The sequence below is a fragment of the Nonomuraea aurantiaca genome (genome assembly GCF_020215705.1).
Taxonomy (GTDB): Bacteria; Actinomycetota; Actinomycetes; order Streptosporangiales; family Streptosporangiaceae; genus Nonomuraea; species Nonomuraea aurantiaca.
Map to the genome: position 1 here is coordinate 1 of NZ_JAIWNB010000014.1, position 113,855 is coordinate 113,855.

Sequence of the window (113,855 nt, forward strand, 5' to 3'; positions counted from 1 at the left end):
CAGAGGCCACCCCAGCGAGCGACTCGACGTCCGTAACGGTGGCCGCTTAAGATCAACCCACGGCACCTACCTCGTCGAGCTTTTACACCGCTCCGAGGACGCGACCCCCGCGACCAGCGCGGGGCCACTGGCCCAGTGCAGGGGCGCGGGGGCATAGTGCAAGAGCAGCGCGCGAAGGCTGTTTGGGCTATAGGAGCGCGCGTGTCCGGGCCTCCGCCGCCGCCTGTGTACGCGTAGAGACCTCCAGCTTGCCCAAGATGTTGGACACGTGCACACTCACCGTCTTCTGCGCGATGAACAGCCGTTCCGCGATCTCCCGGTTCGTCAAGCCCTCCGCCACCAGCCGCAGCACCTCGGTCTCCCGTGCCGTCAGTCCTCCGTCGCCGTGGCTGCCGCCGCCGGTGGTGAAGCGGGCTCGGCGGGCGAAGTCGGCCAGGGCGGTCTCCAGGGGTGTGGCGCGGAGTTTGCCGGCTGCCTCGCGGGCCAGCTCCCATTCGGCCTGGGCTTCCGTGCGGGCGCCTGCTGCCAGTAGGGCCTCCGCGAGGCGCCAGCGGGCGCGGGCCGTCTCGTAGACGAAGCCGAAGTCGAAGGCCGCCACCACGCGCCGCCACAGCTCCACGTCGAGGCGGCCGTGGACGCGGTGCCATTCGGCCTCCGCGCGTAGGGCCCAGGCTTGGCCTTCTGGGCCCATCGGGCCGCGGTCGCCCACTGGGCCGCTTTCGACGGCGAAGCGGACGCGGTTGAGGAGGTCGTCGGCGCCCTCCACCTGGCCTAGGTCGGCTAGCGCCCACAAACCGATGGCGGCGACGCGCAAAGTGCCCGTTTCGCCGGGTTCGAGGGTGGCCATGGCGGCCTCTACGTGTTCGAGGGCCAGGGCGGGGTCGCCGCACCAGAGGGCGTGTTCGGCGGCCATGCCTCGGGACATGTAGGCGACGAGGAGGTCGGACCAGAACGGGCGTAGCCAGTTGAGGCGGCCTTCGACGGCGGGCAGGCCGCGGGCGACCTCGACGAACAGGGCGAACGACGACAGGACCGCTTCCGGCAGCGTGCCGACGCGGGCGCCGAAGCCGGCGGCGGTGGCCTCTGCTTCGTCCCATTCGCCGGCCACGTAGTGGATCAGGAAGCGGAGGAAGCGCAGGTCGGTGCCGTAGGTGCTCCAGTTGAGGCCGGTTTCGACTGCCAGCTGGATGCCCGCGTCGGCGATCTCGGCCGCCTCGGCCAGCAGGCCCTGCTCGTAGAGGATGCGGGAGTGGTGGAAGCGGGCACGCAGGTCCATGGCCAGGTGGCCGGTGTCGGCGGCGGAGGCGGTCTGGGCGAGCGAGAGGGCCCGGGCCATGTCGCCTTCGTGCTCGGCGTGCAGGGCCAGGGTGAGCAGGGCGCCCACTTCTGCGTCGCGGGCGCTGGCGGCTCTGGCCGTCTCGATGGCGCGGCGGGCGATGTCCTCGGCTTCGGCGTGGCGGGCGGACCAGGTGATCGTGCGGGCGTGGGTGGCCAGGGCTCGGGCGAGGGCGGGCTGGTCGGCGGCGGCTTCGACGGCGCGTTGGGCCGCGGCGATGGCGCCGTCCTGGTCGTCGAGCTCGACCAGGTAATAGGCGAGCCGCTCGTTGACCTCGGAGGTCGGGGGCAGGGCGCGCAGTTGCTGGACGGCACGGTGGTTGTCGCCACTGTCGGCCGCCATGACCGCGCTGCGGAAGGCCAGCTCGGCCCGCTCCTCACCGGCGAGCTCGGCGGCGTCGGGGACTCGATCCCACAGGCTCAGCGCCCGGTCGTAGTGGCTGTGGGCCTCGGCGGGCGCGCCCAGGCGCTCGGCCAGCCTGCCGGCCTTCGCCGAGGCGGCCAGGGCGCCCGCCAGGTCGTGGCCGGCCAGGTGGTGGTGGGCGAGCTCGGCGGGTGAGGTGAGCAGGCGCGCGAAGTCGGCGTGCAGTCTGCTGCGCTCTCCGGGCAGCAGGTCGGTGTAGGCGGCTTCCTGCAGCAGAGCGTGCCGGAAGGCGTAGCCGTAGCCGTCGACGCGGAGCAGGCCGCGCGAGACGATCTCGCGTACGGCCTCCTCGAAGTCGGCCAGCGGGAGCCCGGAGACCTCGCGCAGCAGCTCGTCCTCGACGCGGCGACCGGCGACCGCGGCGGCGCGCAGCACGCGCTGGCCGGGCTCGGACAGCACCTCGACCCGGGACATCAGCAGGCTGGCCAGCCCGTCGGGCAGGGTGTCGCCCTCGGCCATGGCGGCGAACAGCTCCTCGGCATAGAACGGGTTGCCGCCCGCGCGGGTGACGATCACGCCGAGCTCCTGAGCGTCCACCTCACCCAGGGTCGCGACATAGTCGGACATCTCGCCGGAGTCGAGAGGGCCCAGCTCCAGGTGGGTGACGCTGGGCAGGCGCTTCAGCTCGGCCAGCACCGACCGCAAGGGGTGCCGGCGGTGCAGGTCGTCGGTGCGGTAGGTGCCGACGACGCACACGCGCTCGCTCTGCACCATGCGGCTCAGGAACACCAGCAGGTCACGGGTCGAGCGGTCGGCCCAATGCAGGTCTTCGATCACGAACAGCACCGGCTGGACCTCGGCCAGCAGCCCCAGCAGCGAGCCGAACAGCCGTTGCTGCGTGAGGCCGGCCGGAGGCGCGCTCTCCACGCCCGGCAGCAGCTGGCCGAGCAGGGGATGGGCGGCGGCCGCCTCGCGGACGGCGGGCTCGGCGCCGCGCAGGGCGTCGGCGAGCGGGAGGTAGGGCAGGGTGTCGCCGAGCTCGGCGCACTGGCCGACCAGCACGTTGAAGCCACGGGAGCGGGACTCGGCGACCAGCTCGGACACCAGCCGGGTCTTGCCGATGCCGGCGTCGCCGCCGACGAGCGCCACCTCGGCGGTGCCGTGGGCGGCGGATTCGAGCACGCGCGCGAGTCTCGCCAGCTCAGCAGCGCGCCCGACCAGGAGACCCTTCACGGCAGCAACTATGCCACGCCTGGCCGACATTCCGATTGGCCCAGGAACGGCGTACCCGATTGGCTCTCAACAGAGGGCCAAAGCCGCTTTACGCTTATATTTCATGATCCCTTGGTCCACGTACGTGCTCTTCGTGGGCGCCTCGCTCGCGCTGGTGCTCATCCCCGGTCCGAACCACCTGTACATCACCGCCAGGGGCCTCTCGCAGGGCCGGGCGGCGGGGCTGGCCAGCGCGTTCGGCGTGGAGACCGGCACGCTGGTGCACATCGCGGCGGCCGCCGCCGGGCTCTCGTACCTGATCACGAGGTCCGCGACGCTGTTCGGGATCGTCAAGTGGGCAGGAGTCGCCTATCTCGTCTATCTGGGGGTACGCGCGCTCACCGGCAAGGAGCAGGCCGAGTCCGAGGTGCCGCGGCCGCCGCAGCCGCTCGGCAAGGTGTTCCTCGAAGGCGTCGTGGTGAACCTGCTCAACCCCAAGGTCACGCTGTTCTTCCTGGCGTTGCTGCCGCAGTTCGTGAAGCCGTCGGCGGGGTCGCCGGCGCTCCAGATCGTGGTGTTCGGTGCCACGCTGCTGGTGCTGGGGGTGCTCTCCGACCTGGTGTACGCGTTCACCGCCGGGGCGCTCGGCAGCCGCCTCGTCAGGAGGGCCAAGGCGCTGCGGCTCTTCAGCGGGGTGGTGTACCTGGGGCTGGGCGTGATCACGGCGTTCGCCGGGAGAAAATGACCGCATGGCGCCTAGGAAGCAGCAGGAGATCTTCGACGCGACGCTGCTGCTGGTCGCGGAGAAGGGCTATGACGGTCTGACCGTCGAGGGCGTGGCCGAGCGGTCGGGCGTCAACAAGACGACGATCTACCGGTGGTGGCCGTCCAAGGCCGCGCTGCTGGGGGCGGCGCTGGTGGAGGCGGAGGCGCTGGAGTTCGAGGCGCCGGACACGGGGAGCCTGCGTGGCGATCTCGTCGCGCTCGTGGAAGGGATCAGGCGGCTCCTCACCCAGCCGCCGGCCAGGGACATCGCGGTGGCCGCGCTCGGCGCCGCCGCACGCCATCCCGAACTGGACGCGCGGACGTTCTTCGCGGACCGGTTCGCGCGGGAGCGGCAGGTCTTCGAGCGTGCGGTACGGCGGGGGGAGCTGAAGCGGTCGGTCGATCCGATGCTGGTGGTGGATCTGCTGGCTGGGGCGGTGTGGATCAGGGCGGTGTTCCGGGGGTTGCCGCTCACGGATGATTTCGCGAGTCAGGCGGTGGCCATGGTGCTCGATGGTGTCATGTCTTAGTGCGATAATCCGGACCGCCCACGCGGCCCGTCAGAGGGCCTCGGCCAGGGCGGCTGGGATGCGGTCCAGCACCGGGTACGACATCAGCCCATAGGCGTAGAAGTCCACCGCCAACGCCCCCGCCGCCTTGGCCCCCCGCGCCTTCGCGACCAGTCGGTCAGCCGAGTCGCTGTCGGGATAACCGGGCCGCAGCACCGCGCGTACCTCCCGATCCTTGCCCACCGACCGCAGGTAGGCGCCCACGTCGTCGGCCACCCGGGCGGCGTCGCGCGCGTAGGCGAGCACGCCGAACGCGGGCACGAGATCGCCGAGCGCCACCAGGTCCACGCCGAGCTGCCAGGCGTCGTGCGCGGCGAGGCCGGGCGACGGCAGCCCGTCGGTGTAGCCCTTGACGGCTCCGGTGGAGTCGATGAACACCAGCTTGGAGCCCTCGTCCGCCACGGCGGAGGCCACCTCGGAGACCAGCGTGGTGACGGTCTCCGACCGGGCGCGGGCGTAGGCGACCACCTCGGGTCCCGCGTACGCCGTCAGCGCCGCCCGGGTCACCTCGCCCTGCGCGGGCGGGTCGCCGTCGAACACCCCGCCCACGATCCTGGCGCACTCCTCGCGGGCCACTTCGGCGTTGACGCCCAGGTCGGTGGCCCGGCGCATGCAGTAGTCGCAGAAGCACAGGCCGAACAGATAGGCGTCCATGGGCCCGAGCGGCACGAAAGAGCGCTGCGGCTTGAGCGGTCTGAAGTGCAGCGACTCGGCCACGACGCTGTCGACGCCGAGCCGGGCGACCGCCCTCGCCAACGCGACGGCGTACTGCCGCACATCGGGATGCGCCGGGCACAGGTCGGTGAGCGAGCCGCGATCGCCGAAGCAGTCGCGTACGGTCACGTCTGGATGCTGGGTGCCGATCGTGGCATTGCGCAGGAAAACCGTCCAGCCATGGAGCTTCAGCCCCCGCTCCGAACAGGCTTCGCGCAGGCCGTCGAGCGCGTTCTGGTAGCCGGGCGTCGGCCTGAGCCGCAGACCGGAGAACAGGTCGGCCGGCGGGACGAAGTGGGCGCCGTCGTGGCGGAGCGTGAGCCTGGACAGTCCGTGCGGGGTGACGTCGCGGGAGGCGTGGTGCACGGCGCCGACGGTGACGCCCGCCACGCCGTACCCGCTGATCCTGTCGAGCACCCGCTCGACGCCCTCGCCGCGTAGATCTTCGACGAAGACGTACACCGAACTGTCCACGGACCGACCTTACGCGCTCTTGTACGCGACGAAGTCGATCTCCACCAGGATGTCCATCAGGTCCGAGCCGACGGTCGTACGGACCGGGTACGGCTGGCTGAAGTACGACTTGTACACCTCGTTGTAGGCGGCGAAGTCGCGCTTGAGATGCTGCAGGTGGACCGTGGCCTTGACCACGTCGTCGAAGCCGAGGCCGTGGGCGGCGAGAATGGCGCCGAGGTTGCGCATGGTCTGGTGGGTCTGGGCGGCCACGTCGTCGCCGACGACCTCACCGGTCTGCGGGTCGAGCGGTCCCGCGCCCGAGGTGTAGACGAAGTCGCCGACGACCAGACCCTGGGAGTACGCGCCGACCGGGGCCGCGCCCTCGGTGGTCTTCAGTTCCTTCTTCACAACATCTCCCTATTCATCAGCATTTATCAGCCAAAGTGGGTGCTTATGGTGCCGACGCGGCGGTAGTCGCGGTCGACCACCGGGAGCGTGCGCCACTTGTCGAAGGCGGTGCACGGGTGCGAGATGCCGAAGGCGAGCAGGTCGCCCGGCTTGAGCCCGTCGGCGCGGACGACCGTGTGCTGGTCCTGCATCTTCACGATCGTGACGCCGCCCCGCCTGGGAACGGGCAGACCCTCGTCGTACGGGGCGTCACGCTTGCCCAGGCCGACGATCGCCAGCCCCGGCTCGGGCGTGGACAGCACGTGCGCCCACACCTCCAGCGCGGGCCGCAGCTCGCCGGGGACGCGGTTGAAGGGTGTGCGCTCGCGGTAGTAGCCGTCGTCGTGGGTGACGTACGCTCCGGCGCGCAGGACGATCCTGGCCTGGGTGGTGACGAGCTCGCGCCCGATCACGTCGAACCACTGGCTGCCGCCGACGGTCAGGATCGGATTCTTGACGCGGATGTGCTCGGCGGCATCCTGCAACAGATACAGATATTTCCGGACCTCGGGCGCCGTCTTCAGCGCCCCCTCGTACCCGGCGATACCGGCCAGCTCCACCCCGTCGGTCCGCTGCACATGCGCGGCCACCTCCAGCAGCTGCTCCAGCGTCCGGCACCCGGCCCGCCCGCCCTCGTGCCCGAGCTCGACCAGCACGCTGAACGGCCGCGACGAGGCATGCCGGGCCAGGATGTCCACCCCGGCCACCGAGTCCACGAAGGACAGGAAGTCGAACCCCGGGTCGGCGGCCAGCTCCGTCGCCGCCCACTCCAGCCCGGCCGGGTCCACCATCTGGTTGGCCACCATGACCCTGGCCGCCCCGAACTCCCGCACCGCCATCGCCTGCCGCGCCGTCGCCACGGTGAGCGCCCATGCGCCCGCTTCGAGCTGCATGGTGGCGATCTCTCGGGACATGTGCGTCTTGGCGTGCGGCGCCAGCTCCATGCCGTGATCGCGGGCGAAGGCGGCCATGGTCGCGATGTTGTGCTCCAGCGCCTCCCGATGCACGACCATCAGAGGGAGGGTGGCACCGTCGAAGACGGACCGACTGTGTTCGTGGATTCCCTGCACAACACCCCCAATTGTCCGCGCCTGACCCTATCTCACCGGTGTCCCTCTTTTTTATGATCTTTTACGGCAGGCCCGGTGGACCCCACCCGCCGCACGGGGCCGGGCCCCGTCCAGGGGCACGCTCCTCCGGTGGAGGTGGCTGGGCGCCGTGACGTGCGCATTCTTGGCCCCGTCCGTGGTTTCAGGGTCCCAGGGGGTCCTGGTGCGGGCGCAGTGCCCGTCCTGGAGTCTCGCCCGTCAGGGCGCCGTTCGCCAGCACCGGCACCCCCGACACCAGCACGTCGTCCACTCCCCTCGCCGGAGTGCGCGGAGTCTCGTACGTGGCCAGGTCCGTCACCGTCGCCGGATCGATCACCACCACGTCGGCCGCGAAGCCGCGCCGGAGCAGGCCGCGGTCCGTCAGGCCGAAGCGTCGCGCCGGGTGCGACGACAGGTGGACGGCGGCCTGCCCCCACGTCCAGTCGCCCAGCTCGCGCACGTGCCGTCCCAGGAAGCGGGCGAACGCGCCGAAGCCGCGCGGGTGCGGGTGGCCGCCCACGTAGATGCCGTCCGAGCCGCCCGTCTGCGAAGGGTGGCGCAGCACGCGGCGTACCGACTCCTCCCCCTCCGGACCCTCGTCGGGACGGGCCGTCACGCAGCCCGCTTCCAGGCGCGTCTCGATGAGCAGGCGGCGGCAGAACTCGTGCGGCGCCAAGCCCGCCCGCTCGGCCGCCTCGACCATGCCCAGGCCCTCCGCCCACTCCAGGCCGGGGGCGTGGGAGATGGTCAGGCGCGGCCAGGTCGGCGCCAGCTCCGGCCACCAGGCGTCGAGCTCCCCGGACGACAGCATCTCCAAGGCCCGGTCCGGCTCGGCGCCCGGGACCTCTGGCGGCAGGACGACCATCGCCAGGATGGTGTTGCCGCGCAGGTAGGGATAGGAGTCGAAGGTCAGGTCCACGCCCCCGGTCAGCGCCTCATCCACCAGGGGGAGCAGGACGTCCGCGGGCCCGTGCAGGTGGGAGATGTGCACGGCCGTACCGGATCGCTGGGCTATGTCCACGACCTCCGACATGCCCACCCCGGCTCGCTCGCCATAGGCCCGCATGTGGGTGACGTACGGGAGGCCCGCGAGGGGGGCGCACAGGGCGGCCAGTTCCGCCGCGGAGGCGTAGCGGCCCGGCAGGTACTCCAGGCCGCTCGACAGGCCGACCGCGCCGTCCTCCAGGCCGCGTTCGACGTGGGCGAGCAGGCGGGTCAGCTCGTCGCGTGCGGGGGCGTCCGAGGAGGGGCCCATGACGTCGTAGCGGATCGTGCCGTGCGGGATCAGGTAGGCGGTGTTGAGCGCGACCGCGCGGTCGTACCCCTGGAGCAACTCGGCGACCGACAGCCCGTCCCCGGAACGCACGCCGGCCGTAAGGGGGCCGTTGACCGCTGCGAAGTAGCGTTCGGCGTAGGCGACGGTGCCGGCGGAGCCGGGAGCGAAGGACAGGCCATCCTGTCCTAGTACGAAGGTGGTCACCCCCTGGCGAAGCGATGCCAGCTGTACGGCGGGGTCGAAGACGGCCGCGTCGCCGTGGGCGTGGCAGTCGATGAACCCCGGTGCGACGAACCGTCCGTTCGCGGCGATGACGGAGGCGCTCTCCACGCCGTCGAGGCGGCCCACGGCGGCGACCCGGTCACCGGTGATCGCCACGTCGGCCCGGTACGGCGGCGCCCCCGTCCCGTCGAGCACGTGTCCGCCGCTGATGATCACATCGAAAGCCACTCAAGGATTAAACATGATCCAGCAGGTACCGCGCGGCTGCGGACCTGCCCGGGAAACCCGTCCGGCGGCTGCCGTCGACTCGAACGGCCGACAAAACAGAACATGATCACTTTTGATCAAGCTTGAGATGGTTAATGCGCTACATGGCTATTTGTCCAGTATATGAGCGGGAATTACCTCAAGACGCTCGTTGCTCGAGGCGGGACACCTGGCCGTGCTCTTCGCCGGAGACGGAGAGGTCATGATCGAAAGAGGCGCGCTCGTCGTCCTCGGATCGGCTCTTGTCGCCGCCCTCGCCCTGCCTCAGGGCTTCACCGCGGCGGCCCCGGCCACCCCTGCGGCGGCCCTGTCGACACGGCTGAACCCGTGTGATGACCTGGGCCAGGGCTGCGCGAAGGGTTACTCCGACGGCTACGCCAACGGCGTACGGTGCCAGCCCTCCCGCCCGGGTAAGCACCCGGCTTCAGGCCAGCCGGACTACGGACTCGGCTACAAGGTCGGCTGGGCGGTGGGCCGGAAGCACGCCGGCTGTGGCGGGGGCGGTACATCCGGGCGCGCCCAGTCCAGGCACCAGGGCAAGAGACAGGGCGCGGCGGACGCGGCCAGGTTCCACCGGTGCGTGAAGAAGCACTTCCATGGCCGGTCGAAGACGTTCAAGCACGGTTACCGGGCCGCCAACCCCCACTGCTAGGACCACCGGCCGTCAGTCGGAGATCCGGGGCTCCAGGCGGTCGCAGCCCGTGGTCGTGGTGGCGACCGGGCGCTTGGCGAGCAGTTCGCGGGCCTGCGACCTGGCCAGGTTCCAGCCGTTCCACGCGTCCGGCCGGTTCAGGCCGTTGGCCTTGATCACGTCGGCCAGTACGCAGCTGCGTTGCGGCTCCGGCAGCCGGTCCAGGGCCGGTACGGCTTCCGCGCCGAGGTCGCCCAGGTAGTCCGCGTCCAGCTTGGCCGGCCCGCGTACCACCACCTGCGTCTGGGCCACCTGGAAGTCCGGGTTGACTATCGCGAACGCGCCCAGTCCGAGCCCGGTGACCAGCACGATCGTGCGGGGCAGCCAGCCGGAGCCGCGACCGGCCAGCCGGGCCGCCCCCGCCAGGATGACCAGGGCGAACAGCGCGCCCAGCCACCAGACGGTGGCCTGCACCGACAGGCGCAGCCGGGACAGTCCGTACGCCTCGGTGTAGAGGTCCATGCGGTGCAGCGCGGAGGCCAGCACGACCATGGTGAGGGCGCAGAGCACGCCGAGCTGGCCGGCCAGCAGCCAGCGTTCGCGCCGCTCGGTCCGGAGCAGGCCGCCCGCGACGGCGACGATGCACATCACGAACACGCTGACGACGACGAGCTGGAAGAAGCCCTGCCTGGCGTACTCGGCGTAGGTGAGGCCGGCGGTCTTCAGCACCCAGGAGTCGCCGCCGAACAGCACGGTGATCTGTACCGCCACGAACGCCGCGAAAAGCAGGTTCACCGCGGTCAGCGGCACCAGCCAGACGCTCCTGGACACGCCGAACTTGACCTCGGGCCCGACCGGATCCACCACGGGCCGCAGCGCGACCAGCACCACGGCGGCGAGCAGTACGGCCCCGACCACGAACAGGAAGATCCGCAGCGGCACCGACTCGGCCCAGTCCGGAGTCGCGGTCAGGCGTTCCAGGTAGGTGGCGAACACCGGGTCGGCCGAGGCGAACAGCAGGCCGAACACCACCAGCAGCACCGCGGTGATGCCCAGCGCCGCGACCATGGGCAGGATGCGCCGCTTGGCGGTCAGCCGCTTCAGCGGCTTGGCCAGGAACCACGGCACCGGCCCCAGCGCGAGCAGCACCGACACGCCACCCCTGATCACGCCCAGCCAGCCGAACCCCGCCCCGGAGACGGCCAGCGCCAGCAGCCCGCACCCGGCCATGAATAGGATCCCGACCAGCCAGTCGGCGTCCCGTACGGCGGCCATCGCGATCAGCCAGTAGGCGGTCAGGCCGAACAGCACCGTCCACGGAGTGATCCGCCGCAGCACCGCGGGCAGCGCCGCGGCGCCCAGCACCATCGTGACCAGGACGATGCCCAGCCCCACCTGCGCGTCCGGCAGCGCCACGGCCGAGAACACGCCGGCCCCCGCCGCCGCCGGCAGCAGCCAGCGCGGCGTCTCGGGCAGCTCGGGGCGCGGGAAGAGCGGCGGCGGGACGTACGGCGAGGGCGGCGACTGCGGCCCGTGACCCTGCAACCCGGAGACCTGCGGACCAGGCTGCCCCTGCCCCTGGTACGGCGGGCTCTGCATCCCCTGCCCCTGATACGGCTGGCCCGGCGGCCGGCCCTGAGCGAGCTGGTACGGCAGGGCACCGGCAGCCCGTCGCCCGGTGCCCGCCCCCAGCGACACCCCCACGGCCCCGATGAGCGCGGTGACCAGCACGAGCGTGATCAGCGCGGCCGTGTCGCTGCCCAAGGCCACACTGACGAACACGGCGGCGAACAGCCCGACCAGGAACCCGAGGAGCAACCCGATGACTCCTCCCCCGACCATCCGCCCAAGCCGCCCAACAGACACCGGCGACATGGCCCCCTGCGCCGGTGCCGGCGAAGCCCCCGACGGACCCCCCAACGGAGCCGGAGCGACCGGCTGACCCGAGGTCACAGGCTGCGCCAAAGCGACCAGTTGCGCCAAGGAGTCCGACAGAGCAGAGGAGCCCGGCTGGGCCGCCGGGACCGGGATCTCCGGCCGGCCCGACGAAGCCGCGACCACCGGCTGGCCCGCCGTCCCGGTCTCCGGAGTGGCCTCCACATCCCCAGCAACCCTCGCCTCGGACAGCCCCGGCTCGACAGCCCCACCGACCGCCGCCGCAAGATCCTCCGGCACCCCACCCTCGGGGACGGCATCACCCGTCGTAACGCCGGCCCCCGAAGCCTGCTCAGGTTCTAATGGCGTATCCGCCATGATGGTCCTCCCTGGTAGATCGACGATCATGCGGCACCCCGCGCAGTCGCCGATGCGGATCGAACCGCCGTGCAGTTCGACGATCTCCTTCACGATCGCCAGCCCCAGCCCGGCACCCCCGCCGTCCGCCGTCCGCCCCGCGTCCAGCCGGGAGAAGCGCTCGAACACCCGCCCGTGAGCCGAGGCGGGGATCCCCGGCCCCTGGTCGGCGATGGTGATGCGGACCCCGTCGCCGTCGGGCTCGCCCGTCACGGTGACCGAGCCGCCGGGCGGGCTGTGGCGTACCGCGTTGTCGAGCAGGTTCGCCAGGACCTGGGCGAGCAGGTCGGGGTCGGCGCGTACGACGAGGTCGGCGGGGGCCGCCGGGGTGAGCCGGACGTCCTCCCGCGCCAGCGCGGCCTCGCGTACGGCCTGCTCCAGCAGCGGCGAGAGCTCGACCGCCTCCGGTTCCATGAGGCGCGCGCCCGAGTCGAGCCGGGACAGGTCGAGCAGCTGCGCCACGAGCCGGCCGAGCCGTTCGGTCTGGGCGAGCGCGGTCTTCATGGTGACCGGGTCGGCCGCGGAGACGCCGTCCACGACGTTCTCCAGGACGGCGCGCAGGCCGGTGATGGGGGTGCGCAGCTCGTGGCTGACGTTCGCGACGAGCTCGCGCCGTTGCCGGTCGACCTCGCCGAGGTCGGCCGCCATCGCGTTGAACGCCCTGGCCAGCTCCCCGACCTCGTCGCGCGAGGTGGCGCGGACGCGCAGGGTGTAGCGGCCCTTGGCGATGGTCTGGGCGGCCCTGGCCATCTGGCGCAGCGGCTTGGTCATGCCCATGGCGAGCACCTGCACCATGATCAGGGCGAGGACCAGCGCGACGGCGATCCGGACGGGCCGGGAGAGGCCGGAGTTGATGCCGACCTCGTTGACCAGGAAGGCGGTGCCCACGGCCAGCACGATCACCAGGCCGAGCTTGACCTTGATGCGGCCGAGGAAGTCGAGCGGCTGCCTCATCGGCGGACCAGCGCGTAGCCGACGCCGTGCACCGTGCGGACGACGCCGGAGCCGAGCTTGCGGCGTAACGCGCGTACGTGGCTGTCCACGGTCCTGGTCGCGGCGGCCTCGGAGAAGCCCCACACGTCCGACAGCAGCCGGTCGCGTTCGAAGACCTGGCCGGGCCGCTCGGCCAGGCGGCGCAGCAGGTCGAACTCCGTCCTGGTGAGCTGCGCCTCGGCGCCGCGGACGAACACCCGGCGGGCCGCCGTGTCGATCTCCACCTCGCCCACCCTGATCACCGTGTCCTCGGAGGCGAGCTGGACGGCCCGCTCGACCCTGCGCAGCAGCGCGTGGATCCGGGCGACCAGCTCGCGCATGCTGAACGGCTTGGCCAGGTAGTCGTCCGCGCCCACCCCGAGCCCCACCAGCACGTCGGTCTCCTCGCCGAGCGCGGTCAGCATGAGCACCGGCACCGGCCGGGCCGCCTGCATCCGGCGGCACACCTCCAGCCCGTCGAGTCCCGGCAGCAGCCGGTCCAGGATGACCAGATCGGGCTCCGCCCTGCCGTACTCGACCAGGGCCGTCTCCCCGTCCCCCGCCACCCTGACGTCGAACCCCTCGGCCGCCAGGCGGTTCCGTACCGCCAGGGCGATGGTCTCGTCGTCCTCGACCAGGAGGATGCGTCGCTGCTCTGCCACGGACGAAAGCCTAGAAGGGGGCTGTGCAGACGGCACTCCCCAATCTGTGCATATCCGGTGCAGACTAGGCCGGTGAACACCGACGGTTATCTGCGCCGGCTCGGGCTTCCCGACCTGCTGGCCGCGCCGCCCACGGCCGGGAACCTGCGCCGGCTGCACGTCGCGCACATCGAGCGGGTGCCGTACGAGGCGCTGGAGATCTGGCTCGGCCGTCCCACCACGGTCGATCCCGCCGAGTCGGCCGGGCGGATCATCGGCGGCCGTGGCGGCTACTGCTACCACCTGAACGGCGCGTTCTCCCTGCTGCTCATGGAGCTCGGCTACGACGTGACCAGGCACGTGGGCGGCGTGCAGGGCCGCGACGGCGCGCCCGGCATCACCGCCAACCACCTGGTGCTCACCGTGCGCGGGCTGCCCTCCGACGACAATCCGGGCGGCGAGTGGCTGGCCGACCTGGGGCTGGGCGACGCGCTGCACGAGCCGCTCCCGCTGGTCGCGGGGGTCTACCGGCAGGGTCCTTTCTCGTTCGGGCTGCGGCACTCCGAGGTCGCGCCGGGAGGCTGGCGGTTCGACCACGACCCCGGCGGCTCGTTCGTGGGCATGGACTTCGACCCCGCTCCGACCGACATGTCAGCTTTTACTGCGATGCATCAGCATCTATCGACGTCGCGGGAGTCGGGTTTCGTCCGGGTCGCGACGGTCTCCCGGCGGGACGCTTCCGGCGTGGACATCCTCCGCGGGCTCGCCCTGTCGCGCGTGGGCAACGGCGCCCATTCCATCACCCTCCCCACGGCTCGCGACTACTACGCCGCGTTGTCCGACGTGTTCGGGCTGCACCTGGACGACGTCAGTCAAGAAGAGAAGGACGCGCTGTTCGGGAGGGTTCACGACGCTCATGAAAAGTGGCTGACGGGAACCCACGCCTAGCCCATGGCTTTGCCATGGAACGTGGCGATATCGTGCACCTCGGGATGGGAGAGACCAAGAAGCTCGCCGGTCGCTACCGGCTGCTGAACCCTTTGGGCGCGGGTTCCGTACGGCTGGCGTTCGACGAGGTAGAACATCGTGACGTCGCGGTCAGAGAGCTACGTGTGCCCGCCGAGTTACGCGGATCCGCGCTGCAGGACGCGCGGCGGGCCGCCGGGCTCCGGCATGCCTCCGTCGTACCGGTTCTCGACGTGGTGGTGGAGGACGACGAGCCGTGGCTGGTCATGGAGTTCGTCTCCGGCACCTCGCTGGAGCAGACCGTCGACTCGCGGCACCCGCTACCCGTGCAGCAGGCCGCCCGGGTGGGCGTGTGCCTGCTGTCGGCGTTGCGGACCGCTCATGACGCGGGGATCGTGCACGGGCGGGTCAATCCCGGCAACGTGCTGCTGACCTCGACGGGCCGCGCGGTGCTCACCGGGTTCGGGCTGCCGGGGCTGGGCATGCGGCCGTCTGCCGACATGTGGTCGATGGCCGCGACGCTGCACTTCGCCGTCGAGGGCCGGCCGCCGGGGCGAGCCCCCGCAGAGAGCACCGACGCCTTCCGGTGGCTGGTCAGGGCCATGCTGGAGCCCGCGGGACCGCCGCCGGTCGAGGTGGTGGCCGGGATGCTCGACCGGCTCGCCGTGGAGCAGACGCTCGGGCACGTCCTCGCCACCGCCGGGCCGCTGCCGCCCGCCCGAGTGGCCGAGATCGGGCTGGCCGTACTCGACCAGCTGGCCGACCTGCATTCCCGGGGAGCGCATCACGGCGGCGTACAGCCGGGCAACGTCCTGATCGACACGGACGGCCGGGCCACGCTGGCCACCACGCCCGTGCCCGCGCCGGTGTCGCACGCACCCGTGATGCCGGCGACGATCCCGGCCTACACGGCGCCCGAACGCGTGCCGGGACCGGCGGCGGACCTGTGGTCGCTGGGCGCCACGCTGTTCGCGGCCGTCGAGGGGCATCCGCCCGCGCCGGGCGCGCCGCTGGCCAGGGCGGGCGCCCTGGCGCCGGTGCTGTTCCGCCTGCTGTCGGGGTTCCCGGCGCACCGGCCGGGGCCGGACGCGCTCCGCAAGGACCTCAAGGCCGTCGCGGACCTGTTTTGAGATACGAATCTTTTAAGACATATCGCGAATGGAACCACAAGAGTGGTCCACGCGTTGGACTCACGACGCACAATGGGAGAGGCGGGGCGCGCGCTCCGCGTACGGAGGAAGTTGAGGATGTCACCAGTCCAGAAGTACGCCATCGGCGCAGGCGCCGCGGTTCTGCTCTCGCTGATCTTCTTCGGGCCCGGCTTTATCACCCTGCTGGTCGTCCTCGGCGTGGTCGCCGCCCCGGTGGTCGGTTACCTGATGCTCGACCCGTCGCAGCGCGAGCGGCTCAAGAGAGCCCGCAGACGCGGCATCGGCAGCTGAGGCGGGACAAGGCGCGCGGCGGGGCCTCAGGCCGCCGCCGCGGCCAGGGCCTCGTGCACCCGGCTCGTCACCCGGCGTTCGATGTAGAACGACAGGAACGGCACCGTGCCGCCGAGCATGATGCCCAGCATGTACGGCCAGCTCCAGCGCGCCTTCATCCCCAGGTTCATCACCGTGATCAGGTAGATCATGTAGAGGAACCCGTGGATGGGCGCCACGATCTTCGATATGCCCACGATGCCGAAGCCGTAGCGGAGCACCATGGCCACACAGAGCACGAGCAGCATCACGCCGACGATGTAGGCGAGCACCCGGAAGGGCTTCAGAGCCGATTCCACCGTTAACCTTCCAGAACCATCTCAGGGGACTTGCCACTGTCCCGATCACGATCCGCTCGCACAGCATCGCGTACGAAGTGGAACCACATGAACACGGCGAACCCGGCGAAGATCCACCAGTTGGCGGCATAAGCGAGATTACGCCAAGTCAACTCCCCGCCGACGACCGGCGGCCGGACCTTCACCTGCGTCAGCGGCCCCGAGGCGGGCTGGGCGACGACATAGCCGTTGCGCACCTTCTGCCCGCTCCACAGGTTGATCAGCTCACCGGTGGACACCGTCTGCACCTGCCCCGCGGGCAACCCCTCGGTGCGCCGCTGCACGCTGTCGGTGCCCTGCGACGGGCGCAGCCGGCCGGTCACCGCGACCCTGCCACCGGGCACGGCCGCCGCCGGGTCGCCGGCCTTGGCCACCCAGCCGCGGACGACCGGCACCAGCGTGCCGTCGTCGAGCCGGAGCGGCGTGAGGACCCAGTAGCCCTCGTCGCGCGAGACGTTGCCGCCGGGCGCGTCGACGTCGGCCGGTCGGTCGGCCACGAGCAACTGGCGCGGCGCGTCGTAGACACCCTCCGCCGAGACCTTGCGGCCCACGGCGGGCCCGATCAGCTGCGCGCCCACCTGGGACAGCGTGGCGACGCCGACGGCGGCGGGATCGGTGACCGCGTGCGGCTTGCCGGAATCCTGGAACACGCCGAGTTGCCAGCGCCCGAGCAGGATGAACGCGACGAGGACCCCGATCGTCAGCAGGTGCAACCCCACCACGCGTGGGGAGAACAGGGTCCGGAGCATGCTTCAAAGCTATCCGGCCACCAGGCCGGTCCCCTAATCAGCCCATGTCCACAGATCACACTAAAAACCGCAGACGCACCAGACGATCACGCTAAGCTGCTGGGCATGTCTGACCAGCATATCGACCCTGCCGGCAACACTCAGCAGTTCCGCGCGTTCGCGCAGCGGTCCGAGCAGGAGGCGCCGAGCAAGAAGTCCCCCCTTCTGCCGATCGTCGCGGTGATCGCCGTCGTCGTGATCATCGGCGTCGCGGCCTTCCTGCTCCTGCGCTGATCCCGCGCACCTCAGCGCCGACGGCAACCCGCTCTCGGCGCTTTTCGTGCGCCCTGAGGGCGGGTAACATACCGACTGGTCGGTGTGATATGGGTCACCCTGGACGAGCCTGGACACCTCTCATTACATTGGACGCATCGTCTAATAATGCGGAGGAGCGGTGGACGAGCCAGGAATAGTGATCATCGGTTCGGGCTTCGCCGGGATCGGCATGGCCATCAAGCTCAAGGCCGCCGGCTACCACGACTTCGTCATCCTGGAGAAGGCCGCCGACCTGGGCGGCACCTGGCGCGACAACACCTATCCCGGCTGCGCGTGCGACGTGCCGTCGCCCATGTACTCCTACTCGTTCGACCTCAATCCCGGCTGGTCACGGATGTTCTCCCCGCAGGAGGAGATCTGGGACTACCTGCGGGCGTGCGGCGAGAAGCACGGCATCACCCCGCATTTCCGGTACGGCAAGCGGGTCGTCGCGCTGGAGTACGACGACCTCGACCGCCGGTGGGCGGTGACCACGGACGACGGCGAGACCCTGCGGACGAATGCCGTGGTGTCGGGCATCGGCGCCCTACACATCCCGTCATTTCCCGAAATTTCGGGACGCGAGGTATTTGCGGGGGCGGCCTTCCACTCCGCCGAGTGGGACCACTCGGTCGATCTGACCGGCAAGCGCGTCGCGGTCATCGGCACCGGGGCCTCGGCCATCCAGTTCGTGCCGCGGATCGCGGAACGCGCGGCGCGGCTCACCGTGTTCCAGCGCACACCGCCCTGGATCCATCCCAAGCCGGACTTCGGCTTCTCGCCCCGGACGCAGCGGCTCATGCGGCTGCCGGGCGCCGCCAGGACGGTCCGCAACGCCATCTACTGGCTGCTGGAGACCAGGGCGCTGGGCTTCACCGTCGACCCGAAGCTGATGAAGGCGTCCGAGAAACTGGCGCTCAAGCACCTGAAGAGCCAGATCCCCGACCCGGACCTGCGCGAGCGGCTGACGCCCGACTACACGATCGGCTGCAAGCGCATCCTGCTGTCCAGCGACTACTATCCGGCGCTGACCCGGCCGAACGTCTCGCTGGTCACCGACGGCATCGCCGAGATCAGGGAGCACTCGATCGTCGACGCCGCCGGGGTCGAGCACGAGGTGGACGTGATCGTCTACGGCACCGGGTTCAAGGTGACCGAGGCGCTCCAGCGGCAGCGGATCGTGGGCCGCGACGGGCTGAAGATCCAGGACGCCTGGCAGGACGGCATCGAGACCTACTACGGCATCTGCACCGCCGGGTTCCCGAACCTGTTCTTCCTCCTCGGGCCGAACACCGGCCTCGGCCACAACTCGGTCGTGTTCATGATCGAGTCGCAGGTCCGCTACGTGATGGACTGCCTGCGGCTGCTCTCCAAGACCCAGGCCAGGGCCATCGACGTCAAGCCGGGACGGCAGCGGGCGTTCAACCGGCGGCTGCGGGAACGGCTCGACCCGCTGGTGTGGAACGCGGGCGGCTGCCGGTCCTGGTACCTGGACGAGCACGGGGTGAACCGGACGCTCTGGCCGGGCTTCACCTTCGAGTACTGGGCGCGTACCCGGAAGATGAAGCCCGGCGCGTACGAACTGATCTACTGATCCTCTAGCCGGGTCGCACCACCAGGGCGCTGCCGCCGCCCCGCCGGACCGGCTCGGCGACCGCCTGCACCTTGCCCCGGCCCAGGAACTCCAGCGCGGTGGCCGCGCCGATCTCCGTGGTCAGCGCGAGCTTGTGCCCGCGCGCCTCCAGCTCGGCCCGGTACCTGTCGAGGAAGGCCTGCTCGGCCAGCGTCTGCTCGGTGTTGCGTTGCGTGGCCCGTGGCGCGGCGACCGCCTCGGGCAGGCTCATGCCCAGCTCGTACCGGTTGACCAGGATCTGCAGCACGGTCGTGATGATCGTCGAGCCGCCCGGCGAGCCGGCCGCCAGCACCGGCCGGCCGTGGGCGAACACCAGGGTCGGCGCCATCGACGAGCGCGGGCGCTTGCCGGGGGCGGGCAGGTTCGGGTCGCCGGGGGCGGGGCCGAAGGTGAAGTCCGTGAGCTCGTTGTTGAGCAGCACGCCGCGCCCCGGGACCACGATGCCGTTGCCGCCGGTCGACTCGATCGTCAGGTTGTAGGCGACCACGTTGCCCCACCGGTCGGTGATGGTCATGTGGGTCGTCTCGGGGCCTTCGTCGGTGGTCGCCGTGGCCGTGCCCGCCGGGGTGGCGCACGCCTCATAGCTGCCATCGGGGTTGCCGGGGGGAGCGGGGTTGGGCATCGCCTTGTCGCCGATCAGGCAGGCGCGTTCCTTGGCGAAGCCGTCGGACAGCAGCTCCTTGAGCGGCACGTTCGGGATGTCGCCGACGTACTTGTTGCGGTCGGCGAAGGCCAGGCGGGAGGCCTCCAGATATTCGTGCAGGCCCGCGCTCGGCAGGGACTCCAGGATGTTGAGCGCCTCGCCGACGGTCGAGCCGCCGGAGGAGGGGGGCGCCATGCCGTACACCTGCATGCCGTTGTAGTCCACGCGCGTGGGGTCGCGCTGGAGCACCCGGTAGGCGCGCAGGTCGGACAGCTCCATCAGGCCCGGCCGTACGTTGCGGGTGGCGCCTGGGGTGACGGGCGGCTGCTTGACCGTGGCGACGATCTCCCTGCCGAGCTGCCCGTCGTACAGCCAGCCGATTCCGCGTTTTCCCAGCTCGCGGTAGGTGGCGGCGAGTTCGGGGTTCTTGAAGACGGACCCGACGGGCGGCGGGGCGCCGTTCGGGAGGTAGAGCTTGGCGGTGGAGGTGATGTCCTTGAAGCGGTCGGCGTTCGCGGCGGTCTGGTCGTGGAAGGTCTGGTCGACGACGAAGCCCTTGGACGCCACCTCGATGGCGGGCTGGAGCGCCTGCTTGAGCGAGAGCGTGCCGTACTTCCGCAGGGCCACCTCCCACTGCGCGAGCGTGCCGGGGATGCCGGCCGACAAGCCGCTGGTGACGCCCTCGTCGAACGGGATGCCCTCCAGCGTGGTGGCGGTCATGGCCCGCGGGGCGGTCTCGCGGCCGTCCAGCGTGACCACCCGGCGGCTGCGGGCGTCGTAGTAGACCATGAAGCCGCCCCCGGCCAGGCCCGCGGAGTAGGGCTCGGTCACGCCGAGCACCGCACCGGCGGCGACGGCGGCGTCTATGGCGTTGCCGCCCTGCTTGAGTACGGCGATGGCGGCCTTGCTGGCGTCGAAGTCCACCGTGGCGACCGCACCGCCGTACCCCTCGGCGACGGGGGCCTTCTGCTGCGATGTGGAAGGGGCGGCCAGCGCTGGGGTGGAGGCCAGCGAGATGAGAATTGCTGCTGCTGCAGGAACGATCACTCGGCGCATGTGTCCACGATGGCCCAGGTACGCCCATCGTGGTAGGGCCCCCTGCGGCGCGAGGATGATGCGCAGGTCAAGCGGGTGGCCTAGCGTTGGGGGGTGCGAAAGAAGCCGGGAAACGACGTCTACGTCGCTTTGGTCGTCGCGGTGATCCAGGTGGTGCTGTCGCAGGGGGCGGCCTGGGGGCAGCGGGAGTTCAGGGCGCCGCTGGATTCGCTGGCGTACGTGTTGCTGCTGGTGGGGCCGGTGGCGATCGTGGCCCGCCGGAAATTTCCCGTTCTTTCGACCATCGTCACGCTTTTGGCGACATATGCGTATGTGGTGGTTGGCTATCCGTATGGGCCGGTTTTCCTGGCGCCGGTGTACATGCTCGGGTCGCTCGTCGTCAGCGGGCGGCGGCTGGTCGCGTGGATCCTCTCGGGGGTCACGCTCGCCGTTTTCCTGATTTATGCCTCTTTGGGGGCCAACCAGACCCTTTGGATCTTCCACACGCTGGCGATCACCGCGTTCATCCTGCTGTTCATGGTGATCGCCGAGCTGGTCAGGATCCGCAGGGAGCGGCGCGCCGAGCACCAACGGGTCGTCGAGGAGGAGTCGAGGCGCCAGGCCAGCGAGGAGCGGCTGACGATGGCGCAGGAACTGCACGACGTGCTGGCGCACAACATCTCGCTGATCCACGTCCAGGCGTCGACCGCCCTGCATCTCATGGACGATCAGCCCGAGCAGGCCCGTACCGCCCTGACCACCATCAAGTCGGCCTCCAAGGAGGTTCTCGGCGAGATGCGGTCAGTCCTCAACGTCCTGCGCGAAGGCGCCCCCCGCTCCCCCACGGCCGGGCTCGACCGCCTCGACGAACTCGTGTCGCGCTCCGGCCTGAACGTGACACTCAAACGCGTCGGCTCCCGGCCGCTGCCGCCGCAGCTCGAACGGGCCGCGTACCGGATCATCCAGGAAGCCCTCACGAACGCCGCCCGCCACGCGCCCGGCTCCCGGGTGACGGTCCGGCTCGAGTACGGCACAGGCGCGCTGCGCATCCTGGTCACGGACACCGGCGCGACGACGCCGGCCGTACTGACCGAGGAAGGCAGCGGCAACGGCATCCCCGGCATGCGCGAACGCGCCTCAGCCCTCGGCGGCACCCTGACCGCCGGCCCGGTGGGCAACGGCTTCCAGGTCGAGGCCGCACTGCCCCTCCCCGAGGAGACCTCATGATCAAGCTCGTACTGGCCGACGACCAGGCTCTCGTCCGGGCGGGCTTCAAGGCCCTGCTCGACGCCCAGCCCGACATGACGGTGGTCGCGGAGGCCGCCGACGGCGCCGAGGCGGTGCGTCTGTCACGCGAGCACGAGCCGGACGTGGTGCTCATGGACATCCGCATGCCCGGCACCGACGGCCTGGCCGCCACCCGCCAGATGCCACCGGGCCCGCGCGTCATCATCCTGACCACGTTCGAACTGGACGAGTACGTCTTCGAGGCCCTGCGCGGCGGCGCCAGCGGCTTCCTCGTCAAGGACACGGAGCCGGCGGAGCTCATCCAGGCGGTCCGCGTGGTCGCGGCCGGCGAAGCCCTCCTGTCCCCCAGCGTCACCCGCCGCCTGATCGCCGAGTACGCCACCCGCGCCAAGGAACCCTCGGCCGCCAACCACCACCTGGACCAACTGACGGACCGCGAACGCGAGGTCCTGTCACTGGTGGGCACCGGCAAGACGAACGACGAGATCGCCGCGGACCTCTTCATGTCCCCCGCCACGGCGAAGACACATGTCAGCCGAGCCATGATGAAACTCCACGCCCGCGACCGCGCCCAACTCGTCGTCATCGCCTACGAATCCGGCCTGGTGAAACCCGGCTGGCTATAGACAAGCATGGCCTTCGCCTTGTTGGGCGCTTCGCGCGATGGGGCTCAGACTGTGTTAAGTGGGGGGCTCAGCGCCCCCCACACCCCCACAAAAGCATGGTCCTCGCTTCGCTCGGGCGCCCTCCCAAGCCGCTTCGCCTGGGCTACCGCCCCTTAGCCGGGTCCAGAGCCGAAACGTTCTCAGGGGATGGGACACTGCGGGCTCGACGGGGCCGCGGGCCGAGGGCATCCCAGGGGTGTGAGTGACGAACGCGACCCTCGATGATCGTTGGTTGTCTACGCCAGTCGATCACGAACAGGGGCTGCATTCGCGCGCCATCATCCCCGATCGACGTGCTCATCTGCCACCTGGAGCACATCACCGTCCGACCCACTCACATGGCTCCGAATGGCCGGACACGAGTGACAAGCCGATGGCAGACTGTGACCATGCGGCCACCCCGAGCGAGATACTTCAACATCACCGGCCCGTGCGACCCGCGAGGCCATTACATGCTGCCCCCCACGCTACGGCTCCCCGAGGCACGCGAGCTCATCGAGATGGATCGCTATTTCGTGCTGCACGCGCCCCGGCAGACCGGCAAGACGACCGCGCTGCGCACCCTGGCCTCCGAGCTGACCGCCGAGGGCGACATCGCGGCTCTGATGTTCTCCTGCGAGCGCGCCAAATCGGCCGGTGACGACTTCGCCCTCGCGGAATCACTTCTGCTGGACTCCCTCCGCGCGGCTGCGAAGCGGTCGGGCTGGCCCGCCGCGCTCCTGCCACCGGACCCATGGCCGCAACCCACACCGGGAAGCCGGTTCGTTGAGGCGCTGAGCGAGTGGTGCCGCCACTGCCCGCGCCGAATAGTGCTGTTCATGGATGAAATCGACGCCCTGCAGGGCAACAGCCTGGTCAGCATCCTCAGCCAGCTGCGCGACGGTCACAATGCACGGCCAGAGAACTATCCGTTCCCCGTCTCCGTGGTGCTGTGCGGGTTGCGCGACCTGCGGGACTACAAGGTCGCCTCGGGCGGCGAACCCGGCCGGTCCAACCCGGCCAGCCCGTTCAACATCGTCGCCAAGTCGCTGCGCCTGGGCGACTTCACCACCGACGAGATCGCCGAGCTGTACGACCAGCACACCCGGGCGACCGGCCAGGAGTTCACCAAGGACGCGGTGGACCGGGTCTTCGAGCTGACCCAGGGACAACCGTGGCTGGTCAACGCCCTCGCCAACGAAGTCATCATTGAGATGAAGGTGACCGGCACCATCACCACCGCCCAAGTGGAAGACGCCAAGGAGCGGCTGATCCGAGCGCGCGCCACCCATCTGGACACGCTCGTGGCCCGGCTGCACGAGCCGCGGGTCAAGCGGGTGATGGAGCCTGTGCTGGCCGGGACCTTCCCCAACCTCGGCTCCACCTTCTCCGACGACCTGTCCTACGTCACCGATCTGGGCCTGGTCAAGCAGAAACCTCCGCTGAAGGTGGCGAACCCGATCTATCGGGAGGTCATCCTGCGGGTCCTGGGTGACCCCGCGGCACAGTACGTGACGGCCGACCCTCGCAGCTTCGTGCTGCCGGACGGCCGTTTCGACCTGCCGCGCCTCCTTGAGGAGTTCGTCGTGTTCTGGCGCCAGCACGGCGAAGTCCTCATCCAACAAGAGGGCTACCACGAGGCCGCCTGCCAGATCATCCTCATGGCCTTCCTGCACCGCCTCGTCAACGGCGGAGGCCAGCTCGACCGCGAATACGCCGCAGGTACCAAACGCCTGGACGTGCTGGTCCGCTGGCCCTACACCGGCCCCGAAGGCGAACGACTGGTGCAACGGGAAGCCATGGAGCTGAAAGTCTGGCGCGCGAACGGAGACGACCCTAAGCCCGACGGCCTCGCCCAGCTCGACCGGTATCTGGACCGCCTCACCCTCACCACCGGCGTACTGGTGATCTTCGACCGGCGCCCCGAAGCCCCACCCTGGAAGGAACGAGGCGGATTCGAGCAGGCGACCACACCGTCCGGCCGCCAGGTCACCCTTCTGCGGGTTTGATGGGTGCAGCCGTATCTCAGGCCACCTGGTCATCGCCTAAGCCATGACCAGTCGATCACCAGAACAGTCGAGGAAGGCTGGCCGGCCGGTCTTGGTGTTGGTGACGATCGCTTGGTGACGCCAGCCGTCGCGCTCCTCGAACAGGGACAGCTGTGCTCCGGGCGCGGGCGCTCGCGGCGCACGATGACCCGCATCCCGGTGTGCCATTTGGACGCCAAAGCTAGGTTACGACGTCCCGGTATTCACTGACGATGTCGCGTCGTCGATCTATCCGTTTTTCAACGGTCCAGCGACCTTGTAACCGCCCTGAGCCCGTAGAAGATCGCAAGCGGGCCGGCGAGCTCCAGGGCCGCGACGGTTACCAGGCCGCGGTGCACCCCGCTCACCGCTCCTCCGAAGTCCGCTGTGCAGCCTGTTGTACGGCCCGGACGAAGGTGTCGACGACGGTGCTGCGGTAGATGTCGAAGTCGAACGGGTGTTCGCCGCGCATCCGGGGGGCCGCCGCGTCGATGACCGCGCGGATCATCACGGCCATCGATCGGGCATCGAAGTCGCCGAACTCGCCGCCGCGCTGTCCCTCCTCCAGCAGCATGACCAGCCCCTGGACGCTCGGCTCCTGGTAACCGGCGGTGGAGTACGGCTCACCGGCCTGATCGCGCAGATGGGGTCCGATCTCGGTCAGCGCGGCCAGGTCGGTGGGGTGCTGCCAGAGGAACTCCAGGTTCGACTCCAGGTAGGCCCGCAGTCGTCCGGAGGCGGTGGTCTGGGCCTTGACCCGCTCCAGGATGAGGGCAGCTCCCGTGTGGTAGACGTCTTCGACGATCTGCCGGATGAGGTCCTGCTTGCCCGCGAAGTGGTAGGAGATCATGCGGGGGCTGCTGAGGCCGGCGCGCTCGGTGATCGTGGCGAAGGTGGCCCTGCCATAGCCGAGCTCGGCGATGGTCTCGATGGCCGCGCGGACGATCTGCGCCCGGCGTGTGGCGTTGGTGACGCTGTCGCGTGACTGCTTTTTTATCTGCAAAGATAAAATGGTACAGCTAGATAAAAGACTGTCGAGCGCGTCGAGTGCCGCGTCTGGCCGGTGCGAGCCGAATGGCCACCCCCTGGGAGGAGCTCAAGGCAGAGGCCGCCGACCGCTGACTCCGCGGGTCCGGGCGGACCGCTTCAGTGCGGCCCCGCAGCCGAGCCGCCGAGCCGGGCGGCCACCTCCTGGGCGCGGCGCAGGTCGTAGGGTGCCGACAGGCGTTCGGCCGCCCGTACCGCCTGCTCGGCGGCCTTCGCCGCCGCCCGCCATTGGCCCGCGGCGGCCAGGACGAGCGCGCGGGCCCAGCCGATGCGGGCGGCGGCTCCCGGATGGCGGGCCTGGTACTCGGCCAGGTGCCGGTGGAGCCTCCGGGCGGTCGCGGGGTCCGGGGGCATGTGGCAGAGCAGCTCGGCCAGCCCCGACCAGCACTCCAGCATGCCGCGCTGGGCCTTCGGCAGGCGAGCGGCCAGCTCCAGCGCCCGAGCCAGCGCGTCCTGCGGGTCATCCACGATCAGACGCGGTGCGAGCGCCTCTCGCGGGTCATCCGCGATCAGACGGGCCGCGAGCGCCTCCCGTGGGTCGCCCGCGATCTGGCAGCACGCCGAGGTAGTGAGCAAGCACGCCGAGGCCGTGAGCAGACGGGCTGAGACCGTGAGCAGGCGCAGCTCCTGGATCACCGGCATGACCACGCCGTCCCTCAGGCCGAGGCGCTGCTCGTGGGCGCGGCGGCGCTCGGTCGAGGCGCGGGCCGCCACCAGCACCCCGGCGACACGATCGGGGCTGGTCCCCTCGACCCGCAGCAGGGCCTCGGCCTGGCCTGTCAGGCACCAGTGGCGGCCGATGTCGCCGCCGACCCGGCTGGCCGCCTGTTCCGCCGTGGCGGCGTACAGGTTCGCGGCCTGCTCGAAGTCACCCTGCCAGAGCGCCGTCTCCGCGAGCATGCCCGCGCAGTTCTCGGCCACCCGCGGGTCCAGCGTCCTGGCCCGGCACTCGGCGAACGACCCCCGGGCGGCCTCGAACTCCCCGGCCGAGAGCTGGTCCAGGCCCCGGGCCAGGCGGGCGCGGCTCGCGGGCTCCGTGGGATGCGCGATGCCGGTCAGGGCCCGGTCGGCGAGCGCGCCGTAGCGGTCGGCCAGGCGGTGGCGGCCGGCGACGCGGGCGATGGTGGCGAAGTTCGCGTACGCCTCCGCGCGCAGGTCCGGGGCGGAGGTGCGGTCGGCGGCGTTGAGCTGGCGCAACGAGACCGCCAGCATCGTAGGTACGTCCTGCCGGTGGTAGGCCAGCCGCGCCAGGAACGTCAGCGCCTGCGCCACCTCGGCGTCCCGCTCGGACCGGGGCACCGGCAGGACCCGATGGAGGACCTGGCGCGCGGCGGCCGTCAGGATGGCGGCGACCAGGCCGGGCCGGGAGGCCGGCAGCGGCCTGCCCACTGTGTCGAGTGCCGCCCTGACCAGCCGGTACGCCTCCCGCTCCCGGGCAAGCTGATGCTCACTCACGCACGCCATCCGCAACCACCGCGCCCGCAGGCGGGGAGCCTCGGGCGTACGGGCGAGATGCCGACGCACGACGGCCCCCGACTCCTCGTACAGCCGCAGCCGCAGGCACAACACCCAGTAGTTGTCCAGGAACCCGGGCTCCCCGGACACCGCCCAGGCCAGCCGGATGTTGTCCATCTCCGCCCCCAGTACGCGGGTCACCTCCGCGTCCGAGGCATCCTGCAGGGCGGCGGCGTGCCGGTCGAGCAGGCGCGAGAAGTACGCGGCGTGCCGCTCCCGCGCCGCCCGCCGCTCGCCCGGCGACAGCTGCTCGGCGGCGAACTGCTGGATGAGCGGGTGGATGGCGTACCGTCCGGCCGGGGTGAGCTCGATCATGCTCTGGTCGACCAGGCGGACCAGAACGTGCGGCGCGGTCCTGGCCACCTCCAGCGCCGCGGGCAGCGTGCAGCCGCCGCCGAACACCGCCAGCGCCGCCAGCGCCTTCTGCTCGGCCGGGTCGAGGAGCCGCCAGGAGGTCTCGAACACCATACGCATGCAGGCGTGCCGCGACCGGGCCGCCGGTCCCGCGGCCGACAGCAGGCCGGGGTCCACACCGAGGCGGCGGCCCAGCTCGGCAGGCGGCACGGCCCGCAGCAGCCCGGCCGCCAGCTCGATGGCCAGCGGAAGACCATCTGTGGCGGCGCAGATCGCGGCCACGGCGGCGGCGTTCCGGTCGGCGTCGAACGCCGGTTGCGCCCGCGTCGCCCTGGCCGCGAACAGGGCCTCGGCCGCCGGTCCCGGCAGGCCCGTCACCTCGAACGTCACCTGACCGGGCAGGTCGAGCCGCCGCCTGCTCGTCGCCAGGACCCGCACGCCCGGGGCCGTACACAGGATGCGCCCGATGACCGCGTCGAAGGCGGGCAGGTGCTCGAGGTTGTCCAGCACCAGGAAGACCTCCTGCCGGGCCAGCGCCGCCAGGAGCAGATCCAGGGCGGGGCGCTGCGGCGTGAGGTCCACACCGAGGCGGCGGGCGAGCGTGGTGACGGCCGCCTCCGGGCGTACCCCGGCGAAGGAGACGAAACGGGCCGACCCCGAGGCGGCGGCGATGGCCAGGCGGGTCTTGCCGACGCCGCCCGGGCCCAGCAGGGTGACCAGACGTTCGGCGGCCAGCAGCGTACGCAGCCGCCTCAGCTCCGCCTCCCGGCCGAACAGCTCCGTGCCGGGCACCGGCAGGGTCGCGCGCCGGACGGCCGTCCGCTCGGTGAGCAGGCGCCGCCTGGCCGCCGCGGTCTCCGGCGCGGGCTCGACGCCCAGGTCGTCGGCCAGCCGCCGCCGCAGGTCGTCGAAGCAGGCCAGGGCACCCGCCCGGTTGCCCACCGCGGCCAGGGCGGCCATCAGCAGCCGGTGCGCCTCCTCGTCGTACGGGTCCAGCCCGGCCACCAGGCGTGCCAGCGGTACGAGATCGGCCGGTGGCGCGGAGCCGGAGCGCAGCAGCAGCTCGCGCAGCAGCAGCCGGGCCCGCCCGCGCTCCGACTCCAGCCACCCGCCGAAGGCCGGGGCGTCGCAGAACCACACCCCGTCCATGAAGTCGCCCCGCCACAACCGCAGCGCCTCCGCCACGGTCGCCGTCTCGGCCAGGCGCCCGTGGTCCACGTAGCAGCCGCCGGGGCGGAACCGTACGTGGTCGCGGGTGATGTCCAGCCACCCGCCCACCTCCTTGCGCAGCTCCGACAGCGCCAGGCGCAGACTGCCGCGGGCGTTGGCGTCCGGCCGCTCGCCCCACAGCAGCGCGGCCAGCTCGGAGCGCGGACGCGGGCCCGGCGTGGTGGCGAGGTAGCAGAGCAGGGCGCGGGTCTTGGCGGAGCTGATGCCCACCGGCCGCCCTCCGACGGCCAGCTCGGGCGGGCCGAGCAGCAGCAGGGTCAGCGAGTCTCCCATAGCCACAGGAGGGTAGGCGCGTCCCCGCCGCGCGACTGCGGAAAAAGGCGCGCACGGAACGTGCTCTATGCCACTGACCAGCGCTCTAACGATGTGCTCACGCTGCCTGCCCCACTCTGATGCCACGTTTCGCCGCGAGACGCGATCCTCACCACGATCCTCCCAAAGGAGAAGCAGCATGCGCTCTCAGAAGCTGATCCCCGCACTCGCCCTGGCCGTGGGACTGACCGTCCCGGCAGTGGTAGCCGCGGCCCCGACCGCCGGCGCGACCACCTCGGCCGTGTCCTGCTCGGTCGAGTTCTACGATCTCGACGCGTCCGCCGTGGACGAGAACGACGGCAAGGACGAGCTCAGGCTCGAGGTCGGATCGAGGATCTTCCCCAGCAGCTGGGTCAACATGAACGCCGGCAGCGACGCCGACCCGGTGGACTTCGACTACGCGAGCGTCAACCTCAGCAGCACCTCGTCGTTGGCCTTCAACCTGCGCGAGGTCCAGCCGCCGATCGTCAAGTCCGGTTTCAACCTCGGCACGTACATCGTGTACGGCTCCACCTGCGCGGGGCTCTCCACCGGCCAGTCCGTCATCGTCGGGGGCATCATCTCCGGCACCCATGACAGCTACTACGAATACAACCTCAGGTTCAGAGTGACCGGGCTGTAACCCGCCCGAACGTGAAGGCCCCGCCGTGGTCCCGAGGCGGGGCCTTCACCTTCTGCTGATCCTCACCTGCTACCCGGCCGACAGGCTCACTTCTGCTTCTTCTTGACCGAACCACCGGACGAACCGGAAATCTTGCGCTTGCTCGGTCGCTTCTGAAAGACGCTGTCGGAGGACTCCTCGCTGTCTTCCTCGGACTCCTCGAGCTGCATGACCCGCTCGGCTTCCTGGCGGGCCCGTTCGGCTTCCTGGCGGGCCCTCTCAAGAGCCGCCTGCACCTCCCTCTTCGAGGGCAGCAGTTTGTAGACGATGCCGAGCTCGTGGACGTCCCATTTCTCGGAGAATTCTCACGAATCAAATCGCCATCAGCATGATGGTCTGCGAATTATGCGGGACGGGCCCACGACGGCTACCTGCCCGGCTATGTGCGCAGTCTCTTGGGCGACATGTTCGGAGTGGGCGGACAGAATGCCCTCATGATGGCGACGAGTGTGATGCTGCGGGTGTTGGCGCTGCTACGTCAGGCAGGATGCCAGGTATGGGTGGCCGGTGGATGGGGCATCGACGCCCTGGTCGGCAAGGTCACCCGTGAACATGGCGACCTTGACCTGTTGCACCGCGTCGAGCAGGAGCCGCTGCTGATCGAGACGCTGGCGGCCGCCGGGTTCGCCGAGCAGTCCGATGCCTGGCCGGGGCGGCCTGTTCGCTTCGTCATGAAGGATCGTCATGGTCACGAGCTGGATCTTCATCCGCTGCGGTTCGACCCGGACGGCTCAGCCGTCCAGCATGCCGACGACCATGGAGGCGTCTTCGTCTATCCCGCGGACGCCTTCACCACCGGCATGATCGAGAACGTCCGGGTGGGCTGCCTGTCGGCCGCCCAGCAGGTCGCCTTCCATCAGGGATACCGGCCCCGCGACCGTGACCTCCATGACATGGCCCGGCTGCGCGAGGCATTCGGTATCGCCACCCACTTCTAGGACCCACTCAGGGAGTGTGGCGCAGGAGTGGGCGGTGGCCCCAGGTGGCCCAGCGCCACAGCCATTCCAGGGGGCCGAAGCGGTATCGGCGCAACCACAGGGTGGACCACACCCATTGGATGCAGAGAATGGCAGCGGCGATCCCGACCACCATCGTCAAGGACCAGTTGTCCGGTGGGCCGCCGATGACGCGTTGGACGGCCAGAACGAGGATCGTGGCGGTCAGGTAGTTGGTCAGTGCCATCCGGCCCAGTGGCGCGTAGATGGCCTGCAGCGCCGGTCGGAGCGGCGTCCGGAGCAGGACCAGCAGGGCGCATATGTAGAAACCGGCGACCAGCAGGCCGCCCACGCCCATCGCGAGGCCGAAGCCGGGGTCGTCGGACCGTAGCCCGGCCTGCCACCACAGGATGGGCGCCGCCATCACCGCCAGGGCCGAGCCCAAAACGACGGGCACCCGGGTGGACTGCTCGATCCGGGCGATCACTCCGTACCGGGTCAGTGTCGAGCCCAGCAGGAACAGCCCGGGGACCAGGCCGAAGAAGCCGCTTCCGAGGATCGGCGAGACCGCGAGGAGCGCGGCGGACAGGCCGGCCACCGCCCAGCGCGGGAGCCAGGTCGAGGGGAGCAGTACGACCAGGCCGACGATGGCGTAGATGGTCAGGATGTCGCCCTGCCAGAGGAGGAAATGGTGCACCAGACCGAGCGCGAGCAGCACCAGCAGCCGGCGCAGCAGGAGCACCCGCGGGTGAGCGGTACGGCCCGCGGCGGACTCCAGCAGCAGGGAGAATCCGACGCCGAACAGCAGGGAGAAGATCGGGAAGAAACGCTGCTCGACGAGCAGCCCCAGCCACACATCCCCGGGTGCCGGGGACCCATCGGTGACGACGGGGCCGCCGAGGCTGGCTATCGGCTGGACGTTGGCCAGCAGGATCCCGCACAGCGCGAATCCGCGGATGACGTCGAGCGCACCGATACGTGGCCGGCTGGAGGAGGTCATCGCCCGGCCATCGGATGGAGCCGGGCGCCCATCCGCAGGTGATCGGCGTGCACGGCGGCCGTCAGAGTCGGTCGGGTCCATGGGCCTCGGCGCCGGATAGGGATCTTGATGTGGCATGAGGCTCATCCTGCGGGCCCGCTCCGGTGCCGAGCATCGGGCGAAAGCAGGGTTACGCGGTGCTTGACGGTACTTTCGGCTGGTTCGGTGTGGGGTGGTCGTCTCCTAGCCTGAGCGGTGTGAATCGTCGCGGGTGGGTCGGGTTCGCGCTCGATGCCGGGCTCGGTGTCGTGTTCGCGGCGGCGCTCGCCTTCCAGGCGTACCGGATCGCCGACAGTTGGGGTGGCGCCTACTGGCAGTTCGGCTGCGGGGCGGGGGCGGTGGTGTGCGGGCTGGCTCTGGTGCGCCGGCGCGGCCGGTTGTGGGTGGCCATCGCAGGCCTGGCCGTCGCGGCGGTCGCCATCGTGGTCGCCCGGCTGGCCGGGCTGCCGAGTGAGCCGGGGCCCGCCATGGCGTTGGGCCTGTCGGTGCTGGTCGGATCTGGGGTCAGAGTGCTCCCTGCCTGGTCGGCGGGCGCCGTCGCGGCCGGCGGGGGCGTGGTGGTCGCCGGTGGGCTGTTGGCCGCGTTCGTCTTCTCCACCGGCTCGGTGGTGGCGGTGCTGAACGGCGTGGCGTGGGTGGCCGGGCTGGTTGCCGGGCTGGGGCCGCGGTTGCTGGCCGCGCGGCGCCGGGCCATCACCGAGCGGGTACGCCGCAACGAGCGCCTGGAGCTGGCCCGCGAGCTGCACGACGTCGTCGCCGACCACATCACCTCCATCGTGCTCCAGGCCCAGGCCGGGCAACTCCTGGCCCGCAAACAGCCGCACACGGCGGAAGGCTCCCTGGCCGACATCGAGGCCGCCGGATCCGACGCGCTGGCCGCGACCCGTCGCGTGGTCGGCCTCCTACGCGACGCCAACGCCGACGCAGTCGCCAACACCGACGACACGTACTCCGCCGCATCCGGCCCCACGCTAGGCGCCGCCGGCGCGTCCGCCGCCACGCCCGGCGCCGAGCAGCTCGGCGAGCTCGTCAAGCGGTTCGACGGCCACGGCCTCGTGGTGCGTTTGAGCTTGCCCGACGGGGAGTCCGGGTGGCCGTCCGAAGTAGCCCGTACCCTCTACCGGATCGTGCAGGAGTCGCTGACCAACATCTCCCGCCACGCCCCGAACGCCCGCCACGTCACGGTCAGCGTCGCCCGAGACCGGGACGCCGTCAGAGTGCAGGTCGTCGACGATGCCCCGCCGGGCGCGGCCCACTACCCCCACCGGGGCGGGTACGGCCTGATCGGGATGCGCGAACGCGTCGAGGCCCTCGGTGGCACGCTGAGCGTCGGGCCGCGCCAGGGAGCCGGCTGGTCCGTACTCGCCACCCTGCCCATCTCCACACCCGCTTCCGTGAGCAGGCGCCGATGACCATTCGGGTCCTGCTGGCCGACGACCAGGCGATGATCCGTGCCAGCCTGCGCATCATCCTGGAAGACCAGCCCGACATCAGCGTGGTCGGCGAGGCCGCCGACGGCGCCGAGGCGGTCGCCCTGGCCCGGAGACTGCGCCCGGACGTGTGCCTGGTGGACATCCAGATGCCCCGCATGGACGGCATCGAGGTCACCCGCGAGCTGGCCGGCCCCCGCGTGCCCGACCCGCTGCGGGTGATCGTGGTCACCACCTTCGACCTGGACGAGTACGTCTACGGCGCGCTACGCGGTGGAACGGCCGGCTTCATCCTGAAAGACGCCGGCCCCACCCTGCTCGTCGAGGCCGTCCGTGCCGCGAACGCCGGAGACGCGCTGATCTCCCCGTCGATCACTCTGCGGCTCCTGCGCCACCTCTCCGCCTCCGGCGCACCGGCCACCGGTGGAGCCGCCCCGCCTCTGTCCCAGCGAGAGACCGACGTCGTCCGAGCCATCGCCGCGGGCCGCACCAACCAGGAGATCGCCACCGAGCTGTTCATCTCGGTGAGCACGGTCAAAGGTCACGTCACCGCCGTCCAGGCCAAACTCCAGATGCGCAACCGAGTCGAGATCGCCGTCTGGGCCTGGGAGAACCGCATCGTGGGCACCGCCTGAAAGCCGCTTCCCGGATCAGCGCGCGGGATCGGCCGTCCACCGAACTACGGGAAGCCCGATGGGGTCAGAAGACGTTCTTGAGGAACGGCAGCAGGGCTTCGGCCGTACGCTCGGGGAACTCCGACATGGGATAGTGGCCCGCGTCGTCGATCAACACGGCCTGCCCCCGCAGCAGTGACGCCTGGGTCCGCGCCTCCGCCGCCGGGTCAGGGAAGTCGGGGTCCTTGACGCCCATGAGGACCAGGGCCGGGCAGCGGACCTGGGTGAGGACCTGCTCGGCCTCCGGCGCCCGGTTGAGGAGCATGCGGCGCATCGCCTCGCGCCGCCGCGGGTCGCGCAGCATGGCAACCAGCTTGGCGCGGTGCCCGTCCAGGTCGGTGGGCTTGGCGGTGGGGTGCGCCACGCCGTAGTAGACCTTCCACAACCGGGGGGAGAAGCCGATGGCCCGGACGAGCGCGCGAACGGCGACGTTGAGCGGGATGGCTCTGATGAACCCGTCGATCGGGACGATGCCGGCCACCCGCTCGGGGGCCTCGGCGGCGGCGCGGACGATGCCGCCTCCGGCGTAGGAGTTGCCGAGCAGGACGGCGCCGGGCGCGTCCAGTTCCTCCAGCAGGGCCACGATGTCGCCGCCCACGGCGGACTGCGAGTAGTCGTCCCATCCCGCCGACGACTCCCCGTGGCCGCGCAGGTCCATGGTCACCACCCGGTACCCCGCTTCCACCAGCGTGGGACGCAGGAACCGGTAGACCTCCCGGATGTCTCCGAGGCCGGGCACGCACACCACCAGCGGCCCCTCGCCGGCGGAGTCGTAGGCCAGCCGCCCGCCCGGCACGTCCACGAACATGTCAGCACCCTTCGCGAAAGAGGACATGGGCGGTCTCAGCTGAGGACATCGACGGCGAGGCCCAGGACCAACAGCGCCGCCATCACGCCGCCGGAGACCATCGCGCGCCAGGTGACAGGTGCGCGCTGCCGTACCGAGCGGAAGTACAGGACGGCGCCGACCACCAGGAGGACCCCTTCGATGACGGCCGTGGCCCAGGGGACCTGCCACAGTCCGAGGCCGAGCAGCGGCAGGCCGCCGGCGTTACCGGGCAGCAGCGGCAGGTCGGCGCGGTGGACCAGCAGGTCGAGCAGCCAGTGGCTGAACACCATCGCGCCCAGCAGCCAACCGGTCTTGCGGCCCCACCGCCGGGCACCGAGGCCGCCGTACAGCGCCGATAGCAGTAAGGCGCCCAGCAGCGAGTGGGTGTACTGCGCGTTGATCAGCGCCTCTCCGTAGGTACCCGGGGCGACGGCCTGGAAGGACTCGATCCCGCCCGCCAGGTACAGCACCACGAAGATGACGTCGAGGAACTGCGTGGCGAGCATGAGCGACCACAGCGGGACGCGCGGCTCGCCGGCCTTGACCGCGGCGGCCAGACCGAAATGTCCGACGAACATTTAACGTCCTTCCTTGGGGGCCGGCTTGGCGGCGCGGGTGGCCCAGTTGTCGAGCCACCCGCACAACACGACGAACAAGAGCAGAAAGATCAGGAAGTCCACATGTTTCCCCTTGCGTCTGCGCGCGGATCGCGCTTGCGGTACAACGCTAGGGACCGGAGTCGTCCGGCCGGTATCGGACGATTGTCGGGTGATACGACTGATGCCCGTCCGTCGAGGGACGGTACATTCTGATCGTGCTGCGAGGGCGAGAACGGGAACTGGCGGAGATCGAGGCGCTGCTCGCACGGGCCAGGGACGGACGGAGCGCGAGCCTGATACTCCGCGGCGAGCCCGGCATCGGCAAGTCCGCGCTCCTCGACCACGCGGCCCAGTCGCCGGAGGGCCTGCGACCGCTGCGCGGCACCGGCATCGAGACCGAGGCCGAGCTGCCCTTCGCGGCGCTTCACCTGCTGCTCCGCCCGGCCCTCGACCGGATCGGCCGGCTGCCGGCGCCGCAGGCCCGGGCGCTGGAGGGCGCGTTCGGCCTGGCCACCGCCGGCGGGGACGCCCCTGAGGACCGCTTCCTCATCGGCCTGGCCGCCCTGTCGCTGCTCACCGAACTGGCCGAGGACGGCCCACTGCTCTGCCTGGTCGACGACGCCCAGTGGATGGACCGATCGTCGGCCGAGGCGCTGCTGTTCGCGGCCCGGCGGCTGCACTCCGAGGGGATCGCCCTGCTGTTCGCCGCCAGGGACGGCTTCCACGCGCCCGGGATCCCCGAGCTGCGGCTCGAAGGACTCGATCGGCAGGCCGCAGGCGAGGTGCTGCGCGAGCGCACGCCCGGGCTGGGCCCGTCGGTGCGGGAGAGGATCCTCGCCGCGAGCGGCGGGAACCCGCTCGCTCTGATCGAGCTGCCCCGGGCCCCCGAGGCGCTGCGGCACGCGCAGGAACCGCTGCCCCTGCCGCGCAGGATCCAGGAGGCGTACGAGGCGCGCATCGCCGTCCTGCCGCCGGGCACCCAGACAATGCTGCTGGTCGCGGCCCTCGACGACGCCCGGGACCTCGACGTCGTGCTGCGCGCGGCCGCCAGGCTGGGGGTCGACGGCAGTGCCCTGGGCCCGGCCGAACACGCCGGTTTCCTGTCCACCGCCGAGGGGCGGATCTCCTTCGGCCACCCGCTCATGCGCACTGCGGCGGCGCGGCGGGCGGTCTACGACGAACGCCTGGCCGTGCACCGCGCCCTCGCCGGCGTACTCGACGACGAGCAGGACGCCGACCGCCGCGCCTGGCACCTGGCCGCCGCCACGACGGGCCGCGACGAGCCGATCGCCGCCGCGCTGGAGCAGGCGGCAGGCCGCGCCCGCGAGCGCGCCGGCCACGCCGCGGCCGCCGCGGCCCTGGAGCGGGCGGCGCGGCTCACCCCCGGCCTGGCCGAACGGGCCCGGCGGCTGGCCCTGGCAGCCGAGGCAGCCGCGGACGCCGGCGTCCTGGAGCACGCGCAGGGCCTGGCCGACCAGGCGCGGCGGCTCGACGACGACCCGCTGACCGTCGCGCGGCTGGCGGCGCTGCGCGGCCGGATCGCCTTCGACCGGGGAGCCGTGCACGACGCCCATCGGATCCTGCTCGACGGCGCCGCCTCCATCTCCGTCCTGGATCGCAAGGCCGCGGCGCTGATCCTGCTCGACGCCGTGCGCAACGCGTGGTACCTCAGCGATCCGGCGGCCGTCGCCGAGTCCGCGGCGCGGCTCGCCGAGCTGCCGTTGTCGCCGGAGGACGGGCTGGACGGCTTCGTCAGGGCGGCCCGCGCCATGGCCGACTTCCTGGCCGGCGACCTGGACCGGGCGCTACCGCCGTTCCGCGAGCTCATCGCCGTGGCCGTGGCGATCCCCGCCGGCATGACGGCCCTGAGGATCAGCCTCTGCTCGCTGGCCGGGATCTCGGGGGACTTCGACAACGGCGCGGCGATCGCCCAGTCGGCGATCGAGGAATGCCGAGCCGTCGGCCTGATCGGACTGCTGCCGCTCGCCCAGGCCGTGCTGGCGATCCACCAGATGTACCTCGGGCGCTTCCGCGACGCCGTCACGACCGCGACGGAGGGCCGTCGGCTCGCCATCGACATCGGCCACACGCACCGCGTCGCGCACTTCGAGAGCGTCATGGCCATGGCGAGCGCCGTCCAGGGCCGCGAACAGGAGTGCCGCGAGCTCGCCGAGCGGACGATCGCCCACCTCGCCGCCCACCCGGTGGCGACCATCGTCGGCTGGGCCGAATGGGCGCTCGGCCTGCTGGACCTCGGCCAGGGCCGCTTCGAGGCGGCGCTGGAACGCTTCGACGCCGCCGCCCGCGGGCCACTCCGGCACCAGATCATGCCGATCTACTTCGCTCCCGACCAGATCGAGGCCGCCGTACGGCTGGGCCTGCCCGCCCGCGCGGAGCAACCGCTCGCCCGCTTCGCCACCTGGGCCGCGGCCGCCGGCCATCCGTGGGCGGAGGCCGTACTGCACCGCTGCCGTGCCCTCCTCGCCCACGACGACCACGAGGCGGAACGGCACTGGGAGCAGGCCGCGCGCTCGCACGCCGAGGCGAACCGGCCCTACGAGCGGGCCCGCACCGATCTGCTCCACGGCGAGTGGCTGCGCCGCAACCGCCGCCGGCACGAGTCCCGGGCCCGCCTGCGCGCGGCGCTGGAGACCTTCGAGCGCGTCAGCGCCCAGCCCTGGGCTGAGCGGGCCCGCGCCGAGCTGCGCGCGGCGGGCGAGAACGTGGCCCAGGGCGGCCCCGACCTGGCCGCCCTGCTCTCACCCCAGGAGCAGCAGGTGGTACGCCTCGCCGCCACGGGGATCACCAACCGGGAGATCGCCGCCCAGCTCTTCCTCAGCCCGAAGACCGTCAGCCACCACCTGTACCGCGCCTTCCCCAAGCTCGGCGTCACCACCCGCACCGAACTCGCCCACCTCGACCTGAGCTGAACAACCCAAATCGCCTGATCCGCGACCTGGGCTGAGGCCTGGCGACAGGTCTCCCCGTCGCCAGGCCTCAGGCGATCAGCGCACGGCGTACGCGCGGGTGATGGTCTGGGTCACCGCGCCGCCCGACGTGTCGGTCGCGACCGCTCGGAGGGAGACGAACCCGGCGGTACGCGGGTTCGGCACCGCCGCCATCCAGCCGGACCCCGTACGGACCACCGGAACCGCCCGCCAGTGAGCCCCGTCATCGGCGGACATCTCCAGCCGGAGCGACCGTACCTCCGCCCGCTCCGAGCCGGGGTTGCGCTCGATCCACAGCGGCAGCCGGGTCACGCTCCCGGCGGCGGCGCGGTCGCCCCCTCGGGGGCCCGAGCCGGAGAAGTCGGCCAGCCGGCCCTGCTTGTCCACCGCGCCCACGGTGAGTGCCGCGTCGGCGCTGCCGGGAGTGTAGACCTTGTTCGGCTCGTTGCCCGCCCCCGCGACGAACAGCGTGCCGGTACGCTCCGACAGCGTGTTCACCGCCTGTTCCACCGGGTCCAGGTCGGAGCTGTCGGGGGCACCGAAGCTCATGTTCACGATCTTGGCCTTGACCTCGGTGGCGGCCCATTCCACGCTGGCCAGGGCGGCCGAATCCGTTATGCCGGCCCGGCCGCTCACCTTCCCGATGGCCAGGTTCGCCTCTGGCGCCACCCCCCGGTACTTCTCACCGCGGCTCGCCACGTTCGAGGCGACATGGGTGCCGTGGCCTTTCTCGTCGCGTATGTCGGGGTCGGTGGTGAAGTTCCGTTCCTGAGTGACCGCCCTTCAGGTCCGGATGGTCGGGGTCGTACCCCGAGTCCAGGACCGCGACCGTGACGCCCTTGCCGGTGGAGGAACTGGGTGACGTCGAACAGGCGCCGGTCCAGTACGTCCTGGGCGAGCAGCGGCAGGGCGTCGGAGGGGATCACATACAGATGGCCTTCCCGGACCTGCCGCGTGAAGGAGACCTCACGGCCGGGACCGGGCTGCACGCGATACCTCTGGCCGGTGACCGTGACGCGGTCACCGGTGATCAGGGTCACGCTGTCCGGCTGCTTCGTGAGTTGCTGCGCGGGTTGCTGAGTGGGAGCCGGCGTCGCGGCCGTGGTCACCGCCGTCACCAGGACGGCGGCGAGTAATGCCGTGCTTCTTGTCACGGGCGGCCCTTCGGCGTCGCGCGGAGCTCGTCCGTCCAATCGGTGGTCACGGCGATGTATCCGTCGGTCCTCCCGACGTTTCCGTTACCGGCGAGGAAGAGGTTTGCGCGGACGACTCGGGCGGTCTCGGGATCGACGACCATCTCGATCCCCTTCTTCAGGCCATCAATTTCGGGTATCCGCAGGGCCTGGCCGCCTTCGACCGCGCCCGTGTTCTCGACTCCCGGCGTCGCGGCGAGCGCCCGGAACGCCGCGGAGCGGACCTCCGCGGGCGTGGGCAGCTCCGTGATCAGCGCGAGCAGGGTGAGTGTGGGGTCGCCCTGGATCTCGGACGCGGACATGTCCTTCGGGTTGCCTTTGCGCTGGACGATCCACGCCTTCAGCGCCTCCGGATCCGTCGGCAGCTTCTCGAGGTCGTCGAAGCTCACGTTGGCGCCCTTGAGCCTGAGCGAGATCGAGGCGGGTACGACGGTGCCCGGAGTATCACCCGGCTCGTTCCTCGTCCAGCGCTTGCCGTCGCGCGAGGTCCAGCTCTCCATAGGCGGCATCTCGCTCTTCGACCACTTGGCGGTGACGTGCCAGTAGGTCCCGGAGCTTGGCGGCGTACGTTCCGCGCTGACGGCCGCCATGAGCAGGACATCCTTGCCCGAGACCGGAGCCGCGGCGATCACGTGTGCCGGTGCGCCGCCGTTCGTGACCGCCCCCGTAGCGATCACGACCGCGGCGGCCGCTCCGGCGGCGACCAGCGCCACGCCCGGCACGAACCACCCGACGCGCCCCCGGCTCCGCATCCTCTGGCCCAGCGTCCTGTGACCCCGCGTCCTGTGCTGGAGCCTGTTCCGGCTGTGCGCGGCCACCTTCTCGGACGGCTCCGGCTTGGCCAGCAGGCTGGCCACCTCTTCCAGGTCGTTCATGGGGTTTCCTTGTCTTCGAGAGCGTTGTCTATGAGGGTGCTGTCGATCCGGGCGTGGATCTTGGCGCGGGCCCGGCTGAGCCGCGAACCCACCGTGCCGATGGAGATGCCGAGCGCCTGGGCGATCTCGTCGTAACTCAGCTCTCCCAGCGCCAGGAGCAGCAGCACGTCACGCTCGCCACCGTTCAGCGAAGCGAGCGCCATGGCCAGCTACGGCTGCATGCGCTGGGCGGATACTGAGGTGACGACCCGGTTCTCGTGCCCTTCCACGACCGGCGCTGGGTCCAGCCGGGCCAGCGCCTTGTAGTGGCGGGCCTCCTTACGGCGATGCCTGGCCACCAGGTTCGTGGCGAACCCGAACAGCCAGGGCCGTAATCCCCCTTTTCCGGGGCGAACCGATCGCGCCGATCGAACGCCAGCAGGAACGTCTCCGCCGCGATGTCCTCAGCCACCTGCGTGTCCAGGCGGCCGGCCACGTACAGGTAGATGTCGCGGAAATAGCGGTCATGCACGGCGGTGAACAGCTCAGGGTCCCGCCGATAACCGGCGACGAGGTCGGCGTCGGTCACCTGCTCGCCCACATCGGCGGTCACGTGCCCGTCTCCGTCATGAGTGTGCCTTCCGGGTGGTGATCGTTGCTTTCACCCACCCTTCGCCGTACGCCCACTTCTTCTTCCCGCCACCCCCACCCGCCCCACCGCACGTCGGGGCCTTCGGGGAGGTCGACAAAGTTCGCCAAGCCTTACTCCCTCGCATACAGACGGCGAGTTCGCCTGGCTTTACTCTTCGCAGTACAGGGGGGAGTATCCCTTCGCAGCAGTCTCGTCATTTACGGTGCAGCCCCGCTCCATGGGGCCCCCGGGGCTGTTGGTCCGTCCCTGAACCGGGCGGGAGAGACCTCTGGCAAGCTTCGCGCTGCCAGGAGGCCGTCAGTGCTCGACTTCTTCAAGACAGTGGGCTTAAGTGCCTCGGTACTGCCACTCGCCTTGGCGATCATCGTCGTCGCAGCAGGCCTGACCGCCCTGTGGGCCCCGTCGGCCAAGCGCCAGAACCGCGCCGTCCAGGTGCTGCGGATCGTGCTGCGCGCGCCCGACAGGCGGGCGCGAGACGGACGACTCCGCACACCGCCGTCGGGCGCCGAGGCAACTTCACCGGAGAGCTCCAAACCCGAACAGGCACCGTAGCGGCGCTGCCTGCGGCCGTGTTCAACGATTCTTGGTGCGGCCCCGCCGCTTGTCACCGGGCCAGGCTCGGCGGCGGAGCCGCCCCCCAACGTCCACTTCCAAGAGACAGGCATGGATGGACGGAGCCTGTCTCTCTTTTCTCCGCCTCTCAGCGGCAGGACCATGGGGGCGCGTGACCAGCCACCGGGGGGAAGGCCGTTAAACGGCGTTCGGCTGGTCACGGGCTTGTGGTGAGTGATCACGGGCCAGAGATGGTCAGGCAGCCGGGTACGGCAAGTCGGCCCAGACCACACGCCGTTCACCGCTCAGGTATGTGCCCCAGGCGCCAGAAAGCGTCTTCACGATGTGCAAGCCCCGCCCTGATTCCGTCAGGACCTTCAACCCCTCGTACGTCGACGGATCTGGGGCCGACGGTTGCCGCACGACCTGCGGCCCATCCCCATCGAGGGCGCCCGCGTCGATGACCTCGACGCGAAGAGAGCCGCTGCCACGAATTACCCGCAGCACTACCCAGTCGCGCCCCTCGCCGCCCTCGACATGTGTGACGGCATTCGAGATCAACTCGGTCACGACCTGCTGCGCATCCAGCAGGAGCGGATCATCTGGTCCGAGCCAACCCCACAAGGCCATTCGCGCCTCTCGCGGCGCCTTGTTGCTACGCCATAGGCTCGCAGCCGAGATCAGGGTCGCCCCACCCTGAGGACGCCTGCTGGTCGTGTTGGGTGTGGGTGTTCCGTGCTGATGGGCCAATGACACCGTCTGCCTCCATCGCCGTCATCGCGTCCGAACTCGGGGATAGCAAGGCGGTGAGGAGCGCGACGTTCCAGCTGCGCCAGTACGACCTTCCGGTTACGCTCCGATCAACCGCCTACACGGATCGTCACCTGGCTGCCGGTCGGCTGCCAGAGGGCCGGTGTTGCCGCAACACCGCAGCAACAGGCAAGAGAGCTGGTCGCGATGGACGAGCATCACAACATCAGTGCACAGATGTTCGGCCTGGTCCTGCGCCACCTGCGCACCCAGGGCGGGCTGTCACAGCGCGAACTGGGCAAGCGAGTCCTGTACGACCACACCCGGATCTGCCGCGCGGAGAACGGCGAGATCCTTGCCCCGATCGAGACGGTCAAGGCCATAGACATGGCCCTGCGCACCAACGGCTTGCTGTACGCCCTGCGCCAGCTCGCCGAGTCCGCCGATACCCGACCCGTCTCTGCGGGGTTGGCTGGCATCCAGGACGGCGAACCAGTCATCCTGGACATGCAGACGACGGACGGAAGGAGCGTGCGCGTGACGCTCTCGCGACGCCAGTTCACCCAGTTGCTCGCCGGCGGAGCACTCACCTCCCTTCTGCCCGGCCTCGGCGACCCGGATCAAGCCCAGCGTGTCGCCCGCGCGATCGAGCAGCCATCGCGCATCGACGGCGAAGTCATCGACTACTTCCGGCGTGTGCTGGCCGAGCACTACACCGCCGACAAGATGCTCGGCCCTCGCTCCCTGCTTCGTCCGGTGTTGGCACAGATCGACGTCTTGGACGAGCTCCGGCGCGGCGCCGGCGCCCGCCACGCCGTGCCACTCCTTCAGGTGCTGGCCCAGTACGCCGAGATGGCCGGCTGGCTGCACCAAGACCTCGGCGAACTCGATAACGCCACGCACTGGACCAGGCGAGCCGCCGAATGGTCCCAATGCGCAGGAGATTCCCAAATGTCGGCCTACCTGCTGGTACGGCAGTCCAACATCGCCTGCCTGACCGATGATCATGGCGCCGTCGTCCAACTCGCCGGCGCCGCCCGCCGCAACACTGACGCGCTGGAGCCGAAGCTGGCCGCGCTGGCCGCCCAGCAACAGGCCCGTGGACTGGCCATGCTCGGTGAGCACGACGAGTGCTTCACCCTTCTCGGCCAAGCCGCCGAAATCCTCCGCGACCATCCGCAAGTCAGCCGCCAGGACGTGCCGGTCTACCTGCATTCCTACGACCTCGACACGCTCCAGGAGCAAAGCGCTGTCTGTCACCGGGCCGCCGGCCGCGCCGACACCGCCGCCACCATCCTCCAAGCCCAGATCGGCAAACTTCCCCCCAACCTCACCCGCGACCGAGGCCACCTCACGGCCAAACTCGCCATAGCCGTCGCCCAATCCTCCGTCGCGGAGCCGAGCCGCGCCGCCCACCTGGGGCACGAGGCGCTGGGCATCGCCCATCAGACAGGCTCTGCCCGCATTCGCCGCGAACTACAGACGCTGGACGGCGAGTTGCGCGAGCGCTGGCCTGACGACACCGACATACGGACGTTCCACGAAGCGCTCATCAGCCTCTGAGCCGTGGCAGAGCGACATGCAACCACATCCGCATCGGCCTGTAGTCGGATTTGAGGCGCTGGTGTTCGCGGGTGCACGCCATGAGCACGCTGTCGGTTGTCAGGGGGCGGTCAGGGTGAGGAACGGGATGGTCGCCCTGATGGGGAGTTCCAGCTCGAGTTCGGACCTGTGCACCTGGTGGAGCCGGTAGTCCGAAGAGACGGCGTCGAGGTGGAATTCCTTCACCTCGACGATCTCGTACTTCTCGTCAAGCATGATCAGGAGGTAAAGCGGGATACCAGAGGCCGCGTACTGGACACGCTTGTCGGTGAGGTCTTCGCGGACCGTTCCCGGCGAGGAAACCTCGACAACCGCAAGGGTCTGCGATGCCTCCGGCTTCTGGCCAGGATCGTCCAGGCATTTATAGACCACGACATCCGGACGCCGGAACGTGAACTTGGGCACCCGCCAGAGCACTACATCAATGTCGGTCTCGACACTCATACATGGACCACTGACAGGACGCGCGGTTTCCAGCGAACTGGCGAGGCGACGCGCGATCCGGTTGTGCTGAGGAGCCGGTGACTCGCACTTGATCACGTGGCCGTGCACAACCTCGATGCTTCTGGCGACGTCCTCGGGCAGCTCGCGGTATTCGGCTTCACCCATCACTTCGGGAAGGGCGTCGAACCATGACGGGATTGCCATGCCGGTCTCCCTAGCTTGAGGCGGGCATCGAGGATCGGCGAACAGTGAAAGGGTGACGAGAGTCGAACCCGCGCTGTCAGCTTGGGAACTGCGTCGATCATAGCTCGACAGGGCGCGGGCTATTTGAGCCTGCTTCCCCGGAGCCCCAAGCGCCCCATGTTGCCCGACCCCCTCCACCCCGCGCACCCGATGGTGCTGGGAGCGCGCCGGTCAACGCTGGGGCAGGGAGGAGAGATAGTCATGCTCTGCTCCCTTCCCTCGGCTCAGGTCATCGAAGTAGCCACTCCAGGCAGGCCAAGCGGTCGGGGAGCTCGAGGGGTGGCAGCCCCTCGTTTCGGGGTTTGGGGCGGAGCCCCAATAGACACAGTCTGAGTTCTTGAGCGCGAAGCGCCCCTCTGGCGAAGGCCTTGCTTGGAGGGCGGGTGACGGATTTCAGCGGTCGCGGGCGTCGTACTCTTCGCGGGCGGCGTCGATCCGGTCGATGTTCTGCTCGGCCCACTGCTTCATGACCGCCATCACGGGCAGGAGGCTCCGGCCCAGGTCGGTGAGGGCGTAGTCGACGCGTACCGGCACCGCCGGAGTGACCGTGCGCGAGATCAGGCCGTCGCGTTCGAGGTTGCGCAGTGTCTCCGTGAGCATTTTCTGGCTGGCGCCCGCGATCGCGCGGGCCACGTCGCCGTAGCGGCGCGGGCCATCGGCCAGCTCATTGAGCAGGACGGCCACCCACTTGTCCCCGAGGCGCTCGATCAGCCGGTTGGCCGGGCAGGCGGTGAAGCGCGCCTGGTAGGAGAGCCGGCTCTCGGTGCGCCGCTGGGCGGCGGTGCGAGTCGTCATGGCATCCCCTCACGTGCGCTGGCCACCTTGAAGTGCGTACTGTCGTTCGACCGTAGCACCGCCTAACTTCGCTCGTGAGCAGGGCTCAACCTGCCTGATCAAGGAGCGAAGAGAGACCATGACGACGATCGCCATCCTCGGCTCGGGCGCTGTGGCCCGAACCCTCAGCGGCGGGCTGCGCAGGGCGGGGCACGAGCTCATCGTGGGTTCTCGTGCCCCGCGCCAGAACGCCGCCGTTCCTGTCATCGGCCTGCGTGAGGCGGCCGGGTCGGCGGAGGTGGTGATCAATGCCATGCCCGGCCCCGTGTCGGTGGAGGTGCTCACCGGCCTCGCGGCAGAACTGGCGGGCAAGGTGCTGGTCGACGTCGCCAACGCCACCGAATCCGACGAGCGCGGCTTCGCTTCGGCGCTGCTGTATCCGGGCGGCAGCCTCGCCGAGGAGATCCAGCGCGCCTTGCCGGAGGTACGCGTGGTGAAGACGCTCAACACCATGCACGAATCGATCATGGCTCAACCGGATCGGCCGGCCCAACCGCCCACCGCCTTTCTGTCCGGGAACGACGCCGACGCCAAGAAGGCCGTCGGTGGGCTGCTGGCCGACCTGGGGTGGGCGGCCGAGTGGATCATCGATCTCGGTGGCGTGGAGACGGCGCGGGTGCCGGAGGCGTTCATGCTGATGGTCGGCGACCTCGTCCGCGCGCTCGGCCCGGTGCCCTTCGGCATGGCCATCGCCCGTTGACGCCGGTCACGCCGATCGAGGGGTGAGTCGGGTGGCCATCGTTGGTCACGCCGACCGAGAGCCGAGCCAGGCGGCCACCGTCCGTCACGCCGATCGGGGGCTGAGCCAGGTGGTCACCGCCTCGGGCAGGCCGTCCGTGCCTGCCCAGGCCACGTAGCCGTCGGGGCGGATCAGCAGGACGTCGGCGGGTGGGTCCGCGCAGTGCGCGGCGACCACGTGGAGGCGGTCGTCGCTCACCAGGTCGCCCAGGTCCGACGGCTCGGGGGCCAGGTCGAGAAGTACCCAGCCGGCCGGGCGCATGAGCTCCGCCACGCGGGTCGGCCCCTCCGTGGTGGTCAGTGCCAGGTCGGGGGCGAAGCGGCCGGTCAGTGGGTGGGGCGCGGTGCCGTACCGGATGTCGGAGCCCTGGAGCATCTCGCCGAGGCGGCGCAAGGGCTGGTCGAAGGTGAACAGTTCCGCGAGGAGGTCGCGCAGGGCCGTGCCGTCCTCGCCGGTGAGGCGTTCCAGCACCGCCTGGGCGCGAGTGTGGCGCAGGGTGTGGACGGCCACCGGGCGGCGTTCCGACTCGTACGTGTCGAGCAGGCCGGCCGGAGCCTGGCCGTGCAGCTGGGCGGCCAGCTTCCAGGCGAGGTTGGCGGTGTCCATCAGGCCGACGTTCAGCGCCGAGCCGCCCGCGGGGAACAGGTGGGCGGCGTCCCCCGCCAGGAACACCCGGCCCTCGCGGTAGCGGTCGGCGACGCGGGCCTGCGAGACGGTGCTCGACAGCCAGATGGGCTCGCCGAGCGGCAGGTCGACGCCGATGACCCGGCGCACCGCGGCCTCGAACTCCGCCAGTGTGACGGCCGTCGCGGGCGCCACCCCCTTTTCGCGTACGCCGACGATGTGGACGCCGGGCTGGAGCGAGGTGAGCAACAGGCGGCCGTTCGGGGTATGGTTCCAGCCCTGCTGCAGGCCATTGACCTGCGGGGTGTCGAAGATGCTCGCATCCGGCGCCGCGAAGTGGCCGAGCCGCAGCACCTCGTCGTCCGTCGTGCCGGGGAAGCCGATGCCCGCCTGTTCGCGTACCAGGCTGTGGCCGCCGTCGCAGCCGACGACATAGCGGGCCCGGAGCCGGAAGCCGTCACCCTCCAGCGTCGCGCCTTCGTCGTCCTGGGCGAGCGTCCGCACCCGGTGGTCCCATCTGATCTCGGCGCCGAGCTCGGCCGCGCGCTCGCGCAGCAGCCGCTCCAGGCGGGGCTGCTGGATCATCAGCAGCTGTAACGGGATGTCGCCGCCCAGTTCGGCGAATTTCAGGGGCACCGAGCCGAACGGGAAGCCCGGCGCGCGTCCGGCGAACGGGCTGCCGGCGCTGAACCGTTCGAGCAGGCCCCGGTGGTCGAGCAGCTGGATGATCTGCCCGCCCAGGCCGTTGGCCTTGGGGAGGTCGCCAGGCTCGGCTCTCTTCTCCAGCACGGTCGTACGGACGCCGGCCAGGCGCAGCTCGCACGCCAGCATGAGCCCGGCGGGGCCCGCTCCTATGATGATCACTTCTTCCATGTCTGTCAGGCTAGATTGACAAAGGCGTGGCTGTCAATCTAGCCTGACAGGGTGGACGTGGGAGAACTCTCTGAACGGATCAAGTCCAACGACCCCGCCATGGGGCTGCGTGCGGTCGGCGCCCTACACCGGCTGGCCGAGCAGGTCGAGGCCGTCTCCGTGGCCCTGGCCAGGGACCAGGGGTGGACGTGGGAGCAGATCGGCGACGCGCTCGGCATGTCGCGGCAGTCGGTGCACGCCAAGTACGGAAAGTGACGCCAAGTACGAAAGTGACGCTAAGTACGCGCAGGTACGGGAAGTGAGGATGGCATGTTCGGCATGGAGAAGAGCCCGTTCGCGGTGGTCGTGACCGCGGCGCTGGAGGAGGCCAGGCAGCGCGGCGACCGGCGCCTGGGGACCGAGCATCTGCTGCTCGGGCTGCTGCGCGAGCCGGATCTGGCCCCCGCCCGAGCGCTCGGCGTGGATCTGGAACGGGCGCGGGCGGCTCTCGAAGAGCTTGACCGGGCGTCGCTGCGGGCGCTCGGGATCGACGTCGGCGAGGTGCCGCGGGCACGGCCGCGCAAACATCCGGCCGTGCCGGGCACCGCGCTGACGTCCAGCGCGCGGGCGGCGATCAACCAGTCGATCAAGACGACCACCCGCAAGGTCAGGAACACCGCCGCGCCGGCCCAGCTGCTGCTGGCCCTGCTCGCGCAGGGACGGCCCGATCCGGTGGCCGAACTGATCGACCAGCTCGGCATCGACCGCGCCGAGGTCCGTGCCCGCCTGGCCGCCTAACTGATCGATCGGGGACCGGCCGGCCGGCTGAAATCGGGTTGATCGCGCCTCACCCCCCTGACACGCTCGAACGATGGACCACCGCACGTTCGACGACCTCGTCGAAGAGGCCGCATCGGTCTCCGTGGACGGCTGGGACTTCTCCTGGCTCGACGGCCGGGCGACGGAAGCCCGCCCCTCCTGGGGGTACGCCCGCCGCCTGGCCGGCCGGATGGCCACCGCCGAGGCCGCGCTCGACATCGAGACCGGCGGCGGCGAGATCCTGGCCGGTGTCCCTAAGCTGCCGCCGGTCACCGTCGCCACCGAGTCGTGGCCGCCCAACCTCGCCCTGGCCGCCAAGAGGCTGCGCGCCCGCGGCGCCGCAGTGGTGGCCGACGACGAGCTGCCCCGCCTGCCGTTCCGCACGGCGGTCTTCGACCTGGTCGTCAGCCGTCACCCGGTGCGCACCTGGTGGGCCGAGATCGCCCGCGTACTCAGGCCGGGTGGCACCTACTTCTCGCAGCAGGTGGGCCCGCGCAGCGTCGTCGAGCTGACCGAGTTCTTCCTGGGCCCGCAGGACGGCTCCGGTCGTGACCCCGAGAAGGCCAGGGCTGCGGCCGAGCAGGCCGGGCTCACCGTGGTCGATCTGCGGGCCGAGTCGTTGCGGATGGAGTTCCGGGACATCGGCGCGGTGATCTACTTCCTGCGCAAGGTGATCTGGACCGTGCCGGGCTTCTCGGTCGACCGCTACCGGAAAGAGCTGCGCGAGCTGCACGAACGCATCCAGGAGGACGGGCCGTTCATCGCCCACTCCACCCGTTTCCTGATCGAGGCCAGGGCCTGACGCACTACCTCCGCGGGCGTACGCCGAAAGAGGCCGAGCACTCCCCTGGGCGGAGCGCACGACGCGCCCAGGGTCCGATGCGCCGGGCTCGCCGGGTGGCGACTCTGAAGACATGAACACGATGACGCATTGGGGCTGGGGCGCTGGATTCTGGCCGATCATCCCGGTTGTCTGGGGCCTGTTCTGGGTGGCCGTCGTCGCCCTGGCCGCTCGGACCTGGCAGAAAGGTCGCTGGCAGGGAGGTCGCTGGCAGCGTACCGAGGCCGGACCGACCACGTCGGCGGAGCGGATCCTCGCCGAGCGGTACGCGCGCGGCGAGATGACCGACGACGAGTACTTCGAGCGGATGTCAGTGCTCAAGAGCTGACCCAAGCCACGGCGAAAGCCAAACCATCACCCGAGTAAAAGAACTGTTACTGGCCGCATCCGGTTCGCGACGTTAAGTTGCCTCTAGGGACTGTCGAGCACTGGGGGACCTTATGCAGTCAATCGCCCGATTCTGCGGTCAATGCAGCTGCGGCTGCCCCGAACTGTTCGTCGATCGTTCGGCGCCGGAAGGGCGTCAGGTGCTGATCACCGACGACTTCGGGCAGCGGGTGGAGATGAGCCTCGACCAGTTCGGCTCGATCGTCGAGGCGGCGAAGAGCGGAGCGCTGGACGACCTGGCGCTCCGCGGCTGAACGTGCAGGCCGTTGCCCTCCTCGCCAGCGGGCTCACCGCCGGACTGGTGGCGGGGACCGCGTCCTGCACCGCCGTGCAGGGCGGGCTGCTCGTGGGCCTCACCTCGGGCGACTGCGATGGCGGCGAGCGGGGGCCGTCGCGCGATCCGGTGCTCGTGGGGTGGTTCCTGGCGGGCCGGCTGGCCTCCTACGCCGCCGCCGGGGCGCTGCTCGGTCTGGCGGGTTCGGCCGTCAGCCTGCCCCCACAGGCGCGGGCGCTGCTGCTCGTGGCGGCGGGCGTCGCGGTCATCACGTACGCGATCAGGCTGCTCCGCCGGCGGCAGTCCGGGTGTGAGACCCCCAGGCGGGCGCCCCGGAGCGCGCCGCTGCTGGGCGCGGCCACCATCCTCATCCCCTGCGGGGTGACACTCGGCATGGAGATGGTCGCGGTCTCCAGCGGCTCGCCGCTGGGCGGTGCGGCGGTGATGACCGGGTTCGTGCTCGGCACGGCACCCGCCTTCGCGCTGCTCGGCTGGGTCCTGCGGCGCGTCTCGCGGACCAGGCTCGCCCGGCTGGCCGGGGTGGCGGCGCTCGCGGCCGGTCTGTGGACGGTCGGCTCGGGGGTCAGCCTGGGCGGCTGGCTCGCGGCTCCAGCGGGTTCGCCGGGTCTGGCAGGCTCGGCAGGCTCGCCGGGTCTGGCAGGTTCGGCGACGTCAGGCGGAGCGTCAGGCGGAGCCGTCGCCAGACAAAGCGCCCATACGGTCACCGTCTGGGCGACCCGCGACGGCTACCGGCCGGAGATCGTGACCGCCCGCGCCGGAGTCCCCGTCGAGATCGTCTTCAAGCTGGCCGGCCAGGGCTGCACGAGCACGGTCACGATCGCCGGGCGGGACGTCGCCCTTCCCGCGACGGTCCACCTGCCGCCACAGCCTCCCGGGTCGCTTCGTTACGTATGCGGGATGGGAATGTACAGCGGCTACATCAACTTCTCCTAGTCCCTCGGCGATTACTGTTCGCATTCGCGCGATTACCTGGCACCCTGTGGCCATGGCGTGGTGGCAAGAGGAGGTGGCGACACCGGCGATTCCGGCGCCACGGGTGGGAGACGAGCCCGAGCTGCTGATGGCCGCTCGGGCCGGCGACCCGCAGGCGGCGCACCGGCTCGGCCGGCTCTGCGCCCAGCGGGGCGACCGCTCGGCGGCCAAGGAGTGGTGGGAACGGGCTGCGGCGGGCGGCAACATCGACAGTGCCTACAACCTGGGCATCTGGCACGAGAAACACGGCAGCCTGGAGGAGTCCGTCTCATGGTACAAACTGGCCGCCGCCACCGGTGACGTCGAGGCCGCGGTCAACCTGGCCACGCTGCTGCTGGAGCAGCGCGGCGATGTCCCGGCCGCGCGGCGCTGGTTCGAGATCGCGGCCCGCGAGGGCTCCCGGACGGCCGCCCGGCGACTGGCGCTGATCTGCGAGGACGCCGGCGAGGTCGCGGCCGCGCGCGAGTGGCACCGCCGAGCGGCGGCCGACGGCGACGCGGCCTCCGCGCATGACCTGGGCTTCCTGGCGTACGCGGCGGGCGAGGACGAGGAGACCCTGCACTGGTGGGAGTGCGCCGCGCGCAGCGGCCACGCCGAGTCGGCCTACTGCCTCGGCCTGCTCCTCCAGGCCAGCCGTGACCCCGAGGGCGCCGGCGCCTACTTCCGGCTGGCCGCCAAGAGCGACCACCCGGGCGCCGCCTCGCAGCTCGGCAGCGCCGCGCTGGCCCACGGAGATCTGCGTACGGCCCGCGCCTGGTTCGAGCGGGCGGCCGGCGCGGGCCGGCTGGCGGACCAGCGGATGGCCGGGTTCGTCTGCGTGGAGCTGGGCGACTCCGCCGGGGCCGGCCACTGGTTCGGCCGGGCGGCGGCCAGCGGCGACGCCGAGTCCGCCTTCCACTTCGGGCTGCTGCTCATCGCCGAGTTCAGTGATCTGGCGGGCGGGCGGCACTGGTTCCGGCAGGCCGCGCTGGCCGGCCACCACCAGGCGGCCATCGAGCTGGCCGGGCTGCTGTCGGCGGCCGGGGAGACGGAGGAGGCCGCGCGGTGGCTGGCCGACCCGCCGCCTCCGTCGTGGGACCGGCCGGCCGAGCCCGAGCTGGCCGCGCGGGCCGAGCTGGCGGCGGCCGCCACCGGCCGCCGGGGCGGGGTCTCGCTGGCCGTACGCGAGCTGGCCGAGATCCTCGGCACCTGGGACCTGGCGACCAGACCGCTGCACGACCACGCGGACGTGCTGGGCTGGCTGGCGCGGCGCAGCGGCCTGCACTCCAGCGCGATCGAGCACCTGGCGTCGGTGCGCGGCACGCTGCTGCGTCCGGGCAGCGCGCCCTGGCCCAGCCCCGGCGAGATCGACCACGTCCTCGCCACGGCCCGCGACCTGCGGCAGCGGCTCGGTGTCCGATAGCCGAGCCGCTGTGCTCCAGGGGTGGTCAGGCGATTCAGGCAGGGTCAGGCGGCGAGGACCTCGCTCACCGGCGTGACCGGGAGTTCGAGCGCCTGCGCGACCGGGCCGTTGGTGAGCAGCCCGTCGTAGGTGTTGAGCCCGCCCGCCAGGCCCGTGTCCGCTTTGAGCGCGTCTCGCCAGCCCAGGTCGGCGAGCTTGACGGCGTACGGGAGCGTCGCGTTGGTCAGGGCGTAGGTGGAGGTGTTGGCCACCGAGCCCGGCATGTTCGCCACGCAGTAGAAGATCGACCCGTGCACGGTGTAGGTCGGCTCGGCGTGCGTGGTCGGGCGGGAGTCCTCGAAGCAGCCGCCCTGGTCGATGGCGATGTCGACGAGCACCGAGCCCTGCTTCATGCGCGAGACCAGGTCGTTCGAGACCAGCGTCGGGGCCTTGGCGCCCGGGATCAGGACCGCGCCGATGACCAGGTCGGCGTTCAGCACCTCGCGCTCGATCGCGTACGACGTGGAGACCAGCGTCTTGAGCCGGCCCTGGTAGATGGCGTCGATGAAGCGCAGGCGGTCGACGTTCGTGTCGAGCACGGTGACCTCGGCGCCCATGCCGACGGCGATCTGGGCGGCGTTCAGCCCGGAGACGCCGCCGCCGATCACGACCACCTTGGCCGGGGCCACACCGGGCACCCCGCCCGGCAGCACGCCGCGTCCGCCGTTGAAGCGCATCAGGTTGTACGCCCCCACCTGCGGGGCCAGGCGGCCCGCGACCTCCGACATCGGGGCGAGCAGCGGCAGGGTGTTGCCGACCTGCACGGTCTCGTAGGCGATGCCCGTCGTCTTCGCGCCGAGCAGCGCGTCCGTGCACGGCCGGGAGGCGGCCAGGTGCAGGTAGGTGAACAGCACCAGGCCCTCGCGCAGCCGGTGGTACTCCTCGGCGATCGGCTCCTTGACCTTGAGCACCATCTCCGCCTCGCCCCACACGGCGTCGGCGCTTTCGACGATCTTCGCGCCCGCCGCCAGGTATTCCTCGTCCGGGATGTGCGAGCCCAGGCCCGCGCCTCGCTGGACGGTGACGTCGTGGCCGTGACGGACCAGCTCGTGCACGCCTGCCGGGGTTGCGGCGACTCGGTATTCGTGGTTCTTGACCTCGGCAGGCACGCCGATCTTCATGGCGGATCCTTTCGTTCCTTGAACAGTGTTAAAGGCGAGCCCACGCTTCCGTGAGCACGTTGCGGAGGATCGACCCGATCTCGTCGAACTCTTTCGGCCCCGCGATCAGCGGCGGCGCGAGCTGGATGACGGGGTCGCCACGGTCGTCGGCGCGGCAGTAGAGCCCGGCGTCGAACAGCGCCTTCGACAGGAACCCGCGCAGCAGCCGCTCCGACTCCTCGTCGGTGAACGTCTCCTTGGTGGTCTTGTCCTTGACCAGCTCGATGCCCCAGAAGTAGCCGGCGCCCCGGACGTCGCCGACGATCGGCAGGTCCTTGAGCCCGTCGAGGGTGGCCTGGAAGAGCGGCTCGTTCCTGGTGACGTGGCCGAGCAGGTCCTCGCGCTCGAAGATGTCGAGGTTGGCCAGCGCCACGGCCGCCGAGACCGGGTGCCCGCCGAAGGTGTAGCCGTGGGCGAACATCTGGTCGCCGCCCTTGAACGGCTCGAACAGCCGGTCATGCACGATCATGGCCCCGATGGGCGAGTAGCCGCTGGTCAGGCCCTTGGCGCAGGTGATGATGTCGGGCACGTAGTCGAACTTCTGGCCGCCGAACATCGTGCCCAGCCGGCCGAAGGCGCAGATGACCTCGTCGGAGACGAGCAGCACGTCGTACTCGTCGCAGATCTCGCGCAGCCGCTGCCAGTAGCCAGCCGGCGGCGGGAAGCAGCCGCCGGCGTTCTGCACCGGCTCGGCGAAGACGGCGGCCACCGTGTCGGGGCCCTCCATCTCGATCGCGCGGGCGACGCGGTCGGCGGCCCAGATGCCGTACTCCTCCGGGCTCATCCCCTTGATGCCGCTGATCTCGTCGGCGCGGTAGTAGTTCGTGTTCGGCACCCGCACCGAGCCGGGCACGAGCGGCTCGAACATCTGCTTGAAGGCCGGGATGCCGGTGATCGACAGGGCGCCCTGCGGGGTGCCGTGGTAGGCGATCTGGCGGCTGATGACCTTGTGCTTGAGCGGCTTGCCGATGAGCTTGTAGTACTGCTTGGCCAGCTTCCAGGCGGACTCGACCGCCTCGCCGCCGCCGGTGGTGAAGAAGACCCTGTTGAGATCGCCGGGGGCCAGGCTCGCGAGCCGCTGTGCCAGCTCGGCCGCCTTCGGGTGCGCGTAAGACCACAGCGGGAAGAAGGCCAGCTCCTGCGCCTGCTTGGCGGCTGCCTCGGCCAGCTCGCTCCGGCCGTGACCGGCTTGGACCACGAAGAGTCCCGCCAGGCCGTCCAGGTAGCGTTTGCCGTGGATGTCGTAGATGTAGGAGCCCTCACCGCGAACGATGGTCGGGATCTCCGTCTGCTGGTAGGCGCTGTGCCTCGTGAAGTGCAACCACAGGTGATCCTGCGCGGCCTTGAGAATCTCGGTTTCCGGCTGCGTCATGATTATCTTCCCTCGTGTCTGATCTCCCCACAGTCTGCATGTTCACCTCGGGTTTGCCAAGCGAAAGCGTCGCAGCAGTGTGCAAGAAAACCGAGATCCGCAGGAACGGTATGTAACAGCTACGAAATCCGCAGGTAGGTTAGCGCGCGGGTCATGCCCGTTTCACGCGTTGTGAAGCCTTTGTGATCCAATGAGACGTTAACTATCGAGAACGACCCGGGGGACCGTCCGTGACTCCTGACCAGATCGAGAGCGCCGTCGCGGCCGCGATGCCGCAGTCCGTGGAGGACCTCAAGCGGCTCGCCGCCATCCCGTCGGTGGCCTTCCCCGGGCATCCCGAGGAGCCCGTGCTGGCCGCCGCCGCGCTGACCGAGGAGCTCCTGCGCAGCACGGGGCTGACGCACGTGCAGCGGGTCGCGGTCGAGGGCAGCTTCCCCGCGGTGTACGGCGAGGTGGCCGCGCCGCCCGGCGCGCCCACGGTGCTGCTCTACGCGCACTATGACGTGCAGCCCGCCGGTGACCCGGCCGCCTGGCGCACCCCGCCGTTCGAGCCGACCCTGATCGACGGCCAGCTGTTCGGCAGGGGCACCGCGGACGACAAGTCGGGCATCATCTCGCACGTCACCGCCCTGCGCGCGTTCCAGGGGCGGTTTCCCGTCGGGGTGAAGGTCCTCATCGAGGGCCAGGAGGAGTACGCCGGGGAGCGCCTGGAGGCGTTCGTCGAGCGCAACCCCGACCTGCTGCGGGCCGACGCCATCGTGGTGGCCGACTGCGGCAACCCACGCGTCGGTGACCCCGCGGTCACCACCTCGCTGCGCGGCATGGCCGCGTTCACCATCGAGGTCCGCACCCTGCGCGAGCCGGTGCACAGCGGCCAGTTCGGCGGCGCCGCCCCCGACGCGCTCTCGGCGCTCATGCGCATGCTGACCTCGCTGCACGACGACAACGGCGACATCCGGGTGCCGGGCCTGCCCCGCGGCACCTTCCTCGGTCAGGGACCGTCGGAGGAGGAGTTCCGCAGGACCGCCGGGGTGCTGGACGGCGTGTCGCTGGTCGGCTCCGGCTCCTTGGCGGACCGTCTGTGGGCGTCGTACGCCATCACCGTGACCGGCATCGACGCGCCCACGGTGTCGGGCGCCATCAACGCGGTCCAGCCCGCGGCTCGCGCCCGCGTCACGGTCCGCATCCCCCCGTCCGGCGACCCCAAGACGACCGTGAACGCGGTGGTCGAGTTCCTGCGGCAGGTCACGCCGTGGGGCGCGCAGGTCGCGTTCGGCGACTTCACCGTGGGGTCGGGCTTCCAGGCGGACTCGGGCGGCAAGGCCCGCACGGCGCTCAACCGGGCGATGGAGCGCGCCTTCGGTCGGCCGCCCCGCGACGTGGGGGCGGGCGGGTCGATTCCGCTGGTGAACACGCTGCTGAAGCAGTTCCCGGCGGCGGAGATCTTGCTGTTCGGGGCCGAGGACGAGGAGGCGGCCATCCACGCGCCCAACGAGCGGGTGGACCTGGAGGAGCTGCGCCGCATCGCCACCGCAGAGGCGCTGTTCCTGCGGGAGCTCAGCCTGCCCTCCGCGCTCGGCGTCTGATTCCCCGCTACAGCCTCGGCGATCCGCCGCGCTTGACGGTGCGGATGATGGGGGCGGTCTCCATGGTGGTGATCGCCTCCAGGGCGGCGAGCCGTTCGGTGAGGTAACGGCCCAGGTCCAGGGGGTCGCGGCAGTTCAGGGCCGCGACCAGATTGGTGGGCCCGGTGGTGAGGGCGGCGAAGGCGATCTCGGGATGCCGCGCCAGCGCCGCACCCACCTCGACCGCCTTGGCCGGCGGGGCGGCGATCCACAGCCGGGCCTCGGTGCCGAATCCGAGCGCCGACGGCGGTACGTCGAGCTGGTAGCTGAGGATTCCCTGGCCGCGCAGCGCGTACAGGCGGCGTTTCACCGTGGTCTCCGACCAGCCGGTGGCGGCTGCCAGCTCGGCGTAGGGCGCGCGACCGTCCAGATTGAGCGCCCGCAGCAGCGCCTTGTCGCCCTCGTCGAGGTCGATCGGGCCGTCTCCGGCCTCGACCGGCGGCGGCCGCAGCCGGTCGGCCTGTTCGGGTGACAGCCAGGCCAGCCCCTGCCAGGCGTCCGGCAGCACGAAATTACGGAGCAGCAGGTGAGCGGAGACCGAGACGACCCGGCTGGTGCGCGGCAGTTTGTCCAGCAGCAGGGCGTCCTGGTCGTGGGTGCCGCGTGTCCGTACGGTGCAGGAGATCTCGGTGCCGCCGGACATCAGGCCCTGAACGAGGCCCGGCCATCGATCTGCAGCGCGTGAACCAGACCCCTGTCGACGGTATCCATCCTCATATCCCTGTGCGGTGACGGTTTCCGGCGATCCTAGCCGCCTGGCTGGGACAGGTGTGGGGGCGTGCGCGACGCTCGTCGCATGAACATCCTCGTCCTCGCCGCCACCGGAAACGTCGGCGGCCAGATCATCACCCAGCTGCGCGAGACCGGCCACGCCGTACGGGCGGTCACCCGCGATCCGCGCACCGCCCGCTTCCCCGCCGAGGTCGAGGTGATGCGCGGCGACCTGTCCGCACCGGACACCATCGCGGCCTGCCTGGACGGCATCGACGCGGTGTTCCTGCTCTGGCCGCTGCACACCGGCGAACAGCTGCCCGCCGTGCTCGACGTGGTCGCCCGGCGGGCCCGCCGGGTGGTCTTCCTCGGTACGGGCGGCGTTCCCGACCTCGGCTTCGAGGAGCAGGGGAAGCTCGTCCACGGCTGCGGGATCGAGTCCATCATGATCAGGCCGAGCACCTTCGCGGTGAACACGCTGTGGTGGGCCGACCAGATCCGGGCCGGCGACATCGTCGAGGGGGCATACGGCGCGCTGCCGATGTCCCTGATCCATGAGGCCGACATGGCGTCCGTCGCGGTCCGCGCCCTGACCGAACCGGGACATGACGGCGCCACCTACACCCTGACCGGCCCGGAGGTGCTCACCCAGGCCGAGCAGGTCCGTGTCATCGGCGAGGCGCTGGGCCGGCCGCTGCGCTGGCGGGAGCTGACCCGCGAGCAGGCCCGAGAGCGGCTGCTGGCCGACGAGAGCTTTCCCGACTCCTTCGTCGACGTGCTCCTGGACGGCTACGCCGCCATGCTCGCCGGGCCGCCCCCGGAGCTGACCTCCACCGTCCAGGACGTCACCGGGGTCCCGGCCCGCTCTCTGCGCCAATGGGCCATGGACCACGCCGCCGACTTCGGCTGACGGGGGGTGACAGGCGGGCGGGTAGGAGGGCAGTCCGCATTGACACCTATGGCACCGGACGTCAGTTTTGATTTATGGAAGAGTTCCGCATGGTGCGCGAATTCTCACTCGCGACCGCTGCCCGGTTATTCAGCCCGCTCATCCTGTTGGTCCCGGTATGCCTGGCGCTCCCGGAACCTCATATCGCATGGGCGTTGACCGCCACGGTAATGGCGACGCTCGCCATTGGCGTACGGCTGGCCAGGCACCGGCAGATGGCCGCTGACACGGTCGTACGTCTCTCCGCACAAGGCGTGGAGATGGAAGACGCGTACGGATCGCGCGTGCGCCTGGCATGGCGGCACATTGAGCGCGTCGATGTCGTGGAAAGCCGGGTGCCGAGCCCGCGCACCATCGCCGAAGCGGACCGCATCTATGTGCGGACCGGTACCAGGAAATGCATCGGCGTGGTCGGCTGGGGCGAATATGAGGTTTCTCCCCGTGCCCCTGGCTGGTTGCTGGGCCATCTGGATCGGATGCCGGTCGATCCGGCGACCGGATTACTGAAACTGAGCATTCCCCTTGGCGTGGTCGACCCGCTGTGGGAACACGGTCCGATGGGCGACCGGGTCCGCCACCACCGGCCCGACCTGCTGGCCGGCGGTCGGCTCAGGGTCGGCGGCAGGCTCTGAGGCCGTCCGCGCTATCAGGCGTCGGCGTCGGCGTCCTCGAGCAGCGTGCGGATGAGCGGTACGGCCAGGCGGAGGACGTCGTCGAGGTCGGCCTCGGCCAGGTCGGGCATGCGCACCAGGTGGCGGTGGACGGTGATGCCGAACATCATCGCGCCCGCCAGCGCCGCCCGCAGGCGCGCGTCGGGACCGTGGACCCCGGCCGCGATCCGGTCGATCGCCTCGGCGGTCACGTGTTCGCGGAGCAGCTGGGCGGCTTCCTGACTGGTCATGCTGGTGCGCAGGAGTACGGCCATCGGGCTGTCGGGGACGGCGGCCCAGCGCTCGAGCATGGCGCGCAGATAGTTCTCGGCGGAGCGGCCCGGGTCGTCGGTGGTCAGGGAGTCGACGTCGAGGCAGAGGTCGAGGGACTCGCGGAACAGCTGCTGCTTGGTGCCGAAGTATTGGATGACCGAGGACTTGTCGACATCCGCCTCGGCCGCGATCGCGCGGATGGTGGCGCGTTCGAAGCCGACCTCGCCGAAGGTGCGGCGGGCGGCCTCCAGGATCCGGCGGCGAGTGCGCTGGCCCTTGCTCTCGTTCTCCCACGCCTGGCCGGCGATCTCATCGGTCGACATGGGCCCACCCCCTCCTGCTGGCCTCCGATGGTAACGGGCTCAGGCCCCACCAGAGGCCGGGCAAGGGTCCGGGTCGAGCGGATCTAATGAACCTCCACGATGGACGAAGGGATCTGCCCCGCCATCAGCTCTCCCATCCTGCGCTGCAGCGACTCGGAGTCGTTGAGATGCGGGAACGGCTCATCGGGAACCTCGACGTCCAGGAACGCGCACAACGGCTCCCACCCCTCGCGCACGTCGAACACCAGGAGCCGGCTCGCGGGCAGGCTCGCCTCGACGGTGGCCCTGTGGCGCTCGAACGCCTCGATGGCGACCTTCTCGTCGGGCAGGCCGTTCGCGGGACTCCAGCCCTGGCCGAAGGCGTCCTCCCCGATCGCGCTCAGCACCGGCTGCATCTTCTGCATCCCCTCAAGGATCTTCGCCGCGGCCGGTGGCAGCGTCGACGGGTCCATGGACATGGTCCCGCCGGGGCCGTTGGAGAGGAGATTCTGCATGCTGATGTACCAGCGGTGGGGGTCGCGGACGGTCAGGATGACCTTGGCGTCGGGGTAGGCCGCCGCCTGCTCGCGCCAGAACCCGCTGGCCGGCCAGTCCTGGGCCGACTGGTAGCCGTCGAACACCTGGTCCCAGTCCACTTTCTCGCCGGAGACGACGGACACCCACCGGTCGGCGTGCTCGGGCTTGGTCAGGATCTCGAACATGTGATAGCAGGGGCCGAACCCGAGCCGCTCCAGCGCGGCCTTCATCGAGCTGGTTCCGGTACGCGGGAACCCCGCGCCGATCACTTTCAGCATTGCCGTGCCTCCCGTTTCCGGCGGCTGACGCGCGCCTCTGGCTGAGAGTAAAGGACTAGCCAACAGATCTCAACGCTTGTACATTTTTTCCTACTATGGCCCCGTCAACGCCCGACTATCCCGTACCTGAGCAGGTCGAGCAGCCGCTCGGACTGGTCCGAGCCGGTCAGCGCTATCGCGTTGGCGAGGGTCATCAGCTCGCGGACGGTCAGGTCGGCGCGGACCTCGCCCGCGTCCTGCGCCCTGGTGAGCAGGGCAGACGCGGTGGCCAGCATCTTCTCGTGCCACTCGCCGAACCGCGCCGAGCCGTCGCGCGGGAGAGCCAGTGCCAGGTCGCGCTTGCCGGCGACGTGCGCGACGAAGGCGCCCAGCCACTCGTGCAGCGCGTCGCCCGGCGAACCGGCCGCCAGGAGGGCGTCGCCGCTCTCGCACAGCTCGGTCACCTCGTCGGCGTAGACGGCGATGATCAGATCCTGGCGGGTGGGGAAATGCCGGTACATCGTGGCGTTGCCGACCCCGGCGCGGCGGGCGACGTCGTCGAGCGGCACGTCCAGGCCACGCTCGGCGAACAGTTGCCTGGCCGCGGCCAGGACCGCGTCGTGGTTGCGGCGCGCGTCCGCCCGCCTGGGGCGCTCTGCCGGCATACGGCTCAGCCTAGCCGCGCCGGAAGCGCCAGCGGGTCTGGCTGAAGTCGCCCTTGCGGAAGCCGAACGCCTTGGCCGGGGACACGGCGAACACCAGCGCCCGATCGCCGCCCTGGTTCAGGAAGGCGTCGTCGCCCACCTCGAAGCGCCAGTCGCTGCCGTACTTGACCTCATAGGCGTCGGCGAGCCGCTTGAGCCGGCCGGCGTCGGTGACCCGCTCCGCGACGCCTTCCACGACCACGTCGAGGCCCTCCTCCAGAGAGTTGGTGCCGGTCGTGAGCGTGCAGTGCTGGTTGGACTCCAGGTTGCGGGCCTTCTGCTCACCCGCGCCGGTGCAGAAGTAGAGCGTGCCGTCCTGCCAGACGGCCAGCAGGGTCGTGACGTGCGGGCTGCCGTCGGGGCGGACGGTGGCCAGCCAGAACGTCTGGGCGCGTTCCAGGGTGTCGCGCGCCCGCGCCCACTCGGTCGCGGTGGCGCCCTCGGCGCTGTATCTGGCGTCCAGCTCGGTGATCGGTTCCATGATCGCTCCTCCTCGATGGGCCTACCTGGGTACTGACCGCTCCGCAGGTGGAAACTCATCGGGGAGAGCCGGTGACTAGGCCGGTGTTCTGACGGGCAGGTCGTAGACCCGGCGCACGCTGCTGCCGAGCCTGCTCACGTCGGCCCCGTACACGTGCACCGACACCCCGACCTCGTCGCTCACATTGATCACCTTGTGGATGTCGCCGGGCGGCGCGAACCCGCTGGCCTCGCCCGGCAGGTTGGCGGCCTGCCCGATCTCCAGCAGGTGGTCCCCCATGTCCCGGTAGAGCGTCTCGTGCTCGATCCCGCTGATCACGCCGAAGGCGCACCACGACACGTGGTCGTGGATCACCGTGAACTGGCCCGGCCGCCAGACGACCGCCACGATCGAGAAGTCGTCACACGCGTATAGCGCCTGGGACACGTACGTATCGGGCGACCCCGCTCGTTCCTCCGGCGTGAGTAGGTCGAGCCTGGGCAGCCGTGGGCGGAGCAGATCCGCCACCGCGAACGCGGTCTCCCGCGGGGCGAGGCGGCGGGCGGTGATGTCGCCGATGTCCGACACGAGAGCGTCGAGCCCCGGCCGGATCAGGACCGTGTCCATGTTGGTCTCCCTTCAAGTCCTCCCCTTCTACGGTGCTACGTTGGGACCAATAGGTCCAACAGAAGTTTTGTGGCTCATCAATAGATATGGTTGATGAATGCTGGATGTCGTACGGCTCCGCGTCCTCGTCGCCGTCGCGCGTACGGGCTCGCTGACCGCCGCCGCCAAGGAGCTGCACTACTCGCAGCCGTCGGTCAGCCACCACCTCGCCCGTCTCGAAGCCGAGACCGGGGCCAAGCTCGTGCAGCGCGTCGGGCGTGGCATCCGGCTCACGGAGGCCGGCAAGCTGCTCACCGCGCGGGCCGACGACATCATCGGCCGCCTCGATGCCACCGCCGACGAGCTCGCCGCGCACGTGGGGCTGCGCTCGGGGCGGGCCCGGCTGGCCGCGTTCCCCTCCGCGCTGGGCACCTTCATCCCCAGGACGGCCACCCGGCTGGCGGGTTCGCATCCCGGGCTGCGGCTGCACCTCACGGAGACCGAGCCGCCGGAGGCGCTCCGGCTGCTGCGGAGCGGGCGGGTGGATGTGGCGGTGATGTTCCGCTACGACGACACGGCGCCGGAGGACCCGGGGATCCAGATGATCCACCTGCTCGACGACCCGAGTTACCTGGTGTCCTCCGGCGTCTCGGGGGATTTGGGGACGCATGCCGGGGATCCCTGGATCGCCGGATGTGACCGGTGTCGTAGCCATCTGCTCGACATTTGCGCCAAGGCGGGGTTCGAGCCGCGGATCTCCTTCACCAGCGACGACATCGTGGCCGTACAAGCGCTGGTGGCGGCGGGCATGGGGCTGACCGTGCTGCCCGGGCTGGCGCTCAGCGCGCACCGCCATCCAGACGTGGAGGTGGCTCCGATCCCGGGATCCACCAGGCACGTGTACGCGGCGGTCTACGGCGACCCGCCCCACCCACCGGCCACCGAGGCGCTGCTGTCGGCCCTGGTGGCGAGCGTCTGACCCGTCGATGCCGTTGAGCGCGGCGAGGGGCGCCCCCGTCATCCGTCGCGGCGGAATTCCGTTGACCGCGGTGAGGGGCACCCGCCTACCATGAGCGACATGCCGGATTTCGCGACGCTCGCTCTCTTCTGCGCGGCCACCCTCGCCCTCCTCCTGGTGCCGGGTCCCGCGGTTCTGTTCATCGTCACCAGAAGCGTCGCGCAGGGCAGGTCGGCGGGCCTGGTCTCGGTGCTCGGCGTCCACGCGGGCTCGGTGGTGCACGTGGTCGCCGCGGCCCTGGGCATCAGCGCGCTGGTGGCCGCCTCCGCCACGGCGTTCACCGTGATCAAGTACGCGGGCGTCGCCTATCTCGTCTGGCTCGGGGTGCGCAAGCTGATGAACCGGACCGCCGCCTCGGCCGAGGACGTGGCCGAGATCGAGGTGCACTCCAAGCGGCGGATGTTCTGGGAGGGCTTCGTGGTCAACGTGCTCAACCCCAAGACCGCCATCTTCTTCCTGGCGTTCCTGCCGCAGTTCACGGATCCGGCGGCGGGTCCGCTCGCGCCGCAGATCCTGGTGCTCGGGCTGGTCTGGATGGGGCTCGGCATGACCACCGACGGCACGTACGCGCTGCTCTCCTCGGCCCTGGCCGGCCGGGTCCGCCGCTCCACCCGGGCACGGCGCCGCCTCGACATCGGCAGCGGCCTCGTCTACCTCGGCCTGGCCGCCCTGCTCACGGGCGAGAAGGCGTAGCTCCCCTGCTCACGGGTGAGTAGGCATAGTAAGCGGGGCGATTTCCTGACTGGGAGCGAGCCCTGATGGGATAGTGGTGGCACCCTCGTCGGGGGACGACACATCGGGACGTAGCGACTAGGCGGGCCCCATGGACAGGCCACCGCACCGCCTCGGGGTCGAGCGCGTCGTCGAGGTCCACTCTCTGCCGAGCCTTCTGCGGCGCGCCCGCGAGCCGCTGCCGCCCGACTGCCCGGACTGGCCGCTGCTGGTGCCGGAGCACGCCGTCGTACCCTTCCTAGGGCGCCATGAGGAGCTGGCGACACTGCGCGGCTGGGCCGACAGCCCGGCGCCGCTGTCGATCGCGGTGCTGGCGGGCCGGGGCGGCACGGGTAAGACCCGGCTGGCGGGCGAGCTGTGCGCGGAGCTCACGGAGATGGGCTGGGACGCCGGTTTCCTCACCGCCCCTTACCCCTGCGCCACCGGCCTCGACGTCCTCCGCCCCACTCTCCTGGTCGTCGATCACCCGGAACCGTGGGCGGCGGCGATCGGTGAGCTCATCGGGCACCTGGCCGGGCGGCGGCGCCGTCACCCGGTCAGGTTCCTGCTGCTCACCCGCGAGCCCGCCGGTGCCGGCGGCCTGCCGAAGGAGCTGAATGAGCTGGACGGCATCACCATCCAGCTCGACCGCCGTCCGCTGACACGCGCCGAGCGGGTCGGGCACGCGGCGGCGGCCATACGGGCGTTCGCGCCGCCCCGGGCCCTCCTGCCCGCGCTCGACGATCCGGAGTACGGCGATCCGCTGCGCGTGCACCTGGCCGCCTTGATGCGGCTGCGCGGGGACGACGTCGAGGGCGGGGAGTTGCTGAGCCGGTTCCTGATGTACGAGCAGCAACAGTGGATGACGGTATGGCCCGAGGGGTACGAGCCGGTGGACGCCGCGACGGCCCGGCAGGCGGTGGCCCTGGTCACGCTCACCACGCCCACCCGCCAAGAGCTGCGGGAACTGCTGTCGGCGGTGCCCGGGTCCCAGACGTACGACCGCAGGCTGGCCTTGGGCGACTGGCTGGCCCGCCTCTTTCCGGGCCGGGGCGGTGCCCGAGGGAGGTTGGCGCCTCTGGGGCCGGAGGTCGTGGCTGAGCGGTTCCTGGCCGAGACCGAGGGCCTGGACGCGCTCGTGCTGGCCGTCCACGACCATCCGGCCAGATCGGCCGGGCACCTCCTGCGGATGCTGGACGTCCTGCGGCGGTCGAGCGAGCAGCCCGCCGTACGGTCGGCGCTGCGGTCACTGCTCACGAGCCGGCTCGACGGACTGCTGGAGGAGGCGGCGGCCGAGCCGGCCGCGCGGTTCGGCGACCAGGTCGAGGCCGCGCTCCGGCCGCTGCTGGCCGACCCGGATGTGGAAGGCGGCATGCTGGTGCGGTGCCTGTGCGTCCACGCGAGGGCGCTGCTCGGGCGGCAGCGGGCCGTGGAGGCGCTGGCGCAGGCCGAGCGGGCCGCCGACCTCTGTGACGAGCTGGACGAGCCGGTCGGCGCGGCCATGACGTACGCGGTCCTGGGCGCGACGCTGGCCGCGCTCCACCGGCCGCACGACGCACTGGAGGCCATCGCCTGGTCGCAGGCCGAACACGACCGCGCCATGGCCGGACAGGAACGGGCCATGACCGACCAGGGGCGGGCCATGGCTGAGCGGGCCGGGATCGCCGTCGACGTCTACGACCAGCTGCTGGAGCAGGGGGTCGACGCCGTCAGTGTGCATACCGGGCGGGCCATGGCCGGGATGTCGCTGGGCGCCGCGCTCACGCTGCAGGGCAGGCCCGCCGACGCGGTGCTGCCGCTGAGTGAGGCGCTGGCGGCTCTGGAGCGCTTCGCGTCCGGCGATCCAGCCCTCATGGGTCATCTGGCCAACGGGATGCTCATGCTCGGAGACGCCCTGATCGAGGCGGGACGGGTGCTGGAGGCAAGCGTCGTGCTGCACCGGGGCACCCAGGTGATCGAGGACGACCTGCTCGGCGCCGTGGCCCAGGCCCGGCTCGACTTCTGCCAGGCCGAGCTGAGCCGCCGCGAGGAGGCGGAAGAGGCGCGAGCCGCTGAACCCCGGGCTTACGAGCCGCCGGACTCCGCTTGTCGCCGGGCCCACCGGTAGTCGGCCTTGCCCGCCGGTGACCGGACCATCTCGTCCACGAACACGTACGTACGAGGCACCTTGTACCCCGACAACCGCTGCCTGCAGTGCGCGTCCAGCTCGCCCGCCGTCACCTCCACGCCCTCGCGCGCCTCGACCACGGCCGCCACCCGGTTGCCCCACCGCTCGTCCGGTATCCCGGTCACCACCGCGTCGAAGACCGCCTCATGCCCCTTGAGCACCGCTTCCACCTCTTCGGGAAAGACCTTCTCCCCGCCGGTGTTGATGCACTGCGAGCCGCGCCCGAAGACGTTCACGGTGCCGTCGGCGTCGACGCTGGCCAGGTCGCCGGTCAGCAGCCATCGGGTGCCCTCGGCGTCGGTGACGACCGTACGGGCGGTCTTCTCCGCGTCGTTGTAGTAGCCGAACGAGATCGGCCCCGACTTGGCCACCGTGCCCAGCTCCCCCGAGCCCGGCTGGACGGGCCGCAGCTTCTCGTCGAGCACGGCGAGCCCGGACGTGGCGTTCGGCTGGTAGCGCAGCCCCGCCTCGGGTGAGGAGCCCGCCACCCCGGAGGCGGTGTAGCCGGACTCCGTGGAGCCGAAGCTGTCGAGGATCATGACGTTGGGCAGGGCCGCCTGCAGCCGGTCGCGCACGGCTCCGGTGAGGATGGCCCCGGTCGAGCTGAGCGCGATGAGCGAGGACACGTCGTAGTCGCCGCTCTCCAGCGCCTCCGCCAGCGGCCTGGCCATGGCGTCGCCGGTGATGCTCAGCGTGGCCACCTTTTCGCGGGCGATCGCCCGCAGCACCGCGTCCGCGCTGAAGCTGCGGACGTAGACCACGGTCGAGCCCATCCACCAGCTGATGAACGTGCCCATCTGCGCGGCCCCGTGCATCAGCGGCGCGGCCGCCATCATGACCATGGGCGGGTCCGCGGCGGCCGCCTGGTCGATCACCGCCTGCGGTGTCGGGAGCGGCGCGCCGTACGGGTTGCCGCCGCCGAAGGCCACGAACAGGTCCTCGACGTGCCACATCGCGCCCTTGGGCATGCCGGTCGTACCGCCGGTGTAGATGATGTAGACGTCCTGCCCGGATCGCGGCTCGAAGCCGCGCGTGGGCGCGCCGCGTTCCAGCGCCTCGGTGTACGGCACGGCGGTCGCGACGGACGACCGCCCGCCGACCGAGATCAGGTGCTCCAGCAGGGGCGCCTCCCCCATGACCGCCGACACCCGCGGCTCGAACTCCACGTCGTAGATCAGCGCCCGGATGTCGGAGTCCCGGTAGAGGTAGAGCAGCTCCGCCTCGACATAGCGGTAGTTGACGTTGATCGGCACCGCCCGGATCTTCAGCGCGGCGAGCATCCCGGCGACGTACTCGATGCTGTTGTACAGGTGCAGCCCGACGTGCTGGCCGGGCTCGACGCCGAGATCCTGGAGGTAGTGGGCGATCCGGTTCGCCTCGGCGTCCAGCTCGGCGAAGGTGCGGCGCTCGTCGTCGCAGACGATGGCCGGCCGGTCGCCGACCGCGTCCGCGATCCCTTCGAACAGGTCGGCGTGGTTGAACTCCATCAGGGCTTCTCCCGTCCGACGATCCACATCGCGAAGAACTGGGCTCCCCCGCCGTACGCGTGGCCGAGCGCCAGCCGGGCGCCGTCCACCTGGTGTTCCCCCGCCATCCCGCGTACCTGGAGCGCGGCCTCGGCGAACCTGATCAGCCCCGACGCCCCGATCGGGTTGCTCGACAGCACGCCGCCGGAGGCGTTCCACGGGGTGTCGCCGTCGAGGGCGGTGGCGCCCGATTCGGTGAGCTTCCAGCCCTCGCTGTCGGCCGCGAATCCCAGGTTCTCCAGCCACATCGGCTCGTACCAGGAGAACGGTACGTACACCTCGGCCACGTCGATCTGGCGGCGCGGGTCGGTGACGCCCGCCTGCCGGTAGACGTCGGCCGCGCAGTCCTTGCCCGCCTGCGGGCTGACCGTGTCGCGGTCGGCGCGGAAGATCGGCTCGGAGCGCATGGCCGTGCCGTGCAGCCACGCGGGTGTGCCAGTGACCGCCGACTCCGACGACAGGACCATGGCGCAGGCGCCGTCGCTGGACGGGCAGGTGTCCAGGTAGCGGATCGGCTCCCACAGCATCGGCGTCGACTCGACCATCTTCAGGTCGATGCCGGGGATCTTCAGGTGGGCGTAGGGGTTCTTGAGTGCGTTGAGGCGGTCCTTGACGGCCACCAGGTGGCCGATGTGCTCGGGCGCGCCGGTCCGGCGGATGTACTCCCTGATGTGCGGCGCGAAGTAGCCGCCGGCCCCGACCACCAGCGACGCGCTGAACGGCAGGTGGGTGGACAGGGCCCAGGTGGCGTTGGACTCCGACTGCTTCTCGAACGCCACGACCAGCACCCGGTCGTGCACCCCGCCCTGGATGAGGCTCGCGCCGACCAGCGCCGTGGAGCCGCCGACGCTGCCCGCGGTGTGCACGCGCATCATCGGCTTCCCGGCCGCGCCGAGCGCGTCGGCCAGGTACGCCTCGGGCATCATCACGCCCTCGAACAGGTCGGGCGCCTTGCCGACGACGACCGCGTCGATGTCCTTGAACGTCAGCCCGGCGTCCTCCAAGGCCCGGACGGCCGCCTCGCGGACCAGCCCGGCGATCGACACGTCCCTGCGCTTGGTCGTGTAGTGCGTCTGGCCGACGCCGATCACGGCACACCTGTTGCCCATTTTCATGCCTCCAGGACGGTCACAAGGTTGTGCTGCAGGCAGGGGCCGCCGGCGGCGTGGCCCACCGTGCGGGCGGCCGTGCCGTCGTGGATGCGCCGGGCCGCCTCGCCGATGCGGATGAGGCCGGTGGCCATGACCGGATTGGCGGCGAGCGGGCCGCCGGACGGGTTGATCACCGTGCCGTCGGGGAGCTCCAGCGCCCGGCGCAGGATCGGCTCCTCGTGGGCGAACTGCGTGTGCAGCTCCGCCACCTCGACGGGACCCTTGCCGACCCCCGCGGCACGTGCGGCGTCGGCCGCGGAGACCGACAAGGCGAGATCCCGCATACCCAGGTAATGCGGCTCGATGCGATGCGCGATGCCCCTGATGTAGGCGGGTCTGGCGCACAGCTCCCTGGCCAGGTCCCCGGCCGCCAGGACGATCGCCGCGGCGCCGTCCGTGATGGGGGCGACGTCGGACTTCCTGATCGGCTCGACCGCGTACTCGTCGCCGACGTCCTCGGGCAGGTCGAGCGCGTACGGGTTGCTCCGGCCGTCGGCCCGGCTGCGCCTGACGATCTCGTCGAGCTCCTTGCGTTCGGCCCCGGCCGCGCTGGCCTGGAGGGCGGCGAAGGAGAGCTGGTCGAGGCCGAGCGGCGCCAGATAGTACGGGTCCAGCTGGAGCGTCATGATCTCGCGCAGGTCGCCGAGTGACGACTTGCCGAAGCCGTACACCAGGGCGGAGTCGATGTCGCCGTGCTGCAGGCGCACCCATGCCTCGTACAGCGCCCAGGCCGCGTCCATCTCCACGTGGCTCTCGGAGATCGGCGGCCACGCGCCGAGCGCGTCGAGCGCGGAGACGAACGAGAACGGCGCGCCCGCGAGGTAGTCGCAGCTGCCGGAGCAGGTGAAGCCGAACCGCTTCAGCCCGGTCGACTGCTTGACCTCGTTGATGACGGGCAGGATCAGCTCGGGCTCGCTCAGGCCGCCGTCATGGTCGGTGTGGCGGGTCTGGGCGAACGCGACGACGGCTACCTCACGCATCAGAGCTCCACATCCGGCTCGCCGGTGGGGGCGAACCATCGGACGTTGGCCATGGACTTCGTCCGCTCGCCCTCGGGCACCCATTCGGCCCTGACCCGCATGCCCTGCCGCACCTCGTGCGCCGGGACGCCGCCGACGAGGGCGATCATCGGGATGTCCGCCCCGTCGAGCAGGATGTAGGCGGAGACGAAGGGCACCTCGGGGGCGCGCGGGTCGGGCAGGTTGTTGATGGCGTACGTGGTGATCGTGCCGGTGTCGGGTAACTCGAGCTGGTCGGCGATCGGGCCACCGCAGGCCGGGCAGAAGACGCGGTATGGGACGTAGACCTTCTCGCAGCTGGGACACCGGCCGCCGAGGAACACGCCGCGCTCGACGCCTTCCAGGAAGGTCAGCAGCGACCCGCCCACCTGCAACCGGTACTCCGCCCGCACGGGGGACACGATCTTCGTGACCTCCGGCGCGAAGTAGGAGATGTCGGTGATGTGACCGGTGCGCTCGCTGCGCCAGACGGGCCAGACCCGGCTGCCGATCCGCAGCGCCTTGGCGTTGCCCGCGTCGACGGCGTGCACCAGCGCGGTGTCGGCGCCGTCGAGTTTGATCGTCGCCCAGGCGAACGGCCGGTCGAGCGGGTGGCCGCCGCGCGGCTCGTCCACCCATGCCCACGCGGTCACCGTCCCCGCGGGCCCGACCTCGACGAACTCCTCCGTGACGGCCTCGCCGCTCGCGGGGTCGTACTCCAGCGGCGGCACCAGCACCTTGCCCTCGGCGGTCCGCACGCCGACGATCCGGCCGCCGCGCAGCTCGGTCAGGAAGCGTCCGATCACCGGCCCGGTCGTGCGCGCGTATCCGCCCGGGAACTCCAGGATGTGCTCCGCCACCAGCGGTTCAGATGGCACGGTCGTGTCCCTCCCAGTAAGGTGCGCGGAGTTTGCGTTTGAGCAGCTTGCCGTTGGGCTCGCGGGGCATCTCTTCGATGAAGTCGATCGACCTGGGCCACTTCATCCTGGCCAGGCGGCCTTCCAGCGAGGCGAGGATCTCGGCGGCGAGCTCGGGGCCCGGTACCGAGCCCGGGGCGGGCTCGACGATGGCCTTGATCTGCTCGCCCCACTCCTCGTCCGGGATGCCGAACACCGCCACGTCCGCGACCTTGGGGTGGATCATGATCTCGTTCTCGATCTCGGCGGGGTAGATGTTCGCCCCGCCCGAGATGATCATGTCGGCCTTGCGGTCGCACAGGTAGAGGAAGCCGTCCTCGTCGAGGTAGCCGATGTCGCCGACGGTGAAGTAGTCCTTGAGCTGGTTCTCGGCGGTCTTGGCGGGGTCGCCCTTGTACTCGAACCGGGCGCCGAGCATCTTCATGTAGATCGTGCCGGGGGTTCCGGTCGGCTGGGGTTCGCCCGCGTCGTCCACGATGAGCACCTCGCTGATCGGCCAGGCCGAGCCGACCGTGCCCGGGTGCGCCTTCCAGCCCTCCGGCGTGGCCAGGGTGCCGCCGCCCTCGGTGGCCGCGTAGTACTCGTAGACGCAGTCGCCCCACCACTCGAACATCGCCCATTTCACCGGCACCGGACAGGGGGCCGCCGCGTGGATCATCCACTTGAGCGAGGACAGGTCGTACTTGTGGCGGGTCTCCTCGGGCAGTGCCAGGAGGCGCTTGAAGTGGGTGGGCACCATGTGCGAGTTCGTGACCTTGTACCTCTCGCAGAGCCGGAGCATCTCCTCGGCGTCCCACTTGTCCATGTAGACGAGCGTGTGGCCCATGTGCAGCGCCGTGCCGCCGAACTGGGTGACGGCGGTGTGGTAGTTCGGCGAGGTGATCAGGTGCGCGTTCGGCCGGCCCCGGGTGATGCCGAACAGGCCCGGCAGGAACGACAGCATCTCGGCGGCGTCGTCGGGGTCGAGCCCGTTCAATGGCCGCCGGACGCCCTTGGGCTTGCCGGTCGTGCCCGAGGTGTAGTGCATGGTCAGCCCGGCCGTACGGTCGGGGGGCGCGGTGTCCGGCTGCCCGTCGGTCAGCTCGCTGATCCGCCGGAACCCCGGAATATCACCGTCTTCCACGGCGAAGCGCCGCTCAGGCGCGATGGCCTCGGCGCCCCTGGCTCCTTCGGCCGCGTACCTGGGGTGCACGAAGAACGCCTGGGCCTCGCTGTCGGCCACGATGTAGGCGATCTCGGGCCCGGTCAGGTGCCAGTTGATCGGCGTGTAGTACCAGCCGGCCTGTAACGCGGCCAGGTAGAGGACGAGCCCGTCCACGCCGTTCGGCACCAGGCCGCAGACGCCGTCGCCCGGCTTCAGCCCGAGCTCGCGCAGGCCGTGCACCAGCTGGTTCGACCGGGCGAGAAGGTCGCCCGCGCGGTGCTCCGTACCGTCCGGGTCCACGCACGCGATCCAGTCCGGATCCGCCTGTGCCAGTCTCCAGAAACCGAGCGTGCCCATCGAAACTCCTCTTCAGGTGGTCCGAGGCCCCGATAAACAAGAACTTGTTCTCGTTTTGCCTGGGCAGCGTATCCCGGCGTCGGAGTCGTAGCAAGCGCTTGATCGAGGTCGTGCCGGCCATCATCGTCCGCGGGCTCGCCACAGGGTAGGATCGCTGCCTAACAAGCGCTTGATTCGTTACCTGGAGGCGTCCGTGGAGCTCCTGCCGATCAGCACCCCCCACTGCCGAGTCGAACGCGACGGCCACGTCGTCATCGTCACCATGAACCGGCCGAAGGCGCGCAACGCGCTCTCCTCCGACATGCTGATCGGCCTGGCCTCGGCCTGGGCGTACGTGTCGGCCGAACCGGAGGTCAGGGCCGCCATCCTCACGGGCGCGGAGGGCACCTTCTGCGCCGGCGCCGACCTCAAGGCCATGGGACAGCCCTCGACGGACGCCGACGTCCAGGCGCGGGCCGCCCAGATCCCCAACTTCCACTGGAAGGGCCTGCTCCGCGAGGACCTCCCGACCAAGCCGATCGTCTCGGCGGTCGAGGGCTACGCGGTGGCGGGCGGCACCGAGCTGCTGGTCGGGACCGACCTGCGGGTGGTGGCGGAGTCGGCCACCCTCGGTCTGTTCGAGGCCAAGCGGGCGCTGTTCCCCATGGGCGGCAGCGCGATCCGCCTGCCCCGGCAGATCCCGTACTGCCACGCCATGGACCTGCTGCTCACCGGCCGCTCCGTCACCGCGGCGGAGGCCCTGTCCATGGGCCTGGTCAACCGCGTCGTAGCGGACGGGCAGGCGCTGGCGGTGGCGCGGGAGATCGCGGACGACCTCGCCGCCTCGGGCCCGCTGGCGGTGCAGGCGATCCTGCGCACGTACCGGGACACGCTGGGCATGCCGGAGCCGGAGGCCCTCAAGGTGTCGGACGAGATCGGCTGGCCGGTGATCGGCTCCCAGGACGCCCGCGAGGGCGCCCGGGCCTTCAAGGAGAAGCGGGCGGCCGTCTACAAAGGCCATTGAGCGTAGCCCCGTGAGCTACACGGAGCCACACTAGGCCTCATGAAGGTCATCACCCAACGGGAGTTCCGTAACAACTCCGCCGCCGTCATGGATCAAGTGGAGTCGGGTGAGGTGTTCCACATCACCCGTAACGGCGTCGAGGTGGCAGAGCTACGACCGCTGCCCCGCAAGCGTCGCCTGAGCACAGCGGAACTCGTGGCCAAATCCCGAAGGCTTCCCCGCGTGGACTACGCCGAAATGCGCAGGGAGGCCGACGAGTTCTTCGGCAGCGAGGACCGCATCGACGATGACCCCTGGGAGCGGCGCCGTCCATGAGCGCCGCTCTCGCGGGGTGATCGATACGCGCGTCTACATCGACCTCGATGAGCTCCCATTGGGCGACCTGCCAGACTTCGTCGACATCACGTCATCACGCTGGCCGAGCTTCATCAGGGCGTGGCGATGGCGAAGAACGAGGCGGTCCGGGCCGCCCGCATGGAAAGACTGGGCGCGGCCGTCGTCGATTTCGAGCCGCTGCCCTTCGACGCGGACGCGGCGGCCCGTTACGGCACTCTCGTCGCATTGACGATCAACGCGAAGCGCGATCCCCGGTCACGACGGATGGACCTGATGATCGCCGCTATCGCGTCGAGCCGGGGACTGCCGCTCTACACCCGCAACACAGATGACTTCGTGGGGCTCGAAAGCCTGGTGACCGTCGTCCCCGTCTGACGACAGGTCAGTCGCCGGTGATGCGGCCCAGGCGTTCCGTGGCCTCCGCGTACTCCTCCATCAGGGAGTACATGACGTCGCGTGTCGACCGGACCTGGTTGGTGATGCCGATGATCTGGCCGGCGGGGAAGGTGGCCAGTTCGGCGGCGTCCGAGCGGCCGATGCGGCGCAGCGCGTCCGAGACCAGCATGAACTGCAGCGGCATCGGCAGCGTCCCCGGCGACTCCTGCGACTCCCAGGCGTCCGTCCACTCGTTCTTGAGCAGCCGGGCCGGCTTGCCCGTCCAGCTGCGGGAGCGGACGGTGTCGCGCGAGGTGGCCTCCAGGATGCGCTTCTTGGCCATCTCGGGGGTGTCGGCCTCCTCGACCGTGAGCCAGAGCGAGCCGGTCCAGACGCCCTCGGCGCCCAGGGCCATGCCGGCGGCCATCTGGCGGCCGTTGCCGATGCCGCCCGCCGCCAGCACCGGCACGTCCACCGCGTCCACCACCTGAGGGATCAGGACCATGGTGGAGATCTCGCCGGTGTGCCCGCCGGCCTCCGTGCCCTGCGCCACCACCACGTCCACGCCCACCTCCACCTGCTTGAGCGCGTGGCGCGGGGTGGAGGCGAGGGCGGCGACCTTGACGCCGTGGGAGTGGGCGAGCTCGACCACGTCCGCGGGCGGCGGGCCGAGCGCGTTGGCCAGCAGCGCGATCGGGTGCCGCAGCGCCGTCTCCACCTGCGGGCGGGCGGTGACGTCCGTCCAGCCGAGCAGCACCTTGCCCGCGTCGGCGTCCGAGGACAGGGGTGGCACGCCGTGGGCGGCCAGGAGGTTCTCGACGAACTGCCGGTGGCCCGCCGGGACCATCGTCTGCAGGCGGCCCACCAGCTCCTCGGGCGCGAAGTCGGCGCCCTCGTAGGAGGCGGGCATGACCACGTCGACGCCGTACGGGTGGCCGTCGACGTGGTCGTCGATCCACTTGAGCTCCATCTCGAGCTCTTCTGGGGTGAAGTAGAGGGCACCGAGAACGCCCATCCCGCCGGCCCGGCTGACCGCGGCGACCACGTCGCGGCAGTGGCTGAAGGCGAAGATCGGGAGTTCGATTCCGAACATGTCCGTGACACGGGTCCGCATGGGCCGACAATACGACCGGTGGCAAAGAAACTGCAACGTGTTCTAGTACTAGAACTTTTCGTCGGTCACCCACAAACGGACAGGGCGCCCGGAACGGTCACGGGCGCCCTGTACCAGCCGTACGAGTTACTCGCCTTCGCGGCGCCGGCGGCCGAGGAGGACCGCGACGGCCAGCGCGAGCAGCCCGAGCACGAGCAGGACGATCGGGATGGTCGTCTTCAGCAGCGTGATCTGGTTCTTGGCGTCCGTGGCCGTGCGCACCATCTCGGTGATGGTCTGCGGGGTGAACGAGGCGGTGGCGACCAGGGCCTTGGCGCGCTCGACGCCGTCCTGGGTCTTGAGCGTCTCGTTGCGGCGCACTTCCTCCTTGACCGGGGCGCCGCTGTTGGGCTCGACCCAGTAGGTGTCGGTGCCCTCGTACCAGCGGTCGAGCTGGATGTCGCCCGACTGGGTCACGCCGAAGAGCGAGCCGGGGGCGGTCAGCGTGGCGACCTTCGTGGCCGGGACGACCTGCTGGAACTTGTAGACCGGCAGCCCGTTGACGGTGTCCTCACCGACGAAGGTCGTGTCGAACGCCTTCTTGGCCGTCTGGTTGAAGACCTTGTACGTCTTCTTCTCCACGCCGAACGGGAACAGGTAGATCTGCCCCTCCAGCTTCACCGGCTCCTTGTTGACGCTGACCCCGCAACAGTTGACGCCCACCCCGGTGCGCCGGTCGAAGGCGCTGCGCCGCTCCGAGACGCTGATCTGCGGCTTGCTGTTGGTGACGTCGTCCACCACGGTGAACTCGTCCCAGACCACCCGGTTGTCCGTGGCCTCTTTGACGTCGCCACGGGTGGTGACGAGCATGCTGAGGTCCGCGGTCAGCACCTTGCCGTCGGCGATGGAGAAGTATTGGGCTCCCGGGGCCTGCAGCTTGGTGACGCTGTACTGGCCCGCCGGAGCTGCGATGATCTTGTCCGCCGCCCAGAAGCGGATCATCCCCGCCAGTACGACCAGGAACGCGCCGACGGCGACGAGAACGAGTACAGGTGTGCGTCGCATTCTGGGATCCTCCTGGCGGTCGAGGGATACGAAGACCGGTTACTTGTCCCCCCGGACATCAGATCGCGGGCGTGATCAACCCGCGACATGATCGCTACTGGAAAGTAGCATTCGATAACAGATCGCTGCAGCTACATCCGCATAACGAATCGGAACAGGTTCTACGATGAAGCCGGTCCGAGCGGGATGTTATCGCGCCCGTCCCGCCGCGGTCTCGCCTCCGCCAGAGCTTCGTTCTATTGTGGGAGCCCGTCAAGCATCCGGGAGCCGCGAGTATGCGCGCCGATCTGGCCAGATCCATCCGCCTCTTCCGCGCGTTCAGGTCCGAGCAGACCACGCCGAGCGACTACTACACCACGCTCGCCGCCGACACCGCCGCGCAGCTGCGGCGTTACGTCGCGTTGAACGGCAGGACGGTGCTCGACGTGGGGGGCGGGCCTGGATACTTCGCCGACGCCTTCAGACGTGACGGCGCCCGCTGCCTGTGCGTGGACGTCGACGCCGGCGAGCTGGCCGGTCAGGGCGCGCCCAGCGGCGGTGTGCTCGGCAGCGCGCTCGACCTGCCGCTCGCCGACGCCTCCTTCGACGTCTGCTTCTCGTCCAATGTCCTGGAACATGTTCCAGACCCGTGGCGCATGGCGGCCGAGATGACGCGGGTCACCCGGCCCGGTGGCCTGATCTTCCTCGCGTACACGAACTGGCTCTCCCCCTGGGGCGGCCACGAGACCTCGCCCTGGCACTACCTGGGGGGCGACCGGGCCGCCCGGAAATATGAGGAAAAGAACGGCAAGCCGCCCAAGAATCGTTACGGCCAGAGCCTCTATCCGGTCTCGGTGGCCGACGGTCTGCGCTGGGCGCGGACCCGTACGGACGCCGACCTGATCGACGTGCTGCCCCGCTACCTGCCCTGGTGGTGGCGGCCGATGCTGAAGGTGCCGATCGTCAGGGAGTTCGTCACGTGGAATCTGGTCCTCGTGCTCAGGAAGCGCCCATGAGTGCCCCGCAAACGCCCGCAAGTCCTCCGCAAGCGCCCACGAGTCCCCCGGAAGCGCCCGTGAAGGACCCGCTGGCGCCCGTGAAGGACCCACCGGCGGGCCGGGACGCCGCGCTCGACGGCATCCGCGCCCTGGCCGCGCTCGGCGTCTGGGTGCTGCACGTCGGCGGCAACACCGGCATCATCTACCGCGAGGGCATGTTCGCCTGGATGACCACCAGGCTGGGCATCGCCGTGCCGATCTTCTTCCTGCTGTCGGGCCTGCTGCTCTACCGCCCGTGGGCCCGCGCGGTCATCGAGGACACGGCGGGCCCCCGGCCGGGACGCTACCTGTGGCGCCGCCTGGTCCGCGTCATGCCCGCCTACTGGCTGGTCACGGCGCTGGCCCTGTGGGCGTGGAGCTCGCTCGACTGGACCGGCTGGGTGAAGTGGCTGTTCCTGCTGCAGAACTACACCGAGCAGAACCGCGCCCCCGACGGCCTCTACCAGATGTGGACGATGCCGATCGAGATGGCGTTCTACCTGGTGCTGCCGGTGCTCGCCTGGGCCCTGCACGCCTGGGCGCGCGGCGGCAACCGGCCGGTCAGGCTGCTCGCGGGCATCGCCGTGCTGCCGGTGGTCTCGCTGGCCAGCGTGGTCGTCTCGCACGTCTTCGACCAGCCGCAGCTGGCGCTCTGGCTGCCGCATCACTTGATCTACTTCGCCGCCGGCATGGCCATGGCCGTCCTGTCGGTGTGGATCAAGCAGAGCGAGGTGGTCGACGCGCTCGCGCCACAGCTGCTGGTGCTGGCGCTGCTGCTGTACGCGGTGCTGAGCACCGAGCTGGCCGGGCCGCGCACGCTCACCCTGCCCACGCTGTCGCAGTCGCTCTGGCGGATGATCCTGGAGACGTCGGTGGCCGTCCTGGTGGTCGCGCCGTTCGCGCTCGCCTCCAGGCGCGACTCACTGCGGCACCGCGTGCTGGGCAACCCGGTCACGGCGTACCTGGGCCGCATCTCCTACAGCTTCTTCCTGTGGCACGCCCCGGTGATCACCCTGTACTACAAGATCACCGGAGACCAGCCGTTCACCGGTGACTTCGTCAAGGTCGCGATCCTGACCTTCATCGCCGCGCTCCTGATCAGCGCCACCAGCTACCACCTGATCGAGGAGAGCGCGCTCAGGCTGGCCGGGCGCCGGCCAACTCCTGCTCTGCCGCCACCGGCTCCGGCTCGGCCACCGGCGGTTCCGGCTCCGTGACCAGCTGCCCGAAGAGCACGCCCATGGCCGAGCAGGCGATGAGCTGAGGCACCTGGTCCATCAGCAGCCCGACGTCCACCCCGTAGCCACGCAGCGCCATGGCCGCCGCCAGCGCCGCCGTGGCCCCGCCGAACAGCCAACCGGCCGCCCAGTGCACGGCCACCGCCCGCCGTACGCGCAGCAGCAGCACCGCCACGACGGCGGCCAGGACCACGAGCATGCCGGGCCAGTCCGCCACCCAGCCGCCGAACGCCAGGCCCAGCACGATCACGTACGGGACCCGCCAGCGCGACAGCCGCGACTCGGCGGCGCTTGCGGTCGCCATGACGTGTTCGGGACGCGGCCCGCGCATCGCCAGGGAGAGCAGCGTGAGCAGCGCGATCCCGGCCAGCCCCACGGCGAGCGCGAGCCGGTAGGGCCTGTCGGGCAGGTACTCCATGCGCACGGTCCCCAGCGTGCCGGCGGGCAGCTCCCAGGCCTGCTTCCAGCCGTCGATCCGGACCGGCCGCAGCGTCTTGCCGTCGAGCTCGGCGTGCCAGCCCGCGTTGTAGTTCTCGTTGACGACGAGGAAGGCGTCCTTCGGCGCCGTCACCCGCGCCTCGCGCGCCGACGACGACCACGTGGCCGGGACCGCGGCGCCCTCCACGGCCGGCGGCCCGGCGGGGAGCGCGCCGATCACCAGGTTCTCCACCGCGAAGGGGTCCCAGCCGGCGGCCCTGACCCGGTTGTCGCCGGCCGCCAGCGCGGCTCTGGAGCAGCCGGTGAACTTCACCGGCCGCTGTTCGAGCAGGTCGGCGAAGGTGCCGCTCACCTTGGTCGCCACGGTCGCGCCGTTGACCTGCAGGCGCGGTCCCTGCCCGCAGGGCAGCCGGAACGGCACGCCCTCCGGCCGGCTGGCCGGCGGGACGCCGGGGATCACCAGCTCGGTGACCTGCAGCCGCTTGGAGGCGGGATAGAAGCGCAGCTTGAGCCGGGTCGTGGTGAGAGGCTTGAACGTCAGGTAGCCGTTGGCATCCACCCGGCCGCTGCGGACCGCGCCCTTGTCACCGGTCACGGCCACGTCGAGCGGCTGCTTGTCACCGCCGGGCCGGGCGATCTGGATCCGCGACAGGACGCGCTTGGCCCGCCAGCCGAGCGTGAGCGTGGGCTCGGGGTCGTCGGCGGCCGGGAGCCAGGTGGTGGCCGCGTCGGCGTCGAACGCCGACCTGGGCGCGGCCACCGCGTCCTTGGTCGCCTGCGACGAGCCGGTCACCGTGCTCAGGTCCCCGCCCAGCCGGGTGAAGCGGTCGACGAGCTTGGCGTCGCGCAGGACGGCGGAGCCGCGCACCGCCGCCTTCCGCCCCGCCTTAGCGGTAAAAGTCCGGTCGAATCCGGCGCCTTCTTCGCCCGGCCTGGCCAGCAGCGGGTTGCAGATCCAGCGGCTCTGGTTCCGCATGCACCAGGGGCGGGAGTCGAGCCCCCGGTCCATGACGAAGGCGTCGCCGCCCTCGCCGGGCAGCCGGATCGTCCGGCCCGGCAGGATGCCGGGGATCGTGAGCTCGGTGATGCCCACCCGCTGCACGAAGCTCCAGTTCTTGTTGTACGTGGCCAGGATCTTGACGCGCAGCCAGCTCGTCGGGCCGGGCGGGACGCGCAGCCATTGCGAGCTGTTGGTCTGCTGGACGTCCTGCTCGATCCGGCCGCCCTCGGTCTCCACGGCCACGCGCTTGACCGACTGCCCGAGCAGCACGTTGTTGGTGAACGTCGCCTGGAAGCGGGGGATCACCCGCGGCCTGGGCAGGTCCACGCGCAGCCACTCGCCCTGGGGCCGGTGCCAGCCGCCGCTCTCCCAGCCGGTCTCGTAGTCGCCGTCCATGGCGGCCCACGGGCCGCGCCCCGTGGCGCTGAGGCCGGGCACCGCCTCGGCGTCGGCCACCGAGGAGGAGGCGGTGATGCTGGAGATGCCGTCGTACTCGGCGGTGGCGGTGTCGCGCAGCCAGCCGTCTTCGAGCAGGTCGAGCGTCTTGACCCCAGAGAAGTCGTCACGTCTGTCGGCCGTCAGCGTGGGCGTCCAGTTCGACCGGATCTCACCGAACTGCCGCTCGCGCAGCCGCAGCGCGTCGCTCGCCACGACCGGCGCCTCGCGCTTGCCCGCGTCGTCGTTCACCAGCACGGGACCGTCGCCGAGCAGCCCAAGATCGCCCATCGCGAGCAGGGAGTCCGGGCCGCCGCGCACCTGTACGGCGTCACCCGCCGACTGCACGCTGAGCAGGTCGGAGCTGCCCGACACCTCGTAGACCTCCAGCGCGGGGAACGGCCAGTCCACCGACTCGACCACGTCGTCCGTGACGGTGTCGCCGACCTCGCCGCCGAACGAGCGCACCTTCCTGATGCCCGGCGACTCGCGGAGCGCCTCGTAGACCCTGGACGGCCAGGCGCCCTGCAGATTCGCCCGCATCAGGTCGTTCCTGACGACCAGGTAGCGCACGCCCATCCTGCGCAGCACGTCGGTCAGGCCCGCCGAGCCGTAGCCGGCCGTGAGCCGCTGGTCGATGACGTCGAGCAGCCGGGTCAGGCCCACCGAGCCGGCCGCCGCGACCTGCCGGGTGGTCCAGCGGGCGGTGAACAGCGGCTGCATGGGGTCGTCCATCGGCCGGCCCCAGAGGTATTCGCCGAACTTGGCGCCGGGCACGACCAGCACGCCGTCGTCTCCGGCGTTCTCGTTCACCCAGGCCGCCGCCTGCTTCCAGTAGAGCGGCACCTCCTTGAAGTCACCGGGAGCGCCGAGCCCCTGGTTGAAGACGGGGAGCACGAGTCCGGCCAAGGCCACCAGAGCCACCGCGCGCACCCGCAGCCGGGCCCCGGCCAGCAGGTGCGCCACGCCGAAGGCGAGCGGCAGCCGTACCAGCGGATCGAACTTCCGCAGGTTGCGCAGCGGGGCGAGCGGCCCGTCCAGCAGCCAGCGCACGGGCTCGGCGACCACCGGCTCCAGCGCGCTCACGTGCCCGGCGACCAGCGCGGCCACGCCCACGACGAACAGCACGAGCAGGAAGCCCTTCGCGGGCAGGTCGCGCCGGGCCAGCCCGGCCAGGCCGAGCGCGGCCAGCAGGCCGGTGATCCCGACCAGCACGGCCGAGGTGGCGATCGCGTAGCCGGCGGGCTGGTCGGTGACGCCGCCGACGGTCAGGTAGCGCACCCAGTCGGAGGCGCCGCGCAGCACGTTCGTCAGCGAGGTGACCTGCGTGGTGGTCGAGGCCGTCTCGGTGTAGGGCAGGAAGGAGAAGGCGTAGCGGCCCACGAGCAGCAGCGGCAGCCACCAGAACAGGGTGGCCACGGCGACCGCGCCCGTCCACCAGCCGAGCATCCGCCAGCGGGGCACCGGGGCGGGCCGGGTCAGGATGTAGAGCACGGGGGCGAAGAGCACGGCCAGCACCGCGACCGCGTTCACGCCGCCGCACAGCGCCACGGCCAGCCCCGACCTGACCGCCGCCCTGGCCCGCTGGCCCGTCTCCGAAGCGGTGAGCAGCGGGATCAGGATCCACGGCAGCATCGCGGCGGGCAGCCACTCGATCGAGATCTCGCCGATGATCGACAGCGTGCGCGGCGCCAGCGCGTACGCCAGCGCCGCGACGATCCGGGTGCCCGGCGTGCCGACGCCGAGCTGCCGGCCCAGCCGCTCCACACCGAGGAAGGCCACGCACAGCAGCACCGTCAGCCATAGCCGCTGGGTCACCCAGGGCGCCAGGTTGACCAGGTCGCCGAGCGCGAAGAACGGGCCCATCGGGAACAGGTAGCCGGCCACCTGGTTCTGCAGCTGGCCGAAGTGCTGCAGGTCCCAGAGGTGGGCGGCGCGCTCCAGCCAGCCGATCGGGTTGAGCGCCAGGTCGAGCTTGGTGTCCGAGATGACGCTGCCCGGCTTGGTGGTGAACGTCAGCACGGCGAAGCCGAGGCAGCAGAGCGCCAGCCAGAGCCTGTGCCGGACCCTGTCGATCACGGCTCCTCCCAGCCGGGTCCCGTCGGACGGCCATGCACCAGCGCGGCCAGCCGTTCCGCGCTCCGGTCCCAGCAAAACTTCCCCGCCCATTCCCGACATTTCATGCGATAGGTGTCGTTGAGTTCGTCGAGGGCCGCGGCGATGCCCTTGGCCAGGCCGGTGCTCCCGACGCCCTCGGGCACCAGCCAGCCCGTCTCGCCGTGCCGTACCGCGTCTCTGAGCCCGTCCACGTCGTACGCGACGGTCGGCACCCCGAGCGCGGCGGCCTCCAGCACGCACAGTCCCCAGCCCTCGCCCTGCGAGGCGTTGACCTGCAGCCAGGCGGCGGCGATCAGCCGCTCCTTCTCGTCCTCGGACAGGTAGCCGTGCATGGTGACGCCCTCCGGGAGCCGGGCGCGCAGCCGCGCCTCCTCCGGACCCCTGCCGATCACGTCCACGGTGAGGTCCGGCCACTGCTTCCTGAGCTGACCCACCGCGTCGAGCAGCAGGTCGACGCGCTTGTGCGCGACCAGCCTGCCGACGCAGACCAGCCGTGGTGTCCGGCTCCTGGGGAAGTCTCCGTCCGTGGAGATGTTCACCCCGTTGGGCACGATGTGGATGGGGCCGACCCAGCCGAGCCGCTCGCGCATGGCGCTCACGGTCGAGGGTGAGACGGCCACGCTGTCTCGCCCCTTGTACGTCCACCGAGACGCGGGCCCCTCCAGGAAGCGCCCGAACACCGCCAGCCACCGGGGCAGGTGCACATCGAACTGCCGGTCGTGCACGTGATGGACGACGCACATGACCTTGGTACGGCGAGGCAGCACCAGCGGCGTGAAGAACGGGATGCCGTTCTGGCAGTCGAGCACCGCGTCGAACACGCCCCGGCGGAGCACCAGCCAGACCAGGACCAGGGGGTAGACGGTGAACGGCCCGCCCATGCGGGCCAGCCGTACCCCCTCGACGGTCTCCCTCCTGCGCTGGCCCGGCGCCCGCGCGGTGACGAAGCACACCTGGTCACCGGCCCGCGCGAAGCGGCGGGCCATCTCCCAGGCGTACGTCTCGGCGCCACCGGCGGCCGGGTGCCACGGATCACGCCAGTTGACGACGGCGACGTTCACGGAGATCCGACGGGATCGAGCGGCTGCTCCCACCTCGGAGCGACCCCGGGGCTCGGCACGGCGCGCAGCCGGAGCCAGATCCGGCCCAGCTCCAGCAGGATGCCGACGCTGTGCCTGGCCGGGGAGAAGCGGGAGCCGGGCATGTCCCGCCAGTTGACGGGGATCTCCAGCACCGTCGAGCCGAACGCGACGCAGCGGGCCAGCAGCTCGACGTCGAAGGCGAAGCCGTAGGTACGCAGCCCGTCGACGGCCTCGCGGACGAGCACGCCGTCGAAGAACTTGAAACCGCACTGCGTGTCGCTCACCCCGCGCACCAGCACGCGGGCCAGCGCGCGGAAGCCGACGGCGCCCAGCTCGCGCACTCGGCTGTGCCGGTTCTCGACGTCGGAGAAGGCGTGCGCCCGCGAGCCCACGACCACGCGTTCACCGGAGAGCAGCAGGCCGAAGGCGACATCGATGGCGGCCAGGTCGGTGGCCATGTCGGCGTCGCAGAACCCTACGAAGGGAGCGCTGGTGCCGAGCAACCCCGCGCGGACGGCGGCACCCTTGCCGGGAGTCGCGCACTCGACGAGCCGAACCGGAACCGGCCCCCGCGGCCAGGCCCTCACGATCTCGGCGGTGCTGTCCGTGCTGTTGTTGTCGACGACGATGACAGCGGTCGGGAACGGCATGCGGGCAAGCTTCGCGCACAGCTGCAGGAGCCCCCCCGGGAGCCGACGTTCCTCGTTGAAGGCGGGAACGACGATCTCGAGCAGTGGTGGTCGGCTCGTCCTCTCGTCCCCTTGGGGGGAGGGCGGCATAACGGCTCGGACTACCGGTCGCCGTAGTTGTAGAGCGGGCGGTTGACGGGCGTCGCGGTGGCCCCGGTGAAGGACACGGTGGTGACCGTCGCGACGAGCGCGGCGACGGCGACACCGATGATCGCTGCTAAGAGGATCTTGATCACGGGGGGTTCCTCCTCGAGCGGCTAATGAGTGGGCGTCCCAAACTTAGAACCAATTCTTGCTACTCGGAAGTAGCTCTACGAAATCTTAATAAATACGCTGATCAGCGGACGTAGTCTTGTAAAAAAGGTACAAACCGCCGGTCGGTTCGGTAGAGTTTCAGCTCGTCTGTGTCCACGAGCAGGCTCGCTCCGCTGAGCCAGCCCGCGAACCGCCGCCGCTCCTCGGGCGTCCCCGCGTCGACCACGATGTACCGGAAACCCGCTGCGGCCAGGTCTGGCGAGGGTCCTACTAGTACGCGTTCTAGCTCGCGCACCCTCTTGTCCTCGGCCTGGACGACCATGCTACCGACGCGTACCGAGTCGTTGGCGACCACCTCCCGCCCCGGCACCGCGAAGTAGCGCTGCGCCGGGTCGAGCACCGCCCGGTCCCCGTTCCACGGGAACCTCCGGTAGGACTCGAACGGCAGCACCAGCACGTCCCCCGGCTCCGGATCGCGCCGCATCACCTCACGGGCCTGGCTCCAGCTCTCCGGATAACTCACGGCCCGCAGCGCCCCCGCCTCGCCCCAAGCCAGGGTCGGCAGGACGGCCAGGGGCACGAGCACCATGAGGCCCGCCCACCGCCCGGCCTTCCCCTCTCTTGTCAGAGCGCCCAGCCCGACCGCGGCCAGCAGGGCCAGCGGTGCCACGAACTGCTGCGCGTCCCTGAACACCGCGAACCCGCCCCACACCCCGACCAGCCACCTGAACACCGCGCGCCCCGGCTCGGTCACCCCCAGGCAGGCGATCCCGAACCCGACGGCCGCCGCCACACCCAGCCCCCTCGGCCGGTCCGTCATCAGGACGAACCCCACGATTCCCGCCACGGCCAGCGCCAGCCTGGCCACCGAGCCGACCGCGGTCTCGTACCCGGCCGGGACGGCGCCGGCGTTCCAGATCCCGCCCAGCGACAGCAGGCTGCCCACCGCCCCGAACGGCCCGTCCGCCCTGGCCGCGAACGCGTCCACGCCCACCGGATCCCCGCTGAGCCCGCCCGGCCGCAGCAGCGCGAGCAGCAGCCACGGCAGGCTGACGGCCAGCAGCACCACACCCACCCGGACGCGCCGGCCCGCGACGGGCAGCGCCGTGAGAGCCGTGACGGTCATGGCCGCGAACCCGCCGACGGCGGCGGGCAGCACGGCGAGCAGCAGTCCGCGCCGGGCGAGGACCGCGCGCACCACCCACGGCAGCCCCGCGTACCCCAGCAGCAAGGCCCACTGCCCCATCAGCAGCCGCTCGGCCACGTACGGGTTCCACACGTAGTACGCCCCGGCCACCAGCCGGGCGCCGAGGAGGCCCGCCGGCACGAGCAGCGCGGCACCCGAGCAGCCCAGCACGAAGATCCCCAGCAGGATCGCCTTCTGCACCAGCTCGGCCGGCACGACGGTGGCCAGGGCGGTGACCACGGCGTCACTGGGCACCACCCGCGGCGCCCCGCCGGCCAGCCCGAAGGTGAAGCGCGAGAAAACCGGGTCCGGCACGAAGACCATGTCCTGCACCAGGACGAAACCCCAGGCCAGAGCGGGTCCGAGGGCGAGGCAGCCGAGGACGAGCCCGAGCACGGCCGACAGCGGTCCGGCTCGGGTGGTGTGCGGCATCCCGCTATGACATCACAACCGAACAACGGCCATTCCCCGCAAATCACCCAATGACTACGCTTCCCGCTGGAGGGGGCCTTGAGGGGGGCCTGGAGGGGGCGGGGTGGCGACGAGCGAGACGACGGCGGGGGCCCGTCATTGGCTGCGCGGCGGGGACGCCGTGATGGCCACCGCCCTGGCGATGATCGCCGTGCAGCTCGTCTGGAAGTCCAGCCTCGTCCGGCGTACGTACTTCCGCCAGGACGACTTCACCTTCATCGCCCGCGGCCTGGAGCACGACCTGACGTGGGACTACCTCATGCGGGTCGACTACGGTCACCTGGTCCCCGGCCCGTTCGCGATCCAGTGGGCGATGGGCCGCCTGGGCGTTTACAACGACGTCCTGGCGCACGTCGTGACGGTCACCCTGCTGGGCGCGGCGGGCCTGGCCCTGCTGCGGCTGCTGCGCCTGCTGTTCGGGGCGCGCCCGGCCATCCTGGTGCCGCTGGCGTTCTACCTGCTGACCCCGATGACCATCTCCTCGCTGTCGTGGTGGGCGGTGGTGATCGAGACGCTGCCGTTCCAGATCGCGCTGCCGATGGCGCTGTGCTCGCACGTCCTCTACACCAGGACGGGCCGCTTCAGGCACGCGCTGGCCGCGGCGGGTTGGACGCTGTTCGCCATGGCGTTCTTCGTCAAGGCGCCGTTCATCCTGCTGCTGGCCGTGGCGCTGAGCATGGGCTGGCTCGGCTGGAACTGGCGACGGCAGTGGCGGGCCCTGCTGCTGTACGCGGGCCTGCTCGCTGTCTACGCGGCCGTCTTCTTCCGCCAGCTCCTCACCTCCGTGCAGCTCACCAACGACACGATCCAGCCCAGCCTGCCCGACGCGGGGCTCGCGGCGAAGTTCGCCTGGACGCTGCTGTCCAGCTCACTGGTGCCGACGTCGCTGGGCGGGCCCTGGCAGTGGCGGCCGATCGGCGAGGACTACGCGATGGCGGGGACGCCGCCCGCGCTGGTCTGGGCCGGGCTCGGCGTCGCGGTGGTCGTGCTGGCGGTCTCGGTGCTCTTGCGGCGGCGGGCCTGGCTGGCGTGGCTGGTGCTGCTCGCCTACTTCGCGCTGGCCGACGTGGTGCCCGTCATGATCGGCCGGATCCGGCAGCTCGGGCCGGACCTGAGCGGGGCCGAGCTGCGCTACGTCTCGTCCACGGCCACGGTCGTGGCGATCGCCATCGGCCTGGCGTTCATCCCGCTCACCGGCGAGGAACGTCCCTGGCTGCGCGCCTGGCCGCGCCTCAGGTTCGCCTGGCTCCCGCTGGCCGCCGCGATCGCGATCGGCTCGGTCTGGTCGGTCGCGGCCTACGCCCGCCTGCCGTTCGGCGCGGACGTCAAGAGCTACGTCGAGACCGGCCGGCTGGCGCTCAAGCGCGCCCCGGACCACGCGGTCGTGCTGGACACGCACGTGCCCGCCAAGGTCGTCTACCCGATCTTCTTCTACGACTACGCGCTGGCCTCGAAGGTGCTCGGCCCGATCGCGCCGCACCCGGTGACCTGGACCAGGCGGCTCAGCGGCCCGGTGCGCAGCCCGCTCACCTTCGACCCGCAGGGCCGCCTGCGCCCGGTGAGCATCGACGGGCTGACGATCCCCCAGCCGGCCGGCTGCCGGCCGGTCGGCGCGGGCGAGGTCCGCTTCCGGCTGCCGGCCCGGCTGCCCGAGGGCGAGTGGACGGTCCAGGTCGGCTACCTCAACCCGGCCGCCACCCGGCTGTCGGTACGGCTCGGCGCGGGGCAGGACGAGGTGGCCGCGGAGAAGGGGTTCGGCTGGACGTTCGCCGCGCTCAAGGGCGGCGGGAGCGAGCTCGTCATCCGTACGGCGGACGGCCCGGACGCCTGCCTCGGCGAGATCAAGATCGGCATCCCGAGACCATGGGCCGACGGGACGCCGAGCCCGCTCCAGCCGGTCACCCCCTGAGCCCCTTCCCCAGGTGCCCGTGGAGGGCCGGGCCCCCGAGCCCGGCCCCCGCCGTCATTTACCCGGCTCAGGGTCCCTGGGCAGGCCGAGCATGCGCTCCCCGATGATGTTCAGCTGCACCTCCGTGGTGCCACCGTAGATGGTCATCGCCCGGGTGGCGAGCACCGCCCGGTTCCAGTAGCCGGCGTCGCCGAGCTTCATGTCGGCGGCCACCACGGCCGCGGACCCCAGCAGCTCCACCGCGGACTCCGAGACGTGCTGGGCGTGCGCGGTGGACAGCAGCTTGCGCACCGAGGCGTCCGCGCCGGGCTCGGCCCCCGCCAGCTGCTTGAGCGTCACCCGCAGCGACAGCGCGTTGATCGAGTGTCCCTCGCAGATCACCTGCGCGACCTGGTACGCCTCGACCGGCGACAGCTCGCGCCCGAGCCGGCCGATCAGCCCGAGCAGGTCCGGCACGGACGCGCCCGTGCCGCCTGAGCCGGATGAGAGCGAGACCCGCTCGTTCGACAGCGTGTTGCGGGCGACCTTCCAGCCCTGCCCGACCTCGCCCACGACCAGCTCGTCCGGCACGAACACGTCGTCCAGGAAGACCTCGTTGAACAGGTTCTCGCCGGTCATCTCGGTCAGCGGCCGGACCGTGACCCCCGGCGCCTTCATGTCGACCAGGAAGTAGGTGATGCCCTCGTGCTTGGAGCCCTCGGAGGAGTTGCGGGCGATGCAGATGCCCCACTCGGCGACGTGCGCGACCGAGGTCCACACCTTCTGGCCGTTGAGCTTCCAGCCGCCCTCGACCTTGTCCGCCTTCATCTGCAGCGAGGCCAGGTCGGATCCGGCGCCGGGCTCGGAGAAGAGCTGGCACCAGATCATCTCGCCGCCGAGTGTCTTGAGCAGGAAGCGTTCCTGCTGCTCGGGGGTGCCGTACGTGACGATCGACGGCACCACCCACGCGCCGATGATCATCGCGGGCAGCTTCACCCGCGCGGCCTTGAGCTCCTGGGCGATCAGCACCTGCTCCAGCGGCTTGGCGCCGCGGCCCCACGGCTTGGGCAGGTGCGGCATGACCAGGCCGCGCGCGGCCAGCGCCCGCTTCTGCTCCGTGCCCTCCAGCTCCTTCAGCGACGCGATCTCCGCGCGGATCGACTCGCGCAGCTCTTCGGCGTCCTCGGGCAGGTCGAGCTCCATCTCGCGCGTGACGCCCTGCAGGGCGAGCGCGGTGACGGTGGCCGCCCACTCGGCCGACGAGCCGAGCAGCGCGCGGATCGTGAGCGCGCGGCGGTAGTAGAGGTGGACGTCGTGCTCGTAGGTGTAGCCGATGCCGCCGAAGGTCTGGATGGCGTCCTTGGCGCACTGCACGGCCGCGTCGGGCGCCATCACGGCGGCGATGGCGGCGGCGTAGTCCAGTTCCTTGCCGTCGGCGCGGGTGGCGTCCCAGACGGTGGCGCGCGCCTGCTCCAGCGCCACGAGCATGCGCGACAGCTTGTGCTTGATGCCCTGGAACTGGCCGATCGGGCGGCCGAACTGGACGCGGACCTTCGCGTAGTCGGCGGCGGCCGTCACGCACCAGGAGGCCAGGCCCGCGGCCTCGGCGCCGAGCAGGATCGCGGCGAGATTGCGTACGTCGGAGCTCTGGACGCCGCCCAGGATGCCCAGGTCGGGCACCAGCACCTCCGACAGCTCCACCTTGGCCACCGGCCTGGTCAGGTCGAGGGACTTGATCTCCGTGACGGTGGCCGACGAGGCGTCGATGATGACCCATTCCTCGCCCTCGGCCGTGGCGACCGGCAGCACCAGCGCGTCGGCCAGCGAGGCGCCGAGCACGTTCTCGGCCGTGCCGGAGACGATCAGGCCGCCGTCCTCGGTGAGGGTTCCGGTCAGCGTGCCGGTCAGCGCGACCGCGGCGGTGATCGAGCCGTCGGCGAACGACTCCAGGTGCTCGGGCCGCTTGGAGGCGTTGATCACCGCGCTGGCCAGCACCGTCGGCACATACGGCCCCGGCGCCATCCGCTCGGCCAGCGCCTCGACGGCGACCGCGGCCTCCAGCAGCCCGTAGCCCGAGCCGCCGAACTCCTCGGGCAGGTGCAGGCCGAGCAGGCCCTGCTCGGCGAGCCCCGACCAGAACGCGGGACGCCCGTCCGTCCCGGATCGCAGCAGCTCGGCGGGGATGTTCCGCGCCGCCCAGCCGCTCACCGACTCGCGGAGCGCCTCGTGTTCCTCGCTCAACCCGATCGCCATCGCACATCCTCCAGCCAGCCCCGTTATATGCCAGAACCATATTCTAGAGCATGCTTCTGGCCTAGAGGGTCCGTATGTTCTGCGCGATCGTGTTCAGGTCACGGTAGTGCGACTTGCCGCTCTGGGGGATCGAGGCGAACAGCATCGCCGGCTTGGTCTTCCCCACCTCGTGGATCGAGACGATGGCCTGCGAGGTCTTCTGCTTGCCCGAGACCGTGTAGGTCACCTTGTAGCCGACCATCCAGCCCTTGCCCACCGGCACCTTCTGCGATCCGGTCCAGGCGATCGTGGCGCCCGCCGGATACTGCGTGCGCAGCGTCCAGTTGACGGCCCTGACGGCGAGGTCGCGGTAGTCGGCGCTCTTGGCCGGCTTGGGCTTCGGGGTGGCGCCGGGGAGCATCGCCGAGCCGATCACGGTGTGCGGGACGGCGACCTTGCCGACGCGCTGGGCGATGGCGAACGGCGCGAACGACTTGGCCGTCCAGGGCACGCCCAGACGCGGGTAGCTGATCCCGGTGGCCAGGTCGGAGATGGTGCCGACGGTGAGGGTCGCCGCGCCGGCCTGGTCGGGGTACGCGAGGCTCTTCGGCACCTCGGGGAGCACGACTCCGGCCGCCGACGGCCTGGGCGAGGCGGAGCCACCCGGCACCGGCGAGATCGGGGCCACCTGCCGCGGAGACTGCTGAGCGCCCTTCGGCACGTCACCGGAGAAGATCACGAACACCAGCACCACGGCCAGCACAGTCGCGATGATGGCGCCGAGCAGGTAGACGACCTTGATCGGGATGTCACCGACCCGGGCGAGCAGCCCGCCCTTGAGAGGCGGGGGCGGCGGCGGGATCGGTGGCAGCGGCTGGACCGGCTGACCTTGGCCTGGCTGGACCTGCTGGGTCGACTGGCCGGGCCGGACCGGTGGATGGTCGGGTGGCTGTGGCCGCTCCACGGGCCGGGGGACCATGACCGTCTCGTCGGCGGGCAGGACGATCTTCCTGAACGGGGTGGTGGGAGAGTCCGAGGAAGGTATCTGGTCGCCGACGTCCGCCATGGCTTTCAGGTTACGTTACGAATGAGCGGGATAATTCTGCTATTCGCCCGCCAGAATCTAGTTCTGTATGGTCGCGGGCATGAGGGGTTTTTACGAGCTCGCCGCCGCCGACCCCGGGCGCCCCGCCCTGCTGGGCCCGGACGGCGCGACGTACGGGGAGCTGCTCGCCCGCGCCAACCAGGTCTCCCACGGCCTGACCGCGCGCGAGGTGACACCGGGCGACTCGGTGGTGACCGTGCTCAGGAACGGGCTGGACGCCCTGACCATGATGCTCGCGACGTACCAGATCGGCGTCTATCTCGTACCGGTCAACTGGCACTTCACCGACGAGGAGATCGCCTACATCGTGGCCGACTGCGGCGCGAAGGCCGTGGTCTCCCCCACCGCGCTCACCGCCGGCGAGCTGGCGGCCGGTCAGCCGGACACCGCGCCGGAGCATCGGCGGGCCGGGTCGATGATGCTCTACACCTCCGGCACGACGGGGCGCCCCAAAGGCGTGCGCCGGCGGCTGCTCCCCCTAACGCCCGAGGAGTTGTACCCGATCCTCATGCGCAAGAGCTGGCGGCACTTCGGGCTGCCGGTCGGCGGGGTGCACCTGGTGTGCTCGCAGCTGTACCACTCGGCGCCGTACGGGCAGGCGATGATGGCGCTGCAGCTCGGGCACTCGATCGTGGCGCCGGAGCGGTTCGACGCCGCCGAGACCCTGCGGCTGGTGCAGCGGCATCGGGTGACGAACGCGTTCATGGTGCCCACGATGTTCCACCGGCTGCTGGCCGTGCCGGATCGGGAGTCGTACGACCTCTCATCGCTGACGCACCTCTACCACGGCGCCGCGCCGTGCCCGCCCGCGACCAAGCAGGCCATGATCGACTGGCTCGGGCCGGTGCTGTGGGAGTACTACGGCTCCACCGAGGCGGCCGTGGCCACCATGGTGTCGTCGCGGGAGTGGCTGGCCAGGCCGGGCACGGTCGGCAGGGCGCTCGACGGCATGACGTTCACGATCGTCGGCGACGGCGGCGAGGAGGTGGCGCCCGGGGAGCCGGGCCTGGTCTACATCGGCGGCGTGAACCGCTTCGAGTACCACGGCGACCCCGGCAAGACGGCCGCCGCCATGCGGGGGGCCGCCTACACCCCCGGCGACATCGGCTACCTGGACGAGGCGGGCTACCTGTTCCTGCTCGACCGCAGGACCGACCTCATCATCTCGGGCGGCGTCAACATCTATCCCGCCGAGATCGAGGCGGTGCTGCTCGAACACCCCTCCGTGGCCGACGTCGCGGTGATCGGCGTACCCGACCCCGAGTGGGGGCAGCGCGTCGTCGCGCTCGTCCAGCCCGCCGAGGGCGCCGACACCGGCGATCTCACCGCCGAGCTGATGCGGCACTGCGCGCCGCGACTGGCCAAGCTCAAGCACCCGCGCGTCATCGAGTTCCGCGACGCGCTGCCGCGTACGCCCACCGGCAAACTGAGCAGACGAAACGTCCGAGAGGCGTATCTTTCCGGCTGACCGGGGCAGTAGCTCTGCATGAGCAAGGTCCTTGCCGGGATCGTCGCCGCCATGCTGCTGGTCGGCTGCTCAGGGCCGCCGATCACCACCACGGCCCGATCGACGACGCCCACGGCCTCGCCGTCGGCCCGGGCGTCCGGCGCACCGGAGCCCACCGCCCAGGAGCCCGCGCCGCCATTGGAGCTGGCCTTCGAGCGCGTCATCAAGCAGGTGCTCCCGTCGATCGTGCAGATCACCACCACGGAGGGGCTCGGCTCGGGCATCGTGTACGACTCGACGGGACACATCCTGACCAACGCCCACGTCGTGGGCGGGGCGAAGCGGATGACCGTAACCCTGGCCACGGGCAGCAAGGCGCACGACGCCAGGCTCGTCAAGAGCTTCGGCGGCGGCGACCTGGCCGTCATCAAGGTGGACGACCCGAAGGGGCTGACACCGGCCAGGTTCGGCGACTCGTCGAAGCTCCGGGTCGGCCAGCTGGTGCTCGCCATGGGCAACCCGCTGGGACTGTCGGGCAGTGTCACCCAGGGCATCATCTCGGCGGTGGGCCGTACCGTGACCGAGCCGCAGGATCCCGACTCGCCCGGCGCGACGATCACCGGCGCCATCCAGACGTCGGCCGCGATCAACCCCGGCAACAGCGGCGGCGGCCTCGTCGACCTGTCCGGGCAGGTCATCGGCATTCCGACGCTCGCCGCGACGGACCAGGACCTCGGCGGCGGGGCCGCGCCGGGCATCGGGTTCGCGATCCCGAGCAACACCGCCACGGACATCGCCGCTCAGATCATCCGCAGCGGCAAGGTCACCAACAGCCACCGGGCCGCGCTCGGCATCAGGGGCAGTACGGTCATCGGCGACGACAGCCAGGCCGCCGGGGTCGCCGTGGCCAAGGTCGACAAGGGCAGCGCGGCCGCCAAGGCCGGCATCGAGCCGGGGGACGTGATCATCTCCCTCAACGGCCGGAAGACGTCGACGATGGCCGCGCTGGCCGAGGCGCTGAGCACGCTCCAACCGGGACAGAAGGCCAAGGTAGGGCTCGTCAGGCTCGACGGCTCGACCACGACGGTCACGGTGACCTTGGGCGTCCTGCCGGGCGAATGACACCGCATTAGGATGACCGTTCTTTTCATCGGAAGGTGGGACGGATGGCTCATCTGGAGTGCACGCCCGAGGATCTACTGCGTACCGCCCGACGGCGTGGACACGACGTTCGAGCGGGAGCTGGCCGCCGTCCGGCGCATGCCCGCCGACCGGGTGGCCGCCGACTTCCGGCTCAGCCACCGGGGGCGGCCGGTCGATCCGGCGCTCGACGTTCCGGACGCCGCCGCGCGGGTCGCCGACGCCCTCGAAGCGCTCTGGACCGAACTGCTCGCCCCCGACTGGCCCCGGCTGCGCGCCCTGCTCGAGCGCGACGTCGTGCGGCGGGCGGGGCGGCTCGCGGTGTACGGCTGGCTGGAGGTGTTCGGCCGCCTGGGCATCGACATGGAGCTGAAGGAGGAGCGCATCCTGCTCGGCAAGGTCGGCGGCGCCTCCCACCGGCTCGGCGGGGTGGGCGTGGTGCTGATGCCGAACGCGTTCGGCGCCACGTATGTCTATCTCGATCCCCCGCGCGCGTACGGCCTGACCTACCCCGCGCACGGCGTCGCGGCGCTCTGGGAGCGGGGCTCGCCCGCCGCCGACGGCCTGGTCGCGCTGCTCGGGCGGGGCCGGGCGGCGGTGCTGACGGCGCTCGACAGCCCGGCCAGCACCAGCCAGCTGGTCGCCTAGCTGTCGATGACGCTTGGCGGGGTGGGCGGTCATCTGGCCGTGTTGCGCCGGGCGGGCCTGGTCTCGCGTACGCGCAGCGGCCGGTCGGTCCTCTACAGCCGCACCCAGATGGGCGACGGTCTGGCCCAGCTCACCACCTGAGCATGGCCGGGCTCACTTGCTTTGACTGGGCTCCCTGCTTGAGTGTGGCCGCTTTCACGTGAATGGTGGCGCGGAGACCCGGTCCTTCAGGGCCGGGAAGAAGCAATACCCTCCTTTCGAAAACAGTGTGGAAAGTCTCGGTTACGTTCGGTAACATGTGCGGTGGGTGAGGCTGCTGTGACAGGAGGTGTGCGATGGCGATCCGCCGCTCCGCCACCAAACGCCACGGCCTGCCCACGACCGTGCAACTGCGGCTCACACCCACCCAGGCCCAGGCCGACGCCCTGGCCGCAGTGGTGCTGCTGTGCAATCAGGCGGCCACCCTCATCTCCCGCCTGGCCTGGCAGCACCGCGTCTTCACCGTGCTGGAGCTGCACCGGCTGGCCTACTACGAGGTGCGCGGGCAGGTGACCGGGCTCGGCGCGCAAGCCGCCGTACGGGCCATCGCCCGAGTCGCCGGCGCCTACGCCAACCGGCGGGCCGGCAAGAAACGCGCGCACATCTTCCGCCCGCACGGCGCCGTCCCCTACGACGCCCGGCTGATGAGCTTCAACCGCGACGCCCGCACCGTGTCGCTGTGGACCCCCACCGGCCGCGTCACCCTCCCCTACACCGGCCGGCCAGAAGACCTCAAGGCCGTGGATACGCTGCCACGCGGGGAGGCGGACCTGATCTGCCGGCGCGGGGTGTGGCTGCTGCAGATCGCCGTAACGCTGCCCAAGCCGGTGATGCGTGAGCCGGTCGGTGGCTTCGTGGGGGTGGATCAAGGGGTGGCGAACCTGGCGGTCACCTCCGACGGCGCGGTGCTGCCCGGCCCCGCCCTGCCTGGGCCGATCGGCGGCAACGGCCACGCCCGCACCCTCCGGCAGCGGCGGCACCGGCAACGCCGACGGCTGCAGAAGAAGGGGACTTCTGCGGCGCGGCGGGTGCTGCGCCGCCTTGCCGGGCGTGAGCACCGGATGATGACCGACCTCAACCACCAAATCTCGAAGTACGTGGTGCGCGAAGCCGAACGCACCGGCCGCGGCGTCGCCCTGGAAGACCTGCAGGGCATCCGCGGCCGGGTAAGGGCTCATCGGCTCCAGCGGCGCACCCTGCACGGCTGGGCGTTCGCCCAGCAGATCACCCTCACCCGCTACAAGGCCGCCCGCGCCGGGATCGCCTTCGTGCTGGTCGACCCCGCCTACACCTCGCAGACGTGTCCGGAATGCGGGTGTATGTCCAGGGCGAACCGGCCGGCGCGGGACTGGTTCGTCTGCACCAGGTGTGGCCTCGCTGGGCACGCCGACCACATCGCAGCCCGCAACATCGCCACACGCGGCGTCACGGGCTGGGCTGCCATCAACCAGCCACACGCTACCGGCCTCCCCTCAGCCAGACGGAACCGAGAGAGCAAACCACCACCTTCAACCGGTGGTAGTTGATTGCTTGACGTTGAAGACGAGCTCCACGCGGCGGTTCTTCGCCCGGTTCTGGGCGACGGGCTTGCCGTCGACGATGTTGGGCACCTTCGGGCGGCTCTCGCCGTACCCCTTCGCCTGGAGGTCGGTGTCGCCGCCGGTCAGCATGGCGCGCATGGCCCGCTGTACGGCCTGCGCCCGGCGCTGCGACAGCGTGGCGTTGTAGGCGTCGGTGCCCTGGTCGTCGGTGTGACCCTCGACCTTCACGACACCCCCGGCGCCCTCCGCGTCGATCTTGCGCGCCACTTCCCTGAGCCGCTGTTTCGCCGCCCCGGTCAGCACCCATTTGTCCACCGCGAACAGCACGTCGCTGGTGAGCGCGACCGTGACCTGCTCGCCCTGCTGGGTCTCGCTCTCGGTGCCGTCGAGCGACTCGACCTCGCCGATGATGTCCTCGACAGGAAGTACCAGATCCTCCACCGGACCGGTGGCGTCGGCGGGCGGAGCGGGGGTCGGTGAAAGGATCAGGGCCAGCGCGACGCTAAGAGATCGGAACATCGGTGAACACGCCCATCATCGGCATCTCGACATTGATCTTCGTGACGTCCGGGGGCGGGGCGGCGAATACCGCGTAGAGCGTGCTGGCGTCGCCGCTCTCCAGGAACTGCCCCTGAGTGCCCGAGCAGACGCACTTCGCGTCTTCGCCCGTGCCGTTGCGGGCGACGCGGTAGCGCTTGGCGTTGACCGGGTCGATCAGGGAGACGGCCGACACCGTGTAGTCGAGCGTGCCGCTGCTCATGCCGTTGTGCAGGTTGACCTTGCCGTCGGTGGCGGTGACGGTCCAGTTGAGGCTGATCGTCCTGCCCTGCCGCTTGAGCCCGGTGATGTCGACGCGGGCCTTGCCGTACTGTCCGCCCGCCCCGACCTTGACCTCCCGGCTCGCGATCGCCTTGGCCTCCTGCGCGGGCGCGGTGGGCTGCGCTTCGGCCGTTGCGCTCGCGGTGGCGGCCCGCTCGGGTGACGCGGCCTGGGCCGTCTGGCCCGTGTGTTCCTCGCCGCCGCCGCCCTGCTGGCCAGGGAGCATCCCGCAGCCGGTCAACGCGACGGCCGCGACAGCCAGCGCGATCGTCTTCCGCATGTTCTGATCACCTTTGCCGGTAGGGGTGGAACTCGTGGCCCCGAAGGTAGCCGGGCGACCTTCAGAATCCGCATAGTGGGCTAAATCCCCAGGCCACGACGCCTGTCCAGCTCTTGCGCCAGAAGCTCGACCTCAGCGCTCCGGGGCTCACCGAAGCTGTCAGACTCTCCCATAACACGCGCAAGCCCCTCAACCGCAGCATCAACCTCATCAAGGTCAAGGTGCGCTTTTATGAGGATAATCAGGGCTTTTGACGCATTTATCCGATCACCGTGCGCCGTGAACGTCACCTCGGCCTGGCTCGCCAGCCTGGCCGCCGCATCCGGGTCACCCTCGGCACTGGCGATCTCGGCCAGCACGAGCAGCCCGGCCGCCTCCGGCAGCCGGTCGCCGAGGCGCCGGTTGATCCTTATCCGCCGCTCGGCGCAGTCACGCGCCCGTGCGTAGCGGTGGCCGCCGAGGTGCAGCCGGGCCAGGTCGAGCAGGGCTTCGGCCGCGCCGCGCGGGTCGCCCAAGTCCTCGTACGCCTCCAGGCTCCGCTCGACCAACCCCAGGTCGCCGCGTACGACGCCCAGCGCCCGGAGCGCGTCGGCCGTGCCGCGCCGGTCACCGGCCTCCTCGAACACGTGCAGGCACCTGACCAGCGCGCGTTCCGCCTCGACCGGCCGCCGCTCCACCAGACCGAGCCGCAGCATGATCCGGGCCAGCTCCAGCCCCTCGACCAGCGGCTGAGCGGCCCTCAGCGCGGCCGCGGCCGACTCGGGACGGCCTTCCACCCGATGGAGATCGGCCAGAGCACGTAACAGCAGCGCCTCACCCTCCCGATGCCCGGCCGCCCGCGCCGCGTCGAGACCGGTGGCGGTGGTGACATGCCAGTCGTCGTGATGCGCGCCCAGCTCGAACAGCGGAGTCAGATAGAACGCCAGCCGCCAGGCCGCCTCATGCAGACCGGCCCGATGGAAGTCGCCCACGGCCGCCACGAGAAACCGGCGCTCGGCACTCAGCCACCGAGCATCCGCCCGCAGGCGCCCGGTCTCCAACGCCCACCCACCTGTGAGCGCCCATCCGTGTGCCGCCCCGGGACCCGGCCCTCCCGTCCCAGCGGGACCGGCGTCCAGGCCACGTCCTTCCGCCCAGCCCGGACGGGCATCCAGCCCTCGCTCTGTTGCCCAGCCCGAACTGGGCCCCAGCGTCCGCTCCTCCACCCAACCCGGACCGGCGTCCAGCCCACGCTCACCCGCCCAACCCGGACCGGGCCCCAGCTCTCGCTCACGTGACCGCCACTGATCGGCCGCCAGCGCTTGGCCCTCGGTGTGGGCCAGGGTGCGGCCCGAGCCGGGTTCGGCGGGGAGGAGGGCCGTCCTCGCGTGCCGGGTGCGGTCGAGAATCTCGTCCGCGATCTCGGCCAGGACCGCCGCCGGGCCTCCATCCTCGGCGGTCAGGCGTTCGGCGGCGTACAGCCGGGTCAGGTCGTGCCAGCCGTAGCGCTCGCCGCCGGACTCGTCCAAGCCGAGCGACTGGAGCAGCCCGGCCTCGGCCAACGGTTCCAGGTCGGCACCCAGCGCCCAGGACGCGAAGTCGGGCGCGGACAGCGCGCCCAGCCTGCGCAGCAGCCGCCGTTCGGAGTCGGCCAGCCCGTGGTAGCCGAGCGCCAGGCTGCCGCGTACGGCCAGGTCGCCCGCGCTCAGCTCGTCCAACCGGCGCCGCTCGTCACCCAGCCGTCCGGCCAGGTGGTCGAGGGTCCAGCCCGGCTTCCTGGCCAGGCGGGAGCCGGCGATGCGCAGGGCCAGCGGCAGACCACCGCAGAGCCGCACGATCCGGTCTGCGGCCTCGGGCTCGGCACCGACCCGTTCGCGGCCCACCACTTCGGCGAGCATGGCCACGGCCTCGCCGGGCTCGAACACCCCCAGCTCGTACGCCCTGGCCGCCTCCAGCCCCGCCAACGGGGAACGGCTGGTGACCAGCGTCAGGCTGCCAGGGCCGGTGGGGAGCAGCGGGCGTACCTGGGCTTCGTCGGTGGCGTCGTCGAGCACCACGAGCAGGCTGCGGGTCGCCGTCATGCCGCGATATAGCCGTACACGCTCCTCGAACGCGGCAGGCACGGCCCCATCGGGACAGCCCAGAGACCGAAGCAGGTCCTCCAGCACGGCACCGGGCTGCCGGTCGCGGAGTGACGCGTAGAGACGACCGTCCGGGAGGTCGATCATGGTCGCGGCGCGCACAGCCACAGCGGACTTACCGCACCCAGGCGGCCCGTGGAGGACGAGGTGAACGGGGGCGCCTCCCTGCGCGGACATCCGATCCGCAGGCGCACCGCCTCCCTCCGCAGACCTTCCGCCTCCCTCCGCAGGCACCCGGGCGACGATCCAGTCGAGGACGGCCCGCCGTCCCGTGAAATCCGAAATATCCGGCGGCGCCTCGCTCATCACCGGCGCGCGCTGCTGCGGTCCCTCGCTCGACAGCACGCGCCGGTGAGCCTCGACCAGTTCGGTGCCCGGTTCCAGCCCGAGTTCCTCCACCAGCACCCGGCGCGCATCCTGGTAGGCCGCCAGCGCCTCCGCCCGCCGCCCGGCCTGGCGCAGCGCGTCGAGCAGCCGCGCCCAGGCCCGCTCGCGCAGCGGGTACGCCCCGACGAGCGCCCGCAGCTCGCCGACCACCTCACCGCCCCTGCCCAGCAGCAGGTCCAGCTCCACACGCTCTTCGAGCGCGGTCAGGCGGAGCTCTTCCAGGGGTACGGCGTGCGTCCTGCGCAGGTAGGAGGACTCGATATCGGCCATGGCATCCCCTCGCCACAGCGCCAGCGCCGCCCGGAACCCCTCGGCCGCCACTTCGGCCCTGCCCGCCTCCCTCGCCCGCCGAGCCTCGCCGACGAGCCGCTCGAACCGGTGACAGTCGACCGCATCCGGCTCCACCTCGATCAGGTAGCCACCAGGCACGGTCCTGATGCCGTCGACGAGCTTGCGCAACGCGCTGATGTACACCCTGAGCACCGACTCCGCAGAGGCCGGCGGCCGCTCGTCCCAGACCACGGCCATCAGCCGCTCGATCGGCACCACCCGCCCGGCGGAGACCAGCAGCGCGGCCAACACCGCCCGATGCTTCGCCGGCCCTGGCTCCGGCTGCGGCTGCGGGTCGCTTTCGAGTCGCAGTGGTCCCAGCAGCCGGAACCGGAGGGGACGGCGCCCCTCTTCGTCGGGCGGCGCCGGGTATTTCGGCATTTGGGGGGCTTAGTCCTTCGTGCGGTCGATGGCGAACGACTCGAAGCGTACGCGCAGCGCCTCCCCGGCGTCCGGAGCCACCTGAACCCCGGCCGCCCCCGGCCCGAGCGGATCACTCGCATCGGACACCTCGGCGACAAGTTCCTCGTTCACCCACATCCGCAACGTCACCCCAGCAGAGTCGCTGGGACCGGCACACTCGGCGACGATCCGGCCGCCCCTGGCCGCCGCCGCACCATTCAGAGCCGCCGGACCGTACAGAGACGTGCCCTTCTGCCCAGTACGTCGCTTGACGATCGTGACCCGCCCCGAGCCGCTCACCCCGAACTCGTAGCGATCCCCCGAGTTCGCCGACCCGTGGCACCACACGCCGTACTCACCGGACCCCTGCTCAAGCCGTGCCTTCGCGCTCACCACCACCCCACCGGACGGCTCCGGCACGGGCGCGGACTTCCACAGCCGCCAGCCCGGCTTGGCGGTCAGGACGTAGTCGCTCCCGGCGACCCGCGCGTCACCACCATCGGACGCCCCGGTCGCCCACGAATCCCCGAACCCCGCCGCGTACGGCCACGACGGCGACCACACCCGAGGCACCACCACAACCCCGACCACCACAGCGGCCAGGACAGCGACTGCCCCCGCCGCCCAGGGCCACCGACGCCGCGCCACCCCTCCACGTCCGCCACGGGCGAGGCTCACGCCGACAGCAGCCTGGACGGGCGCGTCTTCGACCGCCGCTGCCAAGCCACGATCTTCGACCGCTCCGACGCGCTCCCCGCCGCGGGCGCCGAACGCCGCCTGCTGCTCCGCGGTCAAGCCGCGAGGCCCGGTCCAGGTACGCTCGACGACCTGAGTGGCCGTGGCCGGGCTGAGCCGCCTGCCGCCCGTCAGGGACTCCAGCAGTTGCCGGGCCGTGGGGCGAAGGCGTGGATCCCTGGCCATCGCCCGCTCCACCACGTCCCGCATGGCCGCGTCGAGCCCGTCCAGCCGCGGCCCCTCGTTGACGATCCGGTACAGCACCTCGGCCGGTGACCCGCCACCGAACGGCAGCCGCCCGGTCCCCGCGAAGGCGATCACCCCGCCCCACGCGTACACGTCGGCGGCCGGCCCGAGCGGCTCCCCGCGCACCTGCTCGGGCGCCATGAACGCGGGCGTCCCCAGGATCGCCTGGCTGGCCTGGCTGTCGGCCTCGACGAGCTGCGCGATGCCGAAGTCGATCACGCGCGGCCCGAGCGGCGAGAGCAGTACGTTCGACGGCTTGAGGTCCCGGTGAACGACCCCCGCTCCATGAATCGCACCGAGTGCGGTCGCGATGCCCACCACCAGCGCTTCCAGGTCGGACCCGGACAAGGGCCCCTGTTCCCGTACGGCCTTCGCCAGATCCGGCCCTTTAACGTATTCGGTGACGAGATAGGCGATATCCCCGTCCATCCCGGCGTCCAGCACCGGCGCCGTACAGAATCTGGCCACCCGGCGCGCCGCCGCCACCTCACGCTCGAACCGCCGCCGGAACGCGGGATCGCGGGCCAGCTCGGGATGGATCACCTTGACCGCGGCCAGGCCACCGGTGGGCGTGGTGGCGAGATGCACCTCGCCCATGCCACCCCGGCCGAGCACACGCCGCAGCGTGTACCCGCCGATGACCCGCTCGCCACTCATCGCAGACACCCTAGCCAGGGTCAGCACTACAGGTTCTGGGGTGTCCGGGCTAGTCGGGACTAATCGGGGTGACCAGCCCAATCGGGGTGACCAGGCCAATCGGGGTGACCGCGCTCATCGGGGCGGGCCGTCCAAGCCGGGGACAGCCGGGGACAGCCAGCAGGGGGTCGCGGCCGAACGTACCGCTGTGGCCGTACGCCCTCTCATAAGGCGGGCCACCCAGCCGCTCACGCCCCCAGGGGATCGAGTATCCGAAACTGCACATTCCCGATTGTCCCCCGCTTACAGCGGCGCCGCCCCCTAACTCAGTCCGGGCCCGCGACCATGAGGAATGTCGTCAACGCGGTGAGTATGAGCAACACCACGCCGACGAGCACCAAACCGAAGGCCAGCAGCGACTCCGGCGGGCCGGTCCGTTCTCGCGAGCCTTCCGAGTCCGTTTCCACGGCCGACAAACTAACACCTGAGAGCGAAAGTGACAAAGAATGTCAGGCAGCGCGGGCGACCGAACCATGACGGTCGCCGAATAACGGCTAGTTTCTTTACAGGATTCAACTTTCTTTACCGCAGCCAGGGAAAAAGAATGGACCATTCGGAACGACGGCTGCCTAGTCCTCGGCGCTGCGGCCTTCCGTACGCGCGATGGCGATCGTGCCGGTCGAGCCGCGCAGGCCGAAGCCGTACCGGTACTGCTGCCGCGCCTCCGGCGTCGCGAGCATGTCACCGATGGAGGCGGTGCCCAGGCGACGCCATTTCCCGCCGCTCTCCGCATAGGAGGTGATCCTGTCGCCGGACAGCATCAGGGCGAAGCGGTCGCCCTGCTTGAGAGTCAGTGGCGCCGAGCCGGTCCCGGTGAACCGGCCGCCCCCGGCCCTGATCACGGGCATGGCCTCGTCGTTGTTCGGCTGGAAGGTGGCGTACTGCCGGGCGGTGTCCTTGCCGAACTGGTCGACGACATCGACGTGCGAGAACGTCGCGAGGTCGAAGGACCCATCCGGCTGCCGGCCGCCCGAGCCGCTGAGCCAGTGCGGCACGACGAGCACCGCGGCCGTCACGGCCGCCGCCGTGAGCACGGCGGCCACCGCGATCACCGCCCCTCGGGGACGCTTACGGGATGACCCGGGCTGTACGGCCCTGCCCGACGGTGAGGTCGGCCCGCGCTCCGGGTCCCCGCCGACGGGCCGGAACGCCGCTCCGCCCAGCGGACCCGCCTGGACGACGCCCACCGGACCCGCCTGGACGGCGCCCATCGGGCTCGCCTGGGCGGCCGGTTCGACGAGCGTGTGCCCGTTGGCTCGCGCCGCCGAGTGCCGCCCGCGTACGGGTGAGCCCGCGTTCTCGCCGGTGAGGTCGCTCAGCAGCCGGGCGGCGTCCGGGCGGGCCGACGGATCCTTGGCCAGGCACGCGACCACCAGCGGCCGGAGCGGAGCGGGTACACCCGCGACGTCGGGCCGGCCGGACATGATGCCGTGCAGGATCGCCGGAACGGCCTGCCCGGGAAAGGCCAGCCGCCCGGTCGCCGCGAAGACCATGGTTCCGGCCCAGGAGAACATGTCGGAGGCCGGGGTGAGCGGCTGGTCGGTGAGCTGTTCCGGCGACATGTAGGCGGGGGTGCCGGTCAGCTGGGTGTTGCTCGTCATGTGGTCGAGGGCGCGGGCGATGCCGAAGTCGATCACCACCGGCCCTTCCGGCCCGAGGATCACGTTGCCCGGTTTGAAGTCACGGTGCACGATCCCGGCCCGGTGGATCGAGGCCAGCGCGGTCAGCGTACTGACCGCCAGCCGCTCCAAGCCGCTGCCGGTGCGCGGCCCGTCGTTCTTGACCAGCGCGTCGAGCGAGGGCCCGGGGACGTACTCGCTGATGATGTACGGCCGTTCGTCCACCATCCCCGTGCCGATGACCCGGGCCGTACAGAAGGCCGCGACGCTCGCCGCCACCTCCGCCTCGCGCAGGAAGCGCCGCCGGATCTCGGGATCGGCCGCCAGCCGGGAGTGCAGCACCTTGATGGCCACCGGGGCCTGTCCCGGTGACTGCCCGAGGTAGACCGTGCCCTGGCCGCCCTCCCCAACACCGCCGAGATCCGATGGTCACCGATGCGTTCCGGCTCCTTGAAACCCAGCGCACGAGGAACCGTCACCGTCCACCCCGCTAAGATCGGATGATCCCCCAAAGCCGCGCCCAGGGTAACGTCCGCCCTCACACCAGCGCCGGAGAACACCGACATTTCCCGCTTAAAATCGGTTTTCCGCTTATAGCCGTTTCAGTACACTCGCCCGGAAACGGAGCGCCACCGCGGCGCCCATTGACGAGTGAGGGGAGCCGGCCGTGCGCAACAGCAGCAACAACAGCACCGCTTCGGTCATCCCCTCGTCTCGCTACGAGGTGATCCTGGTGTCTTCGTCCGCCCGGCGTCGGCTGCGCGGCCGGCACTGGACGTCTCTGACGAACACCTGATCAGCCCTTTCCTCTCGGAATCGAACAAACATCGGGCGGTGTTCGTCCGGGAATCGCGCTGTCCTGTCTGAAGCGTCCCGAAGGGCCATGAGGCCGTGCGTACCGAACTGCACCGTCATCACACCGACTCGCTGACCGCCATCCGCAACCTGGGCATCCTCGCCCACGTCGATGCCGGCAAGACCACGGTCACCGAGCGGATCCTGTACCTCACCGGCGCCACCTACAAACGCGGCGAGGTACACGACGGCACGACCATCACCGACTTCGACCCCCAGGAGCGCGACCGTGGGATCACCATCTTCGCCGCGGCCGTGAGCTGCTCCTGGCAAGGCCACCGGATCAATCTGATCGACACCCCGGGACACGTCGACTTCTCCGATGAGGTGGAGCGCTCGCTGCGGGTGCTCGACGGCGCGATCGCGGTGTTCGACGGCGTCGCGGGAGTCGAACCGCAGAGCGAGTCCGTCTGGCGGCAGGCCGACCGGTACGGGGTGCCGCGCATCGCCTTCGTCAACAAGCTGGACCGCGCCGGCGCCGACCTCGACACGGCGGTCGAGTCGATCCGCGAGCGGTTACACGTGGTCCCGCTGGTGGTCCACCTGCCGATCGGGCGGGAGGACGGCTTCACCGGGGTGGTCGATCTTCTGCGGATGCGGATGCTCGCCTGGCCCGGCAGTGGCGACCCGGTCGAGGAGGGCCCGATTCCGGACGGCCTGCGGGAAGAGGCGCACCGGCGCCGCCGGCTGCTCGAGGAGTCGGTGGCCGAGCTGCACCCGCTCGCGTTGGAGGAGTTCTGCGCGGAGTCGGCGATCTCCGAGCGGACTCTCGCCGCCGCGCTGCGCGACCTGACCCGTACCGGTGAGGGCGTGGTGGTGTTGTGCGGATCGGCGTACCGCAACCGCGGAATCGAGCCGCTCCTGGACGCCGCCGTGGCCTACCTGCCCTCACCGCTGGACGTGCCGGCCGTACGCGGCACGCACGACGGCACGGAGCAGGAGCGCGCCGCCGACCCGGCGGCGCCGTTCGCCGCGCTGGTGTTCAAGGTGCACTCGACCGCCACCGGGCGGCTGACGTACCTGCGGGTGTATTCGGGAACGATGCGGAGAGGAGACGCGGTGCTGGACACGGGCGCGGGGCGCACGGAGCGGATCGGCCGGATCCTGCGGGTGCAGGCCGACCGGCACACCGAGGTGGACCGGGCGGCGGCGGGAGACATCGTCGCGGTGGTCGGGCTGAAGACGGCCCGCACCGGCGCCACGCTGTGCGCGCCCACGGCACCGTTGCTCCTGGAACCGCCGACCGTGGCCGATCCGGTGGTCTCGGTGGCGGTCGAGGCCCGCAGGAGCACCGAGACCGACCGGTTGACGTCGGCGCTGGCCCGGCTGGTGGAGGAGGATCCTTCGCTGGTGGTACGCACCGACGCCGAGACCGGTCAGACGGTGCTGTCGGGGCTGGGCGAGCTGCATCTGGAGGTCGCGGCGGAGAAGATCCGGCGCGCCCACGGGCTGGAGGTCGCCATCGGGCGGCCTCAGGTGGCCCATCGGGAGACGGTCGAGCGCGGGGTTTCCGGGTTCCTGTACCGGCACGTCAAGCAGGACGGCGGGGCGGGGCAGTTCGCGCACGTCGTCCTCGACGTGGATCCGCTGGACGTCGCCGACGGCGTGGTGTTCCGCTCGACCGTCGTCGGCGGACGGGTGCCGCGCGAGTACGTCCGGGCGGTGGAGGCCGGCTGCCGGGACGCCCTGGCCGACGGACCGCTCGGCGGCCACCCGGTGACCGGCCTGCGGATCACCCTGACCGACGGAGCCACCCATCCCAAGGACTCCTCGGAGATGGCCTTCCGTACGGCCGGCCGGCTCGGGCTGCGCGAGGCCCTGCGCGCCAGCCTCATGGTGCTGCTGGAGCCGGTGGTCGAGGTCACCGCCACCGTGCCGGACGACGCCGCCGGCGGGGTGCTCGGCGACCTGGCGGCACGGCGCGGCCGGATCTCGGGCTCGACCGCGCGGGCGGGCACCGTGGTGATCACCGCGACCGTGCCGCTGGCCGAGGTGTTCGGGTACGCGACCCGGCTGCGCAGCCGGACGCAGGGCCGGGGCACCTTCACCACCCGCGCCGCCGGTTACGCCCCGGCCCCGAGGCCGTCCCGGTAGACGATGGCCCCGTCCGCGCTCGGACGGGGCCATCAGGGCCTACGTTCCCGGGCGGAAGCGCCGCGGCGGGGTGTGGATGTCGAAGCTCAGCCGCGCCTGGGCCAGGACCGAGTGCGGCGCGGTGTCCGGCGTGATCAGTCCGAGCCGTTCGAAGACCGGAAAGCGGGCGGAGCCGGCGACGAGATACCGGGGGCGCATCGGCGGATGCCAGATGCTGTAGACGCCCACCCGCCCGTCTCGCCGCCGGTACCAGCCCAGGGTCGGATGGGTGAGCCGTTCCAGCCAGTCCGGCTCGTCCGTGAAACCGGCCAGCCGGGTGAGGGGCTCGGCCAGCTCGACCGCCTCGCAGTGGGCGTCCCCGGCCGCCAGCCGCCACCGGACCGGGTGGGCGTCCCAGTCCGCCTCGATGCGGATGCGGTCGCGGCGCCACGGCATGCCCCACAGATGCTGCGGGATCGCCACGACCGGGTGATCCAGGCTGGTGCCGAAGAACCAGACGCCCGCCTTGCCGTCCGCGGTGACGTAGGCACGGTAGTTGATCTGCCCGCAGTCGATCCCCACCGGCGGGAGGAACCGGAAGTGGAAGTCCCGGTCCCGGAAGGCGACGGCGGAGACCAGGGCTCCGGGACCGTCGTCCATCTTCATCGGGGCGAACCCCTCGGGCAGGTGCCGGGCGAGCGCGTCGGCGTCCACCCGGTAGCTGACGATCGCGAAATCCTCCAGCTCCGTCCGCGCGTGGAACCAGCGCGGCCGCGGCCGGGGCGTACCGACGAAGCTCATGTCCAAAGGCTAACCACGCCTCAGTCACGCGCCCCGATCAGCTCGACCGGCCGTCGGCCGAGGACGAGGCGGCCAGGCAGCGTCGTGGCCAGCAGGGCGAGGCCGGCCGCGGCGGCGATCACCGCGAGGATCACTGAAGAGGACCCCTGATGCGAAACCTCGCGAGACTGTCCGCCGCCGGAGCGGCCACCGCCATCCTTGCCACCGCCCTCGTGACCCCCGCGCGGGCGGCGGCCGTCTCGTGGAGCGCCTGCCCCGCCGGGCCGGGTGTCGACGCGCGACAGGAATGCGCCACCCTGAAGGTTCCCCTGGACTATCAGGCGCCCGGCGGGCCGACGATCTCACTGGCGGTGTCGCGGATCAGGACCGCCAAGCCCGCGTCGCGTCGTGGCGTGCTGCTGATCATCCCCGGCGGACCGGGCAGCCCGGGCCTGAACCGGCCCAGCGTCCAGGCCAAGCGGCTGCCGCAGGACGTGCTCGACCGCTACGACATCATCGGGTTCGACCCGCGTGGCGTGGGCCAGAGCTCCCCTGTCTCCTGCGGGCTGGCGACCGGTGATCTCTCGCTCACCAAGCTCAAGCCGTACCCCGACGCCGGCGGCGGCATCGCGGCGAACGCCGCCTGGTCACGCAGGATCGCCGAGGCCTGCGCCCGCAACGGCGGGCCGCTCATCCGGCACATCAGCACCCGCAACGAGGCCAGGGACATCGACGCCATCCGCCGGGCGCTGGGCGAGAAGAAGATCTCCTACTGGGGCGTCTCCTACGGCACCTACGCGGGCGCGGTGTACGCCACCATGTTCCCCGAGCGCACCGACCGGGTCGTCCTGGACAGCAACGACGATCCCGATCCGAGCCGGGTGGCGCGGCAGTGGCTGGCCAACTACTCCGTCGGTGTGGAGGACCGCTTCCCCGACTTCGCCGCCTGGGCCGCGGCCCGTGACGCCGACTACGGCCTCGGCACGGACGCGGCGGCGGTCCGGCGCACGTTCCTCGAACTCGCGGCCGAGCTGGACCGCAGGCCCCTGCCGTGGCCGGGCGCCAACCCCGAGGAGCTGAACGGCAACCTCCTCCGGGAGACCATGCTCAACGCGCTCTACTCCGACACGAACTTCCCCATGCTGGCCGGGCTCATGCGGGCCGCCCTGACCACCGGCGAACTGCCCCCGGCGAACACGCCGCCGGCTGCCGTACTGCAGAACACCGCCGCCCACGCCGGCGCCACCATGTGCAACGACGTGGAGTGGACGGACTCGGTCGCCACGTTCCAGCGGCAGGTGGCGCGTGACCGGATCGCCCATCCGCTCACGGCGGGCATGCCCGGTCAACATGGGGCCGTGCGCGTACTGGCCCGTCAAGCCCGCGGAGTCGGCCGTACGGATCGGCTCGCGCGGCCCGGCCAACGTGCTGCTCATCCAGAACCTGCGCGACCCGGCCACGCCGTACAGCGGCGCGCTGAAGATGCGGCAGGCGTTCGGGCAGCGGGCCCGCATGGTCAGCGTCGACTCCGGCGGCCACGGTTCCTACCTCGCCAACGGCAACGCCTGCGGCGACCGGACCGTCACCGGCTTCCTGACCACCGGCCACCTGCCGAACCGCGACAAGAACTGCTGACCCGGCCTCAGCTCCAGGCGCGCCGCCGCCCTTCCTAGGCGGGCTCTCAGGGGCGTCGGCGTGCCGACAAGACCAAGGCCACCAGCAGGAACACCCCGAACACCGCGCCCAGCAAAATCAGCCCGAACCCCACCAGCAGATTCCCGTTCCCGAATGCACTGAGAACGGGGAAGGTGGGATCCACGTAGAACATGACGATCCACAGGATGCCGACGATCCATGCGGCGGTCATCGCCACGGCCCACCGTCGCACGGAGCGCGAGGACTGCCGCGGCGGGACGGGCGTTCCTTCACGGGGATAGGGCTCAGACACCGATGTCGCTCCTGCCGTCAGCCGGGAATCGCGGGCCGCGCGCCGACGACGTTATCCGAGAAAGGGCGGCCGACAAAGCCCTTCGCCGTTCGGAGGCGGGCGCCCCCGCAGCCTCACACCGACTCCCATGAGGTGGACCCGCGGACCAGGCACGTGGGAGGCGATCCACGGGATACACGGCGCGTCACCGCCCTTGACAGCGCGTGTAGGGTTCCGTAAGTGCTTGATCAGCCTTCGCGACAAAGGTGATTCGCATGTCATATCCCTCCCATGACCGCCATGATCGTCACCCGGCGTCGGCCCGTCCGAGAGTCAATCCGGCGCGGGTGTGGGGAGGCGGCGTGGCCGCCGCCGTGGTGGCCGCGCTGATCGTGGTCGTCGGAGCCATGATCAGCAACCGGCTGCTGGGCATCCGAGCGCTGACTCCGTATGGGAACTCCGCTTACGGCAGCACGGCGATCACGGGATACGCGATCTCGGCCGCCACGGCCGCGCTCGTCGCGACGCTGCTGCTCTATGTCCTCATGCTGTCGACGCCGGAGCCGACCAAGTTCTTCGGCTGGATCGCCGGGCTCTTCACCGTGATCATCACGATCCTGCCGTTCATGTACTCCGTCGACCTCATCAGGCAGGTCGCCACGGCCGCCATCAACCTCGTCGTCGGCATCGCCATCTTCTCGCTCCTGGCCTCGATCGGGCGCACGGCCATGGACTTCGAGCACGTACCGGATCCTGAGCCGTACCCGTACGAGCAGCCCCGCGGGTATGAGCCGCGCGGATACGACCAGCGCGAATACGACCAGCGGGGCCACGAGCCCCGAGGCCACGAGCAGCGCAGGTACGAGCGCACCCGCGAGTACGACCAGCGCGAATACGAACAGCGCCGAAGCCGTGACCCGTACAACTGATCGGCTTTTGCCAGCCCGTACTCTTTTCCGGTGATCTGGCATCACCTCTTGGGGCTGACCGAGCATGCTTAAGGGCAGACGTGAGGACCAGGCGGTCGTCGACGGGCTGCTGGAGAGCGCGCGAGCGGGGCGCAGCGGCGCTCTCGTGATCTACGGTGATCCGGGCATCGGCAAGAGCGCCCTGCTGGGAAGCGCCGCCGAACGGGCCACCGATCTGCGGGTGCTCCGCAGCGTCGGGGTGGAGACCGAGGCCGAGCTCCCGTTCGCGGCGCTGCACCAGTTGCTGCGGCCGGAGCTGGCTCGCGCGGAGGCGCTGCCCGAGCGACAGGCGCTCGCGCTGAAAGGCGCGCTCGGCCTCGGCGAGGCCACCGGCGAGGACCGTTTCCTCATCGGACTCGCGACGCTGTCCCTGTTGTCGGAGATCGCCGAGGACGGCCCGCTGCTCTGCCTGGTGGACGACGCGCACTGGCTGGACCGGGCCTCCGCCGACGCGCTGGTCTTCGCGGCCAGGCGGCTCGACGCCGAGGGAGTCGTCCTGCTCTTCGCCGCACGTGACGGGTTCAACGCGCAGGGCCTGCCGGAGCGCCGGCTCGGCCCGCTCGACGCGGAGTCGGCGGCCGAGCTGCTGACCGAACGCGACCCGCACCTGGCGGAGGGCCTCAGAAGCCGGGTCCTGACCGAGAGCTGCGGCAACCCGCTCGCGTTGATCGAGCTGCCGCGCACCGCCGACCCGTTCACTCCGATGCCGCTGCCGCGCCGGATCCAGGAGGCGTACGCGACCCGCATCGCGCGACTGCCGGCCGGAGCCCAGCTGATGATCCTGCTCGCCGCCGTCGAGGACACCGGCGACCTGGGCACCGTACTCCGGGCGGCCGAACGGCTTGGGATCGGCGCCGAGTCACTTGGTACGGCCGAGCAGGCCGGCTTCCTCACGACCGGCGGCGGCCGCACCTTCGCCGACGGTGGCGGCGTCACTTTCGCGCACCCGCTCATGCGGGCCGCCGCCGTCCATTCGGCCCCCTTCGACCAGCGGCTGGTCGCGCACCGGGCGCTGGCCGACGTACTGGACGACCAGGACGACAGGCGCGCCTGGCACCTGGCCGCGGTCGCCCTGGGGCCCGACGAGCAGGTGGCCATCGCGCTGGAACGCGCCGCGGAACGGGCCAGGACACGGCACGGCCACGCGGCGGCGGCGGCCGCGCTCGAACGCGCCGCCGAACTCACCACCGACCCGGGATCGCTGGCCAGACGGCTGACGGAGGCGGCCGTGGCCGCCGCGGACGCGGGGTTGCCCGACCGAGCCCAGGCACTGGCGGAACGGGCCGCCCGCCTCGTCGAAGACCCGCGCTCCATCGCCAGGCTCGCCGGGCTCCGCGCCAGGGTCGCCTTCGAACGCGGCTCCGTCCACACCGCCCATGACATCCTGCTCGCCGGGGCGAGCCGGGTCGCCGAGCTGGACCCGGTCGCCGCCGGTCTCATGCTCGTCGACGCGGGACGCAACGCCTGGCAGCTCAGCGACCCGCGGCGGGTCGAGGAGGCCGCCGTACGGCTCCGCCGCCTGCCGCTGCGCGAGGAGGACGGTCTGGACACCGCCGTGAACGCGGTCGAGGCGGCCGCCGAGTCGCTCGGCCACGGCCCGGCCAGAGCGCTGCCCGGCATGCGCCCACTGGTGCTCGACGCCCGCGGTATCGAGCGCGGCTCCTACGGTCTGCGGGTCAACGGCGCTTTCGTGGCTGGGCTGGTGGGCGAGTTCGAGGCGCAGCGGGAGATCTCGGCGGCGCTGGTCGAGGAGTGCGGTGCGCTCGGCATGACCGGCTGGCTGCCGATCGCGCACGTGACGCTGGCCGCGTCCGCGGTCTATCTCGGCCGATTCACCGACGCCAAGGCCGATGCCGCGGAGGGGCTGAGGATCGCCAGGGACTTCGGCCAGCCGCACCGGACCGGCTACCTGGAGGGCATGCTGGCCTGGATCGCCGCCGTCGAGGGCGACGACGCCAGGTGCGCGGAGCTGGCCGCGCGCTGTGCCGAGCATTTCGCCGTAACCGGCATCGCCAACGGCGTGGCCTGGTCGGAGTGGGCCCAGGCGATGCTCGATCTGAGCCGTGGCCGCCACACGCAGGCGCTGGACCGGCTGGAGTCCGCCCTCGCCGGACCGGTACGCCACCAGATCCAGGCCCTCTACTTCGCTGCCGACCAGGTCGAGGCGGCCGTACGCGCGGGACTGCCGGAGCGGGCGAAGGAGCCGCTCGAACGGCTGGCGGAATGGGCCGGCGCGGCCCGGCTCGACTGGGCTGACGCGGTGCTGGCCCGCTGCCGCGCGCTCGTCGAGCCGGGCGACGAGCTTTTCTCCGCCGCGCTGAAGCCACATGGCCGGCCCTTGGAGCACGCCAGGGCCGAACTGGTGTACGGCGAATGGCTCCGCCGCGAGCGGCGCAAGCGCGACGCGCGTACCAAACTGCGTGCCGCGCTGGAGACGTTCCAGCGGCTCGGCGCCGCCCCGTGGGCCGAGCGGGCCGCGGCCGAACTCCGCGCCGCCGGGGAGATCATCGCCGCTCCCGCCGCCTTCGACAAGCTGGCCGACCTGTCGCCGCAGGAGCTGCAGATCGTCCGCCTGGCCATGACGGGCCTGACGAACCGGGAGATCGGCGCTCGGCTGTTCGTCAGCCCCAAGACCGTCAGCTACCACCTTTACCGGGCCTTTCCCAAGCTCGGCGTCTCCTCCCGGGTGGAGCTGGCCAGGCTGAACCTAGGCGCGGCGTAGCGCGGGCGCCACAGCGGCGGCGACCGCGAGCGCCACGCACCCCGCGATCACCGCGCCGACCGCCGGCCAGGGCACACTGATCGCGATCGGCCCGGCGATCTGCACCAGCGAGCTCCAGAGTCCGCCCAGGCTGATCGCCGCGACGGCGGCGGCCAGCACCACGCCGATGGCCACGACCAGGAGCGCCTCGCCGGCGACGTACCTCACCACCTGGCCGCGGGTCGCGCCGAGCAGTCGCAGCGACGCCCGCTCCGCCGTCCGATCGGAAGCCGCCATCAGCAGGATGTTGACCAGCGAGATCGCGGTGTAGGCGAGGATGATGCCGAGCACCACCAGGAGCCCGAGGCGGCTGGCGGACCCGCGCCGGTCGCCCGTCTCGCTCACCCAGGCGTCCTTGGTGAGCGCCCGCGCGTTGTGCCCCTGCGTGGATTGCCGCAGAGCGGCCTCCACGTCCCGCGCCGAGGCTCCTGGCCGCAGCTTCACATAGGCCGTGGTCACCGGCGCGGAGAAGGCATGTGCGGTGGTGACGTAGGAGTCGGACGGCGCGTTCGGGCCGAGGAGCGCGACCACCTTGAGCGAGATCTCGCTGCCGTCGGCCCGCCACAGCTTCGCGCTCTCGCCGAGTTCGAGTTCCCACGTCTCCGAGACCGCGATGGTCCGGTCATTCAGCTGTGCCAGGGAGCCCTTGGTCACCGGGATGTCGAGCACGCTCCCGAGCCGGGCCGGGTCCACGGCCTCGGTAGGCCGCTGGATCAGCGCGGTCTTACCCTCAAGGGTGTACATGCTGGTCGGGGCCGTTGTCGCGATCTCCACATCGCGGATGGCCCGCAGGCGCTCGACGAGTTGCCGATCCAGTCCTACGGATCCTTCGGGGAGCACCAGATAGTCGGCCCGTACGGGCGCCGCCTGCATCGCGGTCTTGGCCGCGTCGGTCATCGCGGCCGCGCCGAGCAGCGCGGCAGCCAGTCCCACCGCGACCAGGACCGGGGCCGCCGTCGCCGCGGTCTGCCTGACGGAGGTGGCCGCGGCGGCGGGCACCAAGGTGGCGCCCGCGCCGCGAAGGCGGCTCAGCGGTACGGCGAGCAGCCTGGCGACCGGTCGCACGACGACCGGGGCGAGCAGGCCGATGCCCGCCACGAGCAGCATCAAGATCGGCATGAACGACTTGTTGTTGGTGGCGCCCTGCGGATCGCTCACGGCGTTCACCGCCATGCTGATCAGCGCGGCGGTGAACAGCCCCACGCCGACGAGCAGGCGCCCCCAGGTCATCACCCGAGGCTCGATCGCGGCCTCGCGCATGGCCTCCGCCGGGTGCACCCGACCGGCCCGCCTGGCCGCGACGCTCACGCCTACCAGCGCGACCACCACGCTCACGGCGAAGGCCGTGACCGCCGTCCAGGTCTGCCTGCTCGGCATCAGCCAGGCAGGCGCCATCCCGAGGCCGACCAGCCAATCCAGAATCGGCCCCGCGGCGTACGGCCCGGC

The 113,855-nt window shown here is 71.0% G+C and carries 102 protein-coding genes and 3 pseudogenes (1 of these 105 running past the window's edge); 49 read left to right on the forward strand and 56 right to left on the reverse strand.

All coding sequences use genetic code 11. The annotated features are described in order from the left end of the window. Nucleotides 1-187: 187 nt before the first annotated feature. Nucleotides 188-2,932 (reverse strand): ATP-binding protein, encoded by a 2,745-nt coding sequence (locus tag LDL49_RS58530; protein WP_308016207.1) that lies wholly within the window; start codon nt 2,930-2,932, stop codon nt 188-190. Nucleotides 2,933-3,035: 103 nt separating this feature from the next. Between LDL49_RS58530 and LDL49_RS29665 the strand changes: the two genes are divergently transcribed. Both LDL49_RS29665 and LDL49_RS29670 read left to right on the forward strand, forming a co-directional pair. Then, the gene (locus tag LDL49_RS29665; RefSeq protein WP_225295647.1) at nt 3,036-3,656 is read left to right on the forward strand and encodes a LysE family translocator; all 621 of its coding nucleotides are present in this window, start codon (nt 3,036-3,038) and stop codon (nt 3,654-3,656) included. 4 nt (nt 3,657-3,660) lie between these two features. After that, the gene (locus LDL49_RS29670) at nt 3,661-4,206 is read left to right on the forward strand and encodes a TetR/AcrR family transcriptional regulator (protein ID WP_225295648.1); all 546 of its coding nucleotides are present in this window, start codon (nt 3,661-3,663) and stop codon (nt 4,204-4,206) included. 30 nt (nt 4,207-4,236) lie between these two features. On the opposite strand, the gene LDL49_RS29675 is transcribed toward LDL49_RS29670, so the two are convergent. From LDL49_RS29675 to LDL49_RS29690, 4 genes are all read right to left on the reverse strand, one after another. Then, nucleotides 4,237-5,433 (reverse strand): hypothetical protein, encoded by a 1,197-nt coding sequence (locus LDL49_RS29675; RefSeq protein WP_225295650.1) that lies wholly within the window; start codon nt 5,431-5,433, stop codon nt 4,237-4,239. Nucleotides 5,434-5,442: 9 nt separating this feature from the next. After that, nucleotides 5,443-5,823, reverse strand: coding sequence for a RidA family protein (locus tag LDL49_RS29680; protein WP_225295652.1), 381 nt, complete (start codon nt 5,821-5,823; stop codon nt 5,443-5,445). Between the two features lie 26 nt (nt 5,824-5,849). Next, nucleotides 5,850-6,875 carry an alanine racemase gene (locus LDL49_RS29685; RefSeq protein ID WP_225295654.1) on the reverse strand — a complete coding sequence of 342 codons (1,026 nt, stop codon included), beginning with the start codon at nt 6,873-6,875 and terminating at the stop codon, nt 5,850-5,852. Between the two features lie 238 nt (nt 6,876-7,113). Next, the gene (locus LDL49_RS29690; protein ID WP_225295656.1) at nt 7,114-8,676 is read right to left on the reverse strand and encodes an N-acyl-D-amino-acid deacylase family protein; all 1,563 of its coding nucleotides are present in this window, start codon (nt 8,674-8,676) and stop codon (nt 7,114-7,116) included. A gap of 241 nt (nt 8,677-8,917) precedes the next feature. Here LDL49_RS29690 and LDL49_RS29695 point away from each other — a divergent pair, with 241 nt between their 5' ends. Beyond that, nucleotides 8,918-9,367 (forward strand): hypothetical protein, encoded by a 450-nt coding sequence (locus tag LDL49_RS29695; RefSeq protein WP_225295658.1) that lies wholly within the window; start codon nt 8,918-8,920, stop codon nt 9,365-9,367. 12 nt (nt 9,368-9,379) lie between these two features. Here LDL49_RS29695 and LDL49_RS29700 read toward each other — a convergent pair whose 3' ends face one another. Together LDL49_RS29700 and LDL49_RS29705 are read right to left on the reverse strand one after the other, a co-directional pair. Then, entirely contained in the window at nt 9,380-12,592 is a 3,213-nt protein-coding gene (locus LDL49_RS29700; protein WP_225295660.1) for a DUF4153 domain-containing protein, read from the reverse strand. Beyond that, a complete protein-coding gene (locus tag LDL49_RS29705) occupies nt 12,589-13,272 on the reverse strand; it encodes a response regulator transcription factor (protein ID WP_225295662.1) in 684 nt (227 codons plus the stop codon). The genes LDL49_RS29700 and LDL49_RS29705 overlap by 4 nt, the downstream gene beginning before the upstream one ends. A 72-nt stretch (nt 13,273-13,344) precedes the next feature. On the opposite strand from LDL49_RS29705, the gene LDL49_RS29710 reads away from it, so the two are divergent. The 3 genes from LDL49_RS29710 (at nt 13,345) to LDL49_RS29720 (ending at nt 15,659) form a co-directional block, all read left to right on the forward strand. Next, entirely contained in the window at nt 13,345-14,199 is an 855-nt protein-coding gene (locus LDL49_RS29710) for an arylamine N-acetyltransferase family protein (protein ID WP_225295664.1), read from the forward strand. Nucleotides 14,200-14,213: 14 nt separating this feature from the next. After that, the gene (locus LDL49_RS58535; RefSeq protein ID WP_308016208.1) at nt 14,214-15,347 is read left to right on the forward strand and encodes a protein kinase domain-containing protein; all 1,134 of its coding nucleotides are present in this window, start codon (nt 14,214-14,216) and stop codon (nt 15,345-15,347) included. Between the two features lie 117 nt (nt 15,348-15,464). After that, complete coding sequence (locus LDL49_RS29720) at nt 15,465-15,659, forward strand: tail-anchor membrane protein (RefSeq protein ID WP_225295666.1); 195 nt, start codon at nt 15,465-15,467, stop codon at nt 15,657-15,659. A 26-nt stretch (nt 15,660-15,685) separates the two neighbouring features. Here the strand turns inward: LDL49_RS29720 and LDL49_RS29725 are convergent, their stop codons facing one another. Both LDL49_RS29725 and LDL49_RS29730 read right to left on the reverse strand, forming a co-directional pair. Beyond that, a complete protein-coding gene (locus tag LDL49_RS29725; protein WP_225295668.1) occupies nt 15,686-15,997 on the reverse strand; it encodes a DUF3817 domain-containing protein in 312 nt (103 codons plus the stop codon). A gap of 2 nt (nt 15,998-15,999) precedes the next feature. Next, complete coding sequence (locus LDL49_RS29730; protein WP_225295670.1) at nt 16,000-16,785, reverse strand: SURF1 family protein; 786 nt, start codon at nt 16,783-16,785, stop codon at nt 16,000-16,002. Between the two features lie 105 nt (nt 16,786-16,890). On the opposite strand from LDL49_RS29730, the gene LDL49_RS29735 reads away from it, so the two are divergent. Together LDL49_RS29735 and LDL49_RS29740 are read left to right on the forward strand one after the other, a co-directional pair. Continuing rightward, nucleotides 16,891-17,058 (forward strand): hypothetical protein, encoded by a 168-nt coding sequence (locus tag LDL49_RS29735; RefSeq protein WP_225295673.1) that lies wholly within the window; start codon nt 16,891-16,893, stop codon nt 17,056-17,058. A gap of 160 nt (nt 17,059-17,218) precedes the next feature. Further along, nucleotides 17,219-18,673: a flavin-containing monooxygenase gene (locus LDL49_RS29740; RefSeq protein WP_225295675.1), complete on the forward strand. Its 1,455-nt coding sequence runs from the start codon at nt 17,219-17,221 to the stop codon at nt 18,671-18,673. 4 nt (nt 18,674-18,677) lie between these two features. Here LDL49_RS29740 and ggt read toward each other — a convergent pair whose 3' ends face one another. Next, entirely contained in the window at nt 18,678-20,411 is a 1,734-nt protein-coding gene (gene ggt / locus LDL49_RS29745) for a gamma-glutamyltransferase (RefSeq protein WP_225295677.1), read from the reverse strand. A 93-nt stretch (nt 20,412-20,504) separates the two neighbouring features. Between ggt and LDL49_RS29750 the strand changes: the two genes are divergently transcribed. From LDL49_RS29750 to LDL49_RS29760, 3 genes are all read left to right on the forward strand, one after another. Further along, the gene (locus tag LDL49_RS29750) at nt 20,505-21,617 is read left to right on the forward strand and encodes a sensor histidine kinase (RefSeq protein ID WP_225295679.1); all 1,113 of its coding nucleotides are present in this window, start codon (nt 20,505-20,507) and stop codon (nt 21,615-21,617) included. Continuing rightward, nucleotides 21,614-22,264 (forward strand): response regulator transcription factor, encoded by a 651-nt coding sequence (locus LDL49_RS29755; RefSeq protein WP_225295681.1) that lies wholly within the window; start codon nt 21,614-21,616, stop codon nt 22,262-22,264. The genes LDL49_RS29750 and LDL49_RS29755 overlap by 4 nt, the downstream gene beginning before the upstream one ends. Before the next feature lie 428 nt (nt 22,265-22,692). After that, nucleotides 22,693-24,291 (forward strand): ATP-binding protein, encoded by a 1,599-nt coding sequence (locus tag LDL49_RS29760; protein WP_225295683.1) that lies wholly within the window; start codon nt 22,693-22,695, stop codon nt 24,289-24,291. Between the two features lie 382 nt (nt 24,292-24,673). On the opposite strand, the gene LDL49_RS29765 is transcribed toward LDL49_RS29760, so the two are convergent. Next, the gene (locus tag LDL49_RS29765; RefSeq protein WP_225295685.1) at nt 24,674-25,312 is read right to left on the reverse strand and encodes a TetR/AcrR family transcriptional regulator; all 639 of its coding nucleotides are present in this window, start codon (nt 25,310-25,312) and stop codon (nt 24,674-24,676) included. Nucleotides 25,313-25,455: 143 nt separating this feature from the next. Continuing rightward, nucleotides 25,456-28,728 carry an ATP-binding protein gene (locus LDL49_RS29770; RefSeq protein WP_225295688.1) on the reverse strand — a complete coding sequence of 1,091 codons (3,273 nt, stop codon included), beginning with the start codon at nt 28,726-28,728 and terminating at the stop codon, nt 25,456-25,458. A 178-nt stretch (nt 28,729-28,906) separates the two neighbouring features. Between LDL49_RS29770 and LDL49_RS29775 the strand changes: the two genes are divergently transcribed. Continuing rightward, nucleotides 28,907-29,389 (forward strand): hypothetical protein, encoded by a 483-nt coding sequence (locus tag LDL49_RS29775; RefSeq protein WP_225295690.1) that lies wholly within the window; start codon nt 28,907-28,909, stop codon nt 29,387-29,389. A gap of 86 nt (nt 29,390-29,475) precedes the next feature. On the opposite strand, the gene LDL49_RS29780 is transcribed toward LDL49_RS29775, so the two are convergent. Next, on the reverse strand, nt 29,476-29,664 hold the full coding sequence (locus LDL49_RS29780) for a hypothetical protein (RefSeq protein WP_225295692.1): 189 nt from the start codon (nt 29,662-29,664) through the stop codon (nt 29,476-29,478). 198 nt (nt 29,665-29,862) lie between these two features. Between LDL49_RS29780 and LDL49_RS29785 the strand changes: the two genes are divergently transcribed. Next, nucleotides 29,863-30,366: a nucleotidyltransferase domain-containing protein gene (locus tag LDL49_RS29785; protein ID WP_225295694.1), complete on the forward strand. Its 504-nt coding sequence runs from the start codon at nt 29,863-29,865 to the stop codon at nt 30,364-30,366. Between the two features lie 7 nt (nt 30,367-30,373). On the opposite strand, the gene LDL49_RS29790 is transcribed toward LDL49_RS29785, so the two are convergent. Beyond that, nucleotides 30,374-31,363: a DUF418 domain-containing protein gene (locus LDL49_RS29790; RefSeq protein WP_225295696.1), complete on the reverse strand. Its 990-nt coding sequence runs from the start codon at nt 31,361-31,363 to the stop codon at nt 30,374-30,376. Nucleotides 31,364-31,599: 236 nt separating this feature from the next. Here LDL49_RS29790 and LDL49_RS29795 point away from each other — a divergent pair, with 236 nt between their 5' ends. Next, nucleotides 31,600-32,814 carry a sensor histidine kinase gene (locus LDL49_RS29795; protein ID WP_225295698.1) on the forward strand — a complete coding sequence of 405 codons (1,215 nt, stop codon included), beginning with the start codon at nt 31,600-31,602 and terminating at the stop codon, nt 32,812-32,814. Further along, nucleotides 32,811-33,467, forward strand: a complete 657-nt coding sequence (locus LDL49_RS29800) for a response regulator (protein WP_225295700.1) — start codon at nt 32,811-32,813, stop codon at nt 33,465-33,467. The genes LDL49_RS29795 and LDL49_RS29800 overlap by 4 nt, the downstream gene beginning before the upstream one ends. A 64-nt stretch (nt 33,468-33,531) precedes the next feature. On the opposite strand, the gene LDL49_RS29805 is transcribed toward LDL49_RS29800, so the two are convergent. Continuing rightward, on the reverse strand, nt 33,532-34,314 hold the full coding sequence (locus LDL49_RS29805; protein WP_225295702.1) for an alpha/beta fold hydrolase: 783 nt from the start codon (nt 34,312-34,314) through the stop codon (nt 33,532-33,534). A 35-nt stretch (nt 34,315-34,349) separates the two neighbouring features. Then, a complete protein-coding gene (locus LDL49_RS29810) occupies nt 34,350-34,913 on the reverse strand; it encodes a permease (protein WP_225295704.1) in 564 nt (187 codons plus the stop codon). Between the two features lie 236 nt (nt 34,914-35,149). Here LDL49_RS29810 and LDL49_RS29815 point away from each other — a divergent pair, with 236 nt between their 5' ends. Beyond that, a complete protein-coding gene (locus tag LDL49_RS29815; RefSeq protein WP_225295706.1) occupies nt 35,150-37,864 on the forward strand; it encodes a helix-turn-helix transcriptional regulator in 2,715 nt (904 codons plus the stop codon). A gap of 75 nt (nt 37,865-37,939) precedes the next feature. Here LDL49_RS29815 and LDL49_RS29820 read toward each other — a convergent pair. After that, nucleotides 37,940-38,626, reverse strand: a pseudogene (locus tag LDL49_RS29820) (S8 family serine peptidase); the annotation flags it as partial. Beyond that, entirely contained in the window at nt 38,565-38,702 is a 138-nt protein-coding gene (locus LDL49_RS59320; protein ID WP_372470468.1) for a hypothetical protein, read from the reverse strand. The pseudogene LDL49_RS29820 and the gene LDL49_RS59320, both read right to left, overlap by 62 nt. A gap of 10 nt (nt 38,703-38,712) precedes the next feature. Between LDL49_RS59320 and LDL49_RS29825 the strand changes: the two genes are divergently transcribed. Beyond that, nucleotides 38,713-39,018: a hypothetical protein gene (locus LDL49_RS29825; protein ID WP_225295708.1), complete on the forward strand. Its 306-nt coding sequence runs from the start codon at nt 38,713-38,715 to the stop codon at nt 39,016-39,018. 14 nt (nt 39,019-39,032) lie between these two features. Here the strand turns inward: LDL49_RS29825 and LDL49_RS29830 are convergent, their stop codons facing one another. The 3 genes from LDL49_RS29830 to LDL49_RS29840 are packed head-to-tail and all read right to left on the reverse strand — an operon-like array spanning nt 39,033 to nt 40,542. Further along, nucleotides 39,033-39,950, reverse strand: a complete 918-nt coding sequence (locus tag LDL49_RS29830) for a CU044_5270 family protein (protein WP_225295710.1) — start codon at nt 39,948-39,950, stop codon at nt 39,033-39,035. Then, entirely contained in the window at nt 39,947-40,153 is a 207-nt protein-coding gene (locus LDL49_RS29835) for an RNA polymerase sigma factor (protein WP_225295712.1), read from the reverse strand. Before LDL49_RS29835 ends, LDL49_RS29830 begins: the two co-directional genes overlap by 4 nt. Continuing rightward, the gene (locus LDL49_RS29840; protein ID WP_225295714.1) at nt 40,135-40,542 is read right to left on the reverse strand and encodes an RNA polymerase sigma factor; all 408 of its coding nucleotides are present in this window, start codon (nt 40,540-40,542) and stop codon (nt 40,135-40,137) included. Before LDL49_RS29840 ends, LDL49_RS29835 begins: the two co-directional genes overlap by 19 nt. A gap of 339 nt (nt 40,543-40,881) precedes the next feature. Here LDL49_RS29840 and LDL49_RS29845 point away from each other — a divergent pair, with 339 nt between their 5' ends. Further along, the gene (locus LDL49_RS29845; protein WP_225295716.1) at nt 40,882-41,133 is read left to right on the forward strand and encodes a hypothetical protein; all 252 of its coding nucleotides are present in this window, start codon (nt 40,882-40,884) and stop codon (nt 41,131-41,133) included. Nucleotides 41,134-41,388: 255 nt separating this feature from the next. On the opposite strand, the gene LDL49_RS29850 is transcribed toward LDL49_RS29845, so the two are convergent. Continuing rightward, entirely contained in the window at nt 41,389-41,763 is a 375-nt protein-coding gene (locus tag LDL49_RS29850) for an ATP-binding protein (RefSeq protein WP_225295718.1), read from the reverse strand. Between the two features lie 327 nt (nt 41,764-42,090). Between LDL49_RS29850 and LDL49_RS29855 the strand changes: the two genes are divergently transcribed. After that, complete coding sequence (locus LDL49_RS29855; RefSeq protein ID WP_225295720.1) at nt 42,091-43,446, forward strand: helix-turn-helix domain-containing protein; 1,356 nt, start codon at nt 42,091-42,093, stop codon at nt 43,444-43,446. 99 nt (nt 43,447-43,545) lie between these two features. Here LDL49_RS29855 and LDL49_RS29860 read toward each other — a convergent pair whose 3' ends face one another. Both LDL49_RS29860 and LDL49_RS29865 read right to left on the reverse strand, forming a co-directional pair. Next, entirely contained in the window at nt 43,546-44,133 is a 588-nt protein-coding gene (locus LDL49_RS29860; protein WP_225295722.1) for a Uma2 family endonuclease, read from the reverse strand. A gap of 432 nt (nt 44,134-44,565) precedes the next feature. Beyond that, on the reverse strand, nt 44,566-44,967 hold the full coding sequence (locus LDL49_RS29865; protein ID WP_225295724.1) for a winged helix-turn-helix transcriptional regulator: 402 nt from the start codon (nt 44,965-44,967) through the stop codon (nt 44,566-44,568). Between the two features lie 118 nt (nt 44,968-45,085). Here LDL49_RS29865 and LDL49_RS29870 point away from each other — a divergent pair, with 118 nt between their 5' ends. Beyond that, complete coding sequence (locus tag LDL49_RS29870; RefSeq protein WP_225295726.1) at nt 45,086-45,706, forward strand: NADPH-dependent F420 reductase; 621 nt, start codon at nt 45,086-45,088, stop codon at nt 45,704-45,706. 84 nt (nt 45,707-45,790) lie between these two features. On the opposite strand, the gene LDL49_RS29875 is transcribed toward LDL49_RS29870, so the two are convergent. Next, nucleotides 45,791-47,242: an FAD-dependent monooxygenase gene (locus LDL49_RS29875; RefSeq protein WP_225295728.1), complete on the reverse strand. Its 1,452-nt coding sequence runs from the start codon at nt 47,240-47,242 to the stop codon at nt 45,791-45,793. Between the two features lie 57 nt (nt 47,243-47,299). Here LDL49_RS29875 and LDL49_RS29880 point away from each other — a divergent pair, with 57 nt between their 5' ends. From LDL49_RS29880 to LDL49_RS29905, 6 genes are all read left to right on the forward strand, one after another. Then, a complete protein-coding gene (locus LDL49_RS29880; protein ID WP_443689891.1) occupies nt 47,300-47,497 on the forward strand; it encodes a helix-turn-helix domain-containing protein in 198 nt (65 codons plus the stop codon). Between the two features lie 54 nt (nt 47,498-47,551). Beyond that, nucleotides 47,552-48,019, forward strand: a complete 468-nt coding sequence (locus tag LDL49_RS29885) for a Clp protease N-terminal domain-containing protein (protein WP_225295730.1) — start codon at nt 47,552-47,554, stop codon at nt 48,017-48,019. A gap of 73 nt (nt 48,020-48,092) precedes the next feature. After that, on the forward strand, nt 48,093-48,842 hold the full coding sequence (locus LDL49_RS29890) for a class I SAM-dependent methyltransferase (protein ID WP_225295732.1): 750 nt from the start codon (nt 48,093-48,095) through the stop codon (nt 48,840-48,842). Nucleotides 48,843-48,954: 112 nt separating this feature from the next. Next, a complete protein-coding gene (locus tag LDL49_RS29895) occupies nt 48,955-49,209 on the forward strand; it encodes an SHOCT domain-containing protein (RefSeq protein ID WP_225295734.1) in 255 nt (84 codons plus the stop codon). Nucleotides 49,210-49,524: 315 nt separating this feature from the next. Beyond that, nucleotides 49,525-50,496, forward strand: coding sequence for an urease accessory protein UreH domain-containing protein (locus LDL49_RS29900; protein ID WP_225295736.1), 972 nt, complete (start codon nt 49,525-49,527; stop codon nt 50,494-50,496). 52 nt (nt 50,497-50,548) lie between these two features. Continuing rightward, on the forward strand, nt 50,549-51,937 hold the full coding sequence (locus tag LDL49_RS29905; RefSeq protein ID WP_225295738.1) for a tetratricopeptide repeat protein: 1,389 nt from the start codon (nt 50,549-50,551) through the stop codon (nt 51,935-51,937). A gap of 44 nt (nt 51,938-51,981) precedes the next feature. Here the strand turns inward: LDL49_RS29905 and ald are convergent, their stop codons facing one another. After that, nucleotides 51,982-53,097 carry an alanine dehydrogenase gene (gene ald, locus LDL49_RS29910; RefSeq protein WP_225295739.1) on the reverse strand — a complete coding sequence of 372 codons (1,116 nt, stop codon included), beginning with the start codon at nt 53,095-53,097 and terminating at the stop codon, nt 51,982-51,984. A 28-nt stretch (nt 53,098-53,125) separates the two neighbouring features. Next, nucleotides 53,126-54,508 (reverse strand): aspartate aminotransferase family protein, encoded by a 1,383-nt coding sequence (locus LDL49_RS29915; protein ID WP_225295741.1) that lies wholly within the window; start codon nt 54,506-54,508, stop codon nt 53,126-53,128. Nucleotides 54,509-54,738: 230 nt separating this feature from the next. Between LDL49_RS29915 and LDL49_RS29920 the strand changes: the two genes are divergently transcribed. After that, complete coding sequence (locus LDL49_RS29920) at nt 54,739-56,094, forward strand: dipeptidase (protein ID WP_225295743.1); 1,356 nt, start codon at nt 54,739-54,741, stop codon at nt 56,092-56,094. A gap of 7 nt (nt 56,095-56,101) precedes the next feature. Here LDL49_RS29920 and LDL49_RS29925 read toward each other — a convergent pair whose 3' ends face one another. Continuing rightward, the gene (locus tag LDL49_RS29925; protein WP_225295744.1) at nt 56,102-56,776 is read right to left on the reverse strand and encodes an Lrp/AsnC family transcriptional regulator; all 675 of its coding nucleotides are present in this window, start codon (nt 56,774-56,776) and stop codon (nt 56,102-56,104) included. Nucleotides 56,777-56,929: 153 nt separating this feature from the next. Between LDL49_RS29925 and LDL49_RS29930 the strand changes: the two genes are divergently transcribed. Then, nucleotides 56,930-57,754, forward strand: coding sequence for an NAD(P)H-binding protein (locus tag LDL49_RS29930; protein ID WP_225295745.1), 825 nt, complete (start codon nt 56,930-56,932; stop codon nt 57,752-57,754). Between the two features lie 74 nt (nt 57,755-57,828). Further along, on the forward strand, nt 57,829-58,425 hold the full coding sequence (locus tag LDL49_RS29935; protein WP_225295746.1) for a hypothetical protein: 597 nt from the start codon (nt 57,829-57,831) through the stop codon (nt 58,423-58,425). 14 nt (nt 58,426-58,439) lie between these two features. Here LDL49_RS29935 and LDL49_RS29940 read toward each other — a convergent pair whose 3' ends face one another. From LDL49_RS29940 to LDL49_RS29960, 5 genes are all read right to left on the reverse strand, one after another. Beyond that, complete coding sequence (locus tag LDL49_RS29940; protein ID WP_225295747.1) at nt 58,440-59,039, reverse strand: TetR/AcrR family transcriptional regulator; 600 nt, start codon at nt 59,037-59,039, stop codon at nt 58,440-58,442. An 83-nt stretch (nt 59,040-59,122) separates the two neighbouring features. After that, nucleotides 59,123-59,833, reverse strand: coding sequence for a sulfotransferase family protein (locus tag LDL49_RS29945; RefSeq protein ID WP_225295748.1), 711 nt, complete (start codon nt 59,831-59,833; stop codon nt 59,123-59,125). A 104-nt stretch (nt 59,834-59,937) separates the two neighbouring features. Beyond that, nucleotides 59,938-60,477 carry a TetR/AcrR family transcriptional regulator gene (locus LDL49_RS29950; protein WP_225295749.1) on the reverse strand — a complete coding sequence of 180 codons (540 nt, stop codon included), beginning with the start codon at nt 60,475-60,477 and terminating at the stop codon, nt 59,938-59,940. A gap of 10 nt (nt 60,478-60,487) precedes the next feature. Continuing rightward, a complete protein-coding gene (locus tag LDL49_RS29955) occupies nt 60,488-60,997 on the reverse strand; it encodes a pyridoxamine 5'-phosphate oxidase family protein (RefSeq protein WP_225295750.1) in 510 nt (169 codons plus the stop codon). A gap of 75 nt (nt 60,998-61,072) precedes the next feature. After that, on the reverse strand, nt 61,073-61,603 hold the full coding sequence (locus LDL49_RS29960) for a cysteine dioxygenase family protein (RefSeq protein ID WP_225295751.1): 531 nt from the start codon (nt 61,601-61,603) through the stop codon (nt 61,073-61,075). 97 nt (nt 61,604-61,700) lie between these two features. Between LDL49_RS29960 and LDL49_RS29965 the strand changes: the two genes are divergently transcribed. The 3 genes from LDL49_RS29965 (at nt 61,701) to LDL49_RS29975 (ending at nt 65,418) form a co-directional block, all read left to right on the forward strand. Continuing rightward, a complete protein-coding gene (locus tag LDL49_RS29965) occupies nt 61,701-62,561 on the forward strand; it encodes a LysR family transcriptional regulator (RefSeq protein ID WP_225295752.1) in 861 nt (286 codons plus the stop codon). 99 nt (nt 62,562-62,660) lie between these two features. After that, entirely contained in the window at nt 62,661-63,293 is a 633-nt protein-coding gene (locus LDL49_RS29970) for a LysE family translocator (protein WP_225295753.1), read from the forward strand. A 130-nt stretch (nt 63,294-63,423) separates the two neighbouring features. Then, nucleotides 63,424-65,418 carry a hypothetical protein gene (locus LDL49_RS29975; RefSeq protein WP_225295754.1) on the forward strand — a complete coding sequence of 665 codons (1,995 nt, stop codon included), beginning with the start codon at nt 63,424-63,426 and terminating at the stop codon, nt 65,416-65,418. On the opposite strand, the gene LDL49_RS29980 is transcribed toward LDL49_RS29975, so the two are convergent. From LDL49_RS29980 to LDL49_RS30000, 5 genes are read right to left on the reverse strand one after another with little or no spacing between them, the layout of a single operon-like run. Beyond that, complete coding sequence (locus tag LDL49_RS29980; RefSeq protein ID WP_225295755.1) at nt 65,376-66,965, reverse strand: acyl-CoA synthetase; 1,590 nt, start codon at nt 66,963-66,965, stop codon at nt 65,376-65,378. The genes LDL49_RS29975 and LDL49_RS29980 overlap by 43 nt on opposite strands. Further along, nucleotides 66,965-68,113, reverse strand: coding sequence for a thiolase family protein (locus LDL49_RS29985; RefSeq protein WP_225295756.1), 1,149 nt, complete (start codon nt 68,111-68,113; stop codon nt 66,965-66,967). The genes LDL49_RS29980 and LDL49_RS29985 overlap by 1 nt, the downstream gene beginning before the upstream one ends. Before the next feature lie 2 nt (nt 68,114-68,115). Next, nucleotides 68,116-69,135: a thiolase family protein gene (locus LDL49_RS29990; protein WP_225295757.1), complete on the reverse strand. Its 1,020-nt coding sequence runs from the start codon at nt 69,133-69,135 to the stop codon at nt 68,116-68,118. Continuing rightward, nucleotides 69,135-70,031, reverse strand: coding sequence for a Zn-ribbon domain-containing OB-fold protein (locus LDL49_RS29995; protein ID WP_225295758.1), 897 nt, complete (start codon nt 70,029-70,031; stop codon nt 69,135-69,137). Before LDL49_RS29995 ends, LDL49_RS29990 begins: the two co-directional genes overlap by 1 nt. Continuing rightward, nucleotides 70,021-71,571: an acyl-CoA synthetase gene (locus tag LDL49_RS30000; RefSeq protein ID WP_225295759.1), complete on the reverse strand. Its 1,551-nt coding sequence runs from the start codon at nt 71,569-71,571 to the stop codon at nt 70,021-70,023. Before LDL49_RS30000 ends, LDL49_RS29995 begins: the two co-directional genes overlap by 11 nt. A gap of 193 nt (nt 71,572-71,764) precedes the next feature. On the opposite strand from LDL49_RS30000, the gene LDL49_RS30005 reads away from it, so the two are divergent. The 3 genes from LDL49_RS30005 to LDL49_RS30015 all read left to right on the forward strand — a co-directional run bounded on the left by LDL49_RS30005 (nt 71,765) and on the right by LDL49_RS30015 (nt 73,285). Beyond that, complete coding sequence (locus LDL49_RS30005; protein ID WP_225296059.1) at nt 71,765-72,574, forward strand: crotonase/enoyl-CoA hydratase family protein; 810 nt, start codon at nt 71,765-71,767, stop codon at nt 72,572-72,574. 39 nt (nt 72,575-72,613) lie between these two features. Beyond that, a complete protein-coding gene (locus LDL49_RS30010) occupies nt 72,614-72,889 on the forward strand; it encodes a type II toxin-antitoxin system Phd/YefM family antitoxin (protein ID WP_225295760.1) in 276 nt (91 codons plus the stop codon). A gap of 126 nt (nt 72,890-73,015) precedes the next feature. After that, complete coding sequence (locus LDL49_RS30015; protein WP_225295761.1) at nt 73,016-73,285, forward strand: PIN domain-containing protein; 270 nt, start codon at nt 73,016-73,018, stop codon at nt 73,283-73,285. A 7-nt stretch (nt 73,286-73,292) separates the two neighbouring features. Here LDL49_RS30015 and LDL49_RS30020 read toward each other — a convergent pair whose 3' ends face one another. Beyond that, nucleotides 73,293-74,399, reverse strand: a complete 1,107-nt coding sequence (locus LDL49_RS30020; protein WP_225295762.1) for an NAD(P)H-dependent flavin oxidoreductase — start codon at nt 74,397-74,399, stop codon at nt 73,293-73,295. Nucleotides 74,400-74,525: 126 nt separating this feature from the next. Further along, on the reverse strand, nt 74,526-75,443 hold the full coding sequence (pgfA, locus tag LDL49_RS30025; RefSeq protein ID WP_225295763.1) for a cell envelope lipid trafficking protein PgfA: 918 nt from the start codon (nt 75,441-75,443) through the stop codon (nt 74,526-74,528). A gap of 275 nt (nt 75,444-75,718) precedes the next feature. Between pgfA and LDL49_RS30030 the strand changes: the two genes are divergently transcribed. After that, complete coding sequence (locus LDL49_RS30030; RefSeq protein ID WP_225295764.1) at nt 75,719-76,438, forward strand: class I SAM-dependent methyltransferase; 720 nt, start codon at nt 75,719-75,721, stop codon at nt 76,436-76,438. A 59-nt stretch (nt 76,439-76,497) separates the two neighbouring features. After that, nucleotides 76,498-77,676: an acyltransferase family protein gene (locus tag LDL49_RS30035; protein WP_225295765.1), complete on the forward strand. Its 1,179-nt coding sequence runs from the start codon at nt 76,498-76,500 to the stop codon at nt 77,674-77,676. On the opposite strand, the gene LDL49_RS30040 is transcribed toward LDL49_RS30035, so the two are convergent. From LDL49_RS30040 to LDL49_RS30055, 5 genes are all read right to left on the reverse strand, one after another. Further along, entirely contained in the window at nt 77,597-81,649 is a 4,053-nt protein-coding gene (locus tag LDL49_RS30040; protein WP_225295766.1) for an alpha-(1->3)-arabinofuranosyltransferase domain-containing protein, read from the reverse strand. The two genes, LDL49_RS30035 and LDL49_RS30040, sit on opposite strands and share 80 nt — an antisense overlap. Continuing rightward, entirely contained in the window at nt 81,646-82,749 is a 1,104-nt protein-coding gene (locus LDL49_RS30045; protein WP_225295767.1) for a glycosyltransferase family 4 protein, read from the reverse strand. Before LDL49_RS30045 ends, LDL49_RS30040 begins: the two co-directional genes overlap by 4 nt. Next, nucleotides 82,746-83,549 carry a glycosyltransferase gene (locus LDL49_RS30050; protein WP_225295768.1) on the reverse strand — a complete coding sequence of 268 codons (804 nt, stop codon included), beginning with the start codon at nt 83,547-83,549 and terminating at the stop codon, nt 82,746-82,748. Before LDL49_RS30050 ends, LDL49_RS30045 begins: the two co-directional genes overlap by 4 nt. An 11-nt stretch (nt 83,550-83,560) precedes the next feature. Further along, complete coding sequence (locus tag LDL49_RS57240; RefSeq protein WP_263655675.1) at nt 83,561-83,695, reverse strand: hypothetical protein; 135 nt, start codon at nt 83,693-83,695, stop codon at nt 83,561-83,563. 101 nt (nt 83,696-83,796) lie between these two features. After that, nucleotides 83,797-85,332: an MmpA family trehalose lipid delivery protein gene (locus tag LDL49_RS30055; RefSeq protein WP_225295769.1), complete on the reverse strand. Its 1,536-nt coding sequence runs from the start codon at nt 85,330-85,332 to the stop codon at nt 83,797-83,799. Between the two features lie 103 nt (nt 85,333-85,435). Here LDL49_RS30055 and LDL49_RS30060 point away from each other — a divergent pair, with 103 nt between their 5' ends. Further along, nucleotides 85,436-87,280 carry a hypothetical protein gene (locus LDL49_RS30060; protein ID WP_225295771.1) on the forward strand — a complete coding sequence of 615 codons (1,845 nt, stop codon included), beginning with the start codon at nt 85,436-85,438 and terminating at the stop codon, nt 87,278-87,280. 54 nt (nt 87,281-87,334) lie between these two features. Here the strand turns inward: LDL49_RS30060 and LDL49_RS30065 are convergent, their stop codons facing one another. Together LDL49_RS30065 and LDL49_RS30070 are read right to left on the reverse strand one after the other, a co-directional pair. Then, nucleotides 87,335-89,512: an acyl-CoA dehydrogenase family protein gene (locus LDL49_RS30065; protein ID WP_225295773.1), complete on the reverse strand. Its 2,178-nt coding sequence runs from the start codon at nt 89,510-89,512 to the stop codon at nt 87,335-87,337. Between the two features lie 61 nt (nt 89,513-89,573). Beyond that, nucleotides 89,574-90,557, reverse strand: a complete 984-nt coding sequence (locus LDL49_RS30070) for a hypothetical protein (protein WP_225295774.1) — start codon at nt 90,555-90,557, stop codon at nt 89,574-89,576. 79 nt (nt 90,558-90,636) lie between these two features. Between LDL49_RS30070 and LDL49_RS30075 the strand changes: the two genes are divergently transcribed. From LDL49_RS30075 to LDL49_RS30090, 5 genes are all read left to right on the forward strand, one after another. Further along, a complete protein-coding gene (locus LDL49_RS30075; protein WP_225295776.1) occupies nt 90,637-92,064 on the forward strand; it encodes an AMP-binding protein in 1,428 nt (475 codons plus the stop codon). A gap of 18 nt (nt 92,065-92,082) precedes the next feature. Continuing rightward, nucleotides 92,083-93,165 (forward strand): S1C family serine protease, encoded by a 1,083-nt coding sequence (locus LDL49_RS30080; RefSeq protein ID WP_225295779.1) that lies wholly within the window; start codon nt 92,083-92,085, stop codon nt 93,163-93,165. Between the two features lie 96 nt (nt 93,166-93,261). Next, complete coding sequence (locus LDL49_RS30085) at nt 93,262-93,831, forward strand: hypothetical protein (RefSeq protein WP_225295780.1); 570 nt, start codon at nt 93,262-93,264, stop codon at nt 93,829-93,831. A gap of 6 nt (nt 93,832-93,837) precedes the next feature. Beyond that, complete coding sequence (locus LDL49_RS57245) at nt 93,838-93,972, forward strand: hypothetical protein (RefSeq protein ID WP_263655676.1); 135 nt, start codon at nt 93,838-93,840, stop codon at nt 93,970-93,972. Nucleotides 93,973-94,166: 194 nt separating this feature from the next. Then, nucleotides 94,167-95,396: an RNA-guided endonuclease InsQ/TnpB family protein gene (locus LDL49_RS30090; protein WP_225295782.1), complete on the forward strand. Its 1,230-nt coding sequence runs from the start codon at nt 94,167-94,169 to the stop codon at nt 95,394-95,396. Here the strand turns inward: LDL49_RS30090 and LDL49_RS30095 are convergent. From LDL49_RS30095 to LDL49_RS30120, 6 genes and pseudogenes are all read right to left on the reverse strand, one after another. Then, nucleotides 95,379-95,930 (reverse strand): OmpA family protein, encoded by a 552-nt coding sequence (locus tag LDL49_RS30095; protein ID WP_225295784.1) that lies wholly within the window; start codon nt 95,928-95,930, stop codon nt 95,379-95,381. The two genes, LDL49_RS30090 and LDL49_RS30095, sit on opposite strands and share 18 nt — an antisense overlap. Further along, a complete protein-coding gene (locus LDL49_RS30100) occupies nt 95,914-96,510 on the reverse strand; it encodes a hypothetical protein (protein ID WP_225295786.1) in 597 nt (198 codons plus the stop codon). Before LDL49_RS30100 ends, LDL49_RS30095 begins: the two co-directional genes overlap by 17 nt. 80 nt (nt 96,511-96,590) lie before the next feature. After that, nucleotides 96,591-99,728 carry an AfsR/SARP family transcriptional regulator gene (locus LDL49_RS30105; protein WP_225295788.1) on the reverse strand — a complete coding sequence of 1,046 codons (3,138 nt, stop codon included), beginning with the start codon at nt 99,726-99,728 and terminating at the stop codon, nt 96,591-96,593. A gap of 9 nt (nt 99,729-99,737) precedes the next feature. Beyond that, nucleotides 99,738-101,387: a serine/threonine-protein kinase gene (locus LDL49_RS30110; RefSeq protein ID WP_225295790.1), complete on the reverse strand. Its 1,650-nt coding sequence runs from the start codon at nt 101,385-101,387 to the stop codon at nt 99,738-99,740. Between the two features lie 305 nt (nt 101,388-101,692). After that, nucleotides 101,693-101,833, reverse strand: a complete 141-nt coding sequence (locus LDL49_RS30115; protein WP_225295793.1) for a hypothetical protein — start codon at nt 101,831-101,833, stop codon at nt 101,693-101,695. A 162-nt stretch (nt 101,834-101,995) separates the two neighbouring features. Then, nucleotides 101,996-103,447: pseudogene (locus LDL49_RS30120) on the reverse strand (serine/threonine-protein kinase); the annotation flags it as partial. Between the two features lie 265 nt (nt 103,448-103,712). On the opposite strand from LDL49_RS30120, the gene LDL49_RS57250 reads away from it, so the two are divergent. Together LDL49_RS57250 and fusA are read left to right on the forward strand one after the other, a co-directional pair. Continuing rightward, nucleotides 103,713-103,841, forward strand: coding sequence for a hypothetical protein (locus tag LDL49_RS57250; protein WP_263655677.1), 129 nt, complete (start codon nt 103,713-103,715; stop codon nt 103,839-103,841). 95 nt (nt 103,842-103,936) lie between these two features. Beyond that, the gene (gene fusA / locus LDL49_RS30125) at nt 103,937-105,994 is read left to right on the forward strand and encodes an elongation factor G (protein WP_225295794.1); all 2,058 of its coding nucleotides are present in this window, start codon (nt 103,937-103,939) and stop codon (nt 105,992-105,994) included. A 39-nt stretch (nt 105,995-106,033) separates the two neighbouring features. On the opposite strand, the gene LDL49_RS30130 is transcribed toward fusA, so the two are convergent. Then, nucleotides 106,034-106,774, reverse strand: a complete 741-nt coding sequence (locus LDL49_RS30130; protein ID WP_225295796.1) for a DUF2071 domain-containing protein — start codon at nt 106,772-106,774, stop codon at nt 106,034-106,036. 149 nt (nt 106,775-106,923) lie between these two features. Between LDL49_RS30130 and LDL49_RS59325 the strand changes: the two are divergent. Both LDL49_RS59325 and LDL49_RS59330 read left to right on the forward strand, forming a co-directional pair. Continuing rightward, nucleotides 106,924-107,700 (forward strand): annotated as a pseudogene (locus LDL49_RS59325) (alpha/beta fold hydrolase); the annotation flags it as partial. A 403-nt stretch (nt 107,701-108,103) separates the two neighbouring features. Then, nucleotides 108,104-108,388, forward strand: coding sequence for an alpha/beta hydrolase (locus LDL49_RS59330; RefSeq protein WP_225296061.1), 285 nt, complete (start codon nt 108,104-108,106; stop codon nt 108,386-108,388). Between the two features lie 46 nt (nt 108,389-108,434). Here LDL49_RS59330 and LDL49_RS30145 read toward each other — a convergent pair whose 3' ends face one another. After that, on the reverse strand, nt 108,435-108,701 hold the full coding sequence (locus tag LDL49_RS30145; RefSeq protein WP_225295797.1) for a cell division protein CrgA: 267 nt from the start codon (nt 108,699-108,701) through the stop codon (nt 108,435-108,437). A gap of 254 nt (nt 108,702-108,955) precedes the next feature. Between LDL49_RS30145 and LDL49_RS30150 the strand changes: the two genes are divergently transcribed. Both LDL49_RS30150 and LDL49_RS30155 read left to right on the forward strand, forming a co-directional pair. Beyond that, nucleotides 108,956-109,609 carry a DUF6069 family protein gene (locus tag LDL49_RS30150; protein WP_225295799.1) on the forward strand — a complete coding sequence of 218 codons (654 nt, stop codon included), beginning with the start codon at nt 108,956-108,958 and terminating at the stop codon, nt 109,607-109,609. A 64-nt stretch (nt 109,610-109,673) separates the two neighbouring features. After that, nucleotides 109,674-112,370 (forward strand): helix-turn-helix transcriptional regulator, encoded by a 2,697-nt coding sequence (locus LDL49_RS30155; protein ID WP_225295801.1) that lies wholly within the window; start codon nt 109,674-109,676, stop codon nt 112,368-112,370. Here the strand turns inward: LDL49_RS30155 and LDL49_RS30160 are convergent. Then, on the reverse strand, nt 112,356-113,855 hold the 3' portion of the coding sequence (locus tag LDL49_RS30160) for an FtsX-like permease family protein (protein WP_225295803.1). It continues 894 nt past the right edge of the window; only the last 1,500 of its 2,394 coding nucleotides appear in the window; its start codon lies off the right edge, out of view — the gene reads right to left on this strand; it ends in the stop codon at nt 112,356-112,358. The genes LDL49_RS30155 and LDL49_RS30160 overlap by 15 nt on opposite strands.

Coding starts and splice junctions, on each gene's coding strand:
- LDL49_RS29665 (WP_225295647.1), top strand. CDS start 3,036: ATGATCCCTTGGTCCACGTACGTGCTCTTCGTGGGCGCCTCGCTCGCG.
- LDL49_RS29670 (WP_225295648.1), top strand. CDS start 3,661: ATGGCGCCTAGGAAGCAGCAGGAGATCTTCGACGCGACGCTGCTGCTG.
- LDL49_RS29685 (WP_225295654.1), bottom strand. CDS start 6,875: ATGGTCGTGCATCGGGAGGCGCTGGAGCACAACATCGCGACCATGGCC.
- LDL49_RS29695 (WP_225295658.1), top strand. CDS start 8,918: ATGATCGAAAGAGGCGCGCTCGTCGTCCTCGGATCGGCTCTTGTCGCC.
- LDL49_RS29700 (WP_225295660.1), bottom strand. CDS start 12,592: ATGAGGCAGCCGCTCGACTTCCTCGGCCGCATCAAGGTCAAGCTCGGC.
- LDL49_RS58535 (WP_308016208.1), top strand. CDS start 14,214: ATGGAACGTGGCGATATCGTGCACCTCGGGATGGGAGAGACCAAGAAG.
- LDL49_RS29720 (WP_225295666.1), top strand. CDS start 15,465: ATGTCACCAGTCCAGAAGTACGCCATCGGCGCAGGCGCCGCGGTTCTG.
- LDL49_RS29730 (WP_225295670.1), bottom strand. CDS start 16,785: ATGCTCCGGACCCTGTTCTCCCCACGCGTGGTGGGGTTGCACCTGCTG.
- LDL49_RS29735 (WP_225295673.1), top strand. CDS start 16,891: ATGTCTGACCAGCATATCGACCCTGCCGGCAACACTCAGCAGTTCCGC.
- ggt (WP_225295677.1), bottom strand. CDS start 20,411: ATGCGCCGAGTGATCGTTCCTGCAGCAGCAGCAATTCTCATCTCGCTG.
- LDL49_RS29755 (WP_225295681.1), top strand. CDS start 21,614: ATGATCAAGCTCGTACTGGCCGACGACCAGGCTCTCGTCCGGGCGGGC.
- LDL49_RS29760 (WP_225295683.1), top strand. CDS start 22,693: ATGCGGCCACCCCGAGCGAGATACTTCAACATCACCGGCCCGTGCGAC.
- LDL49_RS29770 (WP_225295688.1), bottom strand. CDS start 28,728: ATGGGAGACTCGCTGACCCTGCTGCTGCTCGGCCCGCCCGAGCTGGCC.
- LDL49_RS29775 (WP_225295690.1), top strand. CDS start 28,907: ATGCGCTCTCAGAAGCTGATCCCCGCACTCGCCCTGGCCGTGGGACTG.
- LDL49_RS29785 (WP_225295694.1), top strand. CDS start 29,863: ATGATGGCGACGAGTGTGATGCTGCGGGTGTTGGCGCTGCTACGTCAG.
- LDL49_RS29790 (WP_225295696.1), bottom strand. CDS start 31,363: ATGACCTCCTCCAGCCGGCCACGTATCGGTGCGCTCGACGTCATCCGC.
- LDL49_RS29800 (WP_225295700.1), top strand. CDS start 32,811: ATGACCATTCGGGTCCTGCTGGCCGACGACCAGGCGATGATCCGTGCC.
- LDL49_RS29805 (WP_225295702.1), bottom strand. CDS start 34,314: ATGTTCGTGGACGTGCCGGGCGGGCGGCTGGCCTACGACTCCGCCGGC.
- LDL49_RS29810 (WP_225295704.1), bottom strand. CDS start 34,913: ATGTTCGTCGGACATTTCGGTCTGGCCGCCGCGGTCAAGGCCGGCGAG.
- LDL49_RS29830 (WP_225295710.1), bottom strand. CDS start 39,950: ATGAACGACCTGGAAGAGGTGGCCAGCCTGCTGGCCAAGCCGGAGCCG.
- LDL49_RS29835 (WP_225295712.1), bottom strand. CDS start 40,153: ATGGCGCTCGCTTCGCTGAACGGTGGCGAGCGTGACGTGCTGCTGCTC.
- LDL49_RS29850 (WP_225295718.1), bottom strand. CDS start 41,763: ATGGCCTTGTGGGGTTGGCTCGGACCAGATGATCCGCTCCTGCTGGAT.
- LDL49_RS29855 (WP_225295720.1), top strand. CDS start 42,091: ATGGACGAGCATCACAACATCAGTGCACAGATGTTCGGCCTGGTCCTG.
- LDL49_RS29860 (WP_225295722.1), bottom strand. CDS start 44,133: ATGGCAATCCCGTCATGGTTCGACGCCCTTCCCGAAGTGATGGGTGAA.
- LDL49_RS29865 (WP_225295724.1), bottom strand. CDS start 44,967: ATGACGACTCGCACCGCCGCCCAGCGGCGCACCGAGAGCCGGCTCTCC.
- LDL49_RS29870 (WP_225295726.1), top strand. CDS start 45,086: ATGACGACGATCGCCATCCTCGGCTCGGGCGCTGTGGCCCGAACCCTC.
- LDL49_RS29875 (WP_225295728.1), bottom strand. CDS start 47,242: ATGGAAGAAGTGATCATCATAGGAGCGGGCCCCGCCGGGCTCATGCTG.
- LDL49_RS29885 (WP_225295730.1), top strand. CDS start 47,552: ATGTTCGGCATGGAGAAGAGCCCGTTCGCGGTGGTCGTGACCGCGGCG.
- LDL49_RS29890 (WP_225295732.1), top strand. CDS start 48,093: ATGGACCACCGCACGTTCGACGACCTCGTCGAAGAGGCCGCATCGGTC.
- LDL49_RS29895 (WP_225295734.1), top strand. CDS start 48,955: ATGAACACGATGACGCATTGGGGCTGGGGCGCTGGATTCTGGCCGATC.
- LDL49_RS29905 (WP_225295738.1), top strand. CDS start 50,549: ATGGCGTGGTGGCAAGAGGAGGTGGCGACACCGGCGATTCCGGCGCCA.
- ald (WP_225295739.1), bottom strand. CDS start 53,097: ATGAAGATCGGCGTGCCTGCCGAGGTCAAGAACCACGAATACCGAGTC.
- LDL49_RS29915 (WP_225295741.1), bottom strand. CDS start 54,508: ATGACGCAGCCGGAAACCGAGATTCTCAAGGCCGCGCAGGATCACCTG.
- LDL49_RS29925 (WP_225295744.1), bottom strand. CDS start 56,776: ATGTCCGGCGGCACCGAGATCTCCTGCACCGTACGGACACGCGGCACC.
- LDL49_RS29930 (WP_225295745.1), top strand. CDS start 56,930: ATGAACATCCTCGTCCTCGCCGCCACCGGAAACGTCGGCGGCCAGATC.
- LDL49_RS29935 (WP_225295746.1), top strand. CDS start 57,829: ATGGAAGAGTTCCGCATGGTGCGCGAATTCTCACTCGCGACCGCTGCC.
- LDL49_RS29940 (WP_225295747.1), bottom strand. CDS start 59,039: ATGTCGACCGATGAGATCGCCGGCCAGGCGTGGGAGAACGAGAGCAAG.
- LDL49_RS29945 (WP_225295748.1), bottom strand. CDS start 59,833: ATGCTGAAAGTGATCGGCGCGGGGTTCCCGCGTACCGGAACCAGCTCG.
- LDL49_RS29950 (WP_225295749.1), bottom strand. CDS start 60,477: ATGCCGGCAGAGCGCCCCAGGCGGGCGGACGCGCGCCGCAACCACGAC.
- LDL49_RS29955 (WP_225295750.1), bottom strand. CDS start 60,997: ATGGAACCGATCACCGAGCTGGACGCCAGATACAGCGCCGAGGGCGCC.
- LDL49_RS29960 (WP_225295751.1), bottom strand. CDS start 61,603: ATGGACACGGTCCTGATCCGGCCGGGGCTCGACGCTCTCGTGTCGGAC.
- LDL49_RS29965 (WP_225295752.1), top strand. CDS start 61,701: ATGCTGGATGTCGTACGGCTCCGCGTCCTCGTCGCCGTCGCGCGTACG.
- LDL49_RS29970 (WP_225295753.1), top strand. CDS start 62,661: ATGCCGGATTTCGCGACGCTCGCTCTCTTCTGCGCGGCCACCCTCGCC.
- LDL49_RS29975 (WP_225295754.1), top strand. CDS start 63,424: ATGGACAGGCCACCGCACCGCCTCGGGGTCGAGCGCGTCGTCGAGGTC.
- LDL49_RS29980 (WP_225295755.1), bottom strand. CDS start 66,965: ATGGAGTTCAACCACGCCGACCTGTTCGAAGGGATCGCGGACGCGGTC.
- LDL49_RS29985 (WP_225295756.1), bottom strand. CDS start 68,113: ATGGGCAACAGGTGTGCCGTGATCGGCGTCGGCCAGACGCACTACACG.
- LDL49_RS29990 (WP_225295757.1), bottom strand. CDS start 69,135: ATGCGTGAGGTAGCCGTCGTCGCGTTCGCCCAGACCCGCCACACCGAC.
- LDL49_RS30000 (WP_225295759.1), bottom strand. CDS start 71,571: ATGGGCACGCTCGGTTTCTGGAGACTGGCACAGGCGGATCCGGACTGG.
- LDL49_RS30010 (WP_225295760.1), top strand. CDS start 72,614: ATGAAGGTCATCACCCAACGGGAGTTCCGTAACAACTCCGCCGCCGTC.
- LDL49_RS30015 (WP_225295761.1), top strand. CDS start 73,016: ATGGCGAAGAACGAGGCGGTCCGGGCCGCCCGCATGGAAAGACTGGGC.
- LDL49_RS30020 (WP_225295762.1), bottom strand. CDS start 74,399: ATGCGGACCCGTGTCACGGACATGTTCGGAATCGAACTCCCGATCTTC.
- pgfA (WP_225295763.1), bottom strand. CDS start 75,443: ATGCGACGCACACCTGTACTCGTTCTCGTCGCCGTCGGCGCGTTCCTG.
- LDL49_RS30030 (WP_225295764.1), top strand. CDS start 75,719: ATGCGCGCCGATCTGGCCAGATCCATCCGCCTCTTCCGCGCGTTCAGG.
- LDL49_RS30050 (WP_225295768.1), bottom strand. CDS start 83,549: ATGCCGCCCTCCCCCCAAGGGGACGAGAGGACGAGCCGACCACCACTG.
- LDL49_RS30055 (WP_225295769.1), bottom strand. CDS start 85,332: ATGCCGCACACCACCCGAGCCGGACCGCTGTCGGCCGTGCTCGGGCTC.
- LDL49_RS30065 (WP_225295773.1), bottom strand. CDS start 89,512: ATGGCGATCGGGTTGAGCGAGGAACACGAGGCGCTCCGCGAGTCGGTG.
- LDL49_RS30070 (WP_225295774.1), bottom strand. CDS start 90,557: ATGGCGGACGTCGGCGACCAGATACCTTCCTCGGACTCTCCCACCACC.
- LDL49_RS30075 (WP_225295776.1), top strand. CDS start 90,637: ATGAGGGGTTTTTACGAGCTCGCCGCCGCCGACCCCGGGCGCCCCGCC.
- LDL49_RS30080 (WP_225295779.1), top strand. CDS start 92,083: ATGAGCAAGGTCCTTGCCGGGATCGTCGCCGCCATGCTGCTGGTCGGC.
- LDL49_RS57245 (WP_263655676.1), top strand. CDS start 93,838: ATGACGCTTGGCGGGGTGGGCGGTCATCTGGCCGTGTTGCGCCGGGCG.
- LDL49_RS30090 (WP_225295782.1), top strand. CDS start 94,167: ATGGCGATCCGCCGCTCCGCCACCAAACGCCACGGCCTGCCCACGACC.
- LDL49_RS30095 (WP_225295784.1), bottom strand. CDS start 95,930: ATGTTCCGATCTCTTAGCGTCGCGCTGGCCCTGATCCTTTCACCGACC.
- LDL49_RS30100 (WP_225295786.1), bottom strand. CDS start 96,510: ATGCGGAAGACGATCGCGCTGGCTGTCGCGGCCGTCGCGTTGACCGGC.
- LDL49_RS30105 (WP_225295788.1), bottom strand. CDS start 99,728: ATGCCGAAATACCCGGCGCCGCCCGACGAAGAGGGGCGCCGTCCCCTC.
- LDL49_RS30110 (WP_225295790.1), bottom strand. CDS start 101,387: ATGAGTGGCGAGCGGGTCATCGGCGGGTACACGCTGCGGCGTGTGCTC.
- LDL49_RS30130 (WP_225295796.1), bottom strand. CDS start 106,774: ATGAGCTTCGTCGGTACGCCCCGGCCGCGGCCGCGCTGGTTCCACGCG.
- LDL49_RS59330 (WP_225296061.1), top strand. CDS start 108,104: ATGGGGCCGTGCGCGTACTGGCCCGTCAAGCCCGCGGAGTCGGCCGTA.
- LDL49_RS30150 (WP_225295799.1), top strand. CDS start 108,956: ATGTCATATCCCTCCCATGACCGCCATGATCGTCACCCGGCGTCGGCC.
- LDL49_RS30155 (WP_225295801.1), top strand. CDS start 109,674: ATGCTTAAGGGCAGACGTGAGGACCAGGCGGTCGTCGACGGGCTGCTG.